Source organism: Pseudomonas fluorescens, from assembly GCF_902497785.1.
Taxonomy (GTDB): domain Bacteria; phylum Pseudomonadota; class Gammaproteobacteria; order Pseudomonadales; family Pseudomonadaceae; genus Aquipseudomonas; species Aquipseudomonas fluorescens_BO.
Map to the genome: position 1 here is coordinate 1 of NZ_CABVHK010000002.1, position 115,343 is coordinate 115,343.

104 protein-coding genes, 4 tRNA genes, 1 pseudogene and 1 riboswitch (1 of these 110 running past the window's edge) are annotated in these 115,343 nt (G+C 58.8%); of the genes and pseudogenes, 41 read left to right on the plus strand and 68 right to left on the minus strand.

Annotation, left to right across the window (positions count from 1 at the left end):
- Positions 1-70 precede the first annotated feature (70 nt).
- Entirely contained in the window at positions 71-832 is a 762-nt protein-coding gene (locus F8N62_RS02845) for an SDR family oxidoreductase (protein ID WP_150709543.1), read from the minus strand.
- A 236-nt stretch (positions 833-1,068) separates the two neighbouring features.
- On the opposite strand from F8N62_RS02845, the gene F8N62_RS02850 reads away from it, so the two are divergent.
- Positions 1,069-2,073: an NADP-dependent oxidoreductase gene (locus F8N62_RS02850; protein WP_150709544.1), complete on the plus strand. Its 1,005-nt coding sequence runs from the start codon at positions 1,069-1,071 to the stop codon at positions 2,071-2,073.
- A gap of 130 nt (positions 2,074-2,203) precedes the next feature.
- Here F8N62_RS02850 and pyrF read toward each other — a convergent pair whose 3' ends face one another.
- The 11 genes from pyrF to F8N62_RS02905 all read right to left on the minus strand — a co-directional run bounded on the left by pyrF (position 2,204) and on the right by F8N62_RS02905 (position 11,829).
- Positions 2,204-2,902 (minus strand): orotidine-5'-phosphate decarboxylase, encoded by a 699-nt coding sequence (gene pyrF / locus F8N62_RS02855; RefSeq protein ID WP_191632342.1) that lies wholly within the window; start codon positions 2,900-2,902, stop codon positions 2,204-2,206.
- A gap of 171 nt (positions 2,903-3,073) precedes the next feature.
- Positions 3,074-4,129, minus strand: coding sequence for an AI-2E family transporter (locus tag F8N62_RS02860; RefSeq protein WP_150709546.1), 1,056 nt, complete (start codon positions 4,127-4,129; stop codon positions 3,074-3,076).
- 69 nt (positions 4,130-4,198) lie between these two features.
- Complete coding sequence (locus F8N62_RS02865) at positions 4,199-5,005, minus strand: DUF4892 domain-containing protein (protein ID WP_150709547.1); 807 nt, start codon at positions 5,003-5,005, stop codon at positions 4,199-4,201.
- Between the two features lie 8 nt (positions 5,006-5,013).
- Positions 5,014-5,673, minus strand: coding sequence for a glutathione S-transferase family protein (locus F8N62_RS02870; protein ID WP_150709548.1), 660 nt, complete (start codon positions 5,671-5,673; stop codon positions 5,014-5,016).
- Positions 5,674-5,723: 50 nt separating this feature from the next.
- On the minus strand, positions 5,724-6,578 hold the full coding sequence (locus tag F8N62_RS02875) for an alpha/beta hydrolase (protein ID WP_150709549.1): 855 nt from the start codon (positions 6,576-6,578) through the stop codon (positions 5,724-5,726).
- Positions 6,575-7,381 carry an alpha/beta fold hydrolase gene (locus F8N62_RS02880; protein WP_150709550.1) on the minus strand — a complete coding sequence of 269 codons (807 nt, stop codon included), beginning with the start codon at positions 7,379-7,381 and terminating at the stop codon, positions 6,575-6,577. The genes F8N62_RS02875 and F8N62_RS02880 overlap by 4 nt, the downstream gene beginning before the upstream one ends.
- 265 nt (positions 7,382-7,646) lie before the next feature.
- Positions 7,647-8,090, minus strand: a complete 444-nt coding sequence (locus F8N62_RS02885) for a hotdog fold thioesterase (RefSeq protein WP_150709551.1) — start codon at positions 8,088-8,090, stop codon at positions 7,647-7,649.
- A 32-nt stretch (positions 8,091-8,122) separates the two neighbouring features.
- Positions 8,123-9,790, minus strand: coding sequence for an AMP-binding protein (locus tag F8N62_RS02890; protein WP_150709552.1), 1,668 nt, complete (start codon positions 9,788-9,790; stop codon positions 8,123-8,125).
- Between the two features lie 183 nt (positions 9,791-9,973).
- A complete protein-coding gene (gene sixA / locus F8N62_RS02895; protein ID WP_150709553.1) occupies positions 9,974-10,426 on the minus strand; it encodes a phosphohistidine phosphatase SixA in 453 nt (150 codons plus the stop codon).
- Positions 10,423-10,770 (minus strand): DUF4389 domain-containing protein, encoded by a 348-nt coding sequence (locus F8N62_RS02900; RefSeq protein ID WP_150709554.1) that lies wholly within the window; start codon positions 10,768-10,770, stop codon positions 10,423-10,425. The genes sixA and F8N62_RS02900 overlap by 4 nt, the downstream gene beginning before the upstream one ends.
- 33 nt (positions 10,771-10,803) lie before the next feature.
- On the minus strand, positions 10,804-11,829 hold the full coding sequence (locus F8N62_RS02905; protein WP_150709555.1) for an NAD(P)H-dependent glycerol-3-phosphate dehydrogenase: 1,026 nt from the start codon (positions 11,827-11,829) through the stop codon (positions 10,804-10,806).
- A gap of 196 nt (positions 11,830-12,025) precedes the next feature.
- On the opposite strand from F8N62_RS02905, the gene F8N62_RS02910 reads away from it, so the two are divergent.
- The 6 genes from F8N62_RS02910 to F8N62_RS02935 all read left to right on the plus strand — a co-directional run bounded on the left by F8N62_RS02910 (position 12,026) and on the right by F8N62_RS02935 (position 19,548).
- Positions 12,026-14,149, plus strand: a complete 2,124-nt coding sequence (locus tag F8N62_RS02910) for a TonB-dependent receptor plug domain-containing protein (protein ID WP_150709556.1) — start codon at positions 12,026-12,028, stop codon at positions 14,147-14,149.
- Positions 14,150-15,082 carry an ABC transporter substrate-binding protein gene (locus tag F8N62_RS02915; RefSeq protein WP_150709557.1) on the plus strand — a complete coding sequence of 311 codons (933 nt, stop codon included), beginning with the start codon at positions 14,150-14,152 and terminating at the stop codon, positions 15,080-15,082.
- Positions 15,079-16,986 (plus strand): ATP-binding protein, encoded by a 1,908-nt coding sequence (locus F8N62_RS02920; protein WP_150709558.1) that lies wholly within the window; start codon positions 15,079-15,081, stop codon positions 16,984-16,986. Before F8N62_RS02915 ends, F8N62_RS02920 begins: the two co-directional genes overlap by 4 nt.
- A gap of 247 nt (positions 16,987-17,233) precedes the next feature.
- Positions 17,234-17,749, plus strand: a complete 516-nt coding sequence (gene fabA, locus F8N62_RS02925) for a 3-hydroxyacyl-[acyl-carrier-protein] dehydratase FabA (RefSeq protein WP_046046480.1) — start codon at positions 17,234-17,236, stop codon at positions 17,747-17,749.
- A gap of 11 nt (positions 17,750-17,760) precedes the next feature.
- Positions 17,761-18,981 carry a beta-ketoacyl-ACP synthase I gene (gene fabB, locus F8N62_RS02930; RefSeq protein WP_150709559.1) on the plus strand — a complete coding sequence of 407 codons (1,221 nt, stop codon included), beginning with the start codon at positions 17,761-17,763 and terminating at the stop codon, positions 18,979-18,981.
- A 378-nt stretch (positions 18,982-19,359) separates the two neighbouring features.
- Positions 19,360-19,548: a hypothetical protein gene (locus F8N62_RS02935; RefSeq protein WP_150709560.1), complete on the plus strand. Its 189-nt coding sequence runs from the start codon at positions 19,360-19,362 to the stop codon at positions 19,546-19,548.
- Positions 19,549-19,616: 68 nt separating this feature from the next.
- Here the strand turns inward: F8N62_RS02935 and F8N62_RS02940 are convergent, their stop codons facing one another.
- The 10 genes from F8N62_RS02940 to F8N62_RS02985 all read right to left on the minus strand — a co-directional run bounded on the left by F8N62_RS02940 (position 19,617) and on the right by F8N62_RS02985 (position 31,643).
- The gene (locus tag F8N62_RS02940; RefSeq protein WP_150709561.1) at positions 19,617-20,564 is read right to left on the minus strand and encodes a hypothetical protein; all 948 of its coding nucleotides are present in this window, start codon (positions 20,562-20,564) and stop codon (positions 19,617-19,619) included.
- Between the two features lie 177 nt (positions 20,565-20,741).
- Complete coding sequence (locus tag F8N62_RS02945; RefSeq protein ID WP_150709562.1) at positions 20,742-21,284, minus strand: DUF2058 domain-containing protein; 543 nt, start codon at positions 21,282-21,284, stop codon at positions 20,742-20,744.
- A gap of 28 nt (positions 21,285-21,312) precedes the next feature.
- Positions 21,313-22,146 carry a nucleoside triphosphate pyrophosphohydrolase gene (mazG, locus tag F8N62_RS02950; RefSeq protein ID WP_150709563.1) on the minus strand — a complete coding sequence of 278 codons (834 nt, stop codon included), beginning with the start codon at positions 22,144-22,146 and terminating at the stop codon, positions 21,313-21,315.
- Positions 22,147-22,252: 106 nt separating this feature from the next.
- A complete protein-coding gene (gene relA, locus F8N62_RS02955) occupies positions 22,253-24,496 on the minus strand; it encodes a GTP diphosphokinase (RefSeq protein WP_150709564.1) in 2,244 nt (747 codons plus the stop codon).
- A gap of 123 nt (positions 24,497-24,619) precedes the next feature.
- A complete protein-coding gene (rlmD, locus tag F8N62_RS02960; RefSeq protein ID WP_150709565.1) occupies positions 24,620-25,972 on the minus strand; it encodes a 23S rRNA (uracil(1939)-C(5))-methyltransferase RlmD in 1,353 nt (450 codons plus the stop codon).
- Entirely contained in the window at positions 25,972-26,874 is a 903-nt protein-coding gene (gene cysM, locus F8N62_RS02965) for a cysteine synthase CysM (RefSeq protein ID WP_150709566.1), read from the minus strand. Before cysM ends, rlmD begins: the two co-directional genes overlap by 1 nt.
- A 765-nt stretch (positions 26,875-27,639) precedes the next feature.
- Positions 27,640-28,161, minus strand: a complete 522-nt coding sequence (locus F8N62_RS02970; RefSeq protein ID WP_150709567.1) for a hypothetical protein — start codon at positions 28,159-28,161, stop codon at positions 27,640-27,642.
- 159 nt (positions 28,162-28,320) lie between these two features.
- Positions 28,321-29,337 carry a PDDEXK nuclease domain-containing protein gene (locus F8N62_RS02975; protein WP_150709568.1) on the minus strand — a complete coding sequence of 339 codons (1,017 nt, stop codon included), beginning with the start codon at positions 29,335-29,337 and terminating at the stop codon, positions 28,321-28,323.
- Between the two features lie 172 nt (positions 29,338-29,509).
- Positions 29,510-30,934: a sensor histidine kinase gene (locus F8N62_RS02980; protein ID WP_150709569.1), complete on the minus strand. Its 1,425-nt coding sequence runs from the start codon at positions 30,932-30,934 to the stop codon at positions 29,510-29,512.
- Positions 30,921-31,643, minus strand: coding sequence for a response regulator transcription factor (locus F8N62_RS02985; RefSeq protein WP_150709570.1), 723 nt, complete (start codon positions 31,641-31,643; stop codon positions 30,921-30,923). The genes F8N62_RS02980 and F8N62_RS02985 overlap by 14 nt, the downstream gene beginning before the upstream one ends.
- A gap of 213 nt (positions 31,644-31,856) precedes the next feature.
- On the opposite strand from F8N62_RS02985, the pseudogene F8N62_RS02990 reads away from it, so the two are divergent.
- The 4 genes and pseudogenes from F8N62_RS02990 to F8N62_RS03005 all read left to right on the plus strand — a co-directional run bounded on the left by F8N62_RS02990 (position 31,857) and on the right by F8N62_RS03005 (position 36,704).
- Positions 31,857-34,609 (plus strand): annotated as a pseudogene (locus F8N62_RS02990) (response regulator).
- Positions 34,610-34,795: 186 nt separating this feature from the next.
- Positions 34,796-35,788 carry a 2-hydroxyacid dehydrogenase gene (locus F8N62_RS02995; protein ID WP_150709571.1) on the plus strand — a complete coding sequence of 331 codons (993 nt, stop codon included), beginning with the start codon at positions 34,796-34,798 and terminating at the stop codon, positions 35,786-35,788.
- Between the two features lie 77 nt (positions 35,789-35,865).
- On the plus strand, positions 35,866-36,300 hold the full coding sequence (locus tag F8N62_RS03000) for a hypothetical protein (protein ID WP_150709572.1): 435 nt from the start codon (positions 35,866-35,868) through the stop codon (positions 36,298-36,300).
- Positions 36,300-36,704, plus strand: coding sequence for an META domain-containing protein (locus tag F8N62_RS03005; RefSeq protein ID WP_150709573.1), 405 nt, complete (start codon positions 36,300-36,302; stop codon positions 36,702-36,704). The genes F8N62_RS03000 and F8N62_RS03005 overlap by 1 nt, the downstream gene beginning before the upstream one ends.
- Positions 36,705-36,799: 95 nt before the next feature.
- On the opposite strand, the gene F8N62_RS03010 is transcribed toward F8N62_RS03005, so the two are convergent.
- Entirely contained in the window at positions 36,800-37,267 is a 468-nt protein-coding gene (locus tag F8N62_RS03010) for a TlpA disulfide reductase family protein (protein ID WP_150709574.1), read from the minus strand.
- Positions 37,268-37,381: 114 nt separating this feature from the next.
- Here F8N62_RS03010 and arsC point away from each other — a divergent pair, with 114 nt between their 5' ends.
- Genes arsC through F8N62_RS03025 form a run of 3 tightly spaced genes read left to right on the plus strand, consistent with a single transcriptional unit; the run spans position 37,382 to position 38,755 of the window.
- Positions 37,382-37,735 carry an arsenate reductase (glutaredoxin) gene (arsC, locus tag F8N62_RS03015; RefSeq protein ID WP_150709575.1) on the plus strand — a complete coding sequence of 118 codons (354 nt, stop codon included), beginning with the start codon at positions 37,382-37,384 and terminating at the stop codon, positions 37,733-37,735.
- Positions 37,732-38,328, plus strand: a complete 597-nt coding sequence (gene wrbA / locus F8N62_RS03020) for an NAD(P)H:quinone oxidoreductase (RefSeq protein WP_150634163.1) — start codon at positions 37,732-37,734, stop codon at positions 38,326-38,328. Before arsC ends, wrbA begins: the two co-directional genes overlap by 4 nt.
- A gap of 1 nt (position 38,329) precedes the next feature.
- Positions 38,330-38,755, plus strand: a complete 426-nt coding sequence (locus F8N62_RS03025) for a DUF2069 domain-containing protein (protein WP_150709576.1) — start codon at positions 38,330-38,332, stop codon at positions 38,753-38,755.
- 84 nt (positions 38,756-38,839) lie between these two features.
- Here the strand turns inward: F8N62_RS03025 and F8N62_RS03030 are convergent, their stop codons facing one another.
- Together F8N62_RS03030 and ttcA are read right to left on the minus strand one after the other, a co-directional pair.
- Positions 38,840-39,514 (minus strand): DNA-3-methyladenine glycosylase I, encoded by a 675-nt coding sequence (locus F8N62_RS03030; protein ID WP_150709577.1) that lies wholly within the window; start codon positions 39,512-39,514, stop codon positions 38,840-38,842.
- A gap of 126 nt (positions 39,515-39,640) precedes the next feature.
- Complete coding sequence (gene ttcA, locus F8N62_RS03035) at positions 39,641-40,465, minus strand: tRNA 2-thiocytidine(32) synthetase TtcA (RefSeq protein WP_150709578.1); 825 nt, start codon at positions 40,463-40,465, stop codon at positions 39,641-39,643.
- 372 nt (positions 40,466-40,837) lie between these two features.
- Between ttcA and F8N62_RS03040 the strand changes: the two genes are divergently transcribed.
- Positions 40,838-41,440: a Yip1 family protein gene (locus tag F8N62_RS03040; protein WP_150709579.1), complete on the plus strand. Its 603-nt coding sequence runs from the start codon at positions 40,838-40,840 to the stop codon at positions 41,438-41,440.
- A 149-nt stretch (positions 41,441-41,589) separates the two neighbouring features.
- The gene (locus F8N62_RS03045) at positions 41,590-42,084 is read left to right on the plus strand and encodes a SprT family zinc-dependent metalloprotease (RefSeq protein WP_150709580.1); all 495 of its coding nucleotides are present in this window, start codon (positions 41,590-41,592) and stop codon (positions 42,082-42,084) included.
- 120 nt (positions 42,085-42,204) lie between these two features.
- Here the strand turns inward: F8N62_RS03045 and F8N62_RS03050 are convergent, their stop codons facing one another.
- On the minus strand, positions 42,205-43,386 hold the full coding sequence (locus tag F8N62_RS03050) for a CaiB/BaiF CoA transferase family protein (protein ID WP_150709581.1): 1,182 nt from the start codon (positions 43,384-43,386) through the stop codon (positions 42,205-42,207).
- 145 nt (positions 43,387-43,531) lie between these two features.
- Positions 43,532-44,866, minus strand: coding sequence for a dicarboxylate/amino acid:cation symporter (locus tag F8N62_RS03055; RefSeq protein ID WP_150709582.1), 1,335 nt, complete (start codon positions 44,864-44,866; stop codon positions 43,532-43,534).
- 337 nt (positions 44,867-45,203) lie between these two features.
- On the opposite strand from F8N62_RS03055, the gene F8N62_RS03060 reads away from it, so the two are divergent.
- Complete coding sequence (locus F8N62_RS03060) at positions 45,204-46,202, plus strand: AraC family transcriptional regulator (protein ID WP_150709583.1); 999 nt, start codon at positions 45,204-45,206, stop codon at positions 46,200-46,202.
- A 98-nt stretch (positions 46,203-46,300) separates the two neighbouring features.
- On the opposite strand, the gene F8N62_RS03065 is transcribed toward F8N62_RS03060, so the two are convergent.
- From F8N62_RS03065 to F8N62_RS03075, 3 genes are read right to left on the minus strand one after another with little or no spacing between them, the layout of a single operon-like run.
- Positions 46,301-47,647, minus strand: coding sequence for an ATP-binding protein (locus F8N62_RS03065; RefSeq protein WP_150709584.1), 1,347 nt, complete (start codon positions 47,645-47,647; stop codon positions 46,301-46,303).
- Positions 47,644-48,321: a response regulator gene (locus F8N62_RS03070; protein ID WP_150709585.1), complete on the minus strand. Its 678-nt coding sequence runs from the start codon at positions 48,319-48,321 to the stop codon at positions 47,644-47,646. The genes F8N62_RS03065 and F8N62_RS03070 overlap by 4 nt, the downstream gene beginning before the upstream one ends.
- Before the next feature lie 48 nt (positions 48,322-48,369).
- Positions 48,370-48,675, minus strand: a complete 306-nt coding sequence (locus F8N62_RS03075) for a hypothetical protein (RefSeq protein WP_150709586.1) — start codon at positions 48,673-48,675, stop codon at positions 48,370-48,372.
- Between the two features lie 143 nt (positions 48,676-48,818).
- On the opposite strand from F8N62_RS03075, the gene F8N62_RS03080 reads away from it, so the two are divergent.
- Positions 48,819-49,610: a dienelactone hydrolase family protein gene (locus F8N62_RS03080; RefSeq protein ID WP_150709587.1), complete on the plus strand. Its 792-nt coding sequence runs from the start codon at positions 48,819-48,821 to the stop codon at positions 49,608-49,610.
- Positions 49,611-49,821: 211 nt separating this feature from the next.
- On the plus strand, positions 49,822-50,547 hold the full coding sequence (locus tag F8N62_RS03090; protein WP_224791332.1) for a 4'-phosphopantetheinyl transferase family protein: 726 nt from the start codon (positions 49,822-49,824) through the stop codon (positions 50,545-50,547).
- Positions 50,548-50,673: 126 nt separating this feature from the next.
- Here F8N62_RS03090 and F8N62_RS03095 read toward each other — a convergent pair whose 3' ends face one another.
- Entirely contained in the window at positions 50,674-52,284 is a 1,611-nt protein-coding gene (locus tag F8N62_RS03095) for an ATP-binding protein (protein ID WP_150709589.1), read from the minus strand.
- A complete protein-coding gene (locus tag F8N62_RS03100) occupies positions 52,281-53,003 on the minus strand; it encodes a response regulator (RefSeq protein WP_150709590.1) in 723 nt (240 codons plus the stop codon). Before F8N62_RS03100 ends, F8N62_RS03095 begins: the two co-directional genes overlap by 4 nt.
- Positions 53,004-53,737: 734 nt before the next feature.
- Between F8N62_RS03100 and F8N62_RS03105 the strand changes: the two genes are divergently transcribed.
- Positions 53,738-56,632 (plus strand): ribonucleoside-diphosphate reductase subunit alpha, encoded by a 2,895-nt coding sequence (locus tag F8N62_RS03105; protein ID WP_150709591.1) that lies wholly within the window; start codon positions 53,738-53,740, stop codon positions 56,630-56,632.
- Between the two features lie 290 nt (positions 56,633-56,922).
- Here the strand turns inward: F8N62_RS03105 and flgE are convergent, their stop codons facing one another.
- The 6 genes from flgE to F8N62_RS03135 all read right to left on the minus strand — a co-directional run bounded on the left by flgE (position 56,923) and on the right by F8N62_RS03135 (position 62,066).
- Entirely contained in the window at positions 56,923-58,254 is a 1,332-nt protein-coding gene (flgE, locus tag F8N62_RS03110) for a flagellar hook protein FlgE (protein WP_150709592.1), read from the minus strand.
- Between the two features lie 31 nt (positions 58,255-58,285).
- Positions 58,286-59,008 (minus strand): flagellar hook assembly protein FlgD, encoded by a 723-nt coding sequence (gene flgD / locus F8N62_RS03115; protein ID WP_150709593.1) that lies wholly within the window; start codon positions 59,006-59,008, stop codon positions 58,286-58,288.
- 15 nt (positions 59,009-59,023) lie between these two features.
- Entirely contained in the window at positions 59,024-59,467 is a 444-nt protein-coding gene (gene flgC / locus F8N62_RS03120) for a flagellar basal body rod protein FlgC (protein WP_010457154.1), read from the minus strand.
- Between the two features lie 3 nt (positions 59,468-59,470).
- Positions 59,471-59,878 carry a flagellar basal body rod protein FlgB gene (gene flgB / locus F8N62_RS03125; RefSeq protein ID WP_150709594.1) on the minus strand — a complete coding sequence of 136 codons (408 nt, stop codon included), beginning with the start codon at positions 59,876-59,878 and terminating at the stop codon, positions 59,471-59,473.
- Positions 59,879-60,259: 381 nt separating this feature from the next.
- Positions 60,260-61,087, minus strand: a complete 828-nt coding sequence (gene cheR / locus F8N62_RS03130; protein ID WP_150709595.1) for a protein-glutamate O-methyltransferase CheR — start codon at positions 61,085-61,087, stop codon at positions 60,260-60,262.
- Between the two features lie 46 nt (positions 61,088-61,133).
- Entirely contained in the window at positions 61,134-62,066 is a 933-nt protein-coding gene (locus F8N62_RS03135; RefSeq protein ID WP_150709596.1) for a chemotaxis protein CheV, read from the minus strand.
- A gap of 80 nt (positions 62,067-62,146) precedes the next feature.
- Here F8N62_RS03135 and flgA point away from each other — a divergent pair, with 80 nt between their 5' ends.
- The 4 genes from flgA (at position 62,147) to F8N62_RS03155 (ending at position 64,754) form a co-directional block, all read left to right on the plus strand.
- Positions 62,147-62,908 carry a flagellar basal body P-ring formation chaperone FlgA gene (gene flgA, locus F8N62_RS03140; protein ID WP_150709904.1) on the plus strand — a complete coding sequence of 254 codons (762 nt, stop codon included), beginning with the start codon at positions 62,147-62,149 and terminating at the stop codon, positions 62,906-62,908.
- A gap of 165 nt (positions 62,909-63,073) precedes the next feature.
- Positions 63,074-63,400: a flagellar biosynthesis anti-sigma factor FlgM gene (gene flgM, locus F8N62_RS03145; protein ID WP_150709597.1), complete on the plus strand. Its 327-nt coding sequence runs from the start codon at positions 63,074-63,076 to the stop codon at positions 63,398-63,400.
- A 48-nt stretch (positions 63,401-63,448) separates the two neighbouring features.
- On the plus strand, positions 63,449-63,916 hold the full coding sequence (locus tag F8N62_RS03150) for a flagella synthesis protein FlgN (RefSeq protein WP_150709598.1): 468 nt from the start codon (positions 63,449-63,451) through the stop codon (positions 63,914-63,916).
- Between the two features lie 91 nt (positions 63,917-64,007).
- Complete coding sequence (locus tag F8N62_RS03155; protein ID WP_150709599.1) at positions 64,008-64,754, plus strand: flagellar brake protein; 747 nt, start codon at positions 64,008-64,010, stop codon at positions 64,752-64,754.
- Between the two features lie 64 nt (positions 64,755-64,818).
- Here F8N62_RS03155 and F8N62_RS03160 read toward each other — a convergent pair whose 3' ends face one another.
- From F8N62_RS03160 to F8N62_RS03175, 4 genes are all read right to left on the minus strand, one after another.
- Positions 64,819-66,195: an MFS transporter gene (locus tag F8N62_RS03160; protein WP_150709600.1), complete on the minus strand. Its 1,377-nt coding sequence runs from the start codon at positions 66,193-66,195 to the stop codon at positions 64,819-64,821.
- Between the two features lie 70 nt (positions 66,196-66,265).
- A complete protein-coding gene (locus tag F8N62_RS03165) occupies positions 66,266-67,507 on the minus strand; it encodes a glutamine synthetase family protein (RefSeq protein ID WP_191632343.1) in 1,242 nt (413 codons plus the stop codon).
- Positions 67,508-67,831: 324 nt separating this feature from the next.
- The gene (locus tag F8N62_RS03170) at positions 67,832-68,524 is read right to left on the minus strand and encodes a sensor histidine kinase (protein ID WP_150709602.1); all 693 of its coding nucleotides are present in this window, start codon (positions 68,522-68,524) and stop codon (positions 67,832-67,834) included.
- Positions 68,521-70,125, minus strand: coding sequence for a tetratricopeptide repeat-containing response regulator (locus F8N62_RS03175; RefSeq protein WP_150709905.1), 1,605 nt, complete (start codon positions 70,123-70,125; stop codon positions 68,521-68,523). Before F8N62_RS03175 ends, F8N62_RS03170 begins: the two co-directional genes overlap by 4 nt.
- Before the next feature lie 451 nt (positions 70,126-70,576).
- On the opposite strand from F8N62_RS03175, the gene F8N62_RS03180 reads away from it, so the two are divergent.
- A complete protein-coding gene (locus tag F8N62_RS03180; protein WP_150709603.1) occupies positions 70,577-71,788 on the plus strand; it encodes a site-specific integrase in 1,212 nt (403 codons plus the stop codon).
- Here the strand turns inward: F8N62_RS03180 and F8N62_RS03185 are convergent.
- The gene (locus tag F8N62_RS03185) at positions 71,781-72,320 is read right to left on the minus strand and encodes a hypothetical protein (protein WP_150709604.1); all 540 of its coding nucleotides are present in this window, start codon (positions 72,318-72,320) and stop codon (positions 71,781-71,783) included. The two genes, F8N62_RS03180 and F8N62_RS03185, sit on opposite strands and share 8 nt — an antisense overlap.
- 116 nt (positions 72,321-72,436) lie before the next feature.
- Here F8N62_RS03185 and F8N62_RS03190 point away from each other — a divergent pair, with 116 nt between their 5' ends.
- The 7 genes from F8N62_RS03190 to F8N62_RS03225 all read left to right on the plus strand — a co-directional run bounded on the left by F8N62_RS03190 (position 72,437) and on the right by F8N62_RS03225 (position 78,104).
- The gene (locus tag F8N62_RS03190; RefSeq protein ID WP_150709605.1) at positions 72,437-72,637 is read left to right on the plus strand and encodes a helix-turn-helix domain-containing protein; all 201 of its coding nucleotides are present in this window, start codon (positions 72,437-72,439) and stop codon (positions 72,635-72,637) included.
- Positions 72,634-73,026, plus strand: a complete 393-nt coding sequence (locus F8N62_RS03195) for a hypothetical protein (RefSeq protein ID WP_150709606.1) — start codon at positions 72,634-72,636, stop codon at positions 73,024-73,026. The genes F8N62_RS03190 and F8N62_RS03195 overlap by 4 nt, the downstream gene beginning before the upstream one ends.
- The gene (locus F8N62_RS03200) at positions 73,023-73,313 is read left to right on the plus strand and encodes a hypothetical protein (protein ID WP_122683289.1); all 291 of its coding nucleotides are present in this window, start codon (positions 73,023-73,025) and stop codon (positions 73,311-73,313) included. The genes F8N62_RS03195 and F8N62_RS03200 overlap by 4 nt, the downstream gene beginning before the upstream one ends.
- Positions 73,310-73,582: a DUF3077 domain-containing protein gene (locus tag F8N62_RS03205; protein WP_150709607.1), complete on the plus strand. Its 273-nt coding sequence runs from the start codon at positions 73,310-73,312 to the stop codon at positions 73,580-73,582. The genes F8N62_RS03200 and F8N62_RS03205 overlap by 4 nt, the downstream gene beginning before the upstream one ends.
- Positions 73,579-76,485, plus strand: a complete 2,907-nt coding sequence (locus F8N62_RS03210; protein WP_150709608.1) for a DUF927 domain-containing protein — start codon at positions 73,579-73,581, stop codon at positions 76,483-76,485. The genes F8N62_RS03205 and F8N62_RS03210 overlap by 4 nt, the downstream gene beginning before the upstream one ends.
- Positions 76,486-76,574: 89 nt before the next feature.
- Positions 76,575-77,519 (plus strand): chromosome segregation protein SMC, encoded by a 945-nt coding sequence (locus F8N62_RS03215; RefSeq protein WP_150709609.1) that lies wholly within the window; start codon positions 76,575-76,577, stop codon positions 77,517-77,519.
- A 219-nt stretch (positions 77,520-77,738) separates the two neighbouring features.
- A complete protein-coding gene (locus F8N62_RS03225) occupies positions 77,739-78,104 on the plus strand; it encodes a histone-like nucleoid-structuring protein, MvaT/MvaU family (RefSeq protein WP_150709611.1) in 366 nt (121 codons plus the stop codon).
- A 43-nt stretch (positions 78,105-78,147) separates the two neighbouring features.
- Here F8N62_RS03225 and F8N62_RS03230 read toward each other — a convergent pair whose 3' ends face one another.
- Positions 78,148-79,551 carry a GTP pyrophosphokinase family protein gene (locus F8N62_RS03230; protein ID WP_224791333.1) on the minus strand — a complete coding sequence of 468 codons (1,404 nt, stop codon included), beginning with the start codon at positions 79,549-79,551 and terminating at the stop codon, positions 78,148-78,150.
- 248 nt (positions 79,552-79,799) lie between these two features.
- On the opposite strand from F8N62_RS03230, the gene F8N62_RS03235 reads away from it, so the two are divergent.
- A complete protein-coding gene (locus F8N62_RS03235; RefSeq protein ID WP_150709612.1) occupies positions 79,800-80,732 on the plus strand; it encodes a hypothetical protein in 933 nt (310 codons plus the stop codon).
- Between the two features lie 242 nt (positions 80,733-80,974).
- On the opposite strand, the gene F8N62_RS03240 is transcribed toward F8N62_RS03235, so the two are convergent.
- Together F8N62_RS03240 and F8N62_RS03245 are read right to left on the minus strand one after the other, a co-directional pair.
- Positions 80,975-82,105 (minus strand): PIN domain-containing protein, encoded by a 1,131-nt coding sequence (locus F8N62_RS03240; RefSeq protein WP_150709613.1) that lies wholly within the window; start codon positions 82,103-82,105, stop codon positions 80,975-80,977.
- 352 nt (positions 82,106-82,457) lie between these two features.
- Entirely contained in the window at positions 82,458-83,831 is a 1,374-nt protein-coding gene (locus F8N62_RS03245; RefSeq protein ID WP_150709614.1) for an FRG domain-containing protein, read from the minus strand.
- A gap of 136 nt (positions 83,832-83,967) precedes the next feature.
- Between F8N62_RS03245 and F8N62_RS31470 the strand changes: the two genes are divergently transcribed.
- Positions 83,968-84,843, plus strand: coding sequence for a TIR domain-containing protein (locus tag F8N62_RS31470; RefSeq protein WP_191632338.1), 876 nt, complete (start codon positions 83,968-83,970; stop codon positions 84,841-84,843).
- Between the two features lie 847 nt (positions 84,844-85,690).
- Entirely contained in the window at positions 85,691-86,251 is a 561-nt protein-coding gene (locus tag F8N62_RS03255) for a hypothetical protein (protein ID WP_150709615.1), read from the plus strand.
- Positions 86,252-86,890: 639 nt separating this feature from the next.
- Here F8N62_RS03255 and F8N62_RS03260 read toward each other — a convergent pair.
- Positions 86,891-86,967 (minus strand) — tRNA-Arg (locus F8N62_RS03260).
- A 295-nt stretch (positions 86,968-87,262) separates the two neighbouring features.
- Between F8N62_RS03260 and F8N62_RS03265 the strand changes: the two genes are divergently transcribed.
- On the plus strand, positions 87,263-87,496 hold the full coding sequence (locus F8N62_RS03265) for a hypothetical protein (RefSeq protein WP_150709616.1): 234 nt from the start codon (positions 87,263-87,265) through the stop codon (positions 87,494-87,496).
- A gap of 22 nt (positions 87,497-87,518) precedes the next feature.
- A complete protein-coding gene (locus F8N62_RS03270) occupies positions 87,519-87,698 on the plus strand; it encodes a PA3371 family protein (RefSeq protein WP_150709617.1) in 180 nt (59 codons plus the stop codon).
- Here F8N62_RS03270 and phnN read toward each other — a convergent pair.
- The gene (gene phnN, locus F8N62_RS03275; RefSeq protein ID WP_150709618.1) at positions 87,673-88,245 is read right to left on the minus strand and encodes a phosphonate metabolism protein/1,5-bisphosphokinase (PRPP-forming) PhnN; all 573 of its coding nucleotides are present in this window, start codon (positions 88,243-88,245) and stop codon (positions 87,673-87,675) included. The genes F8N62_RS03270 and phnN overlap by 26 nt on opposite strands.
- Positions 88,246-88,631: 386 nt before the next feature.
- Between phnN and F8N62_RS03280 the strand changes: the two genes are divergently transcribed.
- Positions 88,632-88,958, plus strand: coding sequence for an Arc family DNA-binding protein (locus F8N62_RS03280; protein WP_003178899.1), 327 nt, complete (start codon positions 88,632-88,634; stop codon positions 88,956-88,958).
- 110 nt (positions 88,959-89,068) lie between these two features.
- Here the strand turns inward: F8N62_RS03280 and mgtE are convergent, their stop codons facing one another.
- Positions 89,069-90,511 (minus strand): magnesium transporter, encoded by a 1,443-nt coding sequence (gene mgtE, locus F8N62_RS03285; protein WP_150709619.1) that lies wholly within the window; start codon positions 90,509-90,511, stop codon positions 89,069-89,071.
- Positions 90,512-90,831: 320 nt separating this feature from the next.
- Here mgtE and F8N62_RS03290 point away from each other — a divergent pair, with 320 nt between their 5' ends.
- On the plus strand, positions 90,832-91,350 hold the full coding sequence (locus F8N62_RS03290; protein ID WP_150709620.1) for a cell envelope protein SmpA: 519 nt from the start codon (positions 90,832-90,834) through the stop codon (positions 91,348-91,350).
- 19 nt (positions 91,351-91,369) lie between these two features.
- On the opposite strand, the gene F8N62_RS03295 is transcribed toward F8N62_RS03290, so the two are convergent.
- The 7 genes from F8N62_RS03295 to ltaE form a co-directional block, all read right to left on the minus strand.
- Positions 91,370-91,446: transfer RNA gene (locus tag F8N62_RS03295), tRNA-Arg, on the minus strand.
- Positions 91,447-91,517: 71 nt separating this feature from the next.
- Positions 91,518-91,594 (minus strand) — tRNA-Arg (locus F8N62_RS03300).
- Positions 91,595-91,702: 108 nt separating this feature from the next.
- Positions 91,703-91,793 (minus strand) — tRNA-Ser (locus tag F8N62_RS03305).
- 62 nt (positions 91,794-91,855) lie between these two features.
- Positions 91,856-92,044, minus strand: a complete 189-nt coding sequence (gene csrA, locus F8N62_RS03310) for a carbon storage regulator CsrA (RefSeq protein WP_002554426.1) — start codon at positions 92,042-92,044, stop codon at positions 91,856-91,858.
- Between the two features lie 185 nt (positions 92,045-92,229).
- Positions 92,230-93,471: an aspartate kinase gene (locus F8N62_RS03315; protein ID WP_008033100.1), complete on the minus strand. Its 1,242-nt coding sequence runs from the start codon at positions 93,469-93,471 to the stop codon at positions 92,230-92,232.
- 91 nt (positions 93,472-93,562) lie between these two features.
- Positions 93,563-96,181, minus strand: coding sequence for an alanine--tRNA ligase (gene alaS / locus F8N62_RS03320; RefSeq protein ID WP_150709621.1), 2,619 nt, complete (start codon positions 96,179-96,181; stop codon positions 93,563-93,565).
- Between the two features lie 146 nt (positions 96,182-96,327).
- Complete coding sequence (gene ltaE, locus F8N62_RS03325; protein ID WP_150709622.1) at positions 96,328-97,332, minus strand: low-specificity L-threonine aldolase; 1,005 nt, start codon at positions 97,330-97,332, stop codon at positions 96,328-96,330.
- A gap of 272 nt (positions 97,333-97,604) precedes the next feature.
- A riboswitch (FMN riboswitch) is annotated at positions 97,605-97,775 on the plus strand.
- A gap of 102 nt (positions 97,776-97,877) precedes the next feature.
- Here ltaE and F8N62_RS03330 point away from each other — a divergent pair.
- Positions 97,878-98,387, plus strand: coding sequence for a 6,7-dimethyl-8-ribityllumazine synthase (locus F8N62_RS03330; RefSeq protein ID WP_150709623.1), 510 nt, complete (start codon positions 97,878-97,880; stop codon positions 98,385-98,387).
- Between the two features lie 115 nt (positions 98,388-98,502).
- Here the strand turns inward: F8N62_RS03330 and astE are convergent, their stop codons facing one another.
- From astE to F8N62_RS03370, 7 genes are all read right to left on the minus strand, one after another.
- A complete protein-coding gene (gene astE / locus F8N62_RS03335) occupies positions 98,503-99,513 on the minus strand; it encodes a succinylglutamate desuccinylase (RefSeq protein ID WP_150709624.1) in 1,011 nt (336 codons plus the stop codon).
- A gap of 13 nt (positions 99,514-99,526) precedes the next feature.
- Entirely contained in the window at positions 99,527-99,814 is a 288-nt protein-coding gene (locus F8N62_RS03340) for a topoisomerase II (protein WP_150709625.1), read from the minus strand.
- 20 nt (positions 99,815-99,834) lie between these two features.
- Positions 99,835-101,181 carry an N-succinylarginine dihydrolase gene (astB, locus tag F8N62_RS03345; RefSeq protein ID WP_150709626.1) on the minus strand — a complete coding sequence of 449 codons (1,347 nt, stop codon included), beginning with the start codon at positions 101,179-101,181 and terminating at the stop codon, positions 99,835-99,837.
- Positions 101,182-101,414: 233 nt separating this feature from the next.
- Positions 101,415-102,884, minus strand: a complete 1,470-nt coding sequence (astD, locus tag F8N62_RS03350; RefSeq protein ID WP_191632344.1) for a succinylglutamate-semialdehyde dehydrogenase — start codon at positions 102,882-102,884, stop codon at positions 101,415-101,417.
- Complete coding sequence (astA, locus tag F8N62_RS03355; RefSeq protein WP_150709628.1) at positions 102,881-103,906, minus strand: arginine N-succinyltransferase; 1,026 nt, start codon at positions 103,904-103,906, stop codon at positions 102,881-102,883. Before astA ends, astD begins: the two co-directional genes overlap by 4 nt.
- Before the next feature lie 71 nt (positions 103,907-103,977).
- On the minus strand, positions 103,978-104,997 hold the full coding sequence (gene aruF / locus F8N62_RS03360; protein ID WP_150709629.1) for an arginine/ornithine succinyltransferase subunit alpha: 1,020 nt from the start codon (positions 104,995-104,997) through the stop codon (positions 103,978-103,980).
- Between the two features lie 201 nt (positions 104,998-105,198).
- Complete coding sequence (locus tag F8N62_RS03370) at positions 105,199-106,419, minus strand: aspartate aminotransferase family protein (protein WP_150709630.1); 1,221 nt, start codon at positions 106,417-106,419, stop codon at positions 105,199-105,201.
- 286 nt (positions 106,420-106,705) lie between these two features.
- Between F8N62_RS03370 and F8N62_RS03375 the strand changes: the two genes are divergently transcribed.
- On the plus strand, positions 106,706-111,415 hold the full coding sequence (locus tag F8N62_RS03375) for a dermonecrotic toxin domain-containing protein (protein WP_150709631.1): 4,710 nt from the start codon (positions 106,706-106,708) through the stop codon (positions 111,413-111,415).
- 1 nt (position 111,416) lies between these two features.
- Here F8N62_RS03375 and argR read toward each other — a convergent pair whose 3' ends face one another.
- The 5 genes from argR to F8N62_RS03400 form a co-directional block, all read right to left on the minus strand.
- Positions 111,417-112,397 carry a transcriptional regulator ArgR gene (gene argR / locus F8N62_RS03380; RefSeq protein WP_054044763.1) on the minus strand — a complete coding sequence of 327 codons (981 nt, stop codon included), beginning with the start codon at positions 112,395-112,397 and terminating at the stop codon, positions 111,417-111,419.
- Between the two features lie 269 nt (positions 112,398-112,666).
- Complete coding sequence (locus F8N62_RS03385; RefSeq protein ID WP_150709632.1) at positions 112,667-113,431, minus strand: ABC transporter ATP-binding protein; 765 nt, start codon at positions 113,429-113,431, stop codon at positions 112,667-112,669.
- A 27-nt stretch (positions 113,432-113,458) separates the two neighbouring features.
- On the minus strand, positions 113,459-114,571 hold the full coding sequence (locus F8N62_RS03390; protein ID WP_150709633.1) for a M14 family metallopeptidase: 1,113 nt from the start codon (positions 114,569-114,571) through the stop codon (positions 113,459-113,461).
- A 1-nt stretch (position 114,572) separates the two neighbouring features.
- The gene (locus F8N62_RS03395) at positions 114,573-115,271 is read right to left on the minus strand and encodes an ABC transporter permease (RefSeq protein WP_150709634.1); all 699 of its coding nucleotides are present in this window, start codon (positions 115,269-115,271) and stop codon (positions 114,573-114,575) included.
- A protein-coding gene (locus F8N62_RS03400) for an ABC transporter permease (RefSeq protein WP_150639869.1) crosses the window boundary here: on the minus strand, positions 115,268-115,343 show its 3' end. The gene runs 614 nt beyond the window's last position; only the last 76 of its 690 coding nucleotides appear in the window; the start codon falls outside the window, past its right edge; its stop codon occupies positions 115,268-115,270. Before F8N62_RS03400 ends, F8N62_RS03395 begins: the two co-directional genes overlap by 4 nt.

Genomic DNA, 115,343 nt, shown 5'->3' on the forward strand with positions numbered 1-115,343 from the left:
GCTCGCTCCCACAGGGGATTGTGTTGGTGCTCACCGGATATGTACGCAACCAACAATTGCGCAATGCGGGTCAGAACGCCGTCACCCCACCATCCACCGCCAACGAATGACCCGTGGTAAACGCCGCGCCATCACTGCACAGATACAACACCGCACTGGCGATTTCTTCGACTTTGCCAATACGCCCCACCGGGTGCATCGCGTTGGCGAATTCGCCTTTCTTCGGATCAGCCTCATAGGCACGGCGGAACATGTCGGTGTCGATCACCGCCGGGCACACCGCGTTCACCCGAATCTTTTTCTTCGCATACTCGATGGCCGCCGATTTGGTCAGGCCGATCACCGCGTGTTTCGACGCCGCATAAATACTCATTTTCGGCGCCGCACCGAGGCCGGCGACCGAAGCGGTATTGACGATCGCACCCCCGCCCTGGGCCAGCAGCAACGGCAACTGGTACTTCATGCACAACCAGACACCCTTGACGTTGACGCCCATGATTGCGTCGAACTCGTCGAGCGTTCCGTCGGCCAGTTTGCCTTTCTCGATTTCGATGCCGGCGTTGTTAAAGGCGTAGTCGAGACGGCCGTAGGCATTCACCACTTCGTCCATCAGATTTTTTACATCGCTTTCCAGCGTGACGTTGCAACGCACGAAGGTCGCTTCGCCACCCGCCGTTCGAATCAGCGCAACGGTGCCCTCGCCACCGGCGGTGTCCATGTCCGCCACTACCACTTTCAACCCTTCGGCGGCGAATGCCTGGGCGGTCGCGCGACCAATGCCATTGGCGCCGCCGGTGACTACAACGACCCGGCCGGAAAACGTCATGCTCATGTGTGTGTGTCCTCGAATAGAAGAAAGTGGGTTGGCGCAGACCCAGTCTAGCCACAGGCGTCCCCGGCGCGGCAGCACTATCAGAAGGCCGGTTGAGCGCCCATGAGTGGTAGTGATAGAACCGCCCGTCTCACTATCACTGCACTGGATCAGGCTGCATTCGCCGCATCAGCCAAACTTGCGGCATCCGCACTGAAGGTCTATCAACAAGGCTTCATTCATCTTGAGTGCCTCTCATGACTACCCAGACCAATCGCCAATTCCTGCTCGCCAAACGTCCAGTAGGCGCGGCAACCCGCGAAACCTTTACCTATCAGGAAGTACCGGTCGGCGAACCGGCGGCGGGTCAGATTTTGGTCAAAAATGAATACCTGTCGCTGGACCCGGCGATGCGTGGCTGGATGAACGAAGGCAAGTCTTACATTCCACCGGTTGGCATCGGCGAGGTCATGCGCGCATTGGGTGTAGGCAAAGTCGTGGCGTCGAACAATCCAGGCTTTGCGGTCGGGGACTACGTCAATGGCGCCTTGGGCGTGCAGGATTATTTCCTCGGTGAGCCGCGAGGTTTCTACAAGGTCGACCCGAAACTCGCGCCGCTGCCACGTTATCTGTCGGCGCTAGGCATGACCGGTATGACCGCCTACTTCGCCCTGCTTGATGTCGGCGCCCCGAAAGAAGGTGACACCGTGGTGCTGTCGGGTGCCGCAGGAGCGGTGGGCAGCATTGCCGGGCAGATCGCCAAGATCAAAGGCTGCCGCGTCATCGGCATCGCTGGCGGTGCGGACAAGTGCAAGTTCCTGATCGATGAGCTGGGTTTTGACGGCGCCATCGACTACAAAAGCGAAGACGTTCATGCCGGCCTTAAACGCGAATGCCCGAAAGGCGTGGACGTGTACTTCGACAACGTCGGCGGCGATATCCTCGACGCGGTGCTGAGCCGTCTGAACATGAAGGCGCGGGTGGTGATTTGTGGCGCCATCAGCCAGTACAACAACAAGGAAGCGGTCAAAGGGCCGGCCAACTATTTGTCGCTGTTGGTGAACCGCGCGCGGATGGAAGGCTTTGTGGTGATGGACTACGCCGCACAGTTTGCCGCGGCCGGACAGGAAATGGCCGGGTGGATGGCCAAAGGTCAGCTCAAGAGCAAGGAAGACATTGTTGAAGGGCTGGAGACCTTCCCCGAGACGCTGATGAAATTGTTCAGCGGCGAGAATTTCGGCAAATTGGTGTTGAAGGTTTAACGCACTATTTGAATGGCACACAAACCAATGTGGGAGCGAGCCTGCTCGCGAAGAGGGAGTGTCAGTCGACATTAATGTTGGCTGATACACCGCTTCGCGAGCAGGCTCGCTCCCACATTTCGGTATTGGGTCAGGCGATTTCGGCAACTACCGCCGCCAACGCCTTGGCCGGATCCGCCGCCTGGCTGATCGGGCGGCCAATCACCAGATAGTCGGAACCGGCGTCCAGCGCCTGACGCGGGGTCAGAATGCGGCGCTGATCGTCCTGGGCGCTACCCGCCGGGCGAATCCCCGGGGTCACCAGTTGCAGCGACGGGTGGGCCGATTTCAAGGCCTGGGCTTCCAGCGCCGAGCACACCAGACCGTCCATCCCGGCTTTTTCCGCCAGTGCCGCCAAACGCAGCACTTGCTCCTGTGGCTCGATGTCCAGACCGATGCCCGCCAGATCCTCACGCTCCATGCTGGTCAGCACAGTCACGCCGATCAGCAGCGGTTTCGGGCCGCTGCGCTGATCCAGCACTTCCCGGCAAGCGGCCATCATGCGCAGGCCGCCGGAACAGTGCACGTTGACCATCCACACGCCCATTTCCGCCGCCGCTTTGACCGCCATGGCGGTGGTGTTCGGGATGTCGTGGAACTTGAGGTCAAGGAACACTTCGAAACCCTTGTCACGCAAGGTGCCGACGATTTCCGCCGCGCAGCTGGTGAACAGTTCCTTGCCGACTTTGACCCGGCACAGTTTCGGGTCCAATTGGTCGGCCAGCTTCAGTGCGGCGTCACGGGTGGGGAAATCCAGGGCGACGATGATAGGAGTCTGGCAGACGGACATGTGCGGGCTCTCAGGCAGGACGAAATCGGCGCGCATTGTAGCGGAACCAGCGCCGCTGCGGGGCCCGATGATCGGTAATTCGTCGTCGGCGCTCAGCCAAGCCTGGCCTTTTGCAGATCCAATGTGGGAGCGAGCCTGCTCGCGAAGGGGCCATTAGCCTCAACAAACAGCTTAAGGCCGGCGATCCTCCACCCGCGCCTGGCTTTTGCTCCAGTCGGTCAACAGACTGTACGCAACCGCCAGCAAGGTCGGCCCGATAAACAGACCAATGAAGCCGAACGCGATCAACCCGCCAAACACCCCCAAAAGCACGATGACCAACGGTAAGTTCCCGCCACGGCTGATCAGGTACGGTTTGAGCACGTTGTCGACACCGCTGATGATGAACGTGCCCCAGATTCCAAGAAACACTGCCATGCCGTACTCGCCTTTCCAGGCCAGCCAGGCCGTGGCCGGAATCCACACCAGTGGCGGTCCCATCGGAATCAGGCTGAGCAGGAAGGTGACAATCCCCAGCACCAGCGCGCCCGGAACACCGGCAATCAGGAACCCGATCAGCGACAGCACCGCTTGCGCCGCCGCGGTCCCGATCACACCGTTCACCACCCGTTGCACCGTGCCCGCCACCAGTTCGATGTAATAACCGGCGCGGTCACCGATCAAGCGTTGCAGCAGCCCATGGACAAACGCCGCCAGTCGCGGCCCGTCCCGATAAAAAAAGAACACAAACACGATGCTCAACGTCAGCTCGAGAATGCCGCCGCCGATCTGCGCACTGCGCGCCAGCAGCCAGTTACCGACCTGACCCAGATAGGGTTTGATCGACAGCATCATCGCCGCGCCCTGCTCGTCAATACTGTTCCAGATGCCGACCAGCCGCTCACCCACGAGGGGAACACCGCCCAGCCAGGTCGGTGCCGCAGGCAGGCCATCCACCTGCACATCCTTGATGAACGCCGTGGCATCGCGCACGTGGTCCGCCAGGTTGAACCCCAGCCACACCAGCGGCACCGCCACCAGCAACATCCAGCCCAGGGTCAGCAACGCCGCCGCCAGGGATTCGCGACCGTTGAGCCAACGCGTCAGCAGACGCATCAGTGGCCAACTGGCGAACGCCAGCACCGCGCCCCAGAACAACGCCGACCAGAACGGCGCCATCACCCAGAAGCTCGCGCCAAACAGCACCAGGAGCAGGATTTGCACCAACAGCCGATCGTTATTGATCATCCAGGTCTCGAGAAAAGTCAGTTTGCAAAAGGGTAGGCGAACGCGCATGGCACGTTCGCCAGATACAGCTTATCGCAACAACTCGACGTGCAGGCCAGAGCCGTCGACGCTGCCGGTTTCCATCCTCGCGGTACGCACCCCCTGCCCGATCAGAGCCTGACGCCAGGCTTCGGCTTTCGGCCCGGAAACGCTGACCCGCAACGTAGTGTCCAGATTCAATCCTCGGGAGATCAAGCGCAGCCAGGTCTCATCGGGATCGCCGGTCAGTTTCGGGAAATCCAGCTCACCGGTGCTCTTGAGTTCGCGCAACAAGGTGGCGGAAGTCGGCAGCAAATCACCCAGCGGCGCCGTGGCATCGAACTGTTCGACGTGCAGATAGGCTTTACGGTTACCGCGCGTGATGCTGTAAAGCGCGACCAACGTGTTGTCCTGCGGTGCGGCCAGGCGCAACAGCAGGTACGCCTGTTGATCGTCGGCACCATACAGTTTGGCGTTGCCAAAGACCTCATTGGCCCACAAGCTGCTCTCACCGCAATCCCGTGCCTGGCACCAGAACAGCAACTCGGCGTCCTGCTTTTGCAAGGCTTCGCGAGCGGCGGTGAAAGCTTCGGTGGAAGAATGCTCCGGCGGCAACTCGTAAGTGACCGAGGTGGTGTGTCCGCGGGCACTGACCTGGCCATCGAAACGCAGCTGGCCACTGATCTTGCGGATAGAACCCAGCGGATAGATCCGCTCGAGTTCCGCCGCCGGGCGATAGTCGACGATTTGTGCATCGGTTATACGCGGCACGATGGGCAGGTCCTGACTGCCCGGCACATCGGCGGCAAACAACAAAGGGCTGAAACTACACAGCGCGAGCAAACTGAATGAACGCATGGACAGGCTCATCGGATCAGCATGGCCTGGGCACCCTTGACGACGCTGGCGTCATCAATGCGTTCGGGAATCAGCAAACCGCGCTGCACTGCCGGGCGCGCTTCCATGGTCGCCATCCAGCGCTGCAAACTGTCCAATCCGTCCACGGCCACACCGGACCACTCGTGCCCGCGAACCCACGGATAGGTGGCGATGTCGGCAATGCTGTACTCGCCCGCGAGGAATTCCACCGATTGCAGGCGGCTGTCGAGCACTTCATACAGGCGACGGGTTTCATGCTGATAGCGGTCGATGGCGCCCTGGAGTTTCTCCGGAAAATAACGAAAGAACACGTTGGCCTGGCCCTGCATCGGGCCGATTCCACCCATCTGGAACATCAGCCACTGCAACACCACAGAACGTCCTTTCGGGTCCTGAGGCAGCAGTTTGCCGGACATTTCAGCGAGGTAAATCAGAATGGCGCCGGATTCGAACACGGCAAAATCGCCGTTGGCGCGGTCGACAATTGCCGGGATCCGGCCATTGGGATTGATCTTGAGGAAGTCTGCGGACTTCTGTTCCTTTTTGTCGAAACTCAAGGCGTGCACTGTGTAGGGCAGGCCGAGTTCCTCGAGCACGATAGAGACCTTGTGGCCATTCGGGGTCGCAGCGGTGTAGAGATCTATCATGGTTGTCTCCCATTTCAACCCGCCCAGCCTCGACAGTTGCCCGGCGCAAGTCAAGGAACAGCGAAGAACCGATTGAAACAGTCTGCGACAAGGTCGGCACCGGTGTCGTCATTCAGGTGCAAATGATGCCCGCCTGGCAGCTGTTCACGCCTGAAGGGTAGACGGTCCAGCAACTCCGGATGTTTGGCGAGCATACCGTCGGCCGCGACCACCAGCAGCGCGGGGCAACTGACCCGCTGAACGAAGGCCATCGCCTGTTCGGTGGTAAGACGCAGCGGCGACGGCAGCGTCAGACGGTTATCGGTGCGCCAGGTGTAACCGCCCGGCACCGGCATCAGGCCACGCTGGGCCAGTAACTCGGCGGCTTCGCGACTGACCGCCACCAGACCTTTCATCCGCGCTTCGATGGCGCGGTCGAGGGTGTTGTAGACCGGCTTGCGTTTCTCCTGCAGGTCCAACTGCGCTTGCAGGGCCATGCCCATACGTTCGGCGGCATTTTCGCCTTTGTCCGTAGGAGGAATGATGCCGTCGATTAACGCGAGGTGGGTAACCCGCTCCGGCATCGACCCGGCGATGATCAGCGACGCGATTGCGCCCATTGAATGCCCCAACAGAGCAAACCGCTTCCAGCCAAGCTGTTCGGCGACTTGCAGCACGTCATGGGCATAGTCCCACATGGCGTAACCCGCACCCGGCGGACGATGCCCGGAATGACCGTGACCGGCCATGTCCAGCGCAACGATACGCAGCCCTTCGAGCTTCGGCGCCAACCGTGCAAAGCTGTTGGCGTTATCCAGCCAGCCGTGCAAGGCGATTACCGGCAAACCGTCTTCGGGGCCGAACAGGTGCGCAGCCAGCTCGATGTGCGGCAGGCTCAGGCGGACTTCTTCGACACCGTGGCTCATGCGCAATCCTGCTGCTGGCGAGTGTCCCAGCGGCTGAACAGGTTTTTCAGCAGCGTGGCCGTGTCCTGGGGACGCTCAAGGGGAAACATATGCCCGCCCGGCATGGTCAGGGATTCGCCCAGCGGCATGCGCCCGACGGAACTGGCGTGATGGCGCATCACCACGCGGCTGTTGCGGCCGCGCACCACCGCCAGCGGCACTTTAAGTTGCCGTGCACGGCCGGGGCTGGTGTCCGGCACGCCGCGGTAGATGCTGATTTCCGTGGCCGGATCGAAGCGCAGACGCAACTTGTCGCCGACCTTGTGCAAACCGTGTTGCAGGTAAGCGTCGAAACACTCCGGATCGAAGCCGCGAAACAGGGTTTTTCCAGCGAAATACACTCGGGCCGACTCCAGGTCGGCGAATTCTTCCCGCCGTCCCAGCGTGCGCCCGGCCGGCGTCAGGCGGTCGATAAAACCGAAGCGCTTGGCGGCGCGAATCACCCACTGATCAGCGCGGGTCAACACTGGCGAATCGAGCATCACCACGCCGCGATACAACTCGGGACAACGCAACGCGGCGTGCAGGTGCAATACGCCGCCAAACGAATGACCGACGCCCCATACCGGTTGCGCCTGCTGCTTGAGGTGATGAATCAGCTCGTCCACCAGATTGTGCCAGTTGTCGTCCGCCGGGAAACGCGGGTCATGGGCGTGCTGCGGCAAATGCGCCACCTGATACTCGGGCGCCAACGCCGCGAACAATTTGCCGTAGGTTCCTGAGGGGAACCCATTGGCGTGGGCGAAAAATATCTGCTGCGACATACCGGCAAATCCATAAGCGAGAATCAGACGTTGATTGTCCGCAACACAACGTCGGGCAGCAATGACTGTAACTGCCAGGAATGATGACAGTCCGGTCATGCCGATGGGCCATTCTGAAATCGGAATCTTGTGGTGAACGTGCTTGCTTGCCTTCAAGTGCGCAGGCGTTGCTGGAATACCGAGTGGGGCTGCTGTGCAGCCCAGCGGGAGCAAGCTCCCTCGCCACGGGTCATCATCAGTAGGAATAATTGCGTTCACTGGCGAATCAACGCAGCGGCGGATTTTCTCCCAACGGCACCACCGCCATGGTCAGCCGCGACACACAACTGGCCTTGCCCTCGTCACTGGTCAACCGAATGTCCCAGACATGGGTGGTGCGCCCGATATGAATCGCCCGGGCCACCGCCGTCACCCGCCCGCTACGCAACCCGCGCAAATGGTTGGCATTGATCTCAAGACCCACGCAGTAAAACTTGCTGGCATCGATGCACAAGTAGCTGGCCATGGAGCCGACGGTCTCAGCCAGCACCACCGAGGCGCCGCCGTGCAGCAGGCCATAAGGCTGATGGGTGCGGTGGTCGATGACCATGCTGGCGGTCAGGGACTCTTCGTCGAAGGCTTCGAAGCGGATATCCAGCACTTCGCCGATGGTGTTTTTCTGGATTGCGTTCAACTGCTCGATGTTGGGAGTGGTACGCCACAAACTCATTGCAGACATCCTTTGTTGGTTTTATTTGTCACTCAATCCTGCCACAGCACCGCTTCGCTGCGCTCGCTCCATTCTTCGAACCGGTCGCCGTAAGCGGCTTCGATCATGTTGCGCTTGATCTTCAGGGTCGGCGTCAAAAAGCCGTTCTCCACGGCCCAGCTGTCTTTGACCACCACCAGACGGCGCAGGCGCTCGTGCTTATCAAGGGCGGCGTTGACCTCTTCGAGGAGTTTTTCCAGGCTCGAGTGCAGGCCGGCGCGCGCAGTGCCGCCGGCGTCCTGTTGCCCGACTGCCGACAGCACGCACAACCCCAACGGCGCGCTCAACCCATCGCCGACCACGCACACTTGCTCGATGCGCGAATGCACCGCCAGACGATTCTCAATCGGTGCCGGCGCCACGTACTTGCCTTTGCTGGTCTTGAAGATTTCTTTCAGCCGCCCGGTCAGGCGCAGGTTTCCTTCGGCGTCTTGCTCGCCCTTGTCACCGGTGCGCAGGAAGCCGTCTTCGGTAATGGTGTCGGCGGTTTTCTCCGGTTCCTTGAAATACCCGAGCATGGTCGCGCCGCTGCGCACCATCACTTCACCGGATTCGGCGATCCGCACTTCGACCTCCGGGCAAGGCTTGCCGATCCAGCCAGGCTTGTTGTCGCCCGGGCGACCAATGTGGGAATAACCGCAGCTTTCAGTCATGCCGTACACCTCCAGCACATCCAGCCCGAGCTTGCGGTACCACAGCAACAAGGTCTGGGGCACTGGCGCCGCACCGGACAGCGCGACGCGCAAGGCATCCAGCCCAAGCCCTGCCAGCACTTTGTGCCCTACCCGCTTGCCGATGAAGGGCAGCCCGAGCAGAAAATCGAGGCGCTTGGCCGGGATCTTGCCGTACACACCCATCTGGAATTTGGTCCAGATGCGCGGCACGCCAAACAGCGCAGTCGGCCGCGCTCGCTGCAAATCGGTGAGAAAGGTTTCCAGGCTCTCGGCGAAAAACACCGTTTGCCCGGTGTAGATCGACGCCAACTCGACAAACATGCGCTCGGCGACGTGGCACAGCGGCAGATACGACAGCAGCCGATCCGACTCATTAAGGTTGAACAGCTGCGTGCCGCGGGTGGTGGCGAACCCCAGATTGCCAAAGCTGTGCATCACCCCTTTGGGCATGCCGGTGGTGCCGGAGGTGTAAATGATGGTCGCCAACTGGTCGGCTGCCGGTTTCGGGTCGTCCTGGATCGGCGAACTCTGCTGCAAGTCGGCCCAACTGAACGAAAAACTGCCCGGCGGATGCAATGGCAGGCTGATGGTCGGGAGGTCGGGACTGACACCGCGGGACATGCCCGGCCAGTCATCGAGCTTGCCGATAAAAGCCAGCGCCGCTTCGGAGTGTTCAAGTACCTGGGAGACAGATTCGGCGGTGAGGTTGGGGTACAACGGCACTGACACATGCCCGGCCATCCAGATCGCCAGGTCCGCAATGATCCAGTGGGCACAGTTTTTCGAGATCAGGGTGATGTGGCTGCCTTGCGGCAATTCACGTGCTCGCAGCCAGTGCGCGGCGCAGCGGGCCTGGTGGCCGACGTCTTCCCAAGTCAGGGTTTCGACCACGCCACCACCCACGGGCTGGACCAGAAATCGCTGGCGCGGATGACGGGCTTCACGCTCGTAAAAGACGTCCAGTGGCAAACGAAAAGCAGCAGACATGCGACTCGCTCCTGTTTTTTTATTCTGGAGCAAGCGTAGTCAACCAAGCGGTTGCTTGGTTGTTTTTTTACATGGGGAAACGGTTAAAAGGATCGCAGCCTCGTTGCACTCGACAGCTCCGACATGAAAATGCACAACCCGTGTAGGAGCTGTCGAGTGCAACGAGGCTGCGATCTTGCGCCGTCAGGGGTGCTTGATACCGTTGAGCTTCATCGCCCCGGCCAGCGGCATATCGCCTTCCAGCTCGGCAAGGCCAGCGGTTTTCACCGCTTCGGGTTGCTGCACATGGCCGTGTTGCAGGTAGCCCAAAAGGTTGCCCACCAGTGGGTTATGGCTGACCAGCAATGCATAATCCACCGAGACCAATTGTTCTGCCACCGCTTGCGGGCGGTTGTCGGGAGTCAACCACTCGACGGTACGGATCTCCGGCTGAAAACCCAGGGCTTCTCGCACCAGCTCGGCCGTCTGCTGTGCGCGCAGATACGGGCTGGCATAGATCGCGGTAATCGGCTGGCCGATCAGCTGCGCAGCGCTGCGCAGCGTTTCTTCACGACCGTGAGCGGTCAGTGCCCGTTCGGAGTCAGGACGCGAGCCATAAGGCTCGGCCTCACCATGACGCAATACCCAGAGTTTCATAGCTTGGGTTCCTCATCCCGGACCGGATGCGGCGCAGGGGCTACCACGTGTGGCGCTTCGCCTTCCGGTGTGCGCGGCGTCGGCCAGTCAGCGAACGGCCAGGGTTTCTGGTCGCTGTGGAAGGTGCCGAAACGGCCGATCTGCGCCAGGAACTGGCTCAGGCTGTCGCCGAAATTCATCAGGCTGGCGCTCGGCGCGCCATAGATCAAACGATAGACCAGTTGAATCAGCACCACGGCGCCGAGGATGAATTGCGCCACTTGCCAGACCAGCAAGAACACGATCATCCACAGCACACGCAGCAGGATGGATTCGTAACTGGCTTCGATTTTCGGATCGTTCATGTCTCGCTCTCCTGCTCCTTTTCGGGAGCGTGCTCAGTTGAAACCACTGGTGGAAATGAAGTCGACGTCGGTCTTCGGTTCGCCACGCATCAACAATTCAATCACCTGATTGAGCGTGCGCCCCTCGAACAGGATCGCGTGCAGCCCGGCGACCAACGGCATGTAAACGCCCACTTCCTGCGCCTTGGCCTTCAGCACTTTCAAGGTGTTCACACCCTCGGCGACTTCACCCAGACGCGTCACCGCGTCCTCCAGGCTCAAGCCCTGGCCCAGGGCAAACCCGACCTGGTAGTTGCGGCTTTTCGGCGACGAGCAAGTCACGATCAAATCACCGACGCCTGCGAGCCCGAGAAAAGTCATCGGGTTGGCACCCTGGTTCACCGCGAAGCGGGTCATTTCCGCCAGCGCCCGGGTGATCAGCATGCTCTTGGTGTTTTCGCCCATGCCCAGCGCCACCGCCATGCCGGCAATAATGGCATAGACGTTTTTCAGCGCCCCGCCCAACTCCACACCGAAGCGATCGGCGCTGGCGTACACGCGGAAGGTGCGACCGTGCAGCGCTTCCTGAACCCGCTGGCACAATTCTTCGTCTTCGCTGGCGACCACCGTCGCGGTCAATGCGTGCTCGGCGATTTCACTGGCCAGGTTAGGCCCGGACAGCACGCCGATGCGCGCTTGCGGGGCAATCTCTTCGAGGATCTCGCTCATCAGTTTGAACGTGTGGGCTTCGATGCCTTTGGTCAGGCTGACGAGCAGCTTGCCGCTCAACCGTTCAGCGTGCGGGACCAGTACCGAGCGCAGCGCGCTGGACGGCAGCGCGACGAAGCACAGGTCGCAAGCCTGCAGTGTGGCTTGCAGGTCGGTGACCGCTTCCACGCCCGGCAGAATTTTGATGCCTTTGAGGTAACGCGGGTTTTCGCGATTGACCCGAATGGCTTCGGCCTGTTCCGGGTCACGCATCCACTGAAGGACCTGATGCCCGTTTTCGGCCAGCAGATTAGCCACGGCGGTACCAAAACTTCCGCCCCCCAGGACCGCAATCGGGCGCTGTTCAGTCATATGCAATCCGTTAATCCATACCAGTGGCGATGTCGGCATTATACGGAGCGCCCCAGTGGCGGCCAGCCCCCGCGTCAATTAGCGACACATGTAAGGAGAAGACCGATAAATACGAGGAAAATGCCGCCATCGTGACTGGAAAAGTCGAGCGGCTCGGTTAACATGCGCGCCGAGTCATCACTATCAAGGATGTGTTGTGTCGTTTGGCCCCGTCTCACCTCGTTCGCCGCTGGTTCTGGCGCTGATCTTCAGCCCGCCACTGCTGGCCGACGACCTGTTTCTCGACAACGAAGCGCTGCCGCAAGTGCTGACGGCCACGCGCCTCAAGCAGTCGCCCGCCGCCGTGCCGGGCAGCATGACGGTGATCGACAGCCAACTGATCAACGCCAGCGGCGCCCGCGATATCAGTGAGTTGCTGCGCCTGGTGCCGGGCATGATGGTCGGCAACCTCAGCGGCAATCAGGCAACGGTGAATTATCACGGCACCAACGCCAGCGATGCGCGACGCATGCAGGTGCTGATCGATGGCCGTTCGGTGTACCGCGCCGGCCTGGCCACGGTGGACTGGACTGACATTCCGGTGGCCATGGAAGACATCGAGCGCGTCGAGGTCTTTCGCGGCCCGAACACCGTCAGTTATGGCGCCAATGCGCTGATGGCGGTGGTCAACATCATCACCCGCCACCCGGCCGACAGCCACGGCACGCGGATAAAAATCACCCGTGGCCAGCGCGGCATTGACGACTTTTACGCCAGTCAGGGCATCGGTTGGGACGGTGGCGACCTGCGTCTGTCACTGTCCGGCCAGCAGGACGACGGCTTCGACTCGGACCGTAGCGGCGCCGATTACCGCGACAGTCGCCGCGTAAACCGTTTCAACCTCGCCGTCAGCCAGGCGCTCGACGAACGGCAAAGCATCGATTGGCAATTGAATGCCAAGGACGGCAGCAATCAACGCCCCTACACCTACCGCCCGGTGTTTTCGGGGATTACAGCGGCCGGGAACAATTCCGACGTCATCGCCAAGGACTACGCCGGTTCCTTGCGCTGGAACCTCGACATCAATCCCGACCACAGCCTCTATATTCAAGGGTCGGCCCAGCACTGGGATCGCCAGCAGACCTGGCGCGCCTGCGATGCCGAGGTCTCGTTCAGCCCTGAGCTGACCGAGCTCTGGCAACTCAATCCGAATTACACCGAGCGCCTGGCGCGCAATATCGAGCGCTTCGTCGGCCCGGGCGCTCCGGCCGGGACGCCGGCGGAACAGGCTCTGGCCAGTCGAGTGCTGGACCAGTGGCGCAACGGCGCGCGGCAAACTCTGTGCGGCGATATCGACCAGAGCACCCGTGAATCACGCTACGACCTGGAACTGCAAGACACCCTCAGTCTGTCCGACAGTCTGCGACTGGTCAGCGGCCTGAACTATCGTTACGACCGGGCAGATTCCGAGACCTACTTCAATGGCACCCTTGATGACACCACCTGGCGTGCGTTCGGCCAACTCGAGTGGCGAGCCACCGAGCACTGGCTGCTGCAGGGCGGCGCCATGTTCGAAGACACGCAATTGACCGGCAGTTCGCTGACGCCGCGGGTGGCGGTCAACTATCTGATCAATCCGCGCCACGGTTTGCGCGCGGTCTACTCGGAAGCGATCCGTTCGCCGGACATGTTCGAAAACAACGTCAACTGGAGTTACCGGGTCACCAACCTGCAACCCGCGGCCTACGGCCAGAGCAGTGCCCGGTATTTCGTCAGGACCCGCGGCCCCGGCAACCTCGAGCAGGAACACATGCGCTCACGCGAGTTGGGCTACAACGGTTACTTCGCCGAGTGGAGACTGGCGGTGGACGTCAAGGTGTTCCACGACGAGATCACCGGCATGATCAGCGAACCCCTGCGCAACAATCAGTACATCGCCAGCAACGCCAACAGCTCTCGATTCACCGGTGCTGAAACCCAGCTCGACTGGCGCCTGAGCAGTGCCGATCGGCTGCGCCTGACGTACGCCTACGTCGATGCCGAAGCGAGCAATCCGCTGGACGCGCGGCAGACTGCGCGCAACAGCGGTTCCGCCGGTTGGCTGCGCGATTGGGGCCATGGCTGGAACAGCGCACTCTTCTACTATGGTGACGACGCACTCAATGGCTATCGCTTCGAGCGGGTTGATACCCGCATCGCCAAGCGCATCGTCCTGGGTAAAGCCAACCTGGAACTGTCGGGCGTGCTGCAACAACGCCTCGATCAACAACCCACCACCTTCATCGATAACCACTACGACGAGCGGCGAGCGCTCTACTTCAGCGCGGAGCTGGCGTTCTAGATGTCGACGTGTCGGTCACTGAGAACGCCAACCCTTGGCCGCCTGCTGGTCGGGTTGTGCCTGGTGTTTGCCGGTTTCGGGTGGAGCCTGTCGGCGAATGCCGCTGACATTCTGCTGGCCGGGGCCGATGACAGTCCTGGCATGCAGTCATTCGCGACGGCCCTGAGCGCGTTACGCCCCGGTGATACCGTGCGTTTTCAGCCCTTGGCCAAGCTTCCGGCGCCTAACAAATTGCCCGCCGGCACCCGGCTGATCCTGCTCGACCTGCCAAGCCTCGACTGGCGCCTCCAGGACCACCGGGGCCCGGCAACGCTGGTGTTGCGCATCAGTCGCCTGCAAGCCCGCCAGCGCCTGGGAGCCACTGTGCCCGCGCACTTGAGTCTGCTGTGGAGCGACGCGCCACTGGGCCGGCAATTACGCCTGATGCGCATCCTTCTGCCTCAGGTCAAACGGGTCGGCGTGCTTTACGACAGCCACAGTGAATTCCTCGCGAACGAAGTGCGCGAGGCCGGCGCAAACCTGGGCCTCGACATCGTCACCGAGCGCTGGGACAACACCAGCGACAGCCGCCCTTTGCAGTCGCTGCTCAATAGCAGTGAGGTGCTGCTGGGCCTTGACGATCCCGACCTGTACAACCCCAAAACCGCGAAAAACCTGCTGCTCAGCAGCTATGCGCGGCAAACCGCACTGATCGGCCCCAACGCCGCGTTCGTCAGGGCCGGAAGCCTGGCCAGCACTTACAGCGATCAAAGCGACTGGCTGGCGATTCTTGACGACCTGCTGGACCGCCCGCCGGCCACGTGGCCGCGCACGCACTACGCCAATCGCTTCAAAGTCTCGAGCAACCCGCAAGTGGCTCGTTCATTAGGTATTGAACAGATCAATGAAGCGTTGGTCGCAACACAGTTGGCCGAAGGAGAACGACGCCCATGACCTTCCATCGTCGATGGGACATCAACACCCGCACGCAAATCATCAGCCTCGGCCCGGCACTGCTGTTGACCTTGCTGTTGATCAGCTTCTTCACGTTCGTGCGGATCCAGGACCTGCGGCAGGAACTCAACCACACCGGCCAACTGATCGCCAACCAGCTGGCGCCGGCCGCCGAATACGGGGTGATATCGGGCAACAACGAAGTGCTCGAAAGCCTGCTCAAGGCCACCCTGGCCACGCCCAATGTGCGCTTTCTCGAAGTCCAGGACAGCGCGAACCGGATCCTGATCTATGTCGAGCACCCGTCGGAAACCCACACCCGTTCGCAACAGGTCGAAGTGTTCCAGGCGCCGGTGCGCCTTCAGCGAATTGCGCTGCACAATGATTTTTTCCAGAACAGCAAAGTCGCCAGTACCGCCCCCGCCGAAGATTATCTGGGCCGGGTGATCGTCGGCCTGTCCAATGACGCCTTCAGCAAGCGCCAGCAGGAAATCCTGTTCAAGGCCGGCATCCTGGCGCTGTTCGCCCTGCTGTTCACTTACCTGATCGCCCGGCGCCTGGCCGGCAGCCTGTCGCAGCCGATCCGCGATATCGGCAACGCGGTCAAGGCCATCCAGAGCGGCGATTACAAGACGCCTCTGCCGATTGTCGATGACACCGAACTCGGTGCGCTGTCGCAGCACATCAACAACCTCGCCAGCGGCCTCGAACAGGCCAGTCGTGAACAGCATCAGGCGATGTCGCAGTTGATTCAGACGCGCGAAGAGGCGGAAAAGGCCAACAATGCCAAGTCCGACTTCCTGGCAATGATGAGCCATGAACTGCGCACCCCCATGAACGGGGTGCTCGGCATGCTGCAACTGCTGGAAACCACCGAGATGACCGAAGAACAGGTCGAGTACGCGGCCCTGGCCTCAGAGTCCACCGAACACCTGCTCAAGGTTATCAATGACATCCTCGATTTCTCGCGTATAGAGCGGTCGGAACTGGAACTGGAGCACATCCCGTTCAACCTTGCCGACCTGATCAGCAGTTGCGCCCAGTCGTTCCAGCACAGCGCGGTGCAACGCGGGCTTGCCTTGGCGCTGATGATTCCCGAGGACATGCGTGCCTTGCAGGTTCAAGGTGACCCGACGCGGATCCGGCAAATCCTGGTCAATCTGATCGGCAATGCGCTGAAGTTCACCGAACAGGGACGCGTCAGCATTGAGCCGCAGTGGCAGTCGCTGGATCACGAACTGTTGTGGTTCACCTGCACCGTGCGCGACAGCGGGATAGGCATCTGCGCCGAGCGCCTGGAGTTGATGTTCAACGCGTTCCAGCAGGCCGACAGCTCCATTTCGAGGCGGTACGGCGGCACCGGGCTGGGTCTGCCGATTGCCCGCACCTTGGCGGAACGCATGGGCGGTACTTTGCGCGCCCAGAGCGAAGAAGGTCGCGGCTCGGTATTCACGCTGGAAATCCCTTTGGCGTTGTATCAACAGAAGCTGCCGACACTGACGCCGCGCGCGCAGAGTGGTAACGGTGATGGCAAGGGCGAAGGCCGCAATGTGCTGCTGGTGGAAGATAATCCGGTGAACCAGACTGTCATCGAAGCAATGTTGCGCAGCCTGGGCTTTACTGTCAGCGTCGCCACTGACGGCGCTCAGGCGGTTCGCAGTGCCGAGAGCCTGATATTCGAAGCGATTCTGATGGACTGCCGGCTGCCGATAATCGACGGTTACGAGGCCACACGGCAGATTCGTCAATTGCCCGGCTGCACGGATTTACCGATTATCGCGCTGACCGCCAATGCTCTGCAGGGCGACCGCGAAGCGTGTTTATCGGCTGGAATGAACGATTACCTGGCAAAGCCTTTCAAACGCACTGACCTACAGCAAATTCTGCAACGTTGGGTGCAGTAGTGCAGGCCTTTCGACCATCTGCGACTGGCGTGAAAGGCGAAAGTGCGGCAGTCTTAGGCACCCGAACAGGCCCGAAAAGGGGCTTGAATAAAAATTTCAGTGCACAAGTGTACATTCATGTCCTTGGTGCTGTGACTTTCACCACAACGCAATAGTCTATGAGTAGGCTGCTGACTCGAGGCATGAACGCTTCGATCGGCCGGGAAGATTTGCCCCACCTGCCGCATGGGATTATTGAGGAGCTCGCATGACCAAACAAAACGCCTTTACCCGGGAAGACCTGCTGCGCTGCAGTCGCGGTGAGCTGTTCGGCCAGGGTAACGCGCAACTGCCCGCCCCGAACATGCTGATGGTGGATCGCATCACCCATATCAGCGAAGAGGGTGGCAAGTACGGCAAAGGTGAATTGGTCGCCGAGCTGGATATCACTCCGGACCTGTGGTTCTTCGCCTGTCACTTCGAAGGTGATCCGGTGATGCCAGGCTGCCTGGGCCTTGATGCCATGTGGCAACTGGTCGGCTTCTTCCTGGGTTGGCAAGGCCTGCCGGGCCGTGGCCGTGCGCTGGGTTCGGGCGAAGTGAAGTTCTTTGGTCAGGTCCTGCCGACCGCCAAAAAAGTTACGTATAACATTCAGATCAAGCGTGTGTTGAAAGGCAAGCTGAACCTGGCGATCGCCGATGGTTCGGTCAGCGTCGACGGCCGCGAGATCTACACCGCCGAAGGCCTTCGGGTCGGCGTTTTTACCTCCACTGACAACTTCTAAGGGTTATCCGCATGCGCCGCGTCGTTATCACTGGTCTGGGCATCGTTTCGTGCCTGGGCAATGACAAAGAGACCGTCTCCGCTAACCTGCGTGCAAGCCGCCCTGGCATCCGGTTCAACCCGGAATATGCCGAAATGGGTCTGCGTAGCCAGGTTTCCGGCTCCATTGACCTTCCCCTCGAAGAGCTGATCGATCGCAAGATCTATCGCTTCGTCGGCCACGCGGCGGCCTACGCCTACCTGGCCATGAAAGACGCCATCACTGACTCCGGTCTGACCGATGAGCAGGTTTCCAACCCGCGTACCGGCCTGATCGCCGGCTCCGGTGGCGCCTCCACGCTGAACCAGATGGAAGCGCTGGACATCCTGCGCGAGAAAGGCGTGAAGCGCGTCGGCCCATACCGCGTGACGCGGACCATGAGCAGCACGGTTTCCGCGTGTCTGGCGACCCCGTTCAAGATCAAGGGCCTGAACTACTCCATCGCTTCTGCCTGCGCCACCAGTGCTCACTGCATCGGGACCGCCATGGAACAGATCCAGATGGGCAAGCAGGACATCGTGTTCGCCGGCGGCGGTGAAGAAGAGCATTGGAGCCAGTCGTTCCTGTTCGACGCCATGGGCGCACTGTCCAGCCAGTACAACGAAACCCCGGAAAAAGCTTCCCGTGCCTACGACGCCAAGCGTGACGGTTTCGTCATTGCTGGCGGTGGCGGCATGGTCGTGGTTGAAGAGCTGGAACACGCTCTGGCTCGCGGCGCGAAGATCTACGCGGAAATCGTTGGCTACGGCGCGACCTCCGACGGCTACGACATGGTCGCCCCAAGCGGCGAAGGTGCCATCCGCTGCATGCAGATGGCCATGTCCACCGTTGACGCACCGATCGACTACCTGAACACCCACGGCACCTCGACTCCGGTCGGCGACGTTGCGGAAATGAAAGGTGTACGTGAAGTATTCGGCGCCAATGCTCCGGCCATCAGCTCCACCAAGAGCCTGTCGGGTCACTCCCTGGGCGCCGCCGGCGTTCATGAAGCGATCTACTGCATGCTGATGATGGAAGGCAACTTCATGGCGGGTTCCGCCAACATCGACGAACTGGACCCGGAAGTGGCAGACATGCCAATCCTGACCAAGACTCGCGAAGACGCCACCATCAATACCGTGATGAGCAACAGCTTCGGTTTTGGCGGCACCAACGCCACGCTGGTTCTGAAGCGCTGGCAGGGTAAGTAATACCCCACCGCTACGCTGCACATAAAAACGCCCCGACTGGTTCGGGGCGTTTTTTTTGGCCTTAAGAAAAATGAATTCGCCCCGACTTCTCCCGTAGGAGCTGGCGAAGCCTGCGATCTTTTGATCCAACAGCAAGATCAAAAGATCGCAGGCTTCGCCAGCTCCTACGGGCTTGTGAATCGAGGCTCGAACATGAAGCTTTTGTCATGAAACTTCAGCGCCTGCGACCGAATGTCGCGTGTTACGCGGGCTGCAGGACTTTTGCAGAATTCGCAATTATTTGTTGCCAATCTCAACCGTTTACTTAGCAAGCTATCCAAACCTATAAAAGAGTCCTGCACAGGCCTTGGTGCAGATAACCGAGATTGGAGCTAGCAGATGACTGTGAAAGTAACTGAACGCGACGATTCACACATGTCCCATGAAGGCGTAGCCGCCGGTATCCGTATTTGGGATGTGCATCAACAAGACATGCTGGTCGGGATGTTCCACTCCGAGACTGACGCTCATAACTACCGGGCCGAACTGGAACAGCAGGAACACAAGCGCGAGTCCGCGAACGGCTGAGAGAAATCCAGATAACAATGTCAGCCTGCTCAGCCGACGCGAGCAGGCTGTCGTCAGATCAGCCCCCTTCAAGCGACATCAATGGAAACTAGGTAAAGGTTGTGGTCGATGACCTCTGAAGGGACTTCATCGGCGATCTCACCCTCTTCCACTCTCACAACTTCGCACTCTCCGCGGCCCATACCATCGTTCCTGATAGCGAACTGAATCGAGGATTGATGACGCTTGAAGTAGTTGAAAGGCATACCGCAGGCGATCAGGAAATCAATCTTCGCCGCTGTGATTTCAATTTCGCTGTCGCGCTCACCGTCTTCCTGCACCATATAATCGAGACACAGATTAATGCCGAACGGACATTCCGGCGCGAGGCTGTTTACAAACGTTTGCCCGTAACCGCCAAAGTAACTGTGCTCTGCCTGCACACTGCTCAGCGCTTTAACTTTTACCCGTACTTCGCTACTTAGTTGGAACGTCAAAAAACCGTTCTCGGCGGATTCATGCTCCCCAAAATCGATAGCCGACACATGCCGTTTCGGCCACATCGACATCAGTGGAATGTCGACCTCGTATTCTTTATTAGTCATCGCCAGTAAATAGTTAATGACATCGTAGTAGCTGCGTTCGCCTTCCCCTACCTTGATCAGGGTTGCGCAACTTCCTGCCAACAAAACGATCTTGCCATAATGTTCAACCGGCAAATCTGTCATTAACAGTCTTACACACGCTGGAACTTTCTCAAGATAAGCGGTTGTCAGTTCATTCAGCTCTTCTTCACTGTCGACTTCGCGCCATGGAATATTCCAGAAAAACTCGGGCAATGTAAAAAACAGACAGGCAGCTCCCGGAAATTTTTCACGGGCTGCGAGTGCCGCGACTTCAAGTTTGCGGCGTACGTAAGCAACGCGCATATCCAGTTCGCTGGTTACATAATCGGTGATGGACTGCCGTGGGGCGCGCAGATAAGAAAACTGCGGCGTAAACGTTGGTTGACGCAAAGAAGCGATATTTATCAGCATGGGTAATTTCCTTATAATTTATGATTAATAACTCATCCTCCTCAAACAAAAATTAAATAGCCATACACTAAGCGTGTATTAATTTTGAATAAAGAAAACCCGAAAGATCGTATCGATACAATCTTTCGGGCTCAATATATAAATGACGTCAACGTTAGTGAATATGTAACAACTCAACTACCACATGAGATCATCAGGGATTTGATAAGCCGCGTACGGATCGTCCTCGGCAGCTGCTTCTTCAGTCTGCACATTCAACTGCACGATGCGTTGCGGATCACGTTCCTGGATTTTCAGCGCCGCTTCACGCGGAATCACCTCGTAGCCGCCGGCGTGATGCACGATCGCCAGCGAGCCGTTGCTGAGCTTGTTACGCATCAGCGTGTTGACGCTCAGGCGCTTGACCTTTTTGTCATCAACGAAGTTGTAGTAGTCCTCGGTGGTCAGCTTCGGCAGGCGCGAGACTTCGATCAGTTGCTTGATCTGCGCGGCGCGGGCCTTGGCTTCAACCTTCTCCTGTTGCTGACGGTTAAGCTCCTGGTCGCGCTTGACCTTCTCGGCCATGGCTTCCTGGGCAGCACGCTGCTGGGAGTCATCGAGTTCGATCTGGCCTTTGTGGGCCAGGCGCTGCTGTTTCTGCTTCTCTTTGCCGACCTGTTTGGCCTGCTTTTGGTTGACCAGCCCTGCCTTTAGCAACTGGTCGCGAAGGGAAATGCTCATGGTGCTTATTTCTCACTTAGGCCACTGCTCAACCGCAGCTGGGCAAATTCTTTTCCTGTCGTTTGGCTTCGCCCCACAAGGCGTCCAACTCTTCGAGGGTGCAATCTTCCATGGGACGGTGGGTGTCGCGCAATGCCTGTTCGATAAAACGGAAGCGTCTTTCAAATTTGCTGTTGGCGCCACGCAGGGCGGTTTCCGGATCAACCTTCAAGTGCCGCGCCAGATTGACCACTGAAAACAGCAGGTCACCCACCTCATCGGCAATCGCCGCCGAGTCGTTATCGGCCATGGCTTGGAGCACCTCATCAAGCTCTTCGCGCACCTTGTCCAGCACCGGCAAGGCGTCCGGCCAGTCGAAACCGACCTGCCCAGCGCGCTTCTGCAATTTTGCCGAACGGGATAACGCGGGCAACGCTGCGGGCACATCGTCGAGCAACGACAACTGTTGCGGTGCCGCAGATTTTTCGGCGCGTTCTTCAGCCTTGATCGCTTCCCAGCGCTGCTTGACCTGTTCCTCATTCAGACGCGGTACATCCAGTGGCGCGTACAGATCGCCAGTGGGGAACACGTGCGGATGACGGCGGATCAGCTTGCGGGTGATGCTGTCGATGACGCCTGCGAATTCGAAGCGCCCTTCTTCCCGGGCCAGCTGGCTGTAATAGACCACCTGGAACAGCAAATCACCCAACTCGCCCTGCAAGTGATCGAAGTCGCCGCGCTCGATCGCATCGGCGACCTCGTAGGCTTCTTCGAGGGTGTGCGGGACGATGGTTGCGTAGGTTTGCCTGATGTCCCACGGACAACCGAACTGCGGGTCGCGCAGGCGGCTCATCAGGTGTAACAAGTCTTCAAGGCTGTACATACACACTCTCGTTCAAACGTAGGAGCTGCCGCAGGCTGCGATCTTTTGATTTTAAACAACAAGATCAAAAGATCGCAGCCTGCGGCAGCTCCTACGGGCGTACCGATTACGGCGTGCGGTTACGCCGGGTTTCGATGATGTTGGGCAACTGCGATATCCGCCCCAGCAACCGGCCCAATGCATCCAGCCCCGGAATCTCGATGGTCAGGGACATCAACGCCGTGTTGTCCTCCTTGTTCGAGCGTGTGTTGACCGCCAGCACGTTGATCCGCTCGTTGAGCAGCACTTGCGACACGTCACGCAGCAAACCGGAACGGTCGTAGGCGCGGATGATGATGTCCACCGGGTAGGTGAGCACCGGCACCGGGCCCCAACTGACTTGGATGATCCGCTCCGGTTCGCGCCCGCCCAGCTGCAGCACCGAGGCGCAGTCCTGACGGTGAATGCTCACGCCACGGCCCTGGGTGATGTAGCCGACGATTGCGTCGCCCGGCAACGGCTGGCAGCAGCCGGCCATCTGTGTCATCAGGTTGCCGACGCCCTGAATCTGAATATCCCCACGCTTGCCCGGTTTGTAGCCGGTGGCTTTTCGCGGAATCAGTTCCAGCTGTTCGTTGCCGCGTTCCGGCTCGACCAGTTGCTGCGCCAGGTTGACCAGGTGCGCCAGGCGCAAGTCGCCCGCGCCCAACGCCGCGTACATGTCCTCGGCGGTTTTCATGTTGGCCTTGTCGGCCAGTTTGTCGAAGTCCACCGCCGGCAGGCCGAGGCGATTGAGTTCGCGTTCGAGCAAGGTCTTGCCCGCCGCAACGTTCTGATCGCGCGCCTGCAATTTGAACCAGTGAACAATCTTCGCCCGCGCCCGCGACGTGGTGATGTAGCCCAGGTTCGGGTTCAGCCAGTCACGACTCGGGGTGCCGTGCTTGCTGGTGATGATCTCGACCTGTTCACCGGTTTGCAGGCTGTAGTTGAGCGGCACGATCCGCCCGTTGATCTTCGCGCCACGGCAGTTGTGACCGATTTCAGTGTGCACGCGGTAGGCGAAGTCCAGCGGCGTCGAGCCTTTCGGCAAGTCGATGGCGTGACCGTCCGGGGTGAAGATGTACACCCGGTCCGGCTCGATATCGACCCGCAACTGTTCGGCCAGCCCACCGATGTCGCCCAGCTCTTCGTGCCACTCGAGCACCTGACGCAGCCAGGAGATTTTCTCTTCGTAATGATTGGAACCGGATTTGACATCGGTGCCCTTGTAGCGCCAGTGCGCACAAACACCCAGCTCGGCTTCTTCGTGCATGGAATGGGTGCGAATCTGCACTTCCAGCACCTTGCCCTCAGGCCCGATCACCGCCGTATGCAGCGAGCGGTAGCCGTTTTCTTTCGGGTTGGCGATGTAGTCGTCGAATTCCTTCGGGATGTGCCGCCACAACGTGTGGACGATGCCGAGCGCGGTGTAGCAGTCGCGCATTTCCGGCACCAGCACCCGAACGGCACGCACGTCGTAGATCTGGCTGAACTCCAGACCCTTGCGCTGCATTTTGCGCCAGATCGAATAGATGTGTTTGGCCCGGCCACTGATGTCGGCATCGACGCCGGTGGCCTGCAATTCGTTCTTCAGTTGGCTCATCACGTCGGCGATGAAACGCTCGCGATCGAGGCGTCGCTCATGCAGCAACTTGGCGATCTGCTTGTACTGATCGGGCTCCAGGTAACGGAAGGACAAGTCCTCCAGCTCCCACTTGATGTGACCGATTCCGAGACGGTGAGCCAGCGGTGCGTAAATGTCGAAGACTTCGCGGGCGACGCGGTTGCGTTTCTCGTCGTCGGCGGTTTTCACCGCACGGATCGCGCAGGTGCGCTCGGCCAGTTTGATCAGCGCCACGCGCACGTCATCAACCATGGCCACGAGCATCTTGCGCAGGTTTTCGACCTGGCCCTGAGTGCCAAGCACCAAGGATTGACGGGGGCTCAGGCTGGCGCTGATGGCCGCCATGCGCAGCACGCCGTCGATGAGTTTGGCGACCACCGGGCCGAAGCGCTGGCTCACGGCCGGCAATTCGATCTGGCCTTCGCGCACGCCGCGGTACAGGACCGCCGCAACCAACGAATCCTGATCGAGTTTGAGGTCAGCGAGGATCTCGGCGATCTCAAGGCCCGTGCGGAAACTCGAGGTCCCTTCGGACCACAGATTCTTTGCCGCATTGGCCTGCTGTTCGGACGCGCGAGCGAACTCGCACGCTTCCTTCAAGGCTTCGCGATCCAGTGCCAGATCGACACTGACCGCATGATCGAGCCAAGCCTCGAGATTGATACTGCCGTCGGTGTTGATCGGCTGGTGTGCTCTCACCTGTACCATCTTGCTTACCTTCCCTACGACGCACATTCAATGCGTCAAATCGCTGACCCTTATTGCCGGAGTGCATTCGCGGGGCCAGGGCGAATGCTGCACGGGCGGGCCAGTCGGACCAGACGAGCCGTCCTAGCTCGCTTCAAATAACGCCATGGCCTCGACATGTGCCGTCTGAGGAAACATATCGAGAATCCCGGCACGTTTTAACCGGTAGCCCTGCTTGATCAATTCCACTGTGTCGCGCGCCAGCGTTGCCGGATTGCACGACACATACACCAACCGTTGCGCGCCAAGCGACTTGAGCTTGCGCACCACCTCGAAAGCGCCGTCACGGGGTGGGTCCAAGAGTACCGCAGAAAAGCCTTCGCGCGCCCATTCGGCATCGGTCAACGGCTGGGACAAATCGGCCTGAAAAAACTTCGCGTTATGCAGGTTGTTGCCAGCAGCATTCGCGGCTGCCCGCTCGACCATGGTCTGCACGCCTTCGACCGCCACCACCTCGCGAACGGTTTTGGCCAGCGGTAAAGCGAAGTTGCCCAAGCCACAGAATAGATCGAGAACGCGTTCACCGGAGGTCGGCTTCAACCAGTCCAGCGCCTGGGCGACCATCGCTTCGTTGACCCCGGCATTGACCTGAATGAAATCGCCGGGGCGGTACGCCAGATTCAAATCCCACTGTTCGAGTCGATAGCCCAGCGCCTGATCGGCATTGACCGGTTGCGGCTCGCCGTCACCGTGCAGCCACAACTGCGCTTCATGGACCACGCAAAAATCCTTGAGGATCGTCAGGTCGGCTTCCGACAACGGCGCCATGTGCCGCAGCAATACCGCCAATGACGAGCCGCTGAACAATTCCACATGCCCCAGCGCCTGAGGTTTGCTCAAGCGGCGCAACATGTCCGGCAAGCCCGTCATGATCGGCTGCAAGGGCTGTACCAGCACCGGGCATTCATTGATCGCGACAATGTCCTGACTGCCTGCCGCGCGGAATCCGACTTCAAGGTTTTTCGCTTTCATGTCCCAGCGCACTGCGATCCGGGCGCGACGGCGGTAAGCGAATTCCGGACCGCTCAACGGCGCTGCCCACTCTTCGGGTTCGACACCGGCGACCTTCGATAATTGCTCGGCGAGCATGCGCTGTTTCAGTGCGAGTTGTTCGTCATGCGGCAGATGTTGCACGCTGCAGCCGCCACAGCGACCTGCGTGCGGACACGGAGCCAGGCGGCGCAATTCGCTGGCCTGGAAAACACGTTCGGTGCGCGCCTCGACCACTTTGCCGTGGGCGCCCAACACCCGCGCCTCGACTTCTTCACCGGCCAATGCGCCGAGAACGAACCAGGTGCGCCCTTCGAAAAACGCGATGCCGCGACCGTCATTGGCCAGGCGCTCGATGCTCAAACGCTGCTTTTTGCCGGTCGGAATTTGTGGGGCCTTGCTGCCGCCGGTGGGCTGGAAGCGCAGGCCTCTCTCGTGCTTGGCCATCAGTAGGGCGCGTCGAAAATGCCGGTCGACAGGTATCGGTCGCCACGGTCGCAAATGATCGCGACGATCACCGCGTTTTCAACTTCTTTGGACAGGCGCAGCATCGCTGCCACGGCGCCGCCCGAAGACACGCCGCAGAAGATGCCTTCTTCGCGCGCCAGACGACGGGTGACGTCCTCGGCTTCGCTTTGCGCCATGTCGACGATGCGGTCCACGCGATCGGCCTGATAGATCTTCGGCAGGTATTCCTGCGGCCAGCGACGGATGCCCGGGATTGCCGAGCCTTCCATCGGTTGCAGGCCGATGATCTGCACGTCGTCGCTTTGCTCTTTCAAGTAGCGCGACACGCCCATGATGGTGCCGGTGGTGCCCATCGAACTGACGAAATGGGTGATGGTGCCCTCGGTCTGGCGCCAGATTTCCGGGCCGGTGGTGGTGTAGTGCGCCTCCGGGTTGTCCCCGTTGGCGAACTGATCCAGCACCTTGCCACGGCCTTCGGCTTCCATTCGCTGAGCGAGGTCACGGGCGCCCTCCATGCCTTCTTCCTGGGTGACCAGAATCAGCTCGGCGCCATAGGCCGTCATCGCCGCCTTGCGCTCGGCGCTGGAGTTGTCCGGCATGATCAGGATCATCTTGTAGCCCTTGATCGCAGCGGCCATCGCCAGGGCGATCCCGGTGTTGCCCGAGGTCGCTTCGATCAGCGTATCGCCGACATGGATCTGCCCGCGCAACTCGGCACGGGTGATCATCGACAGCGCCGGCCGGTCCTTGACCGAACCCGCCGGGTTGTTCCCTTCAAGCTTGAGCAGAAGAGTGTTGCTGGTGGCACCGGGCAAGCGCTGCAAACGGACCAGCGGAGTGTTGCCGACGCAATCGGCGATGGTTGGGTACTGCAAGGTCATGGCGTATTCGCAATCCAGACTGCGGGGGCGCCTATCATACCGGCAAACGTTCGCAGGCCATATCACGCAAAGTGCGGTGCTTATGGCTTATGGGAATAAGGACGACGGGGTGAGCAATCGCTTGATCGAACCTCGCCTTACAGACAAACGACGTCAGAGAGGTAGGAAGAATTCTTTTTCTCCAAAATATCGGGTTTTAAAGACGCGTTCTTCGGACGTTTCACTCAAGGCTTGGAGGTTGGCGTGAACTGGTGGGCAAGGGACTTCACCGATAGTCTTTTTATGCGGGATATCTTTTGAATCCCTACCGCATCACCAACCAACTTTATGATGAGCGTACTTATGAAAGTCCTTATTGCGTTTTCTTTCGCAGGGCTGTTCCTTGCGAGTCAGACCTCAGTAGCATGCACCAGCATTCGTGACACCTACAGCGGCACGGTACCCGCTAACACCGATGTCATTGCTCAAGGGCCCTTTACTATTACGGGTGCAAATGGATGCCGACAAGCCAACATCTCTTCCACTATCACTGCCGTAGGCGCGGGTTCTCCACCGGATCTGTATATTGACAAACTGACAGATTCAACCTGGACCAAGGTCGCCGGGGGTACCGGCAATACTGCCTCAGTGCTTGGCACACTGGGGACTTACAGAATCCGCCACTCGAATACACTAACTGTCGACAGACAGTATTCTGGAAGCACCCGCTACAGCCGATAGACAACAGCAAACCGGCGCCCGAAATTCTTTCGGGCACCGGGTGACTCAAGCTTGAATACTGACAGACAGATCCTTTCTGGTTGAATGCGAAAAATAGGAGAGCGCGTTAATGACTTGATTTGCGCCCTCTAAAGCCTTCAGCACCACCTTGAATGACTCTTGATGAGCGTACATAGGCCAAGTACTGGCATATGCTTGGGTATCCCCCAACATCTGATTGAACATTGCGATCGCATTATATTTGACGTCTTTTTCAGTCTGAAAACCATATTCATCATAGGTCATATTACCGGATATGAATTGCCCGGCGACTCGCCTGTCTATCAATTCAACCTCATAGAGCTTCGATCCGATTTTCGCAAGCTCATTAGTACTTATCGATGTAAAATCATATCCTTTAATCAAATTTTTTAATTCGCCAATCATGGTATCGCTCGTCAGGTTCAATGCCCCGGCAGCGTCCTTTGCATCGGTTATCGTGCGCGCATTTTGTGTCTCGTACGGATTTTTAATAAAATAGGCATCAGCCTGTTTCGACAAGACGGCCGTTCTTATTATGACGTTCATTGATTATCCTTCTTGATTTAAAGCCACAAGTTGAATATCGACTCTTATAATAAGGTCTTGAGCCTTTTGGTTATTTTCAGAAACCTCTTACACACCCACAACTTTTTGAAGTAGGACGCCTCCGACAAGAAAGTAAGAATCCGCCCTATCAATGGTTTTTTACGTCCGCCCAGCAACATTCAAGGCATAGAACTCATGCAGCTTGGCTTGCAACAACTGTTTGTCAGGTAACTGCACCTGGTATTCAGCGACCAGCGCTGGCGACAGGCTGCGGTTAAGGGCGTACTCGACCACCTCGTCTTCTTTGCTGGCACAGAGCAATACACCAATGGCCGGATTTTCGTGGGGTTTGCGCTCATCTCGATCCAGCGCTTCCAGGTAGAAGTTCAGCTTGCCCAGGTACTCCGGCTCAAAACGACCGACCTTGAGCTCGATTGCAACCAGACAGTTGAGCCCACGGTGAAAGAATAAAAGGTCCAGGGCGAAATCCCGCCCGCCTACCTGCAGCGGATACTCCGAGCCAACAAAGCTGAAGTCACGGCCAAGCTCAATCAAGAATTCCTTGAGCCGCGCCAGTAAGCCTTGGTGCAGGTCGGTTTCGGCATGGGCGCCGGGCAGATCCAGAAATTCGACCATGTAGGCGTCGCGGAAGATGTCGAGTGCCAAAGGGTGGCTTTGTTTGAGCGCTGCGGTGGCTTTTGCCGGTTGGGTCACGCTGCGTTCGAACAGTGCGGCTTTGAATTGGCGCTCCAGTTCGCGCGTCGACCACTTTTGCTGAATGGACAGGCGCAGATAGAATTCGCGCTCTTCCGGATGCGTACTCTGGGACAGAATCAGCAGATTGTGGGTCCAAGGCAATTGTGTCAGCAGTGCTGACACTTTTTCATCGCCCCGGTAAGCCTCGTAAAACTGGCGCATACGGAACAGATTGCGCCGGGTAAAACCACGCAATCCCGGTTGAGTTTGAGCCAAGTGATCAGCCAATTGACTGACAACGGAATCACCCCATTCAGCCAGTTCGATCTTGCGACTGATGTAGCCACCCACCTGCCAGTACAGCTCGATCAGCCGGGTATTCACCGCCTGTACTGCCTGCTGCCTGGCACTGTGAATCAGCGTCAGCACTTCATTGAAACGATCGTCGGTAGTGTTGCCGGGAACCTTGGGTGCATTCATGCCAAACTCCTTGCGGATGAATTAAAGCGTGAGCTTAAACCGTCAAGGAAGCTGCAAATTACCGGTGATACCCTTTGGGAAATGTCGTACAGAAACTCCGGAACGCTCCGGCTATATTGGATAGGCGGTTCCCCTTCGCGAGCAGGCTCGCTCCCACAGGGATCTGCGGGGATCACACAATTTGTGGACGGCAAACATCTATTGTGGGAGCGAGCCTGCTCGCGAAGGCGTCATCACTGACAACACCGTCTTCGGCCAATAACCGCATATTCAGCCGCAACCCGGCCCCGGTGTTCTCAGCCCAAAGCCGCCCGCCCTGGCGCTGCACCGCATTCCTCGCAATGCTCAACCCCAACCCGAACCCGCCATCTCCCGGCCGCGAACCATCGAGCCGGGTGAACGGTGAAAAGATTCGCTCCAGATCCTCTTCAGCCACGCCGCCGCCCTCATCCTCCAGCCACAAATGCCAATAACCGCCCTCGCGCCGCCCATCCAGCCGAACCACGCCGCCCTTCGGCGAATGACGAATGGCGTTGCGCAGAATGTTTTCCAGGGCCTGAGCCAGGGTATTGAGATTGCCGCGCACCCAGCAGGAAGAATCCACCAGGCACTGCAACTGATCGGTGGGGCAGCAACTTTCATAGCAGGCGTTTTCCGTGAGCATTTCCCACAGTGCCTGGATCTGGATTGCCTCGTCGGGCAACGGTGAGCGCTCGGTGTCGAGCCAGGCCAGTTGCAGCGTGTCCTCGACCAAGCGCTGCATGCCGTCGACTTCGCGGCCAATGCGTTCGCGCAGTTGCACCAGGCTTTGTTCGCCTTCGCTGGCCACGCGCAAACGGCTCAACGGCGTGCGCAATTCATGGGACAGGTCGCGCAGCAGCTGTTGTTGCAGGGCGACGGTGCTTTGCAGGCGCTCGGACATGTGATCGAACGCGCGACCGAGCTCGCCCAGTTCGTCGGAACGATTGGTGGTGCGCCGTGACAGCCGCACGCCCAACTGATCGGCACGCCAGGCATTGGCCTGCTCGCGCAGTTGATTGAGAGGAACCACCAGCAGTCGATACAACCCCACGCACAGCAGCAACGTGAACAGCCCCGGGATCACGCCGTTGGTGATCACGCGCCAGAACACCCGGTAGCGCCCGGGCATGAAACGCTGGGGCAGTTCGAGGACCAGGCTGCCGACAGACGAGTCGCCCGGAAAGGGTACGCGCAACCATGGCAGGCGTTTTTTGTGAATGGGCCAATCGAGGCCGCGCAGGAATGTCAGGCGCTGGATTTCCGGGTCCGTCAGTGGCTGGCTGCTCAATGACTGCAAATCAGCACCGATGACGCCGGCCCAACCCGCTTCGCGCTGGCGCATTTCCTCCAGCCAGGCATCGACACCGGCATTCTGGCCCTGCTGCCACGCCTGCTCGGCCTCGGCGGCGTAACCGGCCAGAGTGCCTCGCGCCTCATCCGACAGGAACTGATTGCGCTCTTCCATATAGCGCCCCCAGGACCAGCTCAGCCAGATCATCAACAGACAGAACGCCACCAGCAGACAGGCGAGTTTCCAGAACAGTGAATGCCGGCCCGGCAGATCAGCCCACTTCATGGTCGGCACTCAAGACGTAGCCCTTGCCCCAGACAGTGCGCACTTCGCGCTCGCTGTAACCGATCGCTTTGAGTTTGCGACGGATCTGGCTGATGTGCATGTCGAGACTGCGGTCGTGGGCGGCGTAGCCCCGTTGCAGCACGTGCTGATAAAGGAAGGCTTTGCTCAGCACCTCATCGCCGTTGCGATTCAGCGTGTCCAGCAGCCGATATTCGCTGCGGGTCAGGCCGGCCGCATGCGCGCCGTAAAAAACCTCAGACAGCTCATCGTCAAAGCGCAGACTGTCCGCCGCCACGGCAACCGGTTCGATGGCCGGGCGACGATCAAGCGCCACCCGCCGCAGGATCGCTTCGATGCGCACGCGCAATTCGGCCATGCTGAACGGTTTGGGCAAATAGTCATCGGCGCCGAGGCGAAACCCGCTGATGCGGTCCGCCTCGGCCCCCAGTGCCGACATCAGCACCACCGGAGTGGAGTGGCTCTGGCGCAATTGGGTCAACACATTCAAGCCGTTCATCCCTGGCAGCAGGATATCCATCAGCACCACATCGAAGGCTTGTTCCCGGGCAATCGCCAGGCCTTCCTGCCCGTTCTGGCACCAGGTCACCTGGAAACCGCTACGGCCCAGTTGCTCGTGAACATAGGCACCGAGCACCAGATCGTCTTCGATGGAAAGGATGCGGGGATGGCCAACAGAGATGGGAGTCATGAGTATCTGCAAATAATTCTCAGTTGGGGATTATTCAAGATTGCCTGGCCCGGGGCAACCCAAGGTTGGCCCGCAACGCAAAAGTGTCGAACAACCCGACGAATGACGACATCAATTTTACGAAGATTGCCCGCAAGCAAATCGCTACACTGCGCGAGTGGCGCGTGCCGGATGTACGCGCAGTTTCCAAACGGCTGGATGCAGGAGAGAGGCGTGCTCAAGAAACTGGGAATTAAAGGCCGCGTGCTGTTGCTGACCTTGCTTCCAACCAGCCTGATGGCGCTGGTGCTGGGCGGCTATTTTACCTGGATGCAGCTATCCGACCTGCAAACCCAACTCATGCAGCGCGGCGAAATGATCGCCGAACAGCTCGCGCCCCTCGTCGCCCCGGCCATGAGTCACAAAGACAACGATCTGCTGGAGCGCATCGCCACCCAGACCCTGGAAACGCCGGACGTGCGCGCGGTGACCCTCCTCGCCCCGGACCGCACGCTGCTGGCGCATGCCGGCCCGACCATGCTCAATCAGGCGCCGCTGGGCAATGGCTCGCAAATGCTCCGGCGCAGCGGCAACGACGCGACGCGTTATCTGCTGCCGGTGTTCGGCAAGCACCGCAATCTCGCTGGCGACCTGATTCCCGAAGAAGCCGACCGCCTGCTGGGTTGGGTCGAACTTGAACTGTCGCACAACGGCATGCTGCTGCGCGGTTATCGCAGCCTGTTCGCCAGCCTGTTGTTGATCGCCGCGGGCCTCGCCGGGGCGCGTTGCTGGCGTTGCGCATGGGCCGCACGATCAATCGGCCGCTGAGCCAGATCAAGCAAGCGGTGGCGCAACTCAAGGACGGCCAACTGCAAACCCGCCTGCCGCCCCTCGGCAGTCAGGAGCTGGATGAGTTGGCATCCGGCATCAACCGCATGGCCGGCACCCTGCAAAACGCTCAGGAAGAATTGCAGCACAGCATTGATCAGGCCACTGAAGACGTGCGCCAGAACCTTGAAACCATCGAGATCCAGAACATCGAACTGGACCTGGCGCGCAAGGAGGCGTTGGAAGCGAGCCGGATAAAATCCGAATTCCTCGCCAACATGAGCCATGAAATCCGTACGCCGCTCAACGGCATCCTCGGCTTCACCCACCTGCTGCAAAAAAGCGAGCTGACCCCGCGCCAGCTCGATTATCTGGGCACCATCGAAAAGTCCGCCGACAGCCTGCTGGGGATCATCAACGAGATCCTCGACTTCTCGAAAATCGAGGCCGGCAAGCTGGTGCTCGACCATATTCCGTTCAATCTGCGCGACTTGCTCCAGGACACCCTGACCATCCTCGCTCCGGCGGCCCATGCCAAACAGCTGGAACTGGTGAGTCTGGTGTATCGCGACACGCCGCTGTCGCTGGTGGGCGATCCGCTGCGACTCAAGCAGATCCTCACCAACCTGGTGAGCAATGCGATCAAGTTCACCCGCGAAGGCACCATCGTCGCCCGCGCCATGCTCGAAGAAGAGCACGATGACAGCGTGCAGTTGCGCATCAGTATTCAGGACACCGGCATTGGCCTGTCAAACGAAGACGTGCGCGCGCTGTTCCAGGCCTTCAGCCAGGCTGACAACTCGCTGTCGCGGCAACCTGGCGGCACCGGTCTGGGATTGGTGATTTCCAAGCGCTTGATCGAGCAGATGGGCGGCGAGATCGGCGTCGACAGCACGCCGGGCGAAGGGTCGGAATTCTGGATCAGCCTGAGCCTGCCGAAAACCCGCGACGACGCCGAAGACTTGCCGGGCCCGCCACTGCTGGGACGGCGCGTCGCGGTGCTGGAAAATCACGAACTGGCCCGTCAGGCATTGCAGCATCAACTGGAAGACTGCGGCCTCGACGTCACGCCGTTCAACACACTGGAAAGTTTGACCAATGGCGTGACCGGCGCGCATCAGACCGAGCAGGCGATCGACCTGGCGGTGCTCGGCATCACCAGCAACGACATGCCGCCAGAACGCCTCAATCAGCACATCTGGGACCTTGAGCACCTCGGCTGCAAAGTGCTGGTGCTATGCCCGACCACCGAACAGACGCTGTTCCACCTCTCGGTGCCTAACCCGCACAGTCAGCTTCAGGCCAAACCCGCCTGCACCCGCAAGCTGCGTCGGGCCTTGTCCGATCTGGTCAATCCGCGCCAGCAACGCAGTGACCCCGGCGAACCGGTGTCGAGCCGTGCGCCGAAGGTGCTGTGTGTCGACGACAACCCGGCCAATCTGCTGCTGGTGCAAACCCTGCTCGAAGACCTCGGCGCGAAAGTGCTCGCCGTGGAAAGCGGTTACGCCGCCGTCAAAGCGGTGCAGAACGAGACGTTCGATCTGGTGTTGATGGACGTGCAGATGCCCGGCATGGACGGGCGTCAGAGCACCGAAACCATTCGCCTGTGGGAAAGTGAGCGGCATTGCACGCCGCTGCCCATCGTCGCCCTTACCGCCCACGCCATGGCCAACGAGAAACGCGCGCTGCTGCAAAGTGGCATGGACGATTACCTGACCAAACCGATCAGCGAACGGCAACTGGCGCAAGTGGTGCTGAAGTGGACCGGCCTGGCCCTGCGCAATCAGGCGCCGGAGCGATCCAGCGACAGCCACGCCAGCAATCATGAGTTGCAGGTGCTGGACCATGAAGAAGGCTTGCGCCTGGCGGCGGGCAAGGCCGATCTGGCGGCGGACATGCTGGCGATGTTACTGGCGTCGCTGGAAGCCGACCGCGAAGCGATCCGTTGCGCCCGCGAATCCAACGACCACAACGCGTTGATCGAGCGGGTCCATCGTCTGCACGGCGCCACCCGCTACTGCGGCGTGCCGCAACTGCGCGCCGCCTGCCAGCGCAGCGAAACCCTGCTCAAACAACAGGACCCAAAAGCCACCGGCGCGCTGGAGGACCTCGACCGGGCGATCAATCGGCTGGCGGCTCAAGCGCGGATCAATGCTTGATGCAACGCAATGCTTGCCAAATCCCTGTCCGGCGCGACGCCATTCCACTGTGGGAGCTAGCCTGCTCGCGAAGGCGGGGAATCAGGATACGGTGATGTCGCCTGATACTCCGTCTTCGCGAGCAGGCTCGCTCCCACAGTGGATCAGATCTACTCCACAAAATGCGTAAATATCCAGGAGGACCGCATGCGCACCATTCTTTTCAGCAGTCAGACCTACGACCGCGACAGTTTTCTTGGCGCCGACCTTCCCGCCGGTATCGAGCTGCACTTTCAATCGGCGCGGCTGAGCCTGGACACCGTGGCGCTGGCGGAACATCACGAGGTGGTCTGCGCGTTCATTAATGATGACCTCAGCGCCCCCGTGCTCGAACACCTGGCCGCCGGCGGCACGCGCCTGATCGCCTTGCGCTCGGCGGGTTACAACCATGTCGATCTCGCGGCGGCCAAGCTGCTCGGGCTGTCGATCGTGCGGGTTCCGGCCTACTCGCCCCACGCGGTGGCCGAACATGCAGTGGCGCTGATCCTCGCGCTCAATCGCCGTCTGCACCGGGCCTACAACCGCACCCGCGAAGGGGATTTCAGCCTGCACGGGCTGACCGGTTTCGATCTGGTTGGAAAGACGGTTGGCGTGGTCGGCACCGGGCAGATTGGCGCGACCTTCGCGAAAATCATGAACGGTTTCGGCTGCCGGTTACTGGCCTTTGATCCTTATCCCAACCCGCAAGTGGAAGCCCTCGGCGCGCGTTATCTGAGCTTGCCAGAGCTGCTGGCCGAGTCGCAGATCATCAGCCTGCACTGCCCGCTCAACGAGCAGAGCAAACACTTGATCAACCGTGAATCACTGGCGCGCATGCTCCCGGGCGCGATGCTGATCAATACCGGTCGTGGGGGCCTGGTGGACACGCCAGCACTGATCGACGCGTTGAAGGACGGCCAACTGGGTTACCTGGGGCTGGACGTCTATGAAGAAGAGGCGCAGCTGTTCTTCGAAGACCGCTCCGACCTGCCGCTGCAGGACGATGTGCTGGCGCGCCTGCTGACCTTCCCGAACGTGATTGTCACCGCGCACCAGGCCTTCCTGACCCGCGAAGCCCTTGGCGCGATTGCCTCGACAACGTTGCAGAACATTGCAGCGTGGGCCGCAGGCAGCCTGCAAAATCAGGTCGATGCTGGCTGAACCGGATCGAAGGTCATTTCCCTGCGCGGTGCCGCATCGATGTCCGTGCTAGCATGCCGCGCATATTTGGAGGACCCATGGTCGAGCACGATTTCCGCTATAGCCTGATGAACCCGCAACACACCCTCACCGAATGCCGCGCCCTGGTGCCGGGGCGTTATCAAGTCACCGGCAACGGCGGCTCGATTCGCAACAACGACGTGCTGGTCGTGACCCTCAAAGGTGCCAAGGACCTGTCCATGCGCCTGACCGTCGAGACGGTTCGCCACTTGATCAACCCGCCCGGCCAATGGGTGGCGGTGGCCAGTGGTCCGGTGTTCGGCGAACTGGCGATTCACACCTGGAAAGTCAATTGCGACAGCTGCGCCAAGGAGCTGAGCTTCGAGTTTGCGGTCGACGCCAAGTTGGGCAACAAGGCTGAAAAGCCTGCCGCCACGGCGCGGATTACCGAGCTGGGCTGGAAGTCTGTCGGCGAGAAACACCTGTGCCCGAAATGCCAGGAGCCCGCGTAATGAAACGCCTTGCCCTGACCGCGCTGGTCGGCGCCAGCCTCATGGGCTGCGCCGCCGAGCCTGTGCAACTGCAACAGAACCGCAGCTACATTCTGGAATGGATCGGCGAGCGGCCGTTGATGGGTTACAGCCACCTGACCGTCACCCTCGGTGAAGACGGCCGGGCTTATGGCAACGGCGGCTGCAACCACTGGTTTGCGCCGTACACCCTTGAGGGTCACACGTTGACGTTCGGCAAGGTCGGCAGCACGCGCAAAATGTGTGCACCGGCGTTGATGGAACAGGAAAAGCGCTTTCTCCAGGCGTTGGAAAACGTGCAGCGCTGGGATGTTTCGCCGATCGAGCAAATGCGCTTCTGGCCGGCACAAGGCAAGCCGTTGCGTTTGTGGCTTGAAGAGGGTTGAATCCTGAAAAGATCGCAGCCTTCGGCAGCTCCTACATGGGATCGCGTATTTCTGTAGCAGCTGCCAAAGGCTGCGATCTTTCTCTCAAAAGCAGCTCAATTTTTAGCCTGCAACGCCTCAAGCTTCGCCATCACCCCCGCCGCCGTCTGCTCGCCCATCAACTGTTCCCGCACCTTGCCCTTGTTATCGATGATGTACGTCACCGGTAACGCTTCGCTGCGTGGCAATTCGAACACCTCCGCCGGATCCGACGCCAGTACCGTGAACTTGATCCCCAGTTTCTCACTGGCGCTTCTCAGCTCTTCACCCTGCACATTGTCGAAGTTGACCCCGAACACACCGATGTTCTTGCCCTTCAACTGATCGGCCAGCCCGTTCAATTCCGGGATTTCGGTCCGGCACGGGCCACACCATTCGGCCCAGTAATTGAGCACCAGCCATTGCTTGTCCAGACGTTCGGCGGCGACTTTCTGGCCGTTCTGATCGATGCCATAGTCGTTGCCGCAGCCCCCCAGCATCAGCGCCCCGAAGATCGCCAATGCCGCTGCCAGTCGCCTTGTCATGTCATTTTCCTTGTTCAGAATTGATTGCGCCTGCGACCCATCGCCTCCCAAGGTTCTGGATTACGCGCTGCACAGTTAGAATAGCCGTCACCTTACGCAAGATGCGACCCGCACATGACCGATCTGACGCTTTATCACAACCCGCGCTGCTCGAAATCCCGCGGTGCGCTCGAACTGCTCGAAGCCCGTGGCCTGACCCCGACCGTGGTCCGCTACCTCGACACGCCCCTTGACGCCGCGCAACTGCAGAGCCTGCTGAAAAAACTCGGCATCGGCGCGCGTCAGTTGCTGCGCAGCGGTGAGGAAGAGTACAAAACCCTCAACCTCGCGGACGCCAATCTGAGCGAGGCGCAATTGATCGCGGCCATCGCTGCTCACCCGAAACTCATGGAGCGACCGATCCTCGAAGCCGGTGACAAAGCCATCATCGGCCGTCCGCCGGAGAACGTGCTGGAGTTGCTGCCGTGAGCGCGCCGTACATTCTGGTTTTGTATTACAGCCGCAGCGGCTCGACCAATGAGATGGCCCGGCAGATTGCCCGGGGTGTCGAGCAGTCCGGGATGGAAGCGCGGCTGCGCACCGTGCCGGCGATCTCCACCGAGTGTGAAGCGGTGTCGCCGGACATTCCGGACGAAGGTGCGCTGTACGCCAGCCTCGACGACCTGAAGAATTGTGCGGGCCTGGCCCTCGGCAGCCCGACGCGTTTCGGCAACATGGCCGCGCCGCTGAAATACTTCCTCGATGGCACCAGCAACCTGTGGCTCACCGGCGCACTGGTGGGCAAACCGGCCGGCGTGTTCACCTCCACCGCGAGCCTGCACGGCGGTCAGGAAACCACGTTGTTGTCGATGATGTTGCCGCTGTTGCACCACGGAATGCTGATCACCGGCTTGCCTTACAGTGAATCGGCCTTGCTGGAAACCCGTGGCGGCGGCACGCCGTACGGCGCCAGCCATCACGCCGGGGCCGACGGCAAACTCGGCCTGAATGAACACGAAGTGGCGCTGTGCCGGGCCTTGGGCCTGCGCCTGGCGAAGACCGCACAAAAGTTGGTGAGCTGAGATGGCGAAAAAGCCAAAGGTACTGCCTTCCATTGAATGGCTCGAACCGCGAGTGCGGTCGATGCGCGTGATCAGCCTGCTGTGCTACCTCGGTCTGGTGGGACTGCTCTGCGCCTATTACCTGGTGTTTGCCGACCTGCATGGCGCGCGGCCGTGGGTGATTCTGCTGATCGAACTGGTGCCGCTGCTGATCTTGGCGCCGGGGATGATGATGGGCAGCGCGCGCGGGCATTCGTGGATGTGTTTTGTGGTGAACCTGTATTTCATCAAGGGCGCGTTGGCGGCGTACGACCCGAACCGGCAGCTGTTTGGTTTGCTGGAGATGGGGGCGAGTCTGGCGGTGTTTTGCTCGGCGTTGATGTATGTGCGGTGGCGATTTCAGTTGAATCGCAAATTGGCTGGCGAGGGCGAGATTTCCGCCGCCTGATAAGAAAAGATCGCAGCCTTCGGCAGCTCCTACCGGGATCGCGTAGTCCTGTAGGAGCTGCCGAAGGCTGCGATCTTTTTTGCTTCAATGATTGACGGTGTACGCCAGCATCATCGAAATCTGGCTCATCGGCCGACCGCCGCTCTGTTCATGCCACTGATTAAACACCTCCTGGACCAGCGCCAGATCTCGCAGACTGGTCGGCACCTTGTCCACGATCTTCTGCGCATTCAACCCCGCCACCACGTCGTAGCTCGGCACAAAGGTGTCCTTGCCGACCATCCGCAAAAACCGCGGTGCCGACAGCCCGCCCAATTGATGGCCGCGCTTTTTCAGGTAGGTCCACAAGCCGACAATATCGGTCACTGGCCAATCGGCGATCAACGCGCCGAAGCTGCCTCTTTCATGTGCCTCGTCGAGGATGAACTGCGCATTGCGCGGCACGCTCTTGAGCTTGCCCAGGTGGCGGATGATCCGTGCGTCCTGCATCAGGCGCTCCAGGTGTTCGGCGCTCATCAGCACCACTTTTTCCGGGTCGAACCTGAAAAACACTTCTTCGAACGACGGCCACTTGGCGTCCACCAGACTGTGTTTGAGCCCGGCGCGGAACACACGCAGCGCCATGGTCGAGAGGTAGCGGTCGTCGCTGATCTTGCGCAATTGCGCCGGGGTCTTGGGAACGGGCAGATGGGCTTCCAGTTCAGCCGCCGAACCGAAGCGGTTCAGACAGTATTCGTGCAGCCACTTGTAATCGCGCATGCCCTCTCCTGAGGAATAAAAAAGAAATGTGGGAGCGAGCTCGCTCGCGATGGCGGTGTGTCAGTCAATTATGTTGAGACTGACAGGACGCTATCGCGAGCAAGCTCGCTCCCACAGTGTTTGCATTTACAGGTTCACTACATTGACAAAGCGCGAAGCCGCGGTTTCGTCAATTTTCAGGCTGGTGAAATCAAACAGGTTGCGGTCCGCCAGTTGCGACGGGATCACGTTCTGCAAGCTGCGGAAAATGCTTTCGGTGCGGCCTGGCGTCTTGCGCTCCCAGTCTTGCAGCATGTCCTTGACCACCTGACGCTGCAGGTTTTCCTGCGAGCCGCAGAGGTTGCACGGGATGATTGGGAATTGCTTGAGGTCCGAGTAGGCCTGAATGTCTTTTTCGTTGCAGTAGGCCAGCGGGCGGATCACCACGTTGCGGCCGTCGTCGGCGCGCAGTTTAGGCGGCATGGCCTTGAGCGAGCCGTTGAAGAACATATTGAGGAAGAACGTCTCGACAATGTCGTCGCGGTGATGACCGAGGGCCATTTTGGTCGCGCCGATCTGGTCGGCAAAGGTGTACAGCGTGCCACGACGCAAGCGTGAGCACAGCGAGCAAGTGGTCTTGCCTTCCGGAATCAGCTCTTTGACCACCGAGTAGGTGTCTTTCTCGACGATGTGGTACTCGATCCCCAACGCTTTCAGGTACGCCGGCAGCACATCCTCGGGAAAACCCGGCTGCTTCTGGTCCATGTTCACGGCCACGAGCTCAAACTTGATCGGGGCGACCTTCTGCAAGTGCATCAGCACATCGAGCAAGGTGTAGCTGTCCTTGCCACCGGACAGGCAGACCATGACCTTGTCGCCGTCTTCAATCATGTTGAAATCGGCAATAGCCTCGCCGGCCTGGCGGCGAAGGCGCTTTTGCAGTTTGTTCTGATTGACCGTGAGAGTGCCCATGACGCGAATCCGTAGGTGTGACGAAAAGACCGGCATTTTACGCAAAAACGCATCAGTGGCGAAGGCCCGACTATCCCCCTGTGGGAGCGAGCCTGCTCGCGATAGCGGTGTGTCAGTCAAACGGTAGTGCCTGGGACACCGCTTTCGCGAGCAGGCTCGCTCCCACAGGGTTCACCATTGACAGTCCCGGCCGCGATTAACAGCTGTTTTTACAGCGCGATTTGCTCTAACGCCCTCGCACCCGCGCCGTTAAGACCTTTCTATACTGCGAACTAAGGTCGCACACATATCCAGACCTTTTACTTACGTGGCCACTTTGGCCTGTAGGCGCTCCACTGGGGGGCGACGGTAAAAACAAGAGGAGTGACTGGCATGATCCATCACGTAGTGGGGCTCTTCACCCACCCCGACCAGGAATGGAAAGAAATCCGTGGCGACCAAGAGGAAAGCATCAGCCACATGTACCTCACCCACACGCTGATTCTCGCGGCGATCCCCGCCGTGTCGGCGTTTATCGGCACCACACAAGTCGGCTGGGTCATCGGCAATCGAGCGCCGGTCATGCTGACCCAGGAAAGCGCGCTATGGATGACAGTCATGTCGTACCTGGCAATGCTCGGCGGCGTCGCCGTGATGGGCGCGTTCATCCACTGGATGGCACGCACCTATGACGCCAACCCGAGCCTGGCCCGTTGTGTTGCGTTTGCGACCTACACCGCAACCCCGCTGTTCATTGGCGGTCTGGCGGCGTTGTACCCACACATGTGGCTGGGGATGATCGTCGGGACGGCGGCCATCTGCTACACGGTGTACCTGTTGTATGTGGGGCTACCCACTTTTATGAACATTCCATCTGACGAGGGATTTCTGTTTTCAAGTTCAGTGCTTGCCGTAGGCCTGGTGGTGCTGGTGGCCATCATGGCGTTTACAGTAATTGTCTGGGGACTCGGCGTGGGGCCGGTCTATACCAATTAGTCACACTGCTTCCTATAACCAGATCTGCCAACACAGGCCGCCGCAAGGCGGCCTTTCAATGTGTGGGGGGCAACGACCATTCGGCGCTTCGACGATTCGCAAGGCGCAAAGGTTGCGGCATACTCGACGTCTCTGGAGATCCATCAAGCATGCCCGAGCAACTCAATTCCCGCGTCGAAGACTGTTACCAGCAAGCCGAATCCTTTTTCAAACGAACCTTCAAGCGCCCCGTGGTGAGCCTCAAGCTGCGCGGGCAAAAAGCCGGGGTCGCGCATCTGCACGAGAACCTGCTGCGCTTCAACCCGCAGCTGTACCGGGAAAACAGCGAAGATTTCCTCAAGCAGACGGTCGCCCACGAGGTGGCGCATCTGATCGCCCACCAACTGTTCGGCGATCGCATTCAGCCCCACGGCGAAGAGTGGCAACTGATCATGCGTGGCGTGTACGAACTGCCGCCCAATCGCTGCCACACCTATGACGTCAAGCGCCGCCGCGTGACGCGCTATATCTACAAATGCCCGTGCGTTGATAGCGATTTCCCGTTTTCCGCGCAGCGCCATGGTCTGGTGCGGCAGGGGCGGCGGTATTTGTGTCGCAGATGCCGCGGCACATTGGTGTTCAGCGGGGAGATGCGGGTCGAGTAAGTCGGATTTGTAGTGTCTTTCAGAACGCCATCGCGAGCAGGCTCGCTCCCACAGGGGATTTGTGAACGACGCAGATCCAATGTGGGAGCGAGCCTGCTCGCGAAGGGGCCGGAACAGGCGCTAGAGAATTACCTTGGCAGCGCGCAATTGGTCGATCCGCTCAGCACTGAACCCCAACTCCCCCAACACCTGATCCGTGTGCTCACCCAACGCCGCACCAACATGCCGAGGCTCGGGCAACCCCTCCGAGAATTTCAACGGGCAGGCCATCTGCCGTTGGGTAGTACCATCACCCCGAGGCACTTCAGTCACCAGTTCCCGCGCCTGCAACTGCGGATGCCGCACCGCCTCACCCAAGGTCAATACCGGCTCGACACACGCATCAAGCTCGGCAAACAGTCCACACAACTCGTCGAAGTCATGTTTCTCGAACTCGGTCTTCAGCGCATCCTTGAGCTTTTTCTGCTGGGCCGGTTGCGGCGATAAACCCAGGGCCGCCAGCTCCTCCAGCCCCAGCGCCGTACACAGCTGCTTCATGAACGCCGGCTCCAGGCTGCCCACTGACAGCCAGCGCCCATCCCGCGTTAGATAGTAGTCGTAGAAACTGCCGCCATTGAGCATCTGGTCTTCCCTGCCCGGCTCTTCGCCGCAGGCCAGATACCCGGCGCCGGCCAGAGCGTTGAGGCTGAACGCGCAGTCGGTCATGCTCACGTCCAGATGCTGCCCCGCGCCGGTCTGCTGCCGGGCGATCACCGCCGCCAACAGGCCGATCACCCCGTGCAGCGAGCCACCGGCGACGTCCGCCACTTGCATGCTCAAGGGCAGCGGGCCGCTGTCGGCGCGGCCGGTGTAGCTCGCCAACCCCGCGAGCGCCAGGTAATTGATGTCGTGACCGGCGCGGTCCTTGTAGGGGCCGGTCTGGCCGTAACCGGTGATCGACACATAAATCAGTTTTGGATTGATCGCCTTCAAGGCCTCATACCCCAGGCCCAACCGTTCCATCACACCGGGGCGGAACTGCTCCAGCACGATGTCGTAGTCCTGCAGCAATTGCCTGATCACCTCAAGCGCCTCTGGCTGCTTGAGGTCCAGCGCCAGGCTGCGCTTGTTGCGATTGAGATACGCGTGGCTGGCCGACACACCCTGGTCGTGTGGCGGCAATACGCGCAGCAGGTCCACGCGGGTCGGCGATTCAATGCGCAAGACCTCGGCGCCCATGTCGGCCAATAACAGCGAGGCAAACGGCCCCGGTAGCAGCGTCGAAAAATCCAGAACCTTGAGTGATGCCAGTGGACCGGGCATGAGCGATCTCCGTGAACGATGTCTCCAGCCTAGGCAACCAGCGGCATTGCAGCAATCACCTGATGTGTCAGCAACCGTGACCGTTCTGCTCAAATCCCGGGCAAAAGAAAACCCGCCGGAGCGGGTTTTCTTATTACAACGGTGCTTACTTGACGTTGATTGGGGTTGGGCCTTCGGCCACACCCAGGTCGTCTTCTTCACGCTCGTCGGCGATACCGCGACCGCCCGAGGCCAGCTCGGATTGCAGCACGTCAGTGTCCAGCTCCTTGACCCACTTGGCGACAACGATGGTGGCAACGGCGTTACCGACCAGGTTGGTCAGGGCGCGGGCTTCGGACATGAAACGGTCGATACCGAGGATCAGCGCCAGGCCGGCAACCGGCAGGTGGCCAACAGCCGACAGGGTGGCCGCCAACACGATGAAGCCACTACCGGTCACGCCAGCAGCGCCTTTGGAGGACAGCAGCAACACCACCAGCAGGGTGATCTGGTGAGTGATGTCCATGTGGGTGTCGGTGGCCTGGGCAATGAACACCGCCGCCATGGTCAGGTAGATCGCAGTACCGTCGAGGTTGAACGAGTAACCGGTCGGGATCACCAGACCCACCACGGATTTCTTCGCGCCCAGACGCTCCATCTTGATCAGCATGCGTGGCAATACCGATTCCGAAGAAGAGGTACCCAACACGATCAGCAGTTCTTCACGGATGTAGCGGATCATTTTCAGGACGCTGAAGCCGTGAGCGCGAGCGATGCCGCCCAGCACGATCAGGATGAACAGCAGGCAGGTGATGTAGAAGCACGCCATCAACTGACCCAGTTGCACCAGCGAGCCGACACCGTAGGCACCGATGGTGAACGCCATCGCACCGAAGGCACCGATTGGCGCGAGCTTCATGATCATGTTGATGATGTTGAACATCACGTGGGCGAAGCGATCGATGAAGTCCAGGATCGGCTTGCCGTAGGCACCCAGGCGATGCAGGGCGAAACCGAAGATCACCGAGAACATCAGCACTTGCAGGATATCGCCTGTGGCGAACGCACCGACGATGGTCGACGGGATCACGTTCAGCAGGAAGCCGACGACGCTTTGATCAGCACCGGCCGACACATATTGAGCCACTTTAGAGGCGTCCAGCGTGGTCACGTCGATGTGCATGCCGTTGCCCGGCTGGACGATGTTGACCACGATCAGGCCAACCAGCAGCGCGATGGTCGAAACGATTTCGAAGTAGAGCAGCGCGTAACCACCGGTCTTGCCGACCGACTTCATGTTCTGCATGCCGGCGATACCGCTGACGACGGTACAGAAGATGATGGGCGCGATGATCATTTTGATCAGTTTGATGAACCCGTCACCCAGCGGCTTGAGGGCCACACCGGTCTGCGGATAGAAGTGACCGAGCAGGATGCCGATGGCGATGGCAACGATCACCTGGAAATACAGGGATTTGTACAGTGGCTGACGAGTCGTCATTGCAAAGTTCCTCAAGAGCGCGCGGTGACAACATCCATCTGTTGCCCACGACACCTGAATTGCGAACCCTCCTGCACTGGAGGGATTTGTTTTTTCGAGCTGCGCGACGGCAGGCATCTGCTCGTTGTATCGCAAGGCTCGTGCCACCTTTGCCAAAAGCCCGGCGAGCCTTTTGACATCTGGGGTTACAGGTTTAACGAGCGACGGACGCTTTCAAAAACAGTGGCGGGTTTCCGCCCATCCGCCAGACCTCGTCCTGCAATTTGGCGGATATCCGCCTTGTCCATCGTCAGCCTGGGTGAGTACCATCCGTCGTCCAATGACGGATCTGCATGCCATGCGCCACCGCACCATCGCCAGTCACTTCGCTCGCGCCGTTCTCGGTGGCGCGCGTCGCCTGGGTCACGACTGTTCAACGCTGCTGCAACAAACCGGCATCAGTCCCGAACTGCTGGAAGAACCGCGTGCGCGCATCGCGCCTGAACAGTTCACCCGATTGATTCAGGGTTTGTGGCTGGCACTCGACGATGAATACCTGGGCTTCGGGCCGGTGCCGTGCAAAACCGGCAGCTTCGCGATGATGTGTCACGCCTTGATTCACTGCCGCAATCTGGATAAAGCGCTGCATCGCGGCTTGTTGTTTTATAGCCTGTTCCCCGAAGGTCCGCGTCTGACCCTGACCCGCGAAGACGAATTGATCCGCCTGAGCCTCGACGACTCGCAGTTCCGCGATCCCGATCACTTCCTCACCGAGAGCCAGCTGATGGTGTGGCATCGACTCGGCAGTTGGCTGATCGGCCAGCGTATCCGGCTGGAGCAGGCGACCTTCAGTTACCCGAGGCCCGCGCACGGTGCTGAATATGATTTGCTGTTTCCCTGCCCGATGGAATTTTCAGCGGCGCAGAGCAGCCTGCTCTTCCACAGCCGTTACCTGAGCATGCCGTTGTTGCAAGACGAACGGACGCTCAAGCATTTCCTCGAGCGCTCGCCGGCCGACCTGCTTTCGCGTCCCGACGATGGCGACAGTCTGAGCAGTCAACTACGCCGACTGCTCAGCCGGGACAGTGCTCGCTGGCCGGATCTCGAAGCGGTAGCCGCGCACCTGCACGTCAGCCCGCAGACATTGCGTCGGCATTTGCGCGAAGAAGGTTCGAGTTTTCAGGAATTGAAGGATCAGTTGCGCCGGGATATCGCGATTTATCACTTGGGCCGTGCGGACCTGTCGTTGCAACAGATCGCCGAACAGCTGGGGTTTTCCGAGCCTTCGGCGTTTCATCGGGCGTTCAAGAAGTGGACCGGGCTCACACCTGGGGCCTATCGCGCTCAGGAAAATTAAGCTCAAAAGATCGCAGCCTTCGGCAGCTCCTACGGGTGCACGCCAACCCCTTGTAGGAGTTGCCGAAGGCTGCGATCTTTTGAGCCATCCCACCCATTTCAAACCACCGGAAAATGAATCCGGAACGCTGCGCCCCCCATCGGCGAATCCCCCAGGGTCAGCTTCGCGCTGTAACTCTCGATGATGTCCTTGACCACCGCCAACCCGATCCCCTGCCCCGGATGCTGACGGTCCAGCCGTTCGCCACGCTGCAGAATCCGCGCGCGCTGATCCGGCGGCACACCGGGGCCGTCATCTTCGACGCACAATTGGATGCCGACGAGGGTTTCACGCACGCTGATGCGCACTTCGCCCAGGCACAGGCGATACGCGTTTTCCAGCAGGTTGCCCATCATCTCCAACAAGGCCCCCTGCTCGATCGGCACGCAACACTGCTCCGGCAAATCGAAAACCACCTGCACGCGCTTGTCGCGATAGACCTTGTCCAGCGTGTCGCAAAGGCTTTGCAGCACTGGCCGCAAGCGCACCTGATGGCGCACCAGACCACTTTTGCGCAGGCTGGCGCGCTGCAACTGATAGCTGATCTGCTGGCTCATGCGCTCGATCTGGGTTTGCAGCACCCAGGCCTGATCACGATCTTCGGGGCGCTGCGCCATGTCCTCGCTGACGCCTTGCAACACGGCCAACGGGGTCTTCAGGCTGTGGGCCAGATCGTCGAGGGAATCGCGATAGCGGCTGCGCTGTTCACGCTCGCTGTGCAGCAAGCGGTTGAGGGAGCCGGTCAGGCGCAACAGTTCGCGCGGGTGTTGTTCGCTGAGGCTTTCGCGGGTGCCGCTTTCGATTTCGTCGAGTTCCTGACTGAGCCGGCGCAAGGCCCGTAACCCCCAGGTCAAGCCGATCCACAGCAACGCGAGTAGCACCAGCAACGCGGCGCCGAAGCCCAGATAAAGATTTTCCCGCAGGCCTTCAAGGGTGACTTCGTATTCGCGCACCGGTTGCAGCGCGACGATGCTGAACGCCGCGCTTTTGCCGCCCAGCAGTTTGACTTCGACGTCATAGACGAAGAACTCCTGGCCGTTGGCTTCGCTGATCCTGGCGAACTCGTTACCGCGCCCGTCATAACGCGGTTTGTAACTGAGGTGCTCTGCCTGCGTGCCTTTGGAGCGCCAGACCAGACGACCTTCGCGGTCATAGATGTAGCCGAGCAAACGGCTGTCGGTGAGGTTGAAGCGCTCATCGGGCAACTGCGCCGGCATCTGCAGGCGATTGCCCTCGACCCGGGCGGCGGAGATCAGCGTGGTGACGTCCGACGCCAGGCGCTGTTCAATCGAGTCCTGCAACGCGAGGCTGAACGCGCCTTGCATCGCCGGCAGCAGCGCCAGCATGAACAACACCGCCAGGAGGGTGGCGGCGAGCATCAACCGGACGCGAAGAGAACGAATCAAGTGCAGCGCTCGTTGAACAGATAGCCGAGGCCGCGCACGGTGTCGATCGGCTTGAACCCGGCCGGGCCTTCGAGTTTGCGGCGCAGACGGCCGACCAGCACTTCGATCACGTTCGGATCGCGCTCGTCGTCATCCGGATAGAGCTGCTCCATCAACCGGTCCTTGGCCACCACTTGCTGGTGATGACGCATCAGGTATTCAAGGATTCGGTATTCATAAGCGGTCAGCGCCAACGGCTGATCATCGAGGGACGCCTGCTTGCGATTGAGGTCCAGCAGCAACGGCCCGGCGACGATGGTTGACTGGGTGAAACCGCTGGAGCGGCGCAGCAGTGCGTTCAATCGCGCCTCCAGCTCTTCGAACTGGAACGGCTTGACCACGTAGTCGTCGGCACCGGCAGCCAGGCCTTCGACCTTGTCCTGCCAATTGCCGCGCGCGGTGAGGATCAGGATCGGGAAAGTCTTGCCCCGGGCGCGCAACTGGCGGATCAAATCGAGCCCGCCCATGCCCGGCAATCCGAGGTCGATCACCGCCAGGTCATGGTTGAACTGCCCGGCCTGGTACAGCGCCTCCTCGGCGTTGGCCACGGACTCGACCACGTGGCCGCTGTCCGTCAGGCGAGTTTGCAGGTGATGGCGCAACAGCGCTTCGTCTTCGACGACCAACAGTTTCATAACGCGCTCCCGGGCAAACGACATCTGCAGCGGTACAACAAGGTATTTTCAAGACAGATCATAGCGGCCTGAAACATCCTCTGGACGGAGTTTAATGCCATTGTGCGAGACCGACACGCTGGCGTAAGTGGCGCAGTAATCAGCCGGGGGGTGCTGTTGACCCAACTGCGCACCCCAGGCGCTGTCCGCTTTGACCACGCCGATGGCGCGGGAACTGTTCAGGCTGAGGGACTTTTTTTCCTTCTCGGCGCTCTTGCGCAGCACCTGGTTGGCGAAAGTGTCGTCGGCAGCGAACGCCGCTGTGCTCGCGCTTAACACGGTGAAAGCCAGCAGCAGGTTTTTAAAGCCAGTCATAGGGAAATCCTCATGCGCAGGTGCTTTGGGTACGGCGCTACATTACGCACCGGCCCCTGAACTCCCCCTGAACGCGGACTGAACCTGAGCTGAATCAAATCGACTAGGCTGTCTGGACGACTTTCTTTTCAGGAGATCCGACCATGCGTGTGTTCCTCGCCCTTTGCTTGCTGGCCTTGAGCGGGCTCAGCCAAGCGGCGATCAAAACTCAGGAAATTCCTTACCAGAGCGCCGACGGCACGAAGCTGATCGGGTATTACGCCTACGACGACGCCATTCAGGGCCCACGCCCGGGAGTCGTCGTGGTGCACGAATGGTGGGGCCTCAACGACTACGCCAAGCGCCGCGCCCGTGATCTCGCCGGTCTGGGTTACAGCGCGCTGGCCATCGACATGTACGGCGACGGCAAAAACACCGAGCACCCCAAGGACGCCATGGCCTTCATGCAAGCCGCGACCAAAGACAGCGCCGCCGCCAGTGCGCGGTTTCAGGCAGGGTTGGATCTGTTGAAAAAACAGGCGCAAACCGATCCGGATAAAATCGCAGCCATTGGTTATTGCTTCGGCGGTGCGGTGGTGTTGAATGCGGCGCGTCAGGGTTTGCCGCTGCTGGGCGTGGTGAGTTTCCACGGCGCGCTGGCAACCAAAACACCGGCGACGCCGGGCGGTGTGAAGGCGAAAATCCTGGTCGAGCATGGCGCGCTGGACAGCATGGTCACGGCGGATAACGTCACAGCGTTCAAGGCTGAAATGGACAAGGCCGGAGCCCACTATCAGTTCGTCAGCCTTGAAGGGGCCAAGCATGGGTTCAGTAATCCGGATGCGGACCGGCTGGGGCATGGTGATCATGGCGGGCCGGATATTGGTTACAACAAAGCGGCGGATGAGAAGTCCTGGGCGGATATGCAGGCGTTTTTGAAGAAGATATTCAGCTGAGCAGATAGGCCCTGTGGTGAGGGGGTTTTGTGGCGAGGGGATTTATCCCCGTTCGGCTGCGAAGCAGTCGCAAACCGGGCGACCGCGTTCTCCTGTTGAAGCGCGGCCGCAGGTTTTGGGGCCGCTCCGCGACCCAGCGGGGATAAATCCCCTCGCCACAAAAGCGCCCAGACACTACCCAGCTTCAAGGCAACCCGGCAAAATGCCCGGCATGAATCCCGTCCCCGCCCTGCCCGCTTGCTGCACCCCACTCGATGCTCATTGGCCGCTGCCATTTGCGTTGCCGGATACCGTGCTGTTGAGCACGCACTTCGATCCCTCACAATTGACCAGCGATGACTTTCAGCGCAGCGCCATCGAACCGCCGGCGACTATCCAGCGCTCGGTCGCCAAGCGCCAGGCAGAGTTTCTCGCCGGGCGGATTTGTGCGCGGGCAGCGCTGCAACAGCTGGAAGGGTCAAGTGTCGTCCCGGCGATTGGCGACGACCGGGCGCCGGTCTGGCCTGCGCACATCTGCGGCTCGATCACCCACAGCACCGGCCGGGCAGCGGCAATCGTTGCGCAGAAAAGCCATTGGCGCGGCCTCGGCATGGATCTGGAAAACCTGCTCAACCCCGAACGCGCAGAGCGCCTGGCCGGGGAAATCCTCACCCCGCCCGAGTTGCAGCGCATGGCAGCGGGCAGTCGCGATCAACTGGCGATGCTGGTGACGCTGACGTTTTCGGTGAAGGAAAGCCTGTTCAAGGCGCTGTACCCGATTGTCCGGCAGCGCTTCTACTTCGAACACGCCGAAGTGCTGGAGTGGAGCGAAGCTGGGGAAGTGCGCCTGCGGTTGCTGACTGACCTGTCCGGTGAGTGGCGCAATGGCACTGAGCTGGAGGCGCAGTTTGGGGTGAAGGATGGGCAGTTGTTGAGTTTGGTCAGTATCCAGGCCTGAAGGTTTTTGGTGGTTGATAGGGCCTCTTCGCGAGCAGGCTCGCTCCCACAGGGATCGTTGGTGTGGCAGAAATCCATTGTGGGAGCGAGCTTGCTCGCGATGAGGCCCGCCCAGCCGACATCAACCTCAGCGCTTCTCCTGATTGCGCGGCCAGCTCAAACTGAAACACGCGCCTCCGAGGCTTTTGCTCCTGCTGATCAGCGCGCGCCCGCCATGCCAATGAACGATCCGTCGCACTATCGAAAGTCCCAATCCATGCCCGCCCGACGCCCGCGTGCGGCTGTCATCGAGTCGCAGGAACGGGGTGAATATTTTCTCCCAGGCTGACTCGGGAACTCCCGGTCCATCATCTTCGATATCCACCCGACACCGCTGCTGCCCCACTTGATAACTCACGGTCACCCGTGACGAGGCATGGCGCATGGCGTTGGTGACCAGGTTCTGAATCGCCCGGTGCAAATAGCGTGGTTCGGCCTCGACCCAGGCATCATCGCAATCGGCGGCGGACAGGCACAAACCGCGCTGCACCGAGACGTCGGCGCGCAGCGGCGCCAACTCCTCGATCACTTGATTGACCAGCGCGTCCAGATCGATACGCTGGAAATTCAGCGCCGGCGAGCCCTGTTCCAGCCGTGCGTAGGTAAGCATCTCGTCGACCAGCCGATCCAGGTCCTCAATGTCGTGATCCATGCCTTCGCAATATTTCTGCAAGGCTTGCGGCGTGCTGGCCGAGCCGATCATCTCCAGGCCAAAACGCAGGCGCGCCACCGGCGTGCGCAACTCGTGGGAGACCGCGCGCACCAGCTCGCGTTGAATCGCCAACAATTGCTGTAAATGCTCGGCCATGCCGTTGAACGCAGACGCCAGGCGCCCCACCGAATCGGCACCGCGCGTCGGCACGCGGGTTTCCAGGCTGCCTTTGGCGATGCGTGTGGCGGCCGCTTCGAGACCGCGCAGACGGCGCTCCAGTTGCCGCACCAGTAAGTAGACGATCAAGCCGATCAGGCTCAACCCGAGCGCCGCGATCAGCACCAGCCACTCCGGCGGGTACGGATTCATCTGATACAGCGGGCCGATTTCCAGCACCCACGGTGTGCCGGGCATGCCGGCAAATACCCGGATCGAATCGCCGCCCTTGCCCAGCGCCATCACCGTGTCGCCCTCGGTCACCCGACGGCTCTGGTCTTCGTCCATGTCCGCTTCGTCAACCGTCACCAGCCGCAGGTCAAAACCAAAACCCTTTTCTTCCTTTAGCTGCGCCAGACGCTTGGGCTGGTCGGCCACCGGAACGCGCACCAGTTCGTCGGCGAGCAGGTAGATAGTCGCCCGCGCCAGCTGCTCGCTGATCTGCTGCACTTCGCCGGTCAACATCAACTGTTCCTTGGCGCTGACCAACCGATACACCTTCGCCGCGTGGGGGCCGGTTTGCTCCACCAGCGCCTGGCCGCGCAGCACGCGGGTGCGCTGGGTCAGGTCGAGGTCGGTCTGGGCAAAGGTTTTCAGCGCCAACGGGATGCCGAGCAAGCGTTCCCAGCCCAACAAGGCGCGGTGACGCTGGGTTTCGTTCATCGGTTGCAGGTTGTCGGCCATCAACGAAAACGTGCCGTGGGCCAGTCGCTCGCGGTACTGCTCGCCGCGCACCTGGTTGAGCATGTGCAAGGCCAGCACGCCGAGCACCGCCACCAGAATCAGCGCGGCGCACATGCCGCCATAAATACGCAGGAAGATCGAATTCACAGCGACGGGTCTACACAGGCTTCCGGCACAAACAGATAACCTTTGCTGCGCACAGTCTTGATCAGTCGCGGATGGTCCGGGTCGTCGCCGATTTTCGGCCGGATGCGCGAGATGCGCACGTCGATGGAGCGGTCCTGGCCGTCATAACCGATGCCGCGCAGGGCGGTGAAAATCTCTTCTCGAGACAGGATGCGCCCGGCATTGGCCACCAATAGCCACAGCAGGTCGAACTCGGCACTGGTCAATTCGATGCCGTTGTCATTCAGCCAGGCTTCACGCAAGGCGTTGTCCACCACCAACGGGCCGAACTGCAGGCGACGTAGTTTTTCCGGGACGGCTTCTGGCGCTTCACTGCGTCGCAGCAAGGCCTGCACGCGTGCCAGCAGCAAACGCGGGCGCACCGGTTTGCACACATAATCGTCGGCGCCGAGGTCGAGGCCGAGAATCTGGTCGGTGTCGTCGGTGCGCGCAGTGAGCATCAAAATCGGGCCGTCGTACTTGTCGCGGACCTTGCGGCAAATGCTCAGGCCGTCTTCGCCGGGCAGCATCAGGTCGAGGATCACCAGGTCCGGTTGCTCCTTGATGATGCGCGCCGCCGCCAGCGCTCCGTCGCCCTCGATGGACACGCGCAGGCCATTGGCTTCCAGGTAATCGCGGGTCAGTTCGGCCAGACGCTGGTCGTCCTCGACAATCAATACCTGCCAGGCTTCTTGCTCCACGGTGACCTCTGCTTGCCAACAACACTTATAAGGAAGGATCCGCCCGTCTTTTTGTAATGATTGGGGAGGATAAGAATGCGTACGTACCGACCGATTGTATAAACGTCGCCCGTCGAGAACACAAGCCGGTAAATGCGTTCGGACAGGCCGCTTTTTTGTGATAGGGTTCGCGCCCTTAAAAATCCGCGCGGCTGTTTTCAATCATTGAAAATCCGTGAAAAACGGTCCACTCCAGCAAGGTCGCGGCCTACACGCCGATTCCACCTTTCACACACAATTTACGCACAGGTTTATCCACAGGTAGTACGTTGCAACACCCTCCAAAACGCATTATCTTGTAGCTCGGCGCCGAAAAAACCCTACATATAGGGTTTTTGCTCAAAAGCCCAACCACATTTCAGACCAGAAACTCAAGCGCTTTATTGCCTGTTTATGGTTGAACCCAGCGTCATTTTACAAGCCCAAACCGCTCACGCGGATGGCACCGTTTTTTCAGGCCGGTACGGCCAAAACGGTACGGGTGTTGCAGTCATTAACTGCCACCCGGAATGGAATCCGGTGACGAGCCCAGGTTCGTTACCAAAGACTTCGGCAAGGACGCGGCATCATTAGCCTTTTTCCTACTGTCCCGAAGTTGTTATGCCCGACGCCCGTCGGTTGTAGTGCTTCAGGACAGAACGGTGGGCACCGTGAAGGTGCCCAAACAAACATAGAGAATGTGGAGACAACCCCCCATGCAAACCGACACAACTCGCGAGAACCCGCAGGGCACCTTGCCGCAGGCCGCCGATTCGACTTCGGATCTGTCCGCCACCGCGCCTGGCCAGCTGCGCGTGATCAAGCGTAACGGCACTGTCGTTCCTTACACCGACGACAAAATCACCGTCGCGATCACCAAAGCGTTTCTCGCAGTTGAAGGCGGCACCGCTGCCGCTTCGTCGCGAATCCATGACACCGTTGCCCGCCTGACCGAACAGGTCACCGCGACCTTCAAGCGTCGCATGCCGTCGGGCGGCACCATCCACATCGAAGAAATCCAGGACCAGGTTGAACTGGCCCTGATGCGTGCCGGCGAGCAAAAAGTAGCCCGCGACTACGTGATCTACCGCGACGGTCGTTCGAAACAGCGCGCCGCCCACGCCCCGGCGGAAGAAGCGGTCAACGCTCACCCGTCGATCCGCATCACCCGCGCCGACGGCACCTTTGCGCCGCTGGACATGGGTCGCCTGAATACCATCGTCACCGAAGCGTGCGAAGGCCTGGCAGAGGTCGACGGCGACCTGATCCAGCGCGAAACCCTGAAAAACCTGTACGACGGCGTGGCCCTGACCGACGTCAACACCGCGCTGGTGATGACCGCCCGTACCTTGGTCGAGCGTGAGCCGAACTACTCGTTCGTGACCGCCCGCCTGCTGATGGACACCCTGCGTGCCGAAGGCCTGAACTTCCTCGAAGTCGCTGAAAGCGCGACCCACCACGAGATGGTCGACCTGTACGCCAAGGCGCTGCCGGCTTACATCGCCAAGGGTATCGAATTCGAATTGCTGAACCCGGTCCTGGCTACCTTCGACCTGGAAAAACTCGGCAAGGCGATCAACCACGAGCGCGATCAGCAGTTCACGTACCTGGGCCTGCAAACCCTGTACGACCGTTACTTCATCCACAAGGACGGGATCCGCTTCGAACTGCCGCAGATTTTCTTCATGCGCGTGGCCATGGGCCTGGCAATCGAAGAGAAGAACAAAGAAGACCGTGCGATCGAGTTCTATAACCTGTTGTCGTCCTTCGACTACATGTCGTCGACCCCGACCCTGTTCAACGCCGGCACCCTGCGTCCACAACTGTCGAGCTGCTACCTGACCACCGTGCCGGATGACCTGTCGGGCATTTACCACGCGATCCACGACAACGCCATGTTGTCGAAATTTGCCGGTGGCCTGGGCAACGACTGGACCCCGGTTCGTGCGCTGGGTTCTTACATCAAGGGCACCAACGGCAAATCCCAGGGCGTCGTGCCGTTTCTCAAAGTGGTGAACGACACCGCCGTTGCCGTTAACCAGGGTGGCAAGCGCAAAGGCGCGGTCTGTGCCTACCTGGAAACCTGGCACATGGACATCGAAGAGTTCATCGAACTGCGCAAGAACACCGGTGATGATCGTCGTCGTACCCACGACATGAACACTGCCAACTGGATCCCTGACCTGTTCATGAAGCGCGTCTTCGATGATGGTCCGTGGACCCTGTTCTCGCCGTCCGAAGTACCGGACTTGCACGACCTGACCGGCAAGGCCTTCGAAGAGCGTTACGAGTATTACGAAGCGTTGTCCCAGTACCCGGGCAAGATCAAGCTGTTCAAGACCATCCAGGCCAAAGACCTGTGGCGCAAAATGCTCTCCATGCTGTTTGAAACCGGCCACCCATGGCTGACCTTCAAAGACCCGTGCAACCTGCGCAGCCCGCAGCAGCACGTCGGCGTGGTTCACAGCTCGAACCTGTGCACCGAGATCACCTTGAACACCAACAAGGACGAGATCGCCGTTTGCAACCTGGGCTCGATCAACCTGCCGAACCACATCGTCAACGGCAAGCTGGACACCGCCAAGCTCGAGCGCACGGTGAACACCGCGGTTCGCATGCTCGATAACGTGATCGACATCAACTACTACTCGGTGCCACAAGCGAAGAACTCCAACTTCAAGCACCGTCCGGTCGGCCTGGGCATCATGGGCTTCCAGGACGCGTTGTACCTGCAGCACATTCCTTACGGTTCCGACGCTGCCGTCGAGTTCGCCGACAAGTCGATGGAAGCGGTCAGCTACTACGCGATCCAGGCTTCCTGCGACCTGGCCGACGAGCGCGGCGCCTACGAGACGTTCCAGGGTTCGCTGTGGTCCAAGGGCATCCTGCCGCTGGATTCGCAACAGATCCTGATCGAGCAACGTGGCCAGAAGTACATCGACGTTGACCTGAACGAATCCCTGGACTGGGCACCGGTTCGTGCCCGTGTGCAGAAAGGTATTCGTAACTCCAACATCATGGCCATCGCACCGACCGCGACCATCGCCAACATCACCGGCGTGTCGCAGTCGATCGAACCGACCTACCAGAACCTCTACGTGAAATCGAACCTGTCGGGCGAATTCACCGTGATCAACCCGTACCTGGTTCGCGACCTGAAAGCTCGCGGTCTGTGGGACTCGGTCATGATCAACGACCTGAAGTACTACGACGGTTCGGTGCAGCAGATCGAGCGCATCCCGCAAGAACTCAAAGAGCTCTACGCGACCGCGTTCGAAGTGGACACCAAGTGGATCGTCGACGCGGCCAGCCGTCGTCAGAAGTGGATCGACCAGGCTCAATCGCTGAACCTGTACATCGCCGGCGCCTCGGGCAAGAAGCTGGACGTGACCTACCGCATGGCCTGGTACCGTGGTCTGAAAACCACTTACTACCTCCGTGCGCTGGCCGCGACCAGCACCGAGAAGTCGACCATCAACACCGGCAAGCTGAACGCTGTTTCCAGCGGCGGCAACCACGGTGAAGATTCGGTCCTGGCGGCTCCTGCCGGTCCTGCTCCAGTGCCGAAGGCTTGCGCCATCGACGAGCCGGATTGCGAAGCTTGCCAATAAGCTGAGCCGGTAGGCACCGTAAGGTGCTGACCCGACAACCCCCGATGAGCCTCTGGCTGATCGGGGGTTTTCTTTTGTGCCTTTTTCAGATCAAAAGATCGCAGCCTCGTTTCACTCGACAGCTCCTACAAGAGATCGCATTTCAAGGTAGGAGCTCTACCAGGGGATCGCGATTCAACGTAGGAGCTGTCGAGTGAAACGAGGCTGCGATCTTTTGACCTGTATGCGACACCCACAAAAAAGCCCCTCTTGCGAGGGGCTCTTTAAGTAGCGCTTTCAGCCAATCACTATCAGGTCATCTGAATGATGGTCTGCATGATAGTGCTCTGCGTCGAGATGGTCTTCGCATTCGCCTGGTAGTTGCTCTGCGCCTTGATCAACTCCACCAGTTCGCTGGTCAGGTTGACGTTGGACTCTTCCAGGGAGTTGGAGTGGATCTCGCCCAAACTACCGGTGTTCGGCGCATCGTAGCCCGGGATACCCGACGAGTAGGTTTCTTTCCAGCTGGTGCCGCCCACAGGCTGCAGACCTTGCTCGTTGGTGAAGCTGGCGAGCGAGATCTGACCGATGGCCTTGGTCTGGTTGTTGCTGAAGTTGGCGAGCATCACACCGCTGGCGTCGATGGTCAGGTTGGTGATCTGGCCAGTGGCGTAGCCGTTCTGCGTAGGAATCGAACGCGCGGTGTCGGCGTTGTACTGCGTGGTGTCGGCCAGCGAGATGGTCACGCCACCCGGATCCGAACCCGCGCCGTTGGCTTTCCACACGCCATTGGTCACGGTACCGGGAACCCAGCCGGTAACCTTCAGGTCAGGGCTGGTGATCACCGATGGCGGAATGGTCGCCGGAACCACCGGTGTGGTGACCGAAGTCAATGTGCCGGAGGTGTTGAAGTTCATGGTCGACGCGAGCGGAGGGGAAGCCGCCAGCGTAGGGTCGCTGCCATCCGGATTGCGCCCATCGATCAGGCTGTAGGTTTTCCAGGTGTTCGGCCCCGTCTTCACCATGAACTGATCCATGATGTGCTCGTTACCCTGAGTGTCATAAACCTTGGTGCTGAACTGCTTGGTGAAGGATGCCTCTTTGTTGGGGTCGAACGGGTTGGCAACCTGGTCGATCTCCAGCGAAGTGGAGTTCAGGTTGATCGTCGACGACACCGTGGTGGTGGTTTTCGGCGCCAGGTTCGAGGTGTCAATGCGCAGGTCAGTCAACACGCCGTTGAGGATCTTGCCATTGGCATCCACGCCATAACCTTGCAGGCGCGCAGAACCATCACTGTTGGTGACGTAACCTTCCTTGTCGACCTTGAACGTACCGGCACGGGTGTAGGACAGCGATCCGTTGTCGTTCAGCACGAAGAAGCCGGAACCGTTGATGCCCATGTCCAGCACGTTGCCGGTGTTGTTGACGTCGCCCTGGGTGAACTGCTGGGAAACGTTGGCCAGGCGCACACCGTTACCGGTGGTTTTGCTGCCGGAACCCAGCTTGGTGGCCGAGTACACGTCTTCGAATTCTGCACGGGACGATTTGAAACCGGTGGTCGCGACGTTGGCGATGTTGTTGCCGGTCACGTCCAATTGCTTGTTGGCTGCATAGAGACCGCTAAGGCCGATATTGAAAGACATATTCCACTCCTTTGTGCCGTGTTAGTCGGCTCTACATACCAATGGTTTGTACTTTGGACAGGGCAATGCTGCCCAGCCCTGCAAGGTTAAGCATCAACTCACCGCCGGTCTGGCTGATGGTGACGCTGCTGACGGTCGCCGGCAGGTACGTCACCAGCGAGGTCGCCTTGCCGTCGTAAGTTGCGGTGGCGCCGAAGGTGTAAGTGCCGGCCTTGGCCACTTCGCCGGCATCGTTCTTGCCGTCCCAGATAAAACTGGCGCTGCCGGCTTTCTGCAGGCCCAGGTCGATGGTGCGGATGACCTTGCCATCGGCGTCGGTGATCTTGACCTTGACCGGGTCCGCCGATGCCGGAACCGCGACGGTACCGTTGAAGCTCTTGGCGGTATCGACCACGGCCTTGTCGCCCGGCGCGATGACCGAACGCCCCACCAGGGACGACGCCTGCAACGCCTGGGACGAGTTGTAGTTGCTGGCAATGCCGGCCACGGTGCTGTTGAGCGTGGTAATGCCTTCCAGACTGCTGAACTGCGCCAACTGGGCGACAAACTCGCCGTTGTCCTGCGGCTCCAGCGGGTTCTGGTTCTTCAGCTGCGTCACCAGCAACTGCAGGAACGCGTCCTTGCCCAGCTCCTTCTTGCCGGCGGCGCTGTTGGTCGCGGCCGCCAGGCCATCGGCACTGGAGTTGGTCTTGATCGAAGAATTGGCCAGGATGTCTTTGAGGCTAAGGCCACTGGTGGTATCGGTAACACTCATCTGAGTCGCCCCTTATCACTGACCGAGGGTCAGGACCTTCTGCATCATGGTTTTGGCGGTGTTCATCATTTCGGCGTTGGTCTGGAACGAACGGCTCGCGGAAATCATGTCGGCCATTTCTTCGACCACGTTGACGTTCGGGTAGTAGACATAACCCTTGGCATCGGCCGCCGGATGGTTCGGCTCGTAGCGCGCGTCCAGATTGCTCTGGTCTTCGACCACGCCCAGTACCTGCACGCCTTGACCGGCGGCATCCTGATTCTGGAACAGCGAATCACTGCCGCCGCTCTGCCCGCCCTGGAACATGGTGGCGAACACCGGGTGACGCGCGCGGTAGGTCTGGTCGATGCTCGACGAGACGGTCTCGGCGTTGGCGATGTTCGACGCCACGGTGTTCAGGCGAGTGGTCTGGGCACTCATGCCACTGCCGGCAATGTTGAAAACGCTGGATAGCGACATGACTTACTCTCCGCGAAGGGCTGATACCAGCCCTTTGAATTTGCTGTTGAGCAGGGTGAAGCTGGCCTGGAAGTTGATCGCGTTTTCCGCGTAACTCGCCTGTTCCACTTGAGCGTCCACGGTGTTCTGGTCAATCGACGGCTGCATCGGCGTGCGATACATCAGCGACTCGTCGCCATTGCCCAGGCCTTCGGCTTCGATATGACGGCTGTTGGTCTTGTTCAAGGCGAACGCGCCGTGTTTGGTCTTCTCGCTCTGCTCGGCGAGCACTTTCGAGAAGTCCAGATCCCGAGCCTTGTAGTTCGGGGTGTCGGCGTTGGTGATGTTGTTGGCCAGGACTTCGGCACGCTGAGCGCGGAAGCCCAGGGCTTGTTCGTGGATACCGAGCGCTTTATCGAAGCTGATGCTCATGTCGGGAAACCTTCGGGTGACCTGATTTTTCGTAACAGGGATATAGCAAGCGGCGTGCCAATTCAAAAAAGCCCGGAAACCGGGGCTTTGCGGACAGCGGCGAGGCGGCAATGCCAGAAAAGCGGCAACGGCTGACCGCCGGCTGCCGCTTTTCTGCCGCTTTCCTCAGTCGCGCGCCGCCCACTTTTCGGAATCGAATACCACCCGCCCTGTAGGAGCTGCCGAAGGCTGCGATCTTTTGATTTTGATTGTTAAAAGCAAGATCAAGAGATCGTCCGAACGCGGCCCGAGCCTGCGGCAGCTCCTACGTGATGCAAAAGCGGCAGGCGCAAAAAAGGGAGCCTTTGAGGGCTCCCTTTTTTTGCGCCTGCCGCTGTTGCATCACTTCGCCTGGTAAATAATCCCCGGGCTGCACTGGACCATCTGGTAATGATCCGGCAAACCGTTCAGCGCTTCGGAAGCGCCCAGGAACAGATAACCGCCCGGCTTCAGCGTGCTGTGGATGCGCAACAGGATGTCCTTCTTCACCTCGGCGGAGAAGTAGATCAGCACGTTGCGGCAGAACACGATGTCGAACTTGCCGAGGCTCGCGTAGCTGTCCAGCAGGTTGAACGAGCGAAACTCCACCCGGCTTTTGATCGGCGCCTTGATCGCCCAGCGTCCCGCCCCTTTCGGGTCGAAATAACGCTGAAGACGCTCGGGCGACAGACCGCGGCCCAGCGCCAGGCTGTCGTACTCGCCGGTCTTGCAGTTGGTCAGCATCGTGCCGGACAGATCCGTGGCAACGATCTGCACACCCATCTTCAACTGGCCCAGGTTGACCCGCTCGAACTCATCGATGGACATCGACAGCGAGTACGGTTCCTGCCCCGACGAGCACGCCGCCGACCAGATCCGCAAACGCTGGCCCGGAGCGGCCTTGATCGCTTCGGGCAGCACCTTGTTCTTCAACACTTCAAACGGATAGGTGTCGCGAAACCACAGGGTTTCGTTGGTCGTCATCGCATCCACCACCATCTCGCGCAAACCGCTGCGCGGCTGGGTCTGGATGCGCTGGACCAGCTCACCCAGGGACTTGATGCCTTGCTGCTCCATCAGTTTGTTGAGACGGCTCGAGACCAGGTACTGCTTGTTTTCACCGAGCAAAATGCCACAGGCTTTTTCCAGGAAGACCCGGAACTGTTCGAAATCCAAATTACCCGTAGACAAAGATACCGCCTCTTAAATCGTGTTAATCACCAGCGACAGAAGGCCGCTAGCTGATGTCTGCTGCTTTGATCCGGGCAACTACCCGGGATGCCAGGTCGTCAGGACGGAATTTGGCGAGAAAGTCATCGGCACCGACTTTCTTGACCATCGCCTGATTGAACACACCCGACAACGAAGTATGCAGGATGATATGAAGCTTTTGCATGCGAGGGTCGTTGCGGATCTCGGCCGTCAGCGTGTACCCGTCCATCTCCGGCATCTCGATGTCGGAGATCATCATCAGGAACTCTTCTTCCGGCTTCTTGCCCTCGTCGACCAGCTTGCGCAGATACTCCAGCGCTTGCCGCCCGTCGTTCAACGCCACCACTTCAACACCGACCGTCTGCAGGCAACGCGTGACCTGTTTGCGCGCCACCGACGAGTCATCGACCGTCAGCACTCGCAGGGACAACGCCTTGTGCTGTGTCTCGACATCCACCACGCCCACGGAAATCGCTTCCGGTGTCGGCGCCACTTCTGCCAGGACTTTCTCGACGTCGATGATTTCGACTAACTGATTGTCGACCCGAGTCACAGCCGTCAGGTAATGATCGCGTCCCGTGCCCTTGGGCGGCGGATGAATCTCTTCCCAGTTCATGTTGACGATGCGTTCCACCGAGCGCACCAGGAAACCCTGGGTCTTGGTGTTGTACTCCGTGATGATCACGAAGGGATTGCTCTGATCTTTCAGCGCTCCGGAACCGGTCGCCATTGCCAGATCAAGGATCGGAATGGTCGCCCCCCGAATATTTGCCACACCGCACACGACAGGGTTGGACTTGGGCATCAGGGTCAGCTTGGGGCATTGCAGCACCTCGCGAACCTTGAACACGTTGATCCCGTACAGCTGCTGGCCGTCGAGACGGAACAACAACAGCTCCAGGCGATTCTGCCCTACCAGTTGCGTGCGCTGGTTTACCGAATCCATTACACCAGCCATTGCCAGACTCCTACACAACGCTAAGTGTGTTGCGACGCACATTCATCACTAAACGGCACGGCGCTTGCTTTTTAACTCTTATGAACACAGAACCGACATTTTTCCGACGCGTGACATCCACCTTCCGCAGATTGCTCTGTGCAATGTCGGCCGTTTGCCTGTTCAACGCTGGCAGCCCTGCCCTTGCTGACGCGGTTACCTTGCCTGACATGCTTATCGGCGTCACCCAGGGCTTTCTTGAATTCACCGTAGAAGACTATCTGGCTACCAGTCAAACCGAAGGCCGCTACGAAATACAGGTCAACCAGCTCGATCCACGCCTGCGCATGCCCATGTGCGACAAGGAATTGACAGCCAGCCTTGAGAGCCCGGCCAAGCCATTGGGCCGGGTAACGGTGAAGGTTCGCTGTGAGGGAACCTCCCCCTGGACGGTGTTCGTGCCCGCTCAAGTCCGGCTGTTTCGCGAGGTTGTGACGACCAGCCGGCCCCTGCGCCGCGCCGACATTGTCGAGCCTGCCGACGTGCTTCTGCGCGAGCGAGACATCAGCCTGATCAGCCAGGGTTACCTGACGACTCTCGACCAGGCGATCGGCCAGCGATTGACCCGACCAATGGTCGCCGATCAGGTCATTACCCTTGTTCATCTTGAACAGGCGGAAGTCATCCGCAAGGGCGATCAGGTCGTGATCACCGCCCGCAGTGGTGCGATCAGCGTGCGAATGCCCGGCGAAGCACTGTCCAATGGGGGTATGAGCGAGCAGATACGGGTCAAAAACCTCAATTCCAAGCGGGTCATCAAGGCGCAAGTCACCGCGCCGGGCCAGGTGGAAGTGTCCATGTAAACACTCGGCTCCTGAAGAAGTGGCGTTGCCCGAGGCTGTTCCCTAAACTGTGCCGCATGCAGGAGAAGTGCTGGCGCAGGCAGACTCATTGATAAATGGGTCTAAAGTTTTCACAGGGAGAGCCGAAAACATGGCAAGCGTCCAAATACTCAGAGGTTTTTTACCATGGTTATTGATTTCAGCCGTTTGAACAGTTCTTCGTCATTGACGGGCAGTACACGTACCAGCGTTGCCAAGGAAACCGCCGAAGCCGGCAAATCCGCGCCGCTGACTACCCCGGCCGAACAGGCCAGCACCGTTAAAAGTGGGGAATCGGTACACCTCAGCAATGAGGCTCAACAGTTGCAACAGGTCACTGACAAGCTGCGTGATCAGCCTGCCGTCGACAAAGCCCGCGTGGCAGAGTTGAAAGCAGCGATTGCCGATGGCAGCTACAAAGTCGACAGCAACCGTGTAGCCAGCAAACTGCTCAACTTCGAAGCCCAGCGCTAGGCCACGGCCCGCGCCAGGCTTTTGGACGCTTAAACCCCAAGGCCAGCCATGCACGACACTAATTTACTGCAACTGATCACCGACGATTTTGCTCCAGCTCAACACTTGCTGGAGTTACTGCAAACCGAGTCCATCGCCTTGCACGGTCGCGACATGCCACTGCTCGAAGAGATTCTGGCGCAGAAACAGGCAATGATCATTCTGCTCGAACAGCATGGCCGCAAGCGCAGTGAAATCCTCGCCAGCCTTAACCTGCCGCTCAATCGCAACGGCCTGGAGCAACTGGCCAGCCATTCGAGCATCGGCGATGAGCTGCTGGCGCAGAGCGATGTGCTCACCGATCTTCTGGCTCAATGCCAGGCGGCGAACATCAACAATGGCCAGTCGATTCTGGTTCAGCAGGCCGCTACGGCCAATCAGCTGAAAATCCTCACCGGCGGCGAACCGCCAGCCCTCTACGATGCTCGCGGATCAACCGCCAAGCTTGCGAAGCCGCGCCCGCTCAGTCAGGCTTGAGCCGGCAAGTGCCACGCCCTATCAAGACGCGCAACATGCTGGCAATATACTGGCCAGCCGTAGTCATATTTTGTCTGGAGATTGATGAACCGTGTCCAATGCCTTAAACGCGGAAGATGCGCCGCAGCCACCCAAGGTGCTTACCACACCGTTGGAGATCTCCGGCAACCTGCGCCAATTACAAGAAAGCCATGATCCGCTGATTATCACGTTCCATGAGCGCACTCAGCGCTTCCAGAGTTATCTGGTGGACGTAGATCGCGAAAGCGGCACCATCACGTTCGATGAAATGATCCCCCGTGACGGCGAACGTTTCTTGCTGGCAGGCGAGCCTTTCAGGGTCGAAGGCTTTCACGATGGCGTGCGAATTGCCTGGGACAGCAACGGTCAACTGAGCATCGACGAATCCGGTGACAGCCGCTGCTACCGTGGTCCGCTGCCGGACGAAGTGGTTTATCACCAGCGCCGCAACGCCTTTCGCGCGGCATTGAAGCTGGCCCAACTGGTCAGCGTCGATCTGGATGGCGAAAAGCTCAAGGCGCCGATCAGCGGCAAGCTGCTGGACATTTCCGCCACCGGCTGCAAGTTGCGCTTCGAGGGTGACATCACCGGCAGCCTGCAACTGGGTCAGGTCTACGACCGTTTCGCCGCCGCCCTGCCCTTCGGCAAAATGACCGCGCCGGTCGAACTGCGCTACCTGCACTTCGAAGAAAAGATCTCCACCACCTTCGCCGGCATTCGCTTTCACAATATGAGCGGGCTGGTGCAGCGTCAGGTCGAACGCTTCGTCTATCAGCTGCAGCGCGAAGCCCGGCGCTTCGACAAAGACGACATGTAATTCGAAGCTTCAATGAAAACGGGCAGTCCCTTGCGGTGACTGCCCGTTTTTTTATGCGTGGAGTTTAAGGCCTGGCCTCGGTGAAGCTTTGCTCGCGACCCGCGTCCGGATCTTCTGGAGGCGCAGGGGTTGGTGTCTCGGTTTCCGTTTCCGGTTCAGGGCTCGGCTCAGGGTCCACCGTGTTATGCATCTGCTCCTGCACCACTTGTTCATCAACCCGCGGATCGAGGCACGCCACCAAAGGCGAACTCGACATGCTGTCCGGCATGGCCACGTGATGCAGCGGCGCGTCGTCCACCTGATGCAAGTTGGTCACCGCTTTCGGACGGATCCGCCACACCAGCACCAACGCGAAGAAACTGAAGAAAGCGTAAAGCATCTGACTGCCAAACATCTTCATCAAGACCCCGGCGACCAGCGGCCCGATACTCGCGCCGACGCCGTAAGTGACCAGCAACATCGCCGTCAGTGACACCCGCCGATCCGCCTCGACGTGGTCATTGGAGAACGCCACCGCCAACGGGTACAGGCAGAATTTCACCAGCGAGCAGATGAAGCCGGTGATGAACAGCACCTCCAGCGGCACCTGCTGCATGATCGCCAGCGGCAACGCGGCAACCGCCAGCACCAGGGCAAAGCAGCGGATCAACAGCGCCCGGTCATAACGGTCGGACAACCAGCCCAATGGCCACTGCACCAGCAGGCCGGCAAAAATGCAGCTACCCATGAACAGACCGACCTGCTCGGTAGACAGCCCTTGCTGCGAGGCATACAGCGGCGCCAGACCGTAGAACGAACCGATGATCAGTCCCGCGCCCAATACCGTGCTCAGAGACTGCGGCACGCGCTTGATGAAGAATCGCGGCTCCATCGGCGCCGGGTGCAGCGCCGCCGGGTGAATCCGTCGCGTCAGCGCCACCGGCACCAGGCACAGGGCGAAGCACAGGGCGACCAGCATCAACAGTTCCAGACCCAACGCCGGGTGCATGACCAGAATCAGCTGGCCCAGCACCAGTCCCAGATAAGAAGCGATCATGTAGCCACTGAACACCGCGCCACGTTGCGAGGCTTCGGCCTGCTCATTGAGCCAGCTTTCGATGACCATGTACTGGCACATCATGCCGAGACCGACGATGACCCGCAGGAATATCCACGCCGGCAGCCAGTCGACCAGGCCATGGCCCAGCACCGCCGCCCCGACAATCCCGGCGCAGGCCGAATAGGCCCGGATATGCCCGACCCGGGCAATCAGCCGGTGACCGATCTTGCCGCCCAGCACCAGGCCGAAATAGTTGGCCGCCATCAACGCACCGACCCACAAACTGTCGACATTATCTGCCGCCAGGCGCAAGCCCAGGTACGTACTCAGCAAGCCGGAGCCGATCAACATCATCAGCGAGGCAAAATACAGCGCTCGAAAGGGTTTCCAGATTTGGCGCATCGGCGTTCCGAGCGGCTCCTTGCGGTGAGAAACGGGCTATCCGAAAAGATAGCCCGAAGACGAAGGTTCGTCAGGCCTGGGCGGCTAAAACACGGCGCTCCCAGGGGGTAATTTCATCAAAGAAGCTGGTCAACTCCATGGTCTTCGAAGCGACGTAGCCTTCGATGAACTCCTTGCCAAACAGTTCCTTCGCCAATTGGCTACGTTTCAGACGCTCAAGAGCGGCGTGCAAGGTACAGGGCAACGAAAGATTATCCGGGACCTCGAATTCTCCCTGAATGGCCTCGCCCGGCTCCAACTGGTTTTCGATGCCATACAGGCCCGCCGCCAGGCTCGCGGCAATCGCCAAATACGGGTTGGCGTCCGCACCGGGCAAGCGATTCTCGACCCGCCGCGCGACGGGCGAACTGGCCGGAATGCGCAAACCGGCGGCCCGGTTGTCGTGGGACCAGCAGGCATTATTCGGTGACGCAAACGGATGGCACAAGCGCTGATACGAGTTCACGTTCGGCGCAAACAGCGCGGTGAAATCCGCCATGCCGGCCTGCTGACCACCGATGAAGTGACGGAAGGTCGCTGTCGGCTCACCCGCTTCGTCGCTGAACACGTTCCGCCCGCTGCCGATCTCGACGATGCTCTGGTGAATATGCATCGAACTGCCCGGCGTGTGCGCCAGCGGCTTGGCCATGCAGACCACGGTCAGCCCATGCTTGAGCGCCACTTCTTTAAGCAGATGCTTGAACAGGAATGTCTGGTCCGCCAGCAGCAGTGGATCGCCGTGCAACAGGTTGATCTCGAACTGGCTGACGCCCATCTCGTGCATGAACGTATCGCGGGGCAAGCCAAGCGCCGCCATGCATTCATAGACTTCGCTGAAGAACGGCCGCAAGCCGTTGTTGGAGCTGACGCTGAACGCCGATTGCCCGTCCTCGCGCCGACCGTCCAGGCCAAGCGGCGGCTGGAAAGGGTGCGTCGGGTCGGTGTTGGGGGCGAAAACAAAAAACTCCAGCTCGGTCGCCACCACAGGCGCGAGGCCGAGCGCCGCATAACGCGCGATCACCGCTTTGAGTTGGCCGCGGGTCGACAGGTTCGAGCTCTCGCCGGTCAACTCGTCGGCGTCGCAAATGGCCAAGGCCCGCGGTTGCTTGCTCCAGGGCAAGCGGTGAATCTGTGCGGGATCAGGCACCAGCGCCAGGTCACCGTCATCGCTGCCGTAAAACCGTGCGGGCGGATATCCGCCCATGATGCATTGCAGCAGCACACCCCGCGCCATCTGCAACCGCCGCCCCTCGAGAAACCCCTCGGCGGTCATGACCTTGCCCCGGGGCACGCCGTTCAGATCCGGCGTAACACATTCAATCTCATCAATGCCCGTCAGTCGCTGCGCGAGTGAACGCTGGCCATCGGTTGTCATGACGCAATCCTTTGTAATGGTGCAAGCCGCGAACGGCGACCCGTACAAAATAGGCTTCGCGTGTTCGGAATATCAAGCACCGAAAAACAAAAAGAAATCCGATTCCAGGCACGCCGTAACAATCCCCGTAGGAGCTGCCGAAGGCTGCGATCGTTTGATGTTGCCTTTAAAGAAGAATCAAAAGATCGCAGCCTTCGGCAGCTCCTACGGGGATTTTGATATTCAGGGGAGGTAGAGGCTGAATACTCCGCCACCCAACGGCCCGCCGTTGCTGATTTCGGTGCGCCCGCCGACGCCGTTACGCTGATGCAATGCGGCAATCCGCCCGGCGAAATACAGGCCCAGACCGGTACTGCCACTGCTGTGGTTGATGCCCTGCACGTAATCGGCCTGACGCTCGATCATCTCGGGCGGGTAGCCTTCGCCATCATCGTTGATCGTCAGCACCAGTTGCCCGGCCTCGTCACTGACGCTGATCAACACCGCGTGGCGAGCGTAGCGGATGGCGTTGTTGATGCAGTTGGCCAGCACCGACGCAATCAATTCGCGGTCGAAGAAACCCAGCGGGCTCAACGGGTCCACTTCATAGGTCGCCATGATGCCGCGGCTGGCAAACACGTCCTGATGGCAGGCCAGTTGCGCTTCGATGAAGTCATCGAGTTCGTGATAGGCCGGCTGCAACGGCAGCTGATTGACGCCGAGTTTGTACAGCCCCAGCAGTTGCACCAGCATGCCGTTGAGATGGGCAAACTCGAATTCGATCACGCCCTGCTCCGGCGTATGCCGCGCCGGGTCGGGCAAGCGCGACAGCCACTGGCTGTGAGCCTGCATCAGCATGGCCAGTGAGTTCTTCATGTCATGCACGGTGGAAGCAATGACCGTGGAGAAATCCAGTGCCGGTTCGTCTTGGCTCATCCGCTGAACGCCTTGATTTTCAGTTTCTGATAGCGCGCATGGCGCGCGTCGGTGTCGGGCATCATGCCGACCGTTTTCAAGCAGGCCTGACATTCTGCAAGTTCCGCCGACGGCACGCTGGTGTCGGTGCCGTGCAACAGCGACTGGGCAAAGTTCAGCGCGATGCTGATGTTCTTCGGCTGCAACGCCAGGGCTTTGCGGAATACCTCGCGCGCCTCGGGCAAGTTGCCCGCCTTGTACACGCGCACGCCTTGACGGTTGAGGTCCGCTGCCGCATTGCCGGAGTTGAGGATGGTCGGGTCGTCGGTCAGTTTGGCGATGCCCTGCATCACCGTCGGATCGTCGCCGTAGATCTCTGCGCAGTTTTTCAACATCGAGGCACCGGCGTCGGCCTGCCCGAGCATTTGCAATTGCTTGGCCACCAACAGCGCCGCCTCGGCGCTCATGAATTGCTCCATGCCATCGAGGCGCAGCATGGCTTGCTCGGTGAGTTTCTCTGCGGTTTCGGCGTCGTTGAGCAACAGGCTCGTGGCCTTCATCAGCCGTGCTCGAATCTGCAGGCCCGGGTCGGAAGGGTTTTCCTTGGCCACGGCACTCAGCGTCGTGTTGATCTCCAGCCGCGTCCGGGTATCCAGGCCCTTTTCGCTGCCCTTGCTGATCAGCGCGTGGGCCAGACCGAGGTTGCTCTCCGCGTCCTTGAAACGTGACTGCGCCCCTTGGCTGACCGCCTGCCGATACGCCTTGGACGCCGTCTCGAAATCTTCGTTGGTCATTGCCAACTTGCCCAGCAGCGCTTGCCGGCGCACGGCCAGCGGCGACAAACGAATCGCCTCTTCCAGCACCCGCTGCGCCGCTTTGGTATCGCCTTCGGCGACCAGCACATCCGCCATGCCGTCGTAGAGTGCCGGCATCATCGGGAACACTTTCAGGGCTTTTTCATAGACGCCTTTGGCCTGGCTGACCTGGCCACGCTTGAACAGCAACTTGCCCAGCCCGGCAAATGCCCACGGCAAAGGTCGATCGGCAATGATGCCGTCGTAAAGACGCTCCAGCGCCTCGTTCTGATTCAAGTCACGCAGGGCATCGGCGCGGTAGCGCAGGCACAGCGGGGAATAGCGGATGTCCTGCTTGCACAGCTCGATGCAGGCATTCAGCACCTCCACCGGTTTCCCCCGATCGAGTGCTTGCAGGATCGGCTTGAGCAAGGTCTTGCGTTGCTCCAGACGCTCCAGGCGCTGGGCCAGGCCCGAGCGGTTGAAGGGCTTGGTCAGGTAAGCATCCGGCTCGTGCTCCAGGGCGCTGAGCACCATGGCCTGACTGGTCTCTGCGGTGACCATGACAAACACAGCTTCATGGCTGATCAACTTGTCGACCATCAGGTCTTCAAGCACTTGCTGACCATTCTTCTTGCCATCGCCGAGGTGGAAATCCTGCAGGATGAAATCGTAGGCCTTCTGCGAACACATGCGCAGCGCCTGTTCGCCGGTGTCGGCGGTGTCCACATCCTTGACGCCCAACTCGCGCAACATGGAGCGGACCGAGCTACGGAAATCCGAGAAATCATCGACGATCAGAAAACGCTTTTGGTGATACGACAGCATCGAAGATTTCCAGGCAATGTTGGGAAGAAGATCATGACTGTCCGGGTTATCGGCCAGCAGGTGCATTCCCTTGAGATGAATCCTCGCGTCGATGGCGGCCCAAGCGCTGGTGACTGATATGTAGCCAAAAAGAGGGTAAACCGTGCTCAGGACGAGACAAACGGCACAAAAAAACCCCGCCCGAGCACTGCCCGGCGGGGCTTCATTTTGGCCTGATGGCTGCCTCCCTGCTGTCATGGAAAAATGCAGAGGGGAGAAAACTCAAGGCCGGAATTGTTTGGTGTCCCAGGGCAGGTTCGAACTGCCAACCTTCCCCTTAGGAGGGTCAATTTATAACCTAGCAGGCTTGAGGCAGCCCAGCAATTACAGGACTTTACGTCCGGTTGCGTCCGTAAAAACGGCGCCGTATAGTTCTTTTTGCTGCCACGGTGCTGTCACGGAGCTGTATTGCTTGAAAACGAAGATCACCCAGAAACTCATCAACAGCTTGGCCACTGAGCCGAAGGCTTACCGCGTGCATGACACTGTACAGCCCGGCTTATTCATCCGCGTGCTGCCGAGTGGGCATAAATCGTACATGGTCACCTGGGGCCGCAACAAGAATGCCACCCTCGGCCGCGTCGGAGTGGTGACGCTCGATCAGGCGCGCACCGAAGCCGCCCAGTATCTTGCCGATGCGCACGCCCATGGCGAGCCGTTGGCCATCGCTCAGGGGCGGAAAGGTGCCGCCCTGCCCTCCTTGCGCCAGTTCATCGACGACACTTATATGCCTTGGTTCAAAACGCACCACAAAGGGCATGAGAAAACCCTACACACGCTCGACAACAACTTCGAGGCGATCATGTCTCAGCGTCTCGACTCTATCACTGGTCGCGATCTTGAGCAGATCCGCACCGGATGGATGCTGTCAGGCAATAAGCCATCAACGGTCAACCGCAAAATGGGCTCGATCAGCGGCGTGTTCAGCCGGGCCGTTGAATGGGAGTACATCTCCGCGCATCCGCTGACCAAGCTGAAACAGCTCAAGGTCGACTCCATGGGGCTGGTCCGCTATCTGGATGCCGATGAGACCAAGCGCCTGCGCGAAGCGCTGGACGCGCGCCAAGACGAAGCGCGGGCCGAGCGCGAGACTGCGAACAAGTGGCGGGCAGACCGCGACAAAGAATTGATGCCGAGCTTGCTGGAATTGCCCTTCACCGACCACCTGAAGCCCATGGTGCTGGTGTCGCTGAATACCGGAATGAGGCGCGGCGAGCTGTTCGACCTGAAATGGTCAGAGGTGAACTTCCCCACTAAGACAATCACCGTTGCCGGCTCCACCACTAAAACGAGCGACACGCGGCATATCCCGATGAACAAGGAAACCTTCGGCGTGCTGGATAATTGGAAAAAGCAGGTAGGAAAGTCTCGATACGTTTTCCCGAGTCAGGCCGGTGGCCGCCTGGAGGATGTTAAAAGTGCCTGGCTCAATCTGCTGGAGCGCGCCAAGATCGATGGCTTCCGCTGGCACGATATGCGTCACGACTTCGCGTCACGCCTGGTAATGGCCGGCGTACCGCTCAACACGGTACGGGATCTGCTGGGGCACGCCGATATCAAGATGACACTCCGGTATGCCCACTTGGCGCCGGAAACAAAAGCCGCGGCGGTTGAACTCATTTAGCCAGAGAATGAGCCCGCATACTTTTGTAATCGGCATAGCCCGGCTGAAGCGGCTTGTTGTTTGCCAGAAACCTCACATATTCCTCAACAATTGGCCACTCCTTCTCTACCAAGGCAAGGTTCACCCGAGGCTGCATTAGCGGCTTGAACCCAAACTTCTCTGTCGAACCATTCAAATCCCCGAAAACATCGAACTCCCCATCGAAATACTTATCGCCATTGATAAACATAGCGACCATCGATAACTCCTCTCCGGCGAAATCAGGCCCGAGCGTTCCTGCGCGTAGCTTGTAGAGAGTTTCATTCTCCGACCAGATCGCAGTGAATGCGACCATGAAACTGATTTTTCCCAGATCCTTTTGCGGAGCTTTAAACGGGTTCGTGATGGTTCGGTCATTCATCCCATTCTCAAGGCATGACTCTAGGATCTTCACGATTTTCTCGTTGCTAGATGCCGCCAGCAGTTCAAGCGCAGCTTTAAGGTAGGGGTCGACCCTCGCCGATAGAACAACCTTCTTCGAACGATTTGCCATTTACTCGCCTCGCGATGTCTACAAACTTTTTGCTTGCAGGTGATGTTACTTACAAATAGGATGTTTACGTCCGGACCAGTATCGTACAGTCCGCCCCACCGATCAAGGACAAGCTAATGAACCACCCCGAACACATCGCACCTCTTGCAGTTAGCGTGGAAGACGCTGCCCGCGTGGTTGGCTATTCAAGATCAGGAGTTTATGAGCTCATCGCTTCTGGCGACCTTAAGGCTTTCAAACTCGGACGGCGTCGTCTGATTTTGATGACTGAGCTCAAGGCTTGGATTGAACGCGCAGCAAAGGAAGGCGCCCGGTGAACGCGGTAGCGGTCGAGGGGGCAATACTGGCCGGGAAGCTCCCTAGAAGACTGGCCCTAGGACTGGCTTTAGTAGAAAGAAGTGTCGAGCCAGTGTTCGTACCACTGACTCGACTGTCGCACAGCAAATCTGAGCAGACCACAATGCAACCGCCAAAGCATATCACCATCCATTTGATAGACCATAAGGGCGTGATCCTTGATAGGCACAGCTTGTCGAAAACGACACGTTTGATTGACCTTGAAGCACTCCGCTGTCGTGGCGTCTCTAGAGTGGAAGTACCGCGTGCTATCTCCACTAAGCAAGATATGGACTCCGCTGAATGGGCAGGCTTCAGCGCTCAAAAAAACAAAAATGAAGACTTTGGAATCGCAGGGGAGCATCAATGAACAATGTCCTGAGTTTCACCCTGCCCGAAGATCTGCTCTGCGTAGACAAAGGCGTTGAAGCCGGTGTGCCGATCGACGCTATCACCTGCGCAATTGCACGCGCTGACTCGGTGTTGACCCTACTCGAAGACCACTTTGAAAGTGAAGGCGACAGACCTCGATTAGCCAATCACGTACTGGCAGCGGTTATTTGGGACGTGCGCGGCACCTTGGGCCTCATCAAAACCCTCACGCTGCATGGTGACGCCTCCTCTGTTCCTATGGCGCAGAAAGGCGGTGCGCTATGACGCCACCCACCACACTTGGCCGAGCTGCGTTTACACGCGTGAACGCTACTAATCAGAAGCTGTTTCGAGTCAACGCCGGTATACCGGTCGAAGAAGCGCTGGAGATGGCTTCGCAATTCCAGCAGCACGCCAACCAGCTCTCTTTTGAAGCTGCCATGAGCGACCACGGCGAACGTTTCAGTTGGCCTGCTCTGTACCTGGGCGAGATGGCCAAAGCCCTGATCGACGACATCAACGACGCGCTATTTGCGTCAAGGGTCGACACATGACCCAACACAAAAATACCACCAGTAAACGCCTCAGTTTCGCCGACGTAAAAGCCGCCGCGCTGAAAGACATTGATCGCGTCCTGTCGCACTGGCTGCCCAACGGCAAGCGCGTGGATGGCGGCAAGGAATACACCGCCCCGAATCCGACCCGCAGCGATAAGCGCGCCGGGTCGCTCAAGATCAGTTTGAGCAAGGGCACGTGGGCCGATTTCGCCACCGGCGACAAGGGCGGCGACCTGATCGATCTGGTGCGCTATCTGGACGGCGGTACCGACGTCGAGGCCTGCAACAAACTGGCTGACTTGCTGAGCATCTCACCCGGCGGCTCCCAAGCCAAGCCAGCGCCCGCCAAGACAAAAGTGCCTGAGTGGATAGCCATTCAGCCGATCCCCGCCGAGGCCATGAACAAGTGCCCGGCCACGCATCGGCAACACGGCGCGCCGTCCAAGGTTTGGATTTACCGAGACACGCAGGGTCAGCCGCTCATGGCGCTTTACCGCTTCGACCTTGGTCCGGATGAGGACGGCAAGCCGAAGAAGGCTTTTGCGCCACTGACTTGGTGCCAGCGCGCCGACGGCCAAACCAACCAATGGCGCTGGCAGGGTCTGCCAGAACCGCGTCCACTGCTGCGCCTTGATGAACTGACCCAGCGCGCTGATGCACCGGTTGCCCTGTGTGAGGGCGAGAAAGCCGTGGACGCCGCCTCTGAACTTCTGCCGGGTTACGTGGCCACCTGCTGGCCGAACGGTTCCAACTCCTGGCACAAAGCCGATCTGACACGGCTCAAAGGCCGCCACGTGCTGTTGTGGCCGGACAACGATGTCAGCGGCAAAGCCTGCATGGAAGCCGTTGCCGATAAGCTGCGTGAAATCGGCGCCGCGTCGGTTAGGGTCATCGCGCAGGAGGTGTTCAAACGCAAGCCCACGCTGAAGAACGACCGCGCCGCCTTCGCCAAAGGTGGTCAATGGGATGACGGCGACGATGCGGCCGATGCGCTCGCCAAAGGCTGGACAGCCGCTCATATTGCCGAGCTGGAAAGCAGCGGTGAACTGTTCGGGTTGGCTGTCGTAAAGCCGGTACCCGATCACAACGAGACCAAGCCGGAACCGAAGGCAAAAGCAGCAGCCAAGCGTCCCGTAAAATCGAAAAATGACCTGATGCCCGGAGGCTTTCGCCTCACCTCCGAAGGCGTGTTTTATGCCAGCGACGACGGCGAGGCGCGCCCCGTGTGTTCGCCTCTGGAAATACTGGCCCGCACTCGCGACGACAAAGGCCAGAACTGGGGCCTACTGGTGGAATTCGACGATCCCGACGGCGCCAAGAAACGTTGGAACATCCCGGCGCGCACCATGACCGGTGACTTCGGCAAAGACGTGCTTGGCCCGTTGGTGGACATGGGGCTGCGTCTCGCCGGTAGTCGCTCCGGACGCAATGCACGCAATGACCTACAAAGTTACCTCGGCGGCTTCGACAGCTCGCAACGGGCACGACTGGTCACCCGCTTGGGCTGGCACGACAGCGCCTTTCTGCTGCCAGAGCAACAGGTCGGCGCACACAGCGAACACTTGCACTTTTACGAGGCGGGTTCTCAGCTTCCGCCGATCAACGAAGCAGGTTCGCTTGAGCAGTGGCAGGAGCAAATCGGCGCACTGTGCGTCGGCAATCATCGATTGGCGTTCGTCGTCGGCGTGGCCTTTGCTGGCCCGCTGCTGCACATGCTCGGCCATGAGTCGGGTGGCTTCCACTTGTACGGCGACAGTTCAGGCGGCAAGACCACGCACCTGCAAGTTGCTGCGTCGATCTACGGCGGGCCGCGTCTGGTGCGTTCCTGGCGCTCCACCGACAACGCGCTGGAATCCATCGCCGCCGCGCACTCCGACGGGCTCCTGGTGCTGGATGAAATCGGCATGTGCGATCCACGCATCATTGGCGAAACGGTGTACATGCTCGGCAACGGCACCGGCAAGGCGCGAGCCAACGACCGAGGCCAGGCGGGCCGACAGGTGCAGGAGTGGCGCTTGCTGTTTCTCTCTACCGGCGAGAAGACGCTGGCTCAACACATGGCCGAAGCCAACAAGGAACTGAAAGCGGGCATGGAGGTACGCATGCTCGCTGTTCCGGCCGATGCGAGCAAAGGCCTCGGCATGTTCGACGCGCTCAATGGTTTTGATGACGCAGCGGCTCTGTCCGACGCACTCAAGGCACGGGTAGCGAAGTACTACGGCACTCCGCTCACCGCCTTCCTCACTGCGTTGTGCGAACCGGGCAAACGTCATGGTTGGTCTGCCATCCTGCGCCGCACGCTGGAAGGGTTTATCGCCCAATCGCTACCGGCCTCGGCCAGCGGACAAGCGCACCGTGCAGCCGTTCGTTTCGGCCTCGCGGCGGCAGCGGGTGAGCTGGCCACAGCGATGGGGATCACCGGCTGGCCCGACGGGACCGCCACCACCGCCGCTCGCGTGTGCCTCAACGCATGGATGAACGAGCGTGGCGGTGCCGGGAACTTCGAGGGCGATGCGATCCTGGCGCGGCTGCGCCAGGTCATCGAGCGCTTCGGCGAAAGCAGGTTCACCCGCTGGGAATCAGCGGCGGCAAAGATCGACGAACACGGTCCGCGCACCATCGACCGCCTCGGCTTTCGCAAGACGCTCGAGCACGGACTGGGCGACTCCCTTCACACCACCAATACCTACTACGTGCTGCCCGAGTCATGGCGCTCGGAGATCTTCCGGGGCATGAACATCAATGCAGTGAACAAGGAGCTGCTACAGCGCGGCGCCCTGGAGCCTGGGAGCGATGGCAAGGCGTATAGCTTAGTCCGTCTGCCCGGTCTCGGCCCGCAACGCTGCTATATCGTGAAGACGATTCCGGGTATGGATGAGAGCGAGGCTCGGGCTGCCTGAAGGCATCTCCGCTGATCGAGGTAGCGCCGGCTTATTCCCGGCCTCGCCAGCCGCTCACCCTCCAATCGAATTGAACCGAGACTAAAAAAATGAACGAGATTCAAGAACTTAAAGACCGCCGTGACCAACTGCTGACCGAGGCAGATCGACTGCACTCCGAACTGCTGCCACTTGAGGCCGTGCTGGAAAGCGAGGACCCAATCGAACCAGATCGGAAACGCGAACTACGGGACAAGTACAACGAGCTGAAAAGGAATTTCGACTCGCGCAACAACAATGCCGATCTTCTAGATCGGAAGATCAGTCGCCGGGAGAACCTCGCCAATTGCGATTTCCTGATGGCGGGTTACATCGAGGAGATGGATAACTGGACCGCAGATGAGCAGGAGCTTAACGAAAAGCGCCAAAGCCTCAGTACCCGCCTGGAACAGATCCAACAGCAGGCAGTAGAGGACATGGCCAAAGCTCGCCAAGCCGAAACGGAAGCTGCCACTGCGTATGCGCAGGCGGTCGCATGGGGCGATACCGAAGGCGAGAAGACCGCCAACGCCGAGGCCCAAAAGGCCGCAAAGAACCTCACAGCGGCCGCCGAACATAATCGTCGGCAGAATCTGATCATGGCCGCTCTGGACCAGGAGCTGGTCACCGTAGATAAATACATCGTCGAAGCACAGGAAAAGCATAAGGGGATAGAACGCACCGCCCTCTGGCTCTCGCAGACGGTACTGGAGGAGCAATGGAACGAGGCCGCAAAAGCGTTGTTCGAGGTGGGCGGAAAGCTGTGGGCAAATTACAGGCTGCTGGGACTTGATCAGGTAAACCTTATGAAACTGGCCGTTCCAGAGGAAGGCGAAAACTTCGGGAACTGGACGTGGCAGGAGCTTTCCGACCGCTCGCGCCAATACGCCGCGAAGGACTTACTCCAGCTCAACGAGCTGCCGATACCGCAACAGCCTGAACAAATGAGCGAACAGGAACAACGCGAGGACGAACGCAATGAACAAGCCAATACAGAACAGCGCGAGCTGGTCTGACACGCTCAAAATTCGGAAAGCTCATCTGAATGCCTTGCTGAAAACCATCGACGCGCGTCCGGGCAAAACCAGTCAGATACAAACGCTGACCGTCAACGCGATCAAAGCGGAAATGGTCCACATTGATTGCCAACTAAGTCGCAGGTAATGACGCTGAACTTGTAACCAGTATTACTATCTTAATAATCACGCAAGACCCCACAGAACAAGGGAATCAAAATGTCTAAACTTGCTGAATACCGTCAGCTGGAAAAACATCTCGCCGAGCAACTCGAGGCACTGGAAGCACTGAAAGGTGATGATGGACTGAAAAAAGAAATCGAGTTCGAAACGAAACTACGAAAGCTGCTCGAGCACTATGGCTTCAGCCTAAAGCACATCATCAATTTGCTGGATCCGCACCCAACGGCCCGCCGCCAAACCGCAGCTCCGATCGCCAGCACACGCAAGCCTCGCGAACTGAAGATCTACAAAAACCCAAATACCGGTGAAGTCATCGAAACCAAGGGGGGGAATCACAAAGCGTTGAAAGAGTGGAAAGCAAAACACGGTGCCGACGTCGTAGAGGGATGGCTGAAGAAGTAAGACAGCTTCACCTGAAAAAGGGCCCAGGCGGGCCCTTTTTAGTTCATCCCGCCTCTTGGCTGCGGGCCTTTTTAGGGTGATCTGGCTGAATAAGTAACTTCAGTTGCTTCATCACTTCACGTAACTCTTCTGAGGCCGCCTTAATGCTTTCCTGCTTCGGCATATCAATCCCATGGACAAGCCGATTTCGGAAATCTTGAATTCGCTTAGCTGCCTGGCCGAGCGTGGGTCCGGTTTTTGGAAAATATTGATGGAGCATCGGAACCAAACGCGCGGGTGCCCACAGCTTGGAATCACCGGAAACCTCTTTCAGTAACGTGGTGAGCAGCCGCTCATAGTCCACCCACAACTGAATGAACTCACCGATTGCCTCCTGCTGCTGACGAGTCTCGCCCGTCACCAAAGATACTGCAGGTGTAGGCTCTACTCGTCGAATTTGCTCATATGTGGCGTACCGGCCAGGATCCTCGATCAGAACTTGGTCTATCACTTGCTCAGACAATGGGCGTTTCTCGAAGTCGTTATGCAGAGGCTGCACGTACTGAGCTAGGGTTTCGGGCTTGTTCAAGCCCAGCGACTTCAGCAGGTCAAATAATGTATCAACCCTACCCATCGCCGCTTCTGTCACGGTTGCCTCACCCAATGCAGCTCTAGCGAGTTCTATCAATGACGCCGCCAAGTCATAGTGATTAGAAAATTCACGACCTTGAGTAGACGCTCTTTGCTCACCAGCTCTTTGCAGCCGCTCTAGCGCAATTTCGCCGGACAGAACCAAGCCATTAAGCTCGTCTAAAATTGAATACTCTTCAACCGACAACTCACCTTGAAGCGGCTTGTATACCAAGTCATGCTCCACCTCTGACCATGCATGCATAAGCACAGAAGCGACCTGAATCTCGACTTTTGCCTCGGCATACCGCTGGTTGGAGTCATACAACGACGCCTCTCTCAAAACCACACGATAGTGCGTGGCCCAGTATCCAGAAAAACGTTTTTTATAGGATGGTGCTGCGGCTGTTGGAAACTCTTTTGGTGCCTCGGTAAGATCGAATAACGCTTCAATTATGCGACCGACCTCTTGCCGCTCACCAGGAAAGTACAAGGCAACCCGAACCCCTGCTAGGTCAACAATATCGTCGAAAATCGCAGAGACGGTCCCATATTGGCGTTTCAACGCGCGTTGTCTGACCTTTGCCTCCAGACGGGTCGGGTTTTTCGCTCGTGAGGTAACAATTGCCCGCACGCCGGCCGACCGCAAATTAGCCTCTAGGCTCTGAGCGACCATGCGACAGGCTTGTTCGTAGAAATCGTATTCCTTGCGGTAGCGGGCGATAAACTCTGAGACGAGATCCAAGATATTCTTCCATTGAATTAAGCTGCCGCGCGCCATCGACATTACACTTGCCAAGCGCTTAGCTGAATAGCATACAAGGTAGCGGATAGCCACCACTATGTCTACGAATGGCCTGCTCCCCTGACAGCGGCAAATAGTTATTCGATAGAGTTAGCCAGCTATGCCTCGTTCTATATGTCGAATAGCTAAGGGGAAGGGTTATCGCCTTCTACCGCCTTCTACCGCCTGCTCCCGGTCGAGACGACAGGCAGCAACCGGTCAAAAGCGGACGATCGACATCGCTTTGATATAATGGTATTGCAGAGGTAGGCAATTTTATTTTCCCACATTAGGAGCTTCCAGTGGAGCAAAGTAGATCAGAACATATATTAGCCTTAGCGAAAGAGCTATTGGACGACATTGAACTAAGCAGGCTGCCTGCTGAGTCCTTGCTTTTGAAAGCATCAAGATTAGCCCGATGGGTCGGGTCCGACGAAATCAAATATTGGATCAGCCTGGAGATGCAAGGGTACAACAGCACCAATGAAATATCGCTTAAATTTATGGGGCTTACAGGCAGATGGAAAAACAGAGATGAAATGAAAGGCTACTGGGGACCTCTCGCGCAGCAGGAGGCCGCACTCGCAGCCCAAAATATAAAGTTAAGATCTCTAACTACCCCCGACACTAGTGGAGACTGGGCGTTCCGTGTAATGAACATGCACCAGGAACAGTTAAGTGATACGACCAATATTATATCCACATTAAGCGGCATTAAAAGCCGTGTTCTTTCGATCCTTCATAATTTTGTTTCCGCAATATACTACGAAAAAGAATTTGACAGCCTGTCTGAATCCATCTTCGAAAAATATAAAAGTGACGTAGATAGCCTAATATCCACAAACTGTGGCGATGTCTTAGAACAGATACCATCGGTAATGTCTAGGTTGGCAGAAGGGAATGCGGAATCTATCAGTCAAGCATTGACTACAGTCAGAAGAATAATTGATTCCTTTGCAGACTCTATTTTTCCAGCTAGAGAAACCACGATCAACATTGGTGGAAATGAAGTTACACTTGGCGCCAACAAACATCAAAACAGGATAAATGCATTCGTTAATGAGAAAATAGAAAGCAAATCGCGCAAAGTTAAGATTCGTCAAAATCTCGCAAACCTTTATGATCGAGTATCGACAGGCGTTCATAATGATGTATCTGCCGAAGAAGCTAGATCGCTATTTTTAAACTGTTATCTGTTGCTGGGTGAAATTCTGCATATCGGTGAAGCCCAGTAGTTATTTATTCGATTTATCGTATCGAGCTACACTCTGGCTTAGGCACAGAACTCAAAATAGCATTTGAAATATTTTTAGGTCGATTGCATCCTGTCGCGGCAGGCTGCAATCGGCCAAAAGAGGACGACACCTCAAACTTCCTATTGGCTTTAAGTAGACAGTCAGGAGTAGCCGAAGCCGAGCCCGTTCCTCTTACCGACTGACTAATAAGTCGGATCAATGTTTGTTAACGATATTTGAATCTATTTAAGCGTATTTGGGAAAAGATTTTTCAACCGCCTCCCCTTTTCCACCAAGGAGAATTTTTCAACAGAAAACCCATTGCATTCTTCTGTTACTTGATTGTATGTGAAGCTTGCAAGAAACCCAGGTCTAACATACATGATTACAGTGGCTATTCCGTGACTCTGATCTGCATCGTAAACAGAGTCGCTGCTCAGTATTAAATCACGATGGTTTTCAAACTCCCTGGCCGACATGTCAATTTTCAACTCAACGATTCTCAATTCAAATAAGCACGACACATAGACCTCATTATTTCCTAGGTCTTCGGTTTTGACAAAGTAAAAATCCTCCAAACCCTCGACAATCTCTGCGGTAATTGGAGAGGAGTTCGCGAGGATGCCGACATTCGAAAATAGACGCTCGCTTAAGACGGAGGCCAATCTGCTTTCTACATGCTGCAAAAACTGAACAGCATTTTCCTCTAAATATCTAGAAAATTCATTTTCTGCTTTATTGCGATCCAGCGCATGCTCGTGTGAGTCTACATGCCCCCTCAAAAATTCTTGAAGTGACGTCACCAATTGCAAGTTACAAAGTAGTTGTTTTGACGTTATATCTTGCAGTAGATCATCATGAAAACAGCCTTTATTTGCGCCCATAAAATCACTTGTGTTTCCAGTGATGAAAAACACATCTCCAGCGATCCTATTTTCTTTTAAATAATCAAGAAGCGAAATCCAGATTAAGGTATCTCTAAATCCTTTTTCATTTTCACGAAACGGCCTTATTTTGAGCATGGCTCTTTCGGCTATAAGTGTCTGAGAAATGCCTTCATACTCAACAATTTCAAGACACTCCGCTCTGTCGACTAGCACTGACTTTAAGTCATATGAATTAACGCTTTCATGACTCGTTGCTTCCACCACTACGGCTGGAGCCAGCTGACTAAGAGTACTTGAGATGCTGCGTATGTCTCGATAAGCCTCTTCAAGAGCACGACGATGCAGATTTTCGACTTCTTGTATAACCAGTCGCGAGACAATCAAAGCCCCACTTTCATTGTTTAAATAATGAAATAACAGGCGTAGTGGCGCAGACCGAAGAAACCAATTATTGTGAAATATATTCGTATCCAAGAAAACATACATAAACGCGAACCGTACGTTGCATACAATTCCATCATATTAAAACATTCAGTTAATTTTGTCGCTTTAAAAAAGGTTGATTTTCCACTTGCTTCGTGAGTAATGTAATTGGATTCCTTGGCTCGTTACGTCTATCCGTAGCAGCGGGAGTCCCCTCCCCCGTAACTCCCTAACCGAGGAGAAGCGCGGAATCCTTAAGGAACGACCCGCTGACCTCAAGGGGAAAGGAGATTCCAAGAGTGAGTACTTTTGGCCAATTTTAACCCTTCGTGACTGGCAGAAAACGGTCAATTGTAGACTCTAGCCTTTCGACAAACATCCCAACAACCTGCTCTTCTATGTCCGCTCGAACACGCTAGTAGGACTCGCCCCAAGTAGCACTTGGATCAGAGGTAAGATCAATACCGTTCTGAACGTATAGGCCGGGTTCGACATATTTCAACCACCGGTCCTTCAACGAAAGATCAATCCGGCCAAGTAAGCTGAAATTCTCTGCGTGATCCGCCCCGCACGTGCAGTCGTCCTCATGCGTAACACGCTCCCAGCCACCATTGCTGTCGATCCGGTAGTGCAATCCATAGAAGCGTCCAATGCCCATGATGCGAAGTCCCGGATGATCAATGCCATACTCAAAAACACAGACAATGTCTTCAGGCATCTTCACGATTCCCACGCCCTTCCCATATCGTGTGTCCATCCCATGGTAAACAAGACCATCCAGCTCGATAGAGATCTCATCGTACTCTTCAAGCAGCTTGTTGATCTCTGGAAGGATGAAGCGAGGCGTACTAGCTCCATGATACAAGGAGCTACCACATAGAAGCTGGGCCATTTGTGTGGCGGTCGCGGTCTCGCAAGCTGGCGGAGGCGGAAGATCTCTGGTCCAGAACGGTCGATACATCGCACTCCGAGGCGGCATGTGCTTTTGAAGGTGCCAGGAGTACTCTGGAAGCTCCAGTGATCGCCGGAAGGCTTCGATGCCGTCATCCGGGACGTGTCGCAACTTTTCCCATGGCATCGCCAGCAGCTCGCGATACACAGGATCGTCCGAAGGTTCAGGGAATAGCCAGCCAACGCTATACTCCCCCGCAAAGTTGCGCAGAACCTCTGCCGACGCGGTGATATGACAAAGGATGCAATCACCACTTAGACCACTCTGAATCAAAGGGCCAACCATGTACGCGTCTTGTCGCACGTATCGCGGAGCTCCCTGGTCTGTGGCGATTTCTGATAGGTGAACTGCTTGAATTCCGGACTGTCGAAGCGACTTCTGGCTTATTAGGTAGAGGTGACCTATGCCCTCGGTTGGTACAAAGCACGCATTGAGTGTGCGCAGCCAGACCGGGTCTTCGAAACAGTCTTCAACCAAATTGACTTCCATCTTTGACTCAAACTTATTGCTTGCAAACCAAGCGGCAACGCGCGGATCACCTGAAGCATCTAGGAAGAACGAGCGAAACCCGTAGTGCTGTAGGATCGCTTGGTTGGTGGCTATATCGCCGGTCTCCTTCCAGCCGAGTACTAGATGCTGCAGAGCCCTCTTTGCGTAATAGGTCCACTTAATCATCAGATCGGGCACGCACCCCTGACGCTGAAATGAGGTTGGCAATGAAGGGAGACCATTAGAACTGGGGTAGTGCTGGACTTGCCCCCTGTAAAGAACGCCGGGTCCAAATCGTTCAATAGTCACCCTGAGCTCTTCAAGTGTCTCGCAGTGCAGCGTTTCCATGCCCCCTCCCTTTTCCCGGTACTCAGGCTCGGCCGGCCCCCGGCACTGACACAGCTTAACCCAGACAGCCTCCGCTATCCTTGCCTATAGGTGATAATGTCCTTTATCACACATAGGATAAGAAAGGATTCACCCGATGGCCCGAGCTCAACCACCAGCCGCCCCCCTCAATCCAAAACTTCAGCTTTCTCCTACGGTCATCCAGCGGGGAATTGAGCGTCTAGACAAGTGTATTAGCGACCTTTCGGATTTCGATGTTCGCACTATGGTCGATGGCGAGTCTTCACAGTTGGACTCGTTGAGATTAATCATCAAAGACATTCTGGAGCGCTATTTTGGTGAAAACACCTCGGCTTATAACCGCTTCATCAGTGCTGCAAATCTTCGCTATGGCGGGGCAATAGAGATTCTCAGTGGCCATGTTCCGGATTACAACGGCAACACACGCAAAAATATCAGCCAGTCTGTTGGGTTACTTAAGGCCGCTCAAGAAACGCTGATAGAAGACCTTGCCGAGCATGAATCGTCTTCGTTGCTTCCGGAGGTACTGAAGCACGAGTCGAAGATATTATCGCGCCGTATTTTTGTGGTGCATGGGCACGAAGAAGGTGCGCGGGAAACGGTTGCTCGTTTCCTAATGCAACTGGGCTTCGAGCCGATTATCTTGCATGAGCAAGCCAATCGGGGTGGTACGGTCATGGAGAAAATCGAAAAGCATGGGGACGTGGGGTTTGCCGTGGTGCTGCTGACGCCCGACGATGAGGGGTGCGTCAAGGGCGGCACGCCGGAGCCGCGAGCCAGGCAGAACGTCTTACTGGAACTGGGCTATTTCCTAGGCCGCCTCGGACGCGACAAGGTGTGTGCACTGAAGCGCGGTACAGTGGAGATTCCCAGTGATTTCGCCGGTGTGGTCTGGGAGTCCATGGAAGGTAATAGCTGGAAGCAAGCCTTGGGCCGTGAACTTGAAGCCGCCGGTCATGAGATCGATTGGAACAAAGTCATGCGGGGCTAAGTGCTGGGCTTCCCTAGGTTCTTGGCGATTGAATACATGCGTAACACCTTTCCGCAGTGTTACACCAAACACAGGTGAGACTCCAAGCAGGTGTTACTAAATTTTTAGCCTTTAAATTCAATAACTTAAGTAAATTTGTAACACACGTAACTCACGTAACACCGTATTTGACAGGTATCTGCCCCGCTCCCCGTTAGCAATGAGCTCCACCAGCGAGACGATCCCATCAGGAACCGGAGCCCCTGATGCATTAAGACACACACGGGGTCGGAAACCCGCAAGCTCAGCGGGCTGGTCAAAGAAAAAATTCGGTTAACAGTTAACTCGGGTTAACAGGCACCCAAATTGTGCCGGGGCCCCTGAGGAATTACCCTCGACACGGGGCGAGTAACCCGCCCGATCTTGGTAGCGGAAAAGTGCCCAGCTTAGTGAACAGGTGAACTGGGTGAACTGCGGTTTACCTGTGCATCTGCCCTATAGCTTTGGAGGTGGTCTGGGACCCTGGGCAATTGCGATTGGTACGGGGCAGAAAACCCGCGCGATCTCGGTAGTGGCTGATTTTTCTACATTGGTTGACAGGTTGACTCGGTTGACAGCTCGGTGTGTGCGTAATCAGCAACACAAAGGGTCATCATTACCGATGCGGTAACGATGACCCTTTTTCAACCGAATTCTTTCAATTTCAACGACTGAAATTTCAGTAACTTTGGAAACCTCCCACTAACTCAGTCACGCGGGTTTCCGACCCCGTGTCCTTGCAAATCTCTCAGGGTCCCCGGCACCATTCGTTCGACACAGAAAGCAGACCTAATCAATTGTTCAACAGCTTTCAAACAGGGAGTACACATTGGAAGTCAGCCATTACTACAACAGGGTAACCGCTAACACCGGCAATTCATGGACGCTTGCTACACGCCTCGGAGACATGATCTACAAGGCCGAACAGATGTACGGACAACGAGACCAATCCTGGACGGTGCTCGGTGTCGAGTTCGGAGGGGATATACCTCGTATCTGGTTCCCGCAACCTGGTAAAAGCATTGTTATCAAACTCGCTACAAACGCCTTGGACGACTCCATCATCGCCTGCTACCAGCTGGCACACGAATGCATACACCTGTTGGCCCCATGCGGATCAGCACTAGTACCCGTTATCGAGGAGGGTCTCGCTACGGTTTTTTCTGAGGATTACGTAGCGCACGTTTTGAACGGGCATGTCGTTACAGACGAAGCTCCATACATTAACGCTGCGGCGCTGGTGCGAGAGCTGCTTACCATCCGTCCCAATGCCATCTTAAGACTCAGGGAGATCGAGCCTGCCTTTACAAAAATGACTCCCGAGACATTTCGTCAGGCAGGTATAGAAGATCAGGACTCACTGATAGAAAAATTACTGGCTCCCTTCTAGCACCAGCGTATTAGTAGGCCGACCAATTCCTGTAGCTGAGCAAGACGTCCGACGCGGTGTATCCCCATTTGTATCCCGAACTGAATACAGCCTAATAGACGCCAATGATTTCGGGCGTTTCAGCTCTACGTTCAATTGACCCCGCGAAATCGACGTTACGGGTGTTACACGCGTTACAAAACATCACATCCTATTGATACATATAGGTTTTATTAATGTAACGAGCAATCAAAAAACCCTATCGGTAGGGTGTTACGCTTCCGAAAGGTGTTACATAAAACATAAAATAAGCCCTTATCCCCTGCTGGCGGGCTCCGCACAGTCCACCGCGATGTATCGCGGGCTTAGCCGCTCGGAAGGGGCGGGGGGAGCATTGAATTGCTCCCGGGATGCGTCTAGATATGCAATTGAGACGGCAAGGTGACGACAAAGCGTCGTGTCAACGAAGTGAATTTGTAAGAGCGGAAATGAGCGCTAGATCATCCCGGAGCGCGACCTGCTCAAAGGCTCGATGACGGAGAGCAGTAAAACGGTGACATGAGAACTTCAAACGGCCAAATCACAAAGCCCGTTGCTGTCACTCTGCTGTCACAGCTTTCAGCTGATAAAGACGGACCAGGCTGTAAGCATTGAATTATATGGTGTCCCAGGGCAGGTTCGAACTGCCAACCTTCCCCTTAGGAGGGGGATGCTCTATCCAATTGAGCTACTGAGACACGAGTCGTCTGCACCAAGGTATGCAGTGCGATAGACGGCCTGCATGTTAACGGGCGGGTCCGCTTTTGTCATGTCGTCCGTTGGGCTTTTTAAGTGTAGGCAGGCGCCTCCCGATGGCGCGGGATTTGTTTACCGTGCATTTTGCATTACTGCAAAATGCCACCCTTGCAAATTGCAATGCGCACACCTTCGCCGCCGACCCTAATTTGTTGTTTTTAAAGGATTTAATAGCCGATAAACTGTTGGCACGTCGGCTGCTTAAGCTGTTCGCACAGAACAACGGAGGCCGGCCTCATGAACAGTGCACTTTTAATCTCGAACGCAGTCGCTCTGGCGGTTGTGCTGGGTTTTCATTTTACCCCCGAGAACGGCGCTGAGCCGGTCGCGCAACGCATGCCGCATTACCTTCAAGTGCAGAAAGCGCCGCAATTGGCAGTATTGGGTGATCGCCACGGCTTCTTCAACCAAGAGGTCAGCCAGGAAAATGTCTTGGTGCCGGCGCCGTCTTCCGAACGTCTGATATTTTGAGCCAACCCATCAGGAGCACAGTATGTCCAAATCAGCCGCAGGTTTTTTCGTCCTGGCTTTGTTAAGTGGCATTCTTCATTTGTCACTGGTCGAGGATTCTGTGGTCACTCTGCCCCTCATAGCTTGCGCAGTGTTTGCAGCGCTGTTCGTGCTGGCACTGATTGCGGGTCGCAAGTTCAAGTTTGACCCGGTGTTGCGCTAATCCGGATCAAGTTTAAAAGCTCGCGGACTGTCGTGGACAGTTCGCCGGAATTGTCGAGTAGATGGATGGGCGTTTCCTCGACTGATCGCTCAGTTGCAAATAATCCATTGCGGTGCAACCTCGCCTCAATCTCGGCGAGACTTTCCCTGCCCCGCCGAAGCAAGCGTTCACGCAGTACCTCCTCCTTCACCGTCAGCAGGACCGGAAGCAGCGTCGGATAGCGACTCATGGTTTCGGCCAGATGCCCACGGGAGCCGTTAACCAGAACGTCGCGCCCCTCCTTCAGCCACTGGTCGATGACGATAGGAATACCGTAATCCAGGCCATTGGCATTCCAGCACAGTGCGAAGTCGCCTGCGCCGTTGCGGCGCGCGAACTCTTCGCGGGAAACGCCGATGGCGTCTTCTCCCACCGATTCAGCGGATCGCGTGATGACCCGACGCACCACTTCGCAATCGAGTGCCCGCAAAGGCTCTCGTGCTGCTTCGATCAGGCTGTCCTTGCCGGCTCCCGAAGGTCCCATCAGGTAAATCAACCTGCCATCCATCCTGAAACAGCCCCCATGACGTGGTTGCCACTAGTAAATCGGCCAATTGCCACTATTCTGTACCAGGTAAGGAATCGTGATCGAATCCGCATAGCATGCACCTTCAGGCGTCCTCGGACATCACCCGTTGGGCAACAGGACGCGGACAGCAGTTCGGACCAGGGGGATCTTTTCAAACCAGTCCGCATTTCTGATAATTGGTGCTGGCATAACGCCTTTATCCAGTTCAATATTTGTCACAGAATTGACGCCAATCAACTGGCTACTTTGAGGCATGATGCGAGCCTCTATCAATTCAGGTTGAACATTTGGCCGGAGTCCTTGTCCTATCAGACATCCTGCGGCCAATCCCGAGAACCGCTCCCCTGAACTAACCGGTTAAATATATGCGCCCATTGAAACAGGCAATTTATTCCAGCCGTACGGCTGACAAGTTCGTCGTACGTCTGCCAGACGGAATGCGTGAACGCATTGCCGAGGTGGCTCGCAATCATCATCGCAGCATGAACTCCGAAATCATCGCGCGCCTTGAACAGAGCCTTATTCAGGAAGGCGCGCTGGGCGAAGAACTGAGCATGCGCCTGGACAGCCCGGAGCTGTCGCTACACGAACGTGAACTGCTGCAACGCTTCCGCCAGCTCTCGCACCGCCAGCAGAATGCTCTGGTTTCGCTGATTGCTCACGATGCCGAGATGGCCGCAGACGCTTCCTGATTTTCATTCGAAAGCCCAAGCCAGCTTAATCGCTGGCTTTTTTTCGCCTGAAATCCGGGCACAAAAAACCCGCCGATTCAGTTTGAATTGGCGGGTTTTAAGGGTCTGGATCAGAGCAGGAAGATTGTTGCCAGCCCGAGGAAGATAAAGAATCCCCCGCTGTCTGTCATGGCTGTGATCATCACACTGGCGCCCATCGCCGGGTCGCGACCCATCTTCACCAGGGTCATGGGAATCAAAACCCCCATCAATGCCGCCAGCAAAAGGTTGAGCGTCATCGCGGCGGTCATCACCACGCCCAGCGACCAGCTGTCGTACAACAGATAAGCGACCATACCGATCACGCCGCCCCACACCAACCCATTGATCAAGCCGACGGCCAATTCCTTGCGCATCAGGCGTGACGTATTACCGGTGCTCACCTGATCCAGCGCCATCGCCCGGACGATCATGGTGATGGTCTGGTTACCCGAGTTGCCACCGATGCCCGCAACGATTGGCATCAATGCCGCCAGTGCCACCAGCTTCTCGATAGAACCTTCGAACAGACCGATCACGCGAGACGCGAGAAACGCAGTGACCAGGTTTACCGCCAGCCAGGCCCAGCGGTTACGCAGGGACTTCCAGACCGATGCGAAAATGTCTTCCTCTTCACGCAGACCCGCCATGTTGAGAACTTCGTTTTCGCTCTCTTCACGAATCAGGTCGACCATTTCATCGATGGTCAGACGGCCGATCAACTTGCCGTTCTTGTCGACCACGGGCGCCGAGATCAAGTCATAACGTTCGAACGCCTGAGCGGCATCGTAGGCATCTTCATCCGGGTGAAAGCTCACCGGATCACTGGCCATGATCTCCGCTACTTGCTTGTCCGGGTCATTGACCAGCAATCGCTTGATCGGCAACACGCCCTTGAGCACGCCGTCGTAGTCGACCACGAACAGTTTGTCGGTGTGTCCCGGCAACTCCTTGAGCCGGCGCAGATAGCGCAAAACCACTTCGAGACTGACATCCTCACGGATCGTCACCATCTCGAAGTCCATCAGCGCACCGACCTGCTCCTCGTCATAGGACAATGCCGAGCGAACGCGCTCGCGCTGTTGTCCATCGAGGGTTTCCATCAGCTCGTGGACGACGTCTCGCGGCAGCTCGGAGGCCAGGTCAGCGAGTTCGTCGGCGTCCATGTCCTTGGCCGCGGCCAGGAGCTCGTGATCGTCCATGTCGGCGATCAGGGTTTCACGAACCGAGTCGGATACTTCGAGCAGGATGTCGCCGTCGCGATCAGCCTTGACCAATTGCCAGAGCGTCAGACGATCGTCCAGCGGCAAGGCTTCAAGGATATAGGCAACGTCAGCGGAGTGCAGATCATCAAGCTTGCGTTGCAGCTCGACGAGATTTTGCCGGTGCACCAGGTTCTCGACCCGGTCGTGATGCGGACCTTCCTGGCGATGAGTCAGGTCTTCGACCACCCGCTGACGCTGCAACAGCTCAACAACTTGAGCGAGGCGGTCCTGCAGGCTTTCTTGCGTTTTCTTTACTTCAACTTCGGACATAGGCGAACTCCACTCCCAGCAGCGGGGCACGCCGGAAGGATCAATCAGTCAATTCATGATTGGAAAAACGGTTTACTGAGTAACTACTGGGTAAGTCCATGGAGATATTCCACAAGCCCCGGCGGGGCTGACGGGCGCAATGATACACCGCCCGACGGTTTTAAATGTTAAAAAATCGTGGCTGAAACAAGCGCTTGCGAGACAAACCTGAGCACCGTCCTGATCCATGAAAATGCGACGACTCATTCTGAAAAGAAAACACACCAGCGCCACACAATGTAGCGGCTACCCTTGAGTCAGACCGTCATGGAGGACGTTTGATGCGACTGACCGCACATTGTTTTTTGCTGCTCGCCCTGCTCTGCCTGCCACCCGAGGCGATTGCCACCACCGTTCACCGCTGCGAGGCAGCCAACGGTCGCATCACATTCACCACGCTGAGCTGCCAGGCCGGGGATAGCCTGTCGTTGCAGGATGTGCACACGTTCATACCGGGCAGCACGGTCGCGCTGATGCCCGAAGCGCAAAGGCGAGAAACATCAGGTATGAATATCAAACGCAGGGAGCCGACAGTCGTCGGCCAAAGCGAAGACCGTTGTGGAAATCAGATCAACGCCCGAGAGCGCCGGGAAGCGATCATCAATCAGCGGATTGTCGCCGGCATGAGCCAGCAAGACGTCGAAAGCGCGCTCGGCAAACCTGACAAGGTCAGCATTCGAAATTCAGCCACGACTTATCGGTACGACCAGAAGCGCGGCCGTAGCGCACACGTCGAGTTCGATGAGAAAGGATGCACCCAAGGAAAAGCCAAATCCCGGACGGCAAAAAGCCCGCGTTAAACGCGGGCTTTTTGGTGTTTGGTGCACTCGACAGGATTCGAACCTGTGACCGCTCGGTTCGTAGCCGAGTACTCTATCCAGCTGAGCTACGAGTGCATGTGTGGTTTTATACCAGATCACAACTGGTTGAAGCCAAGTCATTCACATTACTGCAAACAACTCTTAAATGGTGCACTCGACAGGATTCGAACCTGTGACCGCTCGGTTCGTAGCCGAGTACTCTATCCAGCTGAGCTACGAGTGCATTTGTTGCCGCGCATTATAGGCCGTCGAATCTTTTTGTAAAGCGCTTTTTTCTAGTAATTTCAACAACTTACCGAAGAAGCCAGATTACAACGTACTACGCAAATAATGGCGGAGAACGGGGGATTCGAACCCCCGACACCCTTTTGAGGTGTACTCCCTTAGCAGGGGAGCGCCTTCGGCCACTCGGCCAGCTCTCCGCAACACGGGGCGTATATTAACCAGCTTCTTCCCCGTTTGCAAACATAAAAAACGATAAAAATTAATGGCTTGGTTCTTCGTCCTTCTCTTTCTTTATACGCAGGTAAATTTCCTCACGGTGGACCGCAACCTCTTTCGGGGCGTTGACACCGATACGCACTTGATTTCCTTTGACGCCGAGCACGGTCACGGTGATTTCGCCATCACCGATAATCAGGCTTTCTGCGCACCGACGAGTCAGAATCAGCATACCTTTCTCCTCACGCATTCATTTCAGGGACAACAGTCTGCAAAAAAAAGGCACCCGACCTACAACCGCAGTGGTCGCAGCCCTACATGCCTGAGTATTGACCAGCGCGGACAAAAGAACAGCCTCGGACCACGCCATTCAAAAAAACAAAGGGCGCGGTCAGACCGCGCCCTTCGGCAAACGCATCACTCGCCCGTGCGGGCCGGTGCGTCCAGTTCGAAAGCCGTGTGCAGAGCGCGCACAGCCAGTTCCAGGTACTTCTCTTCAATCACCACCGAAACCTTGATTTCCGAGGTCGAGATCATCTGGATGTTGATGCTTTCCTTCGCCAGGGATTCAAACATGCGGCTGGCTACGCCTGCGTGGGAACGCATGCCGACGCCGACGATCGAGACCTTGGCGATCTTGATGTCGCCAACCACTTCACGGGCACCGATCTCGCGAGCGGTGTTTTCCAGCACGGTTTGTGCAGCCTGGAAGTCATTGCGGTGCACGGTGAAGGTGAAGTCGGTGGTGTTATCGTGCGCAACGTTCTGCACGATCATGTCGACTTCGATGTTCGCGGCACTGATCGGGCCGAGAATCTTGAATGCCACGCCCGGGGTGTCTGGCACGCCACGGATGGTCAGCTTGGCTTCATCGCGATTGAAAGCGATGCCGGAAATGATCGGCTGTTCCATGGTTTCCTCTTCATCAATAGTAATGAGGGTGCCCGGACCCTCCTTGAAGCTGTGCAGTACGCGCAGCGGAACGTTGTACTTGCCGGCGAACTCGACCGCACGGATCTGCAACACCTTGGAACCGAGGCTGGCCATTTCCAGCATCTCTTCGAAGGTAATCTTGTCCAGGCGCTGAGCCACGGACACGACACGCGGGTCGGTGGTGTAGACGCCATCGACGTCGGTGTAGATCTGGCATTCGTCAGCCTTCAAGGCTGCCGCCAGCGCTACGCCGGTGGTGTCGGAACCGCCACGACCGAGGGTCGTGATGTTGCCGTGCTCGTCGACGCCCTGGAAACCGGCGACAACCACCACGCGACCGGCCTTCAGATCACCGCGAATCTTCTGGTCATCAATCTGCAAGATACGCGCTTTATTGTGAGCGCTGTCCGTCAGAATCCGCACCTGATTACCGGTGTAGGACACCGCTGGCACGCCGCGCTTGATCAGTGCCATGGCCAACAGTGCGATCGTCACCTGCTCACCGGTGGAAACGATCACATCCAGTTCACGCGGAACCGGTTGGCCGTCACCACTGATTTGCTTGGCCAGATCGATCAGACGGTTGGTTTCGCCGCTCATTGCAGACAGCACGACCACCAGGTCATCGCCGGCATCGCGGAATTTCTTAACCTTGTCGGCGACCTGCTCGATTCTCTCGACAGTACCGACCGAGGTGCCTCCAAATTTCTGTACGATCAAAGCCATTTCAAAGCCGCCTATGCCCATGAAGGGCGCCCAAATTATCACTCAAACAGCGTTCCGGCCCGCCACTAGACTGCGAGCCGGACACACGGTCTTATAAACCCTGCTCTACAAATGGAACCGTCAGGGCCAAGGCCGCGTCCAGTGCGCCAGCGTCAATACCACCGCCCTGCGCCATGTCCGGACGACCACCGCCCTTCCCGCCCACTGCCGCAGCGGCTTGCTTCATCAAATCACCGGCTTTGAGTTGGCCAGTCAGGTCTTTGGTTACGCCTGCAACCAGAACGACCTTTTCCTCATGGACACTGCCGAGCAGGATCACTGCGCGGCCGAGTTTGTTTTTCAGTTGATCGACCAGCGCCAGCAGCGCCTTGCCGTCCTGACCGTCCAGACGCACGGCCAGCACTTTCACGCCTTTGACGTCCAGCGCCGAAGCCGACAGATCGTCGCCCGCCGCGCTGGCTGCCTTGGCCTGCAACTGCTCGAGTTGCTTCTCCAGCTGACGATTACGCTCGAGCACAGCCGACAGCTTGTCGATCAGGTTGTCGCGGCTACCCTTGACCAGGTTGGCCGCTTCCTTGAGTTGTTCTTCAGCAGCGTTCAAGTAGGCCAGCGCTGCGGCACCGGTGACGGCCTCGATACGACGCACACCCGATGCCACACCGCCTTCGCTGATGATTTTCAGCAGGCCGATGTCGCCAGTACGGTTGGCGTGGATACCGCCGCACAGCTCGACGGAGAAATCACCGCCCATGCTCAGCACGCGTACGCTGTCGCCATACTTCTCGCCAAACAGCGCCATGGCGCCTTTGTTCTTGGCGGTTTCGATGTCGGTTTCTTCCATTTCAACGGCGGAGTTCTTGCGAATCTCGGCGTTGACAATGTCTTCCAGCGCTTTCAGCTGCTCAGGCTTGATGGCCTCGAAGTGGCTGAAGTCGAAGCGCAGGCGCTGACTGTCGACCAACGAACCTTTCTGTTGAACGTGATCGCCCAACACCTGGCGCAATGCCGCGTGCAGCAAGTGAGTGGCCGAGTGGTTCAGCGCGGTGGCGTGACGCACGTCGGCTTCAACGTGGGTTTCCACTGGCGAGCCAACGGTCAGGCTGCCCAGCCCCAACACACCGTGGTGCAGGAATGCGCCGCCGGTCTTGGTGGTGTCGCGCACGTCGAAACGGCCGCTGCTCGATTGCAGATAACCGCAGTCACCGATCTGGCCGCCGGATTCAGCGTAGAACGGGGTCTGATCGAGAACGACCACGCCCTCTTCGCCTTCACTCAGTACGTCGACCGACTGGCCGTCTTTATAGATAGCCACAACCTTGGCCGAACCACTGGTGGCCTTGTAGCCGGTGAACTCGGTGGCTACGTCTACCTTGACCAGCGTGTTGTAGTCCAGACCGAACGAACTGGCCGAACGGGCACGGACGCGTTGGGCTTCCATTTCGCGCTCGAAGCCGGCTTCGTCGACAGTCAGGTTGCGCTCGCGGGCGATGTCGGCGGTCAGGTCCATCGGGAAACCGTAGGTGTCGTAGAGTTTGAACACCACGTCGCCCGGCACCACGGTGCCTTTGAGTTCCAGCAGATCCTGCTCGAGGATTTTCAGGCCGTGCTCCAGGGTTTTGGAGAACTGCTCTTCTTCAGCCTTGAGCACGCGCTCGATGTTGGCCTGCTGTTTCTTCAGCTCCGGGAAGGCTTCGCCCATCTCGGCGACCAGCGCCGCGACGATCTTGTAGAAGAAGCTGCCGGTCGCGCCCAGCTTGTTGCCGTGACGGCAGGCGCGACGAATGATCCGGCGCAGCACGTAACCGCGACCTTCGTTGGAGGGGATTACGCCATCGGCAATCAGGAAGCCGCACGAACGGATGTGATCGGACACCACCTTGAGCGAAGACTGGTCGTCATTGCTGCAGCCAATGGCCGCGGCCGACGCGCTCAGCAGGTTCTTGAACAGGTCGATTTCATAGTTGGAATGAACGTGCTGCATCACCGCACTGATCCGCTCCAGGCCCATGCCGGTGTCGACCGACGGCGCTGGCAGCGGATGCAACACGCCATCGGCGGTGCGGTTGAACTGCATGAACACGTTGTTCCAGATTTCGATGTAACGGTCGCCGTCTTCTTCCGGCGAGCCCGGCGGGCCGCCCCAGATGTGGTCGCCGTGATCGTAGAAAATCTCGGTGCAGGGACCGCACGGGCCGGTATCGCCCATGGTCCAGAAGTTGTCGGACGCGTAAGGCGCGCCTTTGTTGTCGCCGATGCGGATCATGCGCTCGGCCGGCACACCGATTTGCTGGGTCCAGATGTCATACGCCTCGTCATCCGTGGCATAGACCGTTACCCAGAGTTTTTCCTTGGGCAGTTCCAGGACACCGGTCAGGAAGGTCCAGGCGTAAGTGATCGCGTCGTGCTTGAAATAGTCGCCGAAGCTGAAGTTGCCGAGCATTTCAAAGAACGTGTGGTGACGAGCGGTATAACCGACGTTTTCCAGGTCACTGTTCTTGCCACCGGCACGCACGCACTTCTGGCTGCTTGTTGCGCGGGTGTACGCACGTTTTTCCTGGCCCAGGAAGCAGTCCTTGAACTGGTTCATCCCCGCGTTAGTGAACAGCAGGGTTGGGTCGTTGCCCGGAATCAAAGAGCTGGAGGCTACACGGGTGTGGCCTTGCTCTTCGAAGAAGCGAAGGAAGGCTTCACGGATTTCTGCGCTTTTCATTAGGTTCTTCCACGGAGGCTGCGGCCAAAGGCCTGTGCGAAACGTCAACAGACGAAGCGACGGCAAAGGGCCGCATTATATCGGCCCTGCGCGCGGGGTACAGCGTGTTTATACGATAGAAACGGTCAATTGGACGGCTAACGCTGTCAGTTGCGCGAAAACTCGACGAATGTCGCGATGACTTGCTCGATTTGCGCGCGGCTGACGTCCATGTGCGTGACCATTCTAAGACGGCCAGCGGCGCTGAGCTTGATGCCGCGCCCGGCGGCGAACGTTTTGATCGCTTCGGCCTTGTCGCCCATCTGCACGTAAACCATGTTGGTCTGGACCGGCTCGACGTCATAGCCGGCATCACGAAGTCCGTCGGCCAGGAACCGGGCGTTGGCGTGATCGTCGGCCAAACGCTGGACGTTGTTGTCCAGCGCATACAGCCCGGCGGCGGCCAGAATCCCGGCCTGACGCATGCCACCGCCGACCATCTTGCGCAGGCGCCGTGCCTTGCCGATCAACTCGATCGAGCCGCACAGCACCGAGCCGACGGGCGCGCCCAGACCTTTGGACAGGCACACCGAAACGGAATCGAAATGCTGGGTGATTTCCCGGGCGTCCACGCCCAGCCTGACCGCCGCGTTGTACAGCCGCGCGCCGTCGAGGTGCAGTTGCAAGCCGTGCTCACGGGTGACGTTTCGCGCCTGGGCAAGGTACGCCAAGGGCAGCACCTTGCCCTGCATGGTGTTTTCCAGCGCCAGCAAACGGGTACGGGCGAAATGAAAGTCGTCGGGCTTGATTGCCGCCGCCACTTGCGCCAGATCCAGCGAGCCGTCGGCCTGCACCTCAAGCGGTTGCGGCTGGATCGAACCGAGCACCGCCGCGCCTCCACCTTCGTACTTATAGGTGTGCGCCTGCTGGCCGACGATGTATTCATCGCCGCGCTCGCAGTGCGCCATCAAGCCCAGCAGATTGCTCATGGTGCCTGTCGGTACAAACACCGCTGCGGCAAAACCCAGGCGTTTAGCCAACTCGGCTTCCAGACGATTGACCGTCGGATCTTCGCCGTAAACGTCGTCACCGGTGACCGCGTGGGCCATCGCGTCGAGCATCCCGGCGGTCGGTTGGGTGACGGTGTCGCTGCGAAGATCGATAACGCTCATGAATCTGGCCTCGGTAAGCAGGGGAAAATCCCTTTCAGGAGGGATTACTGCGGTCATGCGGACGAATAATCAACCCTGGTATGGGGAAAAAAAATACAAACCCTGTGGGAGCGGGCTTGCCCGCGATAGCGGACTGTCAGTCGATAGGGTCGGAGGCTGACATACCGCTATCGCGGGCAAGCCCGCTCCCACAGGGTTGTGCGTCAACTTTGGCGATGCGCGGCGCAAAAAATTGTGTTAAAAACGCTGCGCCGCCAGACGATCTGTCGGCAAAACGTTCTCAGGGCGGGGTGCAACTCCCCACCGGCGGTAATTGCGCGCAATGCGCATAGCCCGCGAGCGCTTGGCGACAGCACGGCTTCGGCGGTGACTGGCGACAAGGTCAGCAGACCCGGTGTGATCCCGGGGCCGACGGTCATAGTCCGGATGAAGAGAGAACGGGATTGGCGCCAAAGGGCCGTCCGCGGGCATTCGTGCGAGCGTGCGCACCCTTAAATCCCATTCGATTCATATGCCCTGTTTTAACCATAAACAGGAGTCAGAACATGCAACCCACCGCAATCGACAGCAAAAGCAAAAACCATCAGGGCGAGCGCGTCGCGTTCATCCAGGCCTGTTGGCACAAGGAAATCGTCGACCAGAGCCGTAAGGGCTTCGTCGCCGAAATGATTGCCCAGGGTTATCAGGAATCGGACATCGATTTCTTCGAACTCGGCGGCGCCTTTGAGATCCCGCTGCACGCCAAACTGCTGGCCAAGTCCGGTCGTTACGCCGGCATCGTCGCCGCTGGCCTGGTGGTAGATGGCGGGATCTACCGCCATGAGTTCGTCGCCCAATCAGTGATCAGCGGCCTGATGCAGGTTCAGCTGGAAACTGAAGTGCCGGTGTTCTCGGTGGTATTGACCCCGCACCACTTCCACGCTGGCGAAGAGCACCAGAAGTTCTTCTTTGAGCACTTCGTGCACAAGGGCCAGGAAGCGGCGAAGACCTGTGCGGATACGCTGCAGAAGATGCGCGCGTTGCGTCGTAGCGAACAGCGCGCAGTAGCGGTCTAAAGAAAAACCGGAGCCTGTAGGAGCTGTCGAGTGAAACGAGGCTGCGATCTTTTGATCTTCAAAAGTGAGATCAAAAGATCGCAGCCTGCGGCAGCTCCTACAGGGGGCGGTGTTTTCAGGCGAGGTTTTCGTCGGTGGTCGGCACGATCAGGATGCCGGCGCGCAGGCCGTTCTTGACCTTGGGATTGGGGAAGATGATGCGGGCGCCCTCCTCCTCGATGATCCAGCGGGTCTGGGCGATGTCTTCGGCCAGCAGATAACCCACTTCCAGCTCGGAAAAATTCTCGATGTCCGCCGGCAGGTTCAGGCGGAAGCTGTCGCTGTGCTTGATGATTTCCCGCGCCACGCTGAACAGCTGCAAACCGTCCAGCGACGCTTCGGTCAGCGCCGGCTCGGTGCCTTCGATAATCTGTTTCAGGCGGGTTTCCAGCAGATCGACATTGACCCCGTCGTTGTGCCCGAACGGCCGGGCCTTGCCCAATTCCAGGGTAAACGACTCGGCATTCAGTTTGTCGTAGGTGTAGGAACTGAACACGATCGACGGTTTGTTCTGCAGCAGCACCGCCTCCATACCGGCGGCGCGCAAGCGAGCCAGTTCCAGACGTGAATGCGGGCGACCTTCTTTCCACGGATACAACGCGAACTGCTCGATTTTCGAGCCGCGAATCGCAGTGTGCAGGTCGTAGTGCAGACGTTCGCGGTCCGGCGGGCTGAAGAAACTCGCGGCCAGACGCTCCAGCTCGCAGGCGCGCAGGGCTTCGGAACCGCTGGTTTGTTCGTGACGACCGTTGAACAGCCGATTGACGTCCTGTTCGATGAAGCGCTCGCCCTTGCGAATCGCTTCCGGGTTGCCGAACAGGAACAGAATGCGTGCGCGCGGCTTCAGATCGCCGCGAGCGATGTCATGCAAGAGCCGATCGAGCAACTCGATCGGCGCTGTTTCGTTGCCATGGATGCCCGCTGACAGCAGCAGGTCCAGGCCATTGTCGCGCGCTTGCGGTGGCCGCACTTCCAGCGCACCTTCGCTCAACCAGCGCATCCGCACGCCTTCGACAGTCAGTTGAGTCTTCTCCGCCGGTTCACGGCCGGCGAGGGTCAGTTCAAGCAGTTTGCCGAGGGCGAGCATAGAAGCGGTTTCCTTAGTGGTCGTGGGCGCAATCCGGGCCGTGCACGTGGTCTTCGTCACCGACTTCAGCCGGCTCCATTTCCAGTTGCAGACTTACCAGATTAGTCGCCAATGGGCGCAGCAGCAGGTTGGCGTATTCAGCGTCCCCTTCTTCGACGTCCACGCCGATCAGCAGTTGGCCGCGGCCGTCATGCTGAATCCACAGCTCTTTGCCTTGCCAAATGACCGCGACGCGGGTGCAGGAAGTTTCCAGTTGCTTGCCGTCGGTGTCTTCAAGGATTAGCCGCAGGGTATCGCTCATGTGTTTTACGCTCTCGACGTTCAATTGATCTGGAATGGATAAACCGCGCCCAGTTTAAGGATTTGCGTCAGTTCATCCAGTGCCGTCCGGCACTCAAGCAACAATTGCGGGTCCGCAAGATCGGTTTCGGCCATGCGGTCGCGGTAGTGCTTGTCGACCCATTCGGTCAGCGTGCCGTACAACGGTGCGGTCATGATAACGCCTGGGTTGACGGCCGCCAGTTCGGTTTCATTCAGCGCCACGCGCAAGCGCAGGCACGCCGGGCCACCGCCGTTCTGCATGCTCTGCTTGAGGTCGAAGACTTTGACTTCGCGGATCAGGCCGCCAGAGCCGGTCAGGCTTTGCAGGTATTGCCAGACGCGTTCGTTGCCACGGCATTCTTCCGGCACGATCAACAGCATCGAGCCGTCAGGACGCGACAGCAACTGGCTGTTGAACAGGTAGGAACGCACCGCATCTTCGACGGTGACGGCGGAACGCGGCACGCACACCGACTGGAATTTCCCGCCGACCTTGGCGAGTTTGGCTTGCAGCTCGGCGAGCATCTGCTCGGTGTCGAGGAACGCGTCCTCGTGATAGAACAGCACCTCGCCGTTACCCACCGCGATCACGTCGTTGTGGAAAACGCCCTGATCGATCACCGAAGGGTTCTGCTGGGCGTAGACCACGCCGTCATCGCTCAAACCGTGCAGACGCGCCACCGCTTGCGAGGCTTCGAGGGTCTGGCGCGCCGGGTACTTCTGCGGCGCCGGGTAGCGGTTGTCGAACGCGCTGCGACCGAACACGAAGAACTCGACGCCGGCTTCGCCGTATTCACGGCAGAAACGCGTGTGGTTGGCCGCGCCTTCGTCACCGAACTGCGCCACCGCCGGCAACGCTGCGTGGTGGGCGAAGTGTTTCTGATCAGCGAACATCGCGCCCAGCACGCGGCTGGTGGTCGGGTGTTCGATGCTGCGGTGGTATTTGCAGTTGAGGTTGGCGGCGGTGAAATGCACGCGACCGTCGGCGGTGTCGGCACTCGGGCTGACCGTGGCAGCGTTGGCCACCCACATGCTCGATGCTGAGCAACTGGCAACCAGCAACGGCATCGCGTCTTTGGCGGCGCGTTCGATCACTTGCGCGTCGGTTCCGCTGAAACCCAAACGGCGCAGGGCGGTGACGTCCGGGCGCTCTTGCGGGGCGAGAACGCCTTGTTGAAAGCCCATTTCCATCAGCGCTTTCATCTTCGCCAGGCCTTGCAGCGCGGCTTCCTTCGGGTTCGAAGACTGCTGGCTGTTGCTCTGGGACGCGACGTTGCCGTAGGACAGGCCGCCGTAGTTATGGGTCGGCCCCACTAGACCGTCAAAATTGACTTCATAGGATTTCATCAGCGAGGCTCCACGAGAATCTGTTGTTATAGGCATCAGGTAACAATTCAGTTTGACCGCGTCGCGGCCATCGCTGGCAAGCCAGCTCCCACAGGTTCAGCAGTGTTCACAGATTGTGTGTTCGACACTGACTTTGTGGGAGCTGGCAAGCCAGCTCCCACAGGTTCAGCAGTGTTCACAGATTGTGTGTTCGACACTGACTTTGTGGGAGCTGGCTTGCCAGCGATTGGGCTTCACGCCATTTTCACGCCGGGCGTCAGGGCTGCAGGCAACACCAGGCTCGGCGTTTCCAGCGAAGCCACCGGGTACGCGCAGTAATCCGCCGCGTAATAGGCACTGGCGCGGTGGTTGCCGGAGGCGCCGACGCCGCCGAAGGGCGCGCTGCTCGCTGCACCGGTCAGCTGCTTGTTCCAGTTGACGATACCGGCGCGGCTTTCCAGCCAGAACTGCTGATAACGCGCTTCCGAATCCGACAGCAAACCGGCCGCCAGGCCATAGTCGGTGTCGTTGGCTTCCGCGATGGCCGATTCAAAATCAGCGTAGCGGATCACTTGCAGCAGAGGGCCGAACAGCTCTTCATCCGGACGATCAGCCACTGCCGTTACGTCCAGAATGCCCGGGGTCAACAACGCGGCTTGAGCCTGCGGCTGAGTCATTTCCAGCAGCGCCACGGCGCCGTTGCCCAGCAAATGTTCCTGCGCATCCATCAGGGCTTTCGCCGCACCAAGGGAAATCACCGAGCCCATGAATGGCGCCGGTTGCTGATCGAACGCACCGACTTCAATCGTCGAGCTGACCGCCACTAGACGTAACAGCAACGAGTCGCCCCAGGCGCCCTGCGGCACCAGCAAGCGGCGGGCACAGGTGCAACGCTGGCCGGCAGAAATGAACGCCGACTGAATGATGGTGTAGACGGCGGCATCAAGATCAGCCACTTCATCGACCACCAGCGGATTGTTCCCGCCCATCTCCAGCGCGAGGATTTTGTCCGGACGACCGGCAAACTGCTGATGCAGATGATTGCCGGTGCGGCTCGAACCGGTGAAGAACAAGCCATCGATGCCCGGGTTCGCCGCCAAGGCGATTCCGGTTTCGCGAGCACCCTGCAGCAGGTTCAACACGCCGGCTGGCAGACCGGCTTCGATCCAGCACTTGACTGTCAGCTCGGCCACTTTCGGCGTCAGCTCGCTCGGTTTGAACAGCACGCTGTTACCGGCCAGCAGCGCCGGCACGATGTGGCCGTTGGGCAAGTGACCGGGGAAATTGTAAGGGCCAAACACCGCGACCACGCCGTGGGGTTTGTGGCGCAACACGGCGGTGGCGTCGCCCAATGGGCCGCTCTTCTCGCCGGTGCGTTCGCGGTAGCTCTGCACCGAGATCGCAATCTTGTTGACCATGCTGGTGACTTCAGTCGCCGATTCCCACAGCGGCTTACCGGTTTCTTCGCCGATGCAGCGCGCCAGTTCGTCAGCGTGGTTTTTCAGCGCGCCGGCAAATGCCTCGAGCACCGTGATGCGTTCTTCCAGGGTGCGCCGCGCCCACTCCGGAAACGCCTGACGTGCCGCTTGCACGGCCGACTCAACCTGGGCGGCAGTCGCGCCTTCACCGGCCCACAACACTTGCTGGGTCACCGGGTTCAGCGACTGAAAGGCGTCGCCCTGACCGGCCAGCCATTCACCTGCGATGTATAGCGAATTCATTATTTCGACTCCCGTGCTGCGGACAACGGAACGGCGCGCACTTGATCGCCGGCGTTGAGTTGAAGACGTTTGGCCGTTTGCGGATCGACGACCAGCGTGCCGGCGGCGAAGCGAGCTGGCGCGGCAGTCATCCGGCAGTCTTCGCGCTTGCGGTTGTGAATCAGGAATGGCGTGGCGTCATCGCCCGGCGTACCTACGGCCAACACCAGCGCCTGGCTGTCGCGGACCGCGCGGATCTTGCCGGTTTCGCACTCGACCGCCGGGCCGGCGTCGAAAATATCGACGTAGCCCTGATAGCTGAAGCCTTCGCTCTTGAGCATCGACAGCGCCGGTTCGGTGTCCGGATGCACCTGGCCGATCACGTTGCGCGCATCCGGCGAGAGGAAGCAGGTGTACAGCGGAAACTTCGGCATCAGTTCGGCGATGAACGCTTTGTTGCCGACGCCGGTCAGGTAATCCGCCTGGCTGAATTCCATCTTGAAGAAATGCCGACCGAGGCTTTCCCAGAATGGCGAACGCCCGGCTTCGTCAGACACACCGCGCATCTCGGCGATGATCTTGTTACCGAACAACTGCGGGAACTCGGCGATGAACAGCATCCGCGCCTTCGCCAGCATGCGACCGTTGAGGCCGGTGCGGTAGTCGGCGTGCAGGAACAGCGAGCACAGCTCGGAATTGCCGGTCAGGTCGTTGGCCAGAAACAGCGTCGGAATTTCGCGGTAGATATTCAGTTCTTGCGACGCGCTGACCGTCAGGCCGACCCGGAAGTTGTACCAGGGCTCACGCAGGCCGACGGCGCCGGCAATCGCGGAAATACCCACCACGCGACCCTCATCGTCTTCGAGCACGAACAGGTAGTCCGCATCGCCCCGCCCGGCTTCGCCGCGAAAGGTTTTTTCGGCCCAGCCGACCCGGTGGGCCAGACGCTCTTCGTTGGCCGGCAAGGTGGTCAAGCCGGTGCCGGTGCTGCGGGCCAGGTCGATCAGAGCGGGTAAATCGCTGCTGCGTACGGGACGAACGATCATGCTATCTCCTCAAACGGGCCGCTTGCGCCACCCGCGAAATACTTGCTGCTTTGCAGGTTGACCAGCAGGCGTTAAACCGCCACCAGGCGCACGCTCGCACCTTCACCGACGCCCAAAGCTTCGGCCGCTTCCAGATCCAGAGTCACGGGTTTGCCCGGCGCGTAATCGAGTTCGAGCAACACCGCGCGGTAATCCTGCAACTGCGCATTGGCCACCAGGTACTGACGACCGACGCCTTTGACCGGCTCGCCGATTTTCACCGGTACCACGCGGCTCTGGGCAATCGAACGGATCCCCGAGACGCGCGCATGCAGGGTCGGGCCGCCGTCGAAAATATCGATGTAGTGATCGGTCTCGAAGCCTTCGCGCATCAGGATGTCGAAGGTGATCTGCGCCCGTGGGTGCACCTGGCCCATCGCTTCTTGCGCGGAGTCCGGCAGCAGTGGCACGTAGATCGGGTAATGCGGCATCAGCTCGGCGAGGAAGGTCCGGCTTTTCAGGCCGCACAGGCGCTCGGCTTCGGCGTAGTTGAGGTCGAAGAAGTTACGCCCGATGGCATCCCAGAACGGCGAGTCGCCATTTTCATCGCTGTAGCCGACGATCTCGGTCACCACGGAATCGGCAAAGCGCTCCGGATGGCTGGCCACGAACAGCAAGCGACCGCGGGAGTTGAGCTCGGCCCACGGCGAACCCACCAACTCGCGCTGCACGTAGAAACTGGTCAGCAGACTGTTGCCGGTCAGGTCGTGGCACTGGGAGAGCACGTGAATCTTGTTATGTATCTTCAACTCGCGGGAAGCGTGCACGAAGGTTTCATTACGAAAACTGTAGAACGGCTCGGAGTAACCGGCCGAGGCAACGATGGCCGAGCAACCGACGAGTTTGCCGGTGGTGCTGTCTTCGAGGACGAAGAAATAGCTCTCTTCACCGTTGAAGCTGACTTCGGCGGAAAACGACGCTTCGCTCGCGGCGATCTTGTCACTCAGGCGCTCAACATCATCCGGCAGGGAAGTGACACCAATCGGGCTGTCCGCAGCCAGACGCTGTACCTCGCCCAGATCAGCCATTTGCGCGGGGCGCATCACCAGCATGGTGTCACTCCTTTCTCGAAAAATACTCATAAGAAAAATGCCCGGATCATGTGGGAGCGGGCTTGCCCGCGATATCGTCCTGTCAGATAACAATGAAGTCGGCTGTCAGGCCCTCATCGCGGGCAAGCCCGCTCCCACAGGTTTTGTGTCCGGCACATAAAAATTTGTTCGACGCCTGAAAGGTCAGGCGTCGAAGGTCTATCAGGCTTGTGTCAGTTTCGCTGCAGCGCGCTCGAAACGGTCCAGACCGGCGTCGATGTCCGCGTCTTCCACCACCAGGCTTGGCGCAAAACGCACTACGTCCGGGCCGGCTTGCAGAATCATCAGGCCTTCACGCTCGGCGGCGTTGAAGATGTCCTTGGCCTTGCCTTTCCAGGCATCGTTGAGCACGCAACCGATCAACAGGCCCATGCCACGCACCTGGGTGAACAGGCCGTATTTCTCGCCGATCTGCTCCAGGCGCGCCTTGAACTTGTCGTGCTTGGCGTTGACGCCGGCGAGCACTTCAGGGGTGTTGACCACGTCGATCACCGCTTCGGCGACTGCACACGCCAGCGGGTTGCCGCCGTACGTGGTGCCGTGGGTGCCGACCACCAAGTGTTTGGCCAGGTCTTCGGTGGTCAGCATCGCCGCGATCGGGAAACCGCCGCCCAGGCTTTTGGCACTGGTCAGGATGTCCGGAACCACGCCGTAGTGCTGGTAGGCAAACAGCTTGCCGCTGCGGCCCATACCGGTCTGTACTTCGTCGAAAATCAGCAGCGCGTTGTGCGCGGTGCAAAGGTCACGGGCGCCTTGCAGGTATTCAAGTTCGGCGGGGATTACACCGCTTTCGCCCTGAATCGGTTCCAGCACTACGGCGCAGGTCTTGTCGGAAATCGCGGCTTTCAGCGCGGCCAGATCGTTGAACGGCACGTGAGTGATGCCGGTGATTTTCGGACCGAAGCCGTCGGAGTACTTCGACTGGCCACCGACGTTCACGGTGAACAGGGTACGGCCGTGGAAGCTGTTGAGCGCGGCGATGATCTCGTACTTCTCGCTGCCGAACCGATCAAAACCGACGCGACGGGCCAGCTTGAAGGCGGCCTCGTTGGCTTCGGCGCCGGAGTTGCAGAAGAACGCACGTTCGGCAAAGGTCGCGTCGATCAGCTTATGCGCCAGGCGCAGGGCCGGCTCATTGGTAAACACGTTGGACACGTGCCACAGCTTGTTCGCCTGTTCGGTCAAGGCGCCGACCAGCGCCGGGTGCGCATGGCCCAATACGTTAACGGCAATCCCGCCGGCGAAGTCGATCAGCTCGCGGCCAGACTGGTCCCAGACGCGGGAACCGGCGCCACGCACTGGAATGAAGGCGGCAGGCGCATAGTTGGGAACCATTACCTGGTCGAAATCGGCGCGTTGTACCGCAGCGTGCTCAACGGACATCGGAGTCTCCTGAAGAGGAACACTCGCCGGAAACTGGCGAGCTTGGTGAGGATTGTAAGGACAGTTTTCAGCCCGGCCTTGCCGCCAAGCGACAACTTCTTATAGCGCAAACCCCGGTTTCAGCCGGGTTTACGGCAATGCGACAAATAGCGTCGCAAAGGCGCAGTTTAAACCGGCGCACAGATTACAGGCAGGCGTGTCGAGCGGTGCGGTAAATATGTACCGCACGCCCTGCGTCATCGTCTGTTTTGATCGGGCTCCGACCCATCGCTAACGGACTAGCGCAATGAATAAGCAAAAGCTCGACCTGAATGCTCCGCCGGACGCGCATTTCCATCCTGCGTTCACCAACCTGCCCGACTGGGTATTAAAAGCCTCGCCCGCTACGCGAAGCGCTCTGAAAAGCGCTCCGTTGCAGGTTCCGGGGTGGCACGCCAGCGCTACTCCCCAGCAACAACAGTCACTGAAAACACTCAGCGAGGCGCATCTGACCCGGCGCAATGACCTGGAGACGCGGCTGTCGAAACTGCAAAACGCCCAAGACTTTGCCGAAGCAGTGCTCACGGCGGCACTGAAATCGCGCTTTGCCCTCGAGCTGGATGTGAAAACCACTTTCCTGCGCCTGTACATCCCGCAGCACATCCCCTGGTTTCCAATTAAATCCGGTGCCGCGCGCACCTGGACGGTATCGCTGCTCGATGCTGCCCTGCACAACTTTCAGGAGGCGGAAACCAAAGCCGACGCCTACGAGCCCGCCTCGACATTCATCACCCAGCCCTCGCCCAACGGACAGTTCGACACACTGCCCGCGATTAAGCGCCAACTGTCTATTCAGGACTTCACCCGGCTGTGTCGGGAACTGGATATCGGCGGCCAATACGAGGCCTACCTGAAAGAATTTCTGGGAATGACCGAATCGGTGGTCGGCGCGGTACTGGAATCGAACGTCATCAGCACGCACAAAGCCGCCCTTCGCGCCGCCCTGCAACTGGCTCATACCCGGCAAGACGTGCCGACCGACGCCTGGCAGGCGATTCAGCAATTACTGGAAGGTCGCGTCGACGTGCAGCTGGATCACCAACCGCTTCACTGTCATGACCTGACGATGATGTCCTCAACCCTGACCGGCATCGTGGTGTTCGCCCCCCACCTTGAACGGTCGCGGCGGGCATCGCGGATCGTCGTCTACATTCCCGATGATCCGGAGCATCCACTCAAACACTATCCCGACTCGCCGGCCTTCATGAAAGACCTGACCCGCAAGCTGCGCTCCCCGGCTTACCAGGCGTTTTTCAGTCGATTTGTCGAGCATCAGGAACGCGGACATTTTTTTGCCGACCTGAGTCGGCGCCTGAGCAGCGTCACCTGGCATGAGCGACCGTACGGTGATCCGTTGCCGAGCTGGCGCGACACCCCCATCGACAAACCCAACCTGCAGTTTTCGGTGACGCCGATCCAAACCGGTCTGTGGACTCACCTTTACCAACGGCAAGTGAACAAGGTCCTCAATGACGCCCGGACCCTGGCCGTCTCCACCGCGAACGCCGACCGTGCTGCCCGTTGGGCGCGATGGGATGCCTTCAGCAAAGTCGCGACCACGATTCTCGAAATCGCCGCGTTCGTCGCCCTGCCCTTCGTGCCGTTTCTGGGCGAGCTGATGCTGGCCTACATGGCCTGGCAACTCCTCGACGAGGTGTTCGAAGGCATCGTCGACTGGGCCGAGGGCCTGAAGGCCGAGGCGTTCGGGCACTTGATCACGCTGCTTGAATCCGTGGCGCAACTCGGCACGTTCGCGGTGGGCGGTGCCTTGGCGGCGGGTGCGTTCAGTCGCTTGATGTCCAGCGAAGCCGTGACCCTGTTTTCCTCACTCAAACCGGTCGACACTGGTGGCGGCAAAACCCGCTACTGGAAACAGGATCTCGCGCCTTACGCGCAGTCTGTCGATTTACCGAACAGCGCCCGCCCCGATCAACTCGGCCTGTATCGGCATGACGGCAAAACGTTGCTGCGCCTGGAGGACCAGCTCTACGCCGTCAAATCCAGTGGCGAATCCAATCGTTATCAGATCGAGCATCCCGAGCGCCCCGACGCCTATCAACCGTCGCTGCGGCACAACCATCACGGCGCCTGGCAAACGGCGCTGGATCGACCGTTGACCTGGGACCGGGAAACCGTGATGCGGCGCCTGGGGCACAGTGTCGAATCGTTCAGCAGTGCCGAGCGCGAGCAAATCCTGCGCATCAGCGGCTTCCACGATAATGTGCTGCGCGAGACCCACGTCGAGTACCAGCGCCCGCCTTCGTTGCTGACGGACACGATCAAGCGCTACAAAATCGATCGTGATATTCAAGCGTTGACCGGCCAGCCCGCCCACCCCGATCACTATCAAGCTGTGAACCAGCGCCTGTCGCTGTTCGAATCGCGCTACCGCGAACTTGAGAAAACCGAAGATCGTCAGGTTCAGCTGTTGCAAGGGGAAGTGCCAGGCTTGCCCACCGACATCGCGCAAGAGCTGGTGGACAACGCGTCCGGCACCGAGCTGACGCAACTGCATGACGGGCGCATGGTGCAGCGCCTGAAAGATGTGGCCGTCAAAGCCATGGAAGCGGTACGCGTCGCCAGGGCGTATGAAGGTTTCTATTTCGACGGCATGGACACCGCGGACACTCACCGCCTGGCGTTGCACAGCCTGGAATCGATGCCCGGCTGGTCAGCCCGAGTGCGCATCGAGGTCAGGGAGTTTTCCGAAACCGGATTATTGCGCGACAGCGTTGGGCCGAGCGACGCGCCTTTGCTCAAGACTCTGGTTCACGCCGATGACGGCACTTATCAGGTGTATGGGGACCGCGCGCCCGCCACTGACTTCTATCACGCCGTGCTTCAGGCGCTGCCGGAGTCCGAGCGCACGGCGCTGGGGGGTTCCGTCGCGGAAGCCAAAGCGTTCAAACAGCAGATTGCCCAACAGGCGATCAAACAACCGGGATTGCGCACGCTGTTTGCCAAAAACCCCCATCGAAAACCCTTCTACGATCCGACCACCATGCGTTTGCCCGGTGGCACCGACGGTTATCGCCGAAATCATGGCAAGACACCGACGTTTGATGACCGTGTTCGCGAGGTTTACCCCGGTTTGAGCGCGGAGGAGCGGCGTTCCATCATTTCCGATCTTCAACGCCACCCCGATGGCCCGCGAACAGAACTCACACGTCTGGCCCGCGAACTCGATCAGTTGCATCAGGACCTGGCCCGCTGGGTCGACGATGCACCCACGGTCAGCCCCGACACCGGGCTGGCGCTCAACGATCTGGAACTGCAGGGAACACGCAACAATCGCCGATTACTGGCCCAGGAGATCCAGCGAGCGTGGCGACGCCAGTCCGACCGCGATTTCGATGTGCCGGAGGGCGCCGAACGTTATGTGCTGCGGTTCGCCGAACCTGTGCCCGGCGATCTGCCGAACCTGACGGCGGACTTCAGCCATGTTTCGCTGCTGGCACTTGAAGGCAACCATGCGGCGCAAGGAGTACCCGGTTTTCTTCAGCAATTCAGCGGCCTTCATCGATTGGAGCTACGCCGCTTTTCCCTGAATTCGCTGCCAGACGCCATCGGGCAAATGGCCGATCTTGAAGCGCTGGTACTGAGCGACTGCGCCACCAGGATCGACGCCGTCGCCTGGACAAAGCTGTCATCGATAACAAAGCTGAGGGTGCTCGATCTCTACAAGAATCCCATCGAAGGTGTGCCTCAAATCGAGTCAATGCCCGAGCTCACTCATCTGGACCTGAGCGAAACCGGGCTGACCGGCATCCCCGGCGGTGCCCTGCAAAGCACACGTCTCAACACACTCTTGTTGATGAACAACAACCTCACCGAGTTGCCTGCCGAACTGTTCGAGAGCCCGGTGTATGAAAAGCGCGGGGTGCATCTGGCTGACAACCCACTCAACGAACAGGCACGCAACCTGATCAAGCAAAATTACTTCGAGACTTCGTACGATATGGATGTGATGGCGCCCGTAGCGGACATTCAACGCGTCAACGCGTTGTACCCCAATCTGGAAATCGAACAGGCGAGCGAGTTCGTCTACGAGCTGCCCGGCACATTGGCCGAAGGCCGCGCCGAACTGGCAAAGCTTGAAGCAGAACTCACGCAGTTGAGCGACGACCTCGCCGCCTGGACGGCTGACGTGCCGGCCCGGCACCCGTTAACCGATGAGCCGTTTACCGCCGAGCAATTGTTCATCGAGCACGCCAACCGCGACGAATTCAAGCAAGCGCTGGAGCGCTGCTGGCGTCATGAGTCCGAGCTGGATGATTTCAATGATTCGCTTGAGCCCACCTTCGAACTGTTCATCACTGAACCGATCAATGGAGAACTGCCTGCCCTCAACGCCGATTTTAGCCACGTCTCCACGCTTGACCTGCAAGGTGTGAACGGTGCGACCCGCATTGGGCAATTCCTGCAATCTTTCCCCAACCTGCAAACCCTGCGCTTGCGCGAGGTTAATCTGGGCGACTTGCCGGACGCGGTGTTCAAGATGGGTCGTCTGCGGGCACTGAAACTGCCCCAATGCCGCATCAGCTTGTCCGCGGAGTCAGCCAACGCGTTGGCCGGCATGGAACACCTCGACTACCTCGATCTGGGCTACAACCCACTCGGCCATACCCCTGACTTGAGGCAGATGCCGGATCTGTCCACGGTTCTGCTCAACGACACCGGCATCACCGACATCCCACCCGGGCTGCTGCAACTGGAGGAACTGGACTGGGCCGACTTGAGCATGAATGCCATCCGGGAAATCCCCAGCGACCTGATGGAACTGCCGGTGGAAACGGCGGAAAACATCACCCTGCGAGGCAATCCGTTGTCTGCGCAAAGCCTGGAACAGCTGATCAACTACTACGAACGCACCCGCGTGGACTTTGGGGTGGAGGAGGTAATCAATCGAGGGGAAATGGATATTTCCACCTCTGAAGGCTCCGAGTTGGAGGAGTAAATCAGCCGCGCTCGGAGGGCACTGACGACAATTCGAACGGGCTACTGCTGCGCCGCTGGTTGCGATCTTCCCGCGGCGTGGCGCCGAAGAAATTGCGGTAGGCGCTGGAGAAATGCGGCCCTGAAGAGAAGCCGCACGACAGGCCGATCTGGATGATCGACTTGCTGGTTTGCATCAACATCTGCCGGGCCTTGTTCAGGCGCAGTTCCAGGTAGTACTGGCTCGGCACACGGTTGAGGTATTGCTTGAAGATTCGCTCCAGCTGCCGACGGGACACGCACACGTGCTGGGCGATTTCGTCGGTGGTCAGCGGCTCTTCGATGTTGGCTTCCATCAGCAGCACCGCCTGGGTGAGCTTCGGATGGCTGGAGCCCAAGCGGTTTTGCAGTGGAATGCGCTGGCGCTCGCCACCTTCGCGGATGCGCTCGACCACCAGTTCTTCGGACACGGCGCCAGCCAGTTCGGCGCCGTGATCACGGGCCAGCACGGCCAACAGCAAATCCAGCACTGACAGGCCGCCGCACGCCGTCAGACGATCGCGATCCCAGTCGAACAGATGGCTGGTGGCAATGACCTTCGGGAAGCGCTCGGCGAAATCGTCCTGCCAGCGCCAGTGCACGGCAGCGCGATAACCGTCGAGCAAACCGAGTTGCGCCAATGGGTAAACACCCGCCGACAAACCGCCAATCACACAACCGGCGCGCACCAGTTGCTTGAGCGAACTGCTGAGTGCCGGCGCGAGTGCAGTCGGCGGCTCATCGGCGAGCAGGAACAGTTTCTGGAAGTTTTCGAGCTTGCCGGCCCACGGCTCACCCGGCAATTGCCAGGCGCCTTCGGTCGGCGGTTCGGCCTGCAAGAACGACAGTTCGTAAACCACGTCCGGATGCACACGCTGAGCAACACGCAAGGCCTCCTCAGCCAGCGCAAGCGTCAGTGCTTTAGTGCTGGGCCAAATCAGGAAACCAATTCGATGGGCAGTCATGGTGGGCAATCCGAAACGAAAACAGTGATGAAGGCATGGGCCAATGCTAGCCCGTAAATCAACGTAAATCCTGAAACCAGCAGAGATCTAAATGTGCAAGCTGGCTTGTCGTCCCTCCTGTAGGAGCTGTCGAGTGAAACGAGGCTGCGATCTTTTGATTTGAAAAATCAAGGTCAAAAGATCGCAGCCTTCGGCAGCTCCTACAGGGATCGGCGCCAGCCTTTGGGCTGCGAAGCATGCACCATCCCGGTGCGCAACGGCAGTCCTGATTACTTCAGGCTGCCCGAGAGGAATTGTTGCAGGCGTTCGGACTGTGGATTGACCAGCACCTCACGCGGGTTACCGCTTTCTTCGACGACACCTTTGTGCAGGAATACCAGCTGGTTGGACACTTCACGGGCGAAGCCCATTTCGTGCGTTACCACCACCATGGTCCGGCCTTCCTGAGCCAGGGCCTGCATGACTTTCAGCACGTCGCCGACCAGTTCCGGGTCGAGTGCCGAGGTCGGTTCGTCGAACAGCATCACCTCGGGTTCCATCGCCAGCGCACGGGCAATCGCCACGCGCTGTTGCTCGCCGCCGGACATGTGGCCCGGGTATGCGTCCTTGCGATGCGCCACGCCGACCTTGTTCAGGTAGTGCTCGGCCTTCTCGCGGGCTTCAGCCTTGGACATGCCGAGCACGTGGACCGGCGCTTCCATGATGTTTTCCAGCGCGGTCATGTGCGACCACAGGTTGAAATGCTGAAACACCATCGACAGACGCGAACGCATGCGTTGCAGCTGCTTCGGGTCGGCGGCCTTCAGGGCTCCTTCCTTGTTGGCCACCAGTTTCAGCTCTTCGTTGTTGAGCAGAATCCTGCCGGCGTGCGGCTGCTCCAGCAGGTTGATGCAGCGCAGGAAAGTACTTTTGCCGGAGCCACTGGAGCCGATGATGCTGATCACATCGCCAGCCGCCGCTTTCAGGGACACGCCCTTGAGCACTTCATGACTGCCATAGCGTTTATGCAGGTCTTGGACTTCAAGTTTGTACATGCGGTCGGTTCTCACAAAAACAGTCAGTCAGTCGTTGAGCAAGCGCCCGTGACGCAGCGCTTCGCGCCCCGCCACCTTGGCCAGCCAGAAACCGGGTTGGGCGTAACGCAGCCGTTCAATGGCAAACAGCACCCCGGACGTACCAGCACACACCGTGCTGACCCGATCCGCCAGCGGATCGATCACTTCGAAAATCTCTTCGCCGGCCTCGATCCATTCACCGGGTTTACGCAGAAAACTCACCACACCAGGATGTGGTGCGTACAGCATTTCGGTGCCTTCGAACGGCATGCCTTCGCAGGCGTCCTGCGCAGGTGCAGGCCATTCGCCGCTGATCAGACCCTGCTCAGCGAGAAACGCCAGAATGCCTTCGGCGTACGCCTCGGCTTCCGCGCGACCGGTATCGGACTGGCCGCCTAATTCAATGGTAGTCGCCAGACAGGCCAGTGGAATCTGCGCGTCCGGGAACTGACGCGACAACCGCAGCCACGGCAGCGAGCAGGCTTCGTCAAACGAACTGCCGCCGGAATCTTCCGCCAACAATCCGACTTTCACGTCCAGGTGCGCGGCGAGCGAACGCCATTGCGGCCAGTGTTGCGGCAAGGCGTACATGTGCAGCGCGGCTTCGCAATCGCAGTGCAAATCGAGGACGACATCGGCGGTGCAGGCATGGCTGAGCAACACGCGCTGCATGCCTTGCAACTGGCTCTCGGCCGGTGGCAATGCCGCCAGAGCATCGCTCATGGCCTGGCGGATCAAGCGGATGTTGGCGTGCGGATCATCGCCCAGATGCCCTTCCAGCGCAGCGGCCACTGGCGCGCTCAGCTCGACGAAATCACGGTTGAAATTCTTGCCGCTGCCCGCCTCGAAACGCCCTTGGTGATTGCCTTGCAGCAATTGGCCGAGGCCCAGTGGATTGGCCACGGGCACCAATTCAATCACGCCGTTGAGCAAGCCTTGGGCTTCGAGCTCGGTCAGGCGCTTTTTCAGCTCCCAGGCGGTGCGCATTCCCGGCAATTCATCGGCGTGCAGGCTGGCCTGAATGTAGGCCTTGCGCTCGCCAGTGCCGAAGCGGAACACCGAAACCTGACGTTCGCTGCCCAGGTGGCTCCACGGCAATGCGTGATCGATGCGTTCCATATCAGTGCTTCCGCGGGGCGAGATAGCCCAGCCAGCGGCGCTCGGCCAGTTTGAACAGCTTGACCAGAATGAAAGTCAGGCACAGGTAAAACACACCCGCCGTGATGTACGCCTCGAACGGCAAATAGTACTGGGCGTTGACCGTGCGCGCGGCGCCGGTGATATCGATCAGGGTCACGATGGACGCCAGACTGGTAGTCTGCAGCATCATGATCACTTCGTTGCTGTACTGCGGCAGCGCCCGGCGCAGGGCCGATGGCAACAGAATCCGCTTGTACATCTTGAAGCGCGACATGCCCATGGCCTTGGCCGCTTCGATCTCGCCGTTCGGCGTCGCCCGCAGGCTGCCGGCGATGATTTCCGCAGTGTAGGCGCTGGTGTTGATCGCGAACGCCAGGCATGCGCAGAACGTCGCGCTGGACAGCCACGGCCAGAAAATGCTCTCACGCACGGCTTCGAATTGCGCCAGCCCGTAGTAGATCAAAAACAGCTGCACCAGCATCGGCGTGCCGCGAATCACGTAGGTGAACAGCCAGGCCGACAGGTTGACGGCGGCATTCTTCGAGACGCGCATCAGCCCCAGTGGCAGGGCCGCCAGCAGACCGAAAAACAGCGACAGCGCGAGCAATTTGAGGGTGGTCAGCAAACCGCCGAAGTACAGCGGCAAGGCCTCCCAGATGACGTTGTAGTCGAAGATCATAGATCAGCCGCCCTTACGCCTACCGAGTAGCGCTTCTCAAGGTGACGCAATGCCAGCAACGAGACGCTGGTG

Excerpts from the sequence above, each read along its gene's own strand:
- F8N62_RS02845 (WP_150709543.1), bottom strand. The coding sequence starts at position 832 with ATGAGCATGACGTTTTCCGGCCGGGTCGTTGTAGTCACCGGCGGCGCC.
- F8N62_RS02850 (WP_150709544.1), top strand. The coding sequence starts at position 1,069 with ATGACTACCCAGACCAATCGCCAATTCCTGCTCGCCAAACGTCCAGTA.
- pyrF (WP_191632342.1), bottom strand. The coding sequence starts at position 2,902 with ATGTCCGTCTGCCAGACTCCTATCATCGTCGCCCTGGATTTCCCCACC.
- F8N62_RS02860 (WP_150709546.1), bottom strand. The coding sequence starts at position 4,129 with ATGATCAATAACGATCGGCTGTTGGTGCAAATCCTGCTCCTGGTGCTG.
- F8N62_RS02865 (WP_150709547.1), bottom strand. The coding sequence starts at position 5,005 with ATGCGTTCATTCAGTTTGCTCGCGCTGTGTAGTTTCAGCCCTTTGTTG.
- F8N62_RS02870 (WP_150709548.1), bottom strand. The coding sequence starts at position 5,673 with ATGATAGATCTCTACACCGCTGCGACCCCGAATGGCCACAAGGTCTCT.
- F8N62_RS02875 (WP_150709549.1), bottom strand. The coding sequence starts at position 6,578 with ATGAGCCACGGTGTCGAAGAAGTCCGCCTGAGCCTGCCGCACATCGAG.
- F8N62_RS02880 (WP_150709550.1), bottom strand. The coding sequence starts at position 7,381 with ATGTCGCAGCAGATATTTTTCGCCCACGCCAATGGGTTCCCCTCAGGA.
- F8N62_RS02885 (WP_150709551.1), bottom strand. The coding sequence starts at position 8,090 with ATGAGTTTGTGGCGTACCACTCCCAACATCGAGCAGTTGAACGCAATC.
- F8N62_RS02890 (WP_150709552.1), bottom strand. The coding sequence starts at position 9,790 with ATGTCTGCTGCTTTTCGTTTGCCACTGGACGTCTTTTACGAGCGTGAA.
- sixA (WP_150709553.1), bottom strand. The coding sequence starts at position 10,426 with ATGAAACTCTGGGTATTGCGTCATGGTGAGGCCGAGCCTTATGGCTCG.
- F8N62_RS02900 (WP_150709554.1), bottom strand. The coding sequence starts at position 10,770 with ATGAACGATCCGAAAATCGAAGCCAGTTACGAATCCATCCTGCTGCGT.
- F8N62_RS02905 (WP_150709555.1), bottom strand. The coding sequence starts at position 11,829 with ATGACTGAACAGCGCCCGATTGCGGTCCTGGGGGGCGGAAGTTTTGGT.
- F8N62_RS02915 (WP_150709557.1), top strand. The coding sequence starts at position 14,150 with ATGTCGACGTGTCGGTCACTGAGAACGCCAACCCTTGGCCGCCTGCTG.
- F8N62_RS02920 (WP_150709558.1), top strand. The coding sequence starts at position 15,079 with ATGACCTTCCATCGTCGATGGGACATCAACACCCGCACGCAAATCATC.
- fabA (WP_046046480.1), top strand. The coding sequence starts at position 17,234 with ATGACCAAACAAAACGCCTTTACCCGGGAAGACCTGCTGCGCTGCAGT.
- fabB (WP_150709559.1), top strand. The coding sequence starts at position 17,761 with ATGCGCCGCGTCGTTATCACTGGTCTGGGCATCGTTTCGTGCCTGGGC.
- F8N62_RS02935 (WP_150709560.1), top strand. The coding sequence starts at position 19,360 with ATGACTGTGAAAGTAACTGAACGCGACGATTCACACATGTCCCATGAA.
- F8N62_RS02940 (WP_150709561.1), bottom strand. The coding sequence starts at position 20,564 with ATGCTGATAAATATCGCTTCTTTGCGTCAACCAACGTTTACGCCGCAG.
- F8N62_RS02945 (WP_150709562.1), bottom strand. The coding sequence starts at position 21,284 with ATGAGCATTTCCCTTCGCGACCAGTTGCTAAAGGCAGGGCTGGTCAAC.
- mazG (WP_150709563.1), bottom strand. The coding sequence starts at position 22,146 with ATGTACAGCCTTGAAGACTTGTTACACCTGATGAGCCGCCTGCGCGAC.
- relA (WP_150709564.1), bottom strand. The coding sequence starts at position 24,496 with ATGGTACAGGTGAGAGCACACCAGCCGATCAACACCGACGGCAGTATC.
- rlmD (WP_150709565.1), bottom strand. The coding sequence starts at position 25,972 with ATGGCCAAGCACGAGAGAGGCCTGCGCTTCCAGCCCACCGGCGGCAGC.
- cysM (WP_150709566.1), bottom strand. The coding sequence starts at position 26,874 with ATGACCTTGCAGTACCCAACCATCGCCGATTGCGTCGGCAACACTCCG.
- F8N62_RS02970 (WP_150709567.1), bottom strand. The coding sequence starts at position 28,161 with ATGAACGTCATAATAAGAACGGCCGTCTTGTCGAAACAGGCTGATGCC.
- F8N62_RS02975 (WP_150709568.1), bottom strand. The coding sequence starts at position 29,337 with ATGAATGCACCCAAGGTTCCCGGCAACACTACCGACGATCGTTTCAAT.
- F8N62_RS02980 (WP_150709569.1), bottom strand. The coding sequence starts at position 30,934 with ATGAAGTGGGCTGATCTGCCGGGCCGGCATTCACTGTTCTGGAAACTC.
- F8N62_RS02985 (WP_150709570.1), bottom strand. The coding sequence starts at position 31,643 with ATGACTCCCATCTCTGTTGGCCATCCCCGCATCCTTTCCATCGAAGAC.
- F8N62_RS02995 (WP_150709571.1), top strand. The coding sequence starts at position 34,796 with ATGCGCACCATTCTTTTCAGCAGTCAGACCTACGACCGCGACAGTTTT.
- F8N62_RS03000 (WP_150709572.1), top strand. The coding sequence starts at position 35,866 with ATGGTCGAGCACGATTTCCGCTATAGCCTGATGAACCCGCAACACACC.
- F8N62_RS03005 (WP_150709573.1), top strand. The coding sequence starts at position 36,300 with ATGAAACGCCTTGCCCTGACCGCGCTGGTCGGCGCCAGCCTCATGGGC.
- F8N62_RS03010 (WP_150709574.1), bottom strand. The coding sequence starts at position 37,267 with ATGACAAGGCGACTGGCAGCGGCATTGGCGATCTTCGGGGCGCTGATG.
- arsC (WP_150709575.1), top strand. The coding sequence starts at position 37,382 with ATGACCGATCTGACGCTTTATCACAACCCGCGCTGCTCGAAATCCCGC.
- F8N62_RS03025 (WP_150709576.1), top strand. The coding sequence starts at position 38,330 with ATGGCGAAAAAGCCAAAGGTACTGCCTTCCATTGAATGGCTCGAACCG.
- F8N62_RS03030 (WP_150709577.1), bottom strand. The coding sequence starts at position 39,514 with ATGCGCGATTACAAGTGGCTGCACGAATACTGTCTGAACCGCTTCGGT.
- ttcA (WP_150709578.1), bottom strand. The coding sequence starts at position 40,465 with ATGGGCACTCTCACGGTCAATCAGAACAAACTGCAAAAGCGCCTTCGC.
- F8N62_RS03040 (WP_150709579.1), top strand. The coding sequence starts at position 40,838 with ATGATCCATCACGTAGTGGGGCTCTTCACCCACCCCGACCAGGAATGG.
- F8N62_RS03045 (WP_150709580.1), top strand. The coding sequence starts at position 41,590 with ATGCCCGAGCAACTCAATTCCCGCGTCGAAGACTGTTACCAGCAAGCC.
- F8N62_RS03050 (WP_150709581.1), bottom strand. The coding sequence starts at position 43,386 with ATGCCCGGTCCACTGGCATCACTCAAGGTTCTGGATTTTTCGACGCTG.
- F8N62_RS03055 (WP_150709582.1), bottom strand. The coding sequence starts at position 44,866 with ATGACGACTCGTCAGCCACTGTACAAATCCCTGTATTTCCAGGTGATC.
- F8N62_RS03060 (WP_150709583.1), top strand. The coding sequence starts at position 45,204 with ATGCGCCACCGCACCATCGCCAGTCACTTCGCTCGCGCCGTTCTCGGT.
- F8N62_RS03070 (WP_150709585.1), bottom strand. The coding sequence starts at position 48,321 with ATGAAACTGTTGGTCGTCGAAGACGAAGCGCTGTTGCGCCATCACCTG.
- F8N62_RS03075 (WP_150709586.1), bottom strand. The coding sequence starts at position 48,675 with ATGACTGGCTTTAAAAACCTGCTGCTGGCTTTCACCGTGTTAAGCGCG.
- F8N62_RS03080 (WP_150709587.1), top strand. The coding sequence starts at position 48,819 with ATGCGTGTGTTCCTCGCCCTTTGCTTGCTGGCCTTGAGCGGGCTCAGC.
- F8N62_RS03090 (WP_224791332.1), top strand. The coding sequence starts at position 49,822 with ATGAATCCCGTCCCCGCCCTGCCCGCTTGCTGCACCCCACTCGATGCT.
- F8N62_RS03105 (WP_150709591.1), top strand. The coding sequence starts at position 53,738 with ATGCAAACCGACACAACTCGCGAGAACCCGCAGGGCACCTTGCCGCAG.
- flgE (WP_150709592.1), bottom strand. The coding sequence starts at position 58,254 with ATGTCTTTCAATATCGGCCTTAGCGGTCTCTATGCAGCCAACAAGCAA.
- flgD (WP_150709593.1), bottom strand. The coding sequence starts at position 59,008 with ATGAGTGTTACCGATACCACCAGTGGCCTTAGCCTCAAAGACATCCTG.
- flgC (WP_010457154.1), bottom strand. The coding sequence starts at position 59,467 with ATGTCGCTATCCAGCGTTTTCAACATTGCCGGCAGTGGCATGAGTGCC.
- flgB (WP_150709594.1), bottom strand. The coding sequence starts at position 59,878 with ATGAGCATCAGCTTCGATAAAGCGCTCGGTATCCACGAACAAGCCCTG.
- F8N62_RS03135 (WP_150709596.1), bottom strand. The coding sequence starts at position 62,066 with ATGGCTGGTGTAATGGATTCGGTAAACCAGCGCACGCAACTGGTAGGG.
- flgA (WP_150709904.1), top strand. The coding sequence starts at position 62,147 with ATGAACACAGAACCGACATTTTTCCGACGCGTGACATCCACCTTCCGC.
- flgM (WP_150709597.1), top strand. The coding sequence starts at position 63,074 with ATGGTTATTGATTTCAGCCGTTTGAACAGTTCTTCGTCATTGACGGGC.
- F8N62_RS03150 (WP_150709598.1), top strand. The coding sequence starts at position 63,449 with ATGCACGACACTAATTTACTGCAACTGATCACCGACGATTTTGCTCCA.
- F8N62_RS03160 (WP_150709600.1), bottom strand. The coding sequence starts at position 66,195 with ATGCGCCAAATCTGGAAACCCTTTCGAGCGCTGTATTTTGCCTCGCTG.
- F8N62_RS03165 (WP_191632343.1), bottom strand. The coding sequence starts at position 67,507 with ATGACCGCCGAGGGGTTTCTCGAGGGGCGGCGGTTGCAGATGGCGCGG.
- F8N62_RS03170 (WP_150709602.1), bottom strand. The coding sequence starts at position 68,524 with ATGAGCCAAGACGAACCGGCACTGGATTTCTCCACGGTCATTGCTTCC.
- F8N62_RS03175 (WP_150709905.1), bottom strand. The coding sequence starts at position 70,125 with ATGCTGTCGTATCACCAAAAGCGTTTTCTGATCGTCGATGATTTCTCG.
- F8N62_RS03185 (WP_150709604.1), bottom strand. The coding sequence starts at position 72,320 with ATGGCAAATCGTTCGAAGAAGGTTGTTCTATCGGCGAGGGTCGACCCC.
- F8N62_RS03190 (WP_150709605.1), top strand. The coding sequence starts at position 72,437 with ATGAACCACCCCGAACACATCGCACCTCTTGCAGTTAGCGTGGAAGAC.
- F8N62_RS03200 (WP_122683289.1), top strand. The coding sequence starts at position 73,023 with ATGAACAATGTCCTGAGTTTCACCCTGCCCGAAGATCTGCTCTGCGTA.
- F8N62_RS03205 (WP_150709607.1), top strand. The coding sequence starts at position 73,310 with ATGACGCCACCCACCACACTTGGCCGAGCTGCGTTTACACGCGTGAAC.
- F8N62_RS03210 (WP_150709608.1), top strand. The coding sequence starts at position 73,579 with ATGACCCAACACAAAAATACCACCAGTAAACGCCTCAGTTTCGCCGAC.
- F8N62_RS03215 (WP_150709609.1), top strand. The coding sequence starts at position 76,575 with ATGAACGAGATTCAAGAACTTAAAGACCGCCGTGACCAACTGCTGACC.
- F8N62_RS03225 (WP_150709611.1), top strand. The coding sequence starts at position 77,739 with ATGTCTAAACTTGCTGAATACCGTCAGCTGGAAAAACATCTCGCCGAG.
- F8N62_RS03240 (WP_150709613.1), bottom strand. The coding sequence starts at position 82,105 with ATGTATGTTTTCTTGGATACGAATATATTTCACAATAATTGGTTTCTT.
- F8N62_RS03245 (WP_150709614.1), bottom strand. The coding sequence starts at position 83,831 with ATGGAAACGCTGCACTGCGAGACACTTGAAGAGCTCAGGGTGACTATT.
- F8N62_RS31470 (WP_191632338.1), top strand. The coding sequence starts at position 83,968 with ATGGCCCGAGCTCAACCACCAGCCGCCCCCCTCAATCCAAAACTTCAG.
- F8N62_RS03265 (WP_150709616.1), top strand. The coding sequence starts at position 87,263 with ATGAACAGTGCACTTTTAATCTCGAACGCAGTCGCTCTGGCGGTTGTG.
- F8N62_RS03270 (WP_150709617.1), top strand. The coding sequence starts at position 87,519 with ATGTCCAAATCAGCCGCAGGTTTTTTCGTCCTGGCTTTGTTAAGTGGC.
- phnN (WP_150709618.1), bottom strand. The coding sequence starts at position 88,245 with ATGGATGGCAGGTTGATTTACCTGATGGGACCTTCGGGAGCCGGCAAG.
- F8N62_RS03280 (WP_003178899.1), top strand. The coding sequence starts at position 88,632 with ATGCGCCCATTGAAACAGGCAATTTATTCCAGCCGTACGGCTGACAAG.
- mgtE (WP_150709619.1), bottom strand. The coding sequence starts at position 90,511 with ATGTCCGAAGTTGAAGTAAAGAAAACGCAAGAAAGCCTGCAGGACCGC.
- F8N62_RS03290 (WP_150709620.1), top strand. The coding sequence starts at position 90,832 with ATGCGACTGACCGCACATTGTTTTTTGCTGCTCGCCCTGCTCTGCCTG.
- csrA (WP_002554426.1), bottom strand. The coding sequence starts at position 92,044 with ATGCTGATTCTGACTCGTCGGTGCGCAGAAAGCCTGATTATCGGTGAT.
- F8N62_RS03315 (WP_008033100.1), bottom strand. The coding sequence starts at position 93,471 with ATGGCTTTGATCGTACAGAAATTTGGAGGCACCTCGGTCGGTACTGTC.
- alaS (WP_150709621.1), bottom strand. The coding sequence starts at position 96,181 with ATGAAAAGCGCAGAAATCCGTGAAGCCTTCCTTCGCTTCTTCGAAGAG.
- ltaE (WP_150709622.1), bottom strand. The coding sequence starts at position 97,332 with ATGAGCGTTATCGATCTTCGCAGCGACACCGTCACCCAACCGACCGCC.
- F8N62_RS03330 (WP_150709623.1), top strand. The coding sequence starts at position 97,878 with ATGCAACCCACCGCAATCGACAGCAAAAGCAAAAACCATCAGGGCGAG.
- astE (WP_150709624.1), bottom strand. The coding sequence starts at position 99,513 with ATGCTCGCCCTCGGCAAACTGCTTGAACTGACCCTCGCCGGCCGTGAA.
- F8N62_RS03340 (WP_150709625.1), bottom strand. The coding sequence starts at position 99,814 with ATGAGCGATACCCTGCGGCTAATCCTTGAAGACACCGACGGCAAGCAA.
- astB (WP_150709626.1), bottom strand. The coding sequence starts at position 101,181 with ATGAAATCCTATGAAGTCAATTTTGACGGTCTAGTGGGGCCGACCCAT.
- astA (WP_150709628.1), bottom strand. The coding sequence starts at position 103,906 with ATGATCGTTCGTCCCGTACGCAGCAGCGATTTACCCGCTCTGATCGAC.
- aruF (WP_150709629.1), bottom strand. The coding sequence starts at position 104,997 with ATGCTGGTGATGCGCCCCGCGCAAATGGCTGATCTGGGCGAGGTACAG.
- F8N62_RS03370 (WP_150709630.1), bottom strand. The coding sequence starts at position 106,419 with ATGTCCGTTGAGCACGCTGCGGTACAACGCGCCGATTTCGACCAGGTA.
- F8N62_RS03375 (WP_150709631.1), top strand. The coding sequence starts at position 106,706 with ATGAATAAGCAAAAGCTCGACCTGAATGCTCCGCCGGACGCGCATTTC.
- argR (WP_054044763.1), bottom strand. The coding sequence starts at position 112,397 with ATGACTGCCCATCGAATTGGTTTCCTGATTTGGCCCAGCACTAAAGCA.
- F8N62_RS03385 (WP_150709632.1), bottom strand. The coding sequence starts at position 113,431 with ATGTACAAACTTGAAGTCCAAGACCTGCATAAACGCTATGGCAGTCAT.
- F8N62_RS03390 (WP_150709633.1), bottom strand. The coding sequence starts at position 114,571 with ATGGAACGCATCGATCACGCATTGCCGTGGAGCCACCTGGGCAGCGAA.
- F8N62_RS03395 (WP_150709634.1), bottom strand. The coding sequence starts at position 115,271 with ATGATCTTCGACTACAACGTCATCTGGGAGGCCTTGCCGCTGTACTTC.